91 protein-coding genes and 2 tRNA genes (1 of these 93 cut by a window edge) are annotated in these 107,010 nt (G+C 60.4%); 20 read left to right on the top strand and 73 right to left on the bottom strand.

What is annotated here, in order from left to right; genetic code table 11:
• Positions 1–126: 126 nt before the first annotated feature.
• From DWY51_RS09605 to DWY51_RS00980, 9 genes are all read right to left on the bottom strand, one after another.
• Entirely contained in the window at positions 127–294 is a 168-nt protein-coding gene (locus DWY51_RS09605; RefSeq protein WP_233504578.1) for an iron hydrogenase small subunit, read from the bottom strand.
• Positions 295–1,938, bottom strand: coding sequence for a [FeFe] hydrogenase, group A (locus tag DWY51_RS01015; RefSeq protein ID WP_233504577.1), 1,644 nt, complete (start codon positions 1,936–1,938; stop codon positions 295–297).
• Entirely contained in the window at positions 1,932–3,764 is a 1,833-nt protein-coding gene (locus tag DWY51_RS01010) for an NAD(P)-binding protein (RefSeq protein ID WP_117769501.1), read from the bottom strand. Before DWY51_RS01010 ends, DWY51_RS01015 begins: the two co-directional genes overlap by 7 nt.
• A gap of 256 nt (positions 3,765–4,020) precedes the next feature.
• Complete coding sequence (locus DWY51_RS01005) at positions 4,021–5,403, bottom strand: 6-phospho-alpha-glucosidase (protein ID WP_117769499.1); 1,383 nt, start codon at positions 5,401–5,403, stop codon at positions 4,021–4,023.
• A gap of 3 nt (positions 5,404–5,406) precedes the next feature.
• Positions 5,407–7,023 carry a PTS transporter subunit EIIC gene (locus DWY51_RS01000; protein WP_117769497.1) on the bottom strand — a complete coding sequence of 539 codons (1,617 nt, stop codon included), beginning with the start codon at positions 7,021–7,023 and terminating at the stop codon, positions 5,407–5,409.
• Between the two features lie 99 nt (positions 7,024–7,122).
• The gene (locus DWY51_RS00995) at positions 7,123–7,977 is read right to left on the bottom strand and encodes a PRD domain-containing protein (protein WP_233504576.1); all 855 of its coding nucleotides are present in this window, start codon (positions 7,975–7,977) and stop codon (positions 7,123–7,125) included.
• 18 nt (positions 7,978–7,995) lie between these two features.
• Entirely contained in the window at positions 7,996–8,508 is a 513-nt protein-coding gene (locus DWY51_RS00990) for a PTS glucose transporter subunit IIA (protein ID WP_158556878.1), read from the bottom strand.
• 343 nt (positions 8,509–8,851) lie between these two features.
• Positions 8,852–9,613, bottom strand: coding sequence for a 4Fe-4S dicluster domain-containing protein (locus DWY51_RS00985; protein ID WP_117769493.1), 762 nt, complete (start codon positions 9,611–9,613; stop codon positions 8,852–8,854).
• Positions 9,614–10,234: 621 nt separating this feature from the next.
• Positions 10,235–12,493 (bottom strand): DEAD/DEAH box helicase, encoded by a 2,259-nt coding sequence (locus DWY51_RS00980; RefSeq protein WP_195234716.1) that lies wholly within the window; start codon positions 12,491–12,493, stop codon positions 10,235–10,237.
• Between the two features lie 507 nt (positions 12,494–13,000).
• Between DWY51_RS00980 and DWY51_RS00975 the strand changes: the two genes are divergently transcribed.
• From DWY51_RS00975 to DWY51_RS00945, 7 genes are all read left to right on the top strand, one after another.
• The gene (locus DWY51_RS00975; RefSeq protein ID WP_117769491.1) at positions 13,001–13,963 is read left to right on the top strand and encodes an FHA domain-containing protein; all 963 of its coding nucleotides are present in this window, start codon (positions 13,001–13,003) and stop codon (positions 13,961–13,963) included.
• A 171-nt stretch (positions 13,964–14,134) separates the two neighbouring features.
• On the top strand, positions 14,135–16,219 hold the full coding sequence (locus tag DWY51_RS00970; protein WP_158556877.1) for a DUF6273 domain-containing protein: 2,085 nt from the start codon (positions 14,135–14,137) through the stop codon (positions 16,217–16,219).
• A gap of 401 nt (positions 16,220–16,620) precedes the next feature.
• On the top strand, positions 16,621–19,956 hold the full coding sequence (locus DWY51_RS00965) for a CAP domain-containing protein (protein WP_117769487.1): 3,336 nt from the start codon (positions 16,621–16,623) through the stop codon (positions 19,954–19,956).
• 498 nt (positions 19,957–20,454) lie between these two features.
• The gene (locus tag DWY51_RS00960) at positions 20,455–22,794 is read left to right on the top strand and encodes a cation-translocating P-type ATPase (protein WP_117769485.1); all 2,340 of its coding nucleotides are present in this window, start codon (positions 20,455–20,457) and stop codon (positions 22,792–22,794) included.
• 147 nt (positions 22,795–22,941) lie between these two features.
• The gene (locus DWY51_RS00955; RefSeq protein WP_055251893.1) at positions 22,942–23,163 is read left to right on the top strand and encodes a heavy-metal-associated domain-containing protein; all 222 of its coding nucleotides are present in this window, start codon (positions 22,942–22,944) and stop codon (positions 23,161–23,163) included.
• A gap of 39 nt (positions 23,164–23,202) precedes the next feature.
• On the top strand, positions 23,203–23,475 hold the full coding sequence (locus DWY51_RS00950; protein WP_022094020.1) for a metal-sensing transcriptional repressor: 273 nt from the start codon (positions 23,203–23,205) through the stop codon (positions 23,473–23,475).
• Between the two features lie 146 nt (positions 23,476–23,621).
• Positions 23,622–24,095, top strand: a complete 474-nt coding sequence (locus DWY51_RS00945; protein WP_117769483.1) for a hypothetical protein — start codon at positions 23,622–23,624, stop codon at positions 24,093–24,095.
• Positions 24,096–24,202: 107 nt separating this feature from the next.
• Here DWY51_RS00945 and DWY51_RS00940 read toward each other — a convergent pair whose 3' ends face one another.
• From DWY51_RS00940 to gltB, 5 genes are all read right to left on the bottom strand, one after another.
• On the bottom strand, positions 24,203–25,573 hold the full coding sequence (locus DWY51_RS00940) for an amidohydrolase family protein (RefSeq protein ID WP_233504575.1): 1,371 nt from the start codon (positions 25,571–25,573) through the stop codon (positions 24,203–24,205).
• 295 nt (positions 25,574–25,868) lie between these two features.
• Positions 25,869–26,954 (bottom strand): hypothetical protein, encoded by a 1,086-nt coding sequence (locus DWY51_RS00935; RefSeq protein WP_117769479.1) that lies wholly within the window; start codon positions 26,952–26,954, stop codon positions 25,869–25,871.
• Positions 26,955–27,298: 344 nt separating this feature from the next.
• The gene (locus DWY51_RS00930; protein ID WP_117769477.1) at positions 27,299–28,006 is read right to left on the bottom strand and encodes a hypothetical protein; all 708 of its coding nucleotides are present in this window, start codon (positions 28,004–28,006) and stop codon (positions 27,299–27,301) included.
• A 352-nt stretch (positions 28,007–28,358) separates the two neighbouring features.
• Entirely contained in the window at positions 28,359–29,840 is a 1,482-nt protein-coding gene (locus tag DWY51_RS00925) for a glutamate synthase subunit beta (protein ID WP_117769475.1), read from the bottom strand.
• A 5-nt stretch (positions 29,841–29,845) separates the two neighbouring features.
• Positions 29,846–34,543 (bottom strand): glutamate synthase large subunit, encoded by a 4,698-nt coding sequence (gene gltB / locus DWY51_RS00920; protein ID WP_117769473.1) that lies wholly within the window; start codon positions 34,541–34,543, stop codon positions 29,846–29,848.
• Between the two features lie 443 nt (positions 34,544–34,986).
• Here gltB and DWY51_RS00915 point away from each other — a divergent pair, with 443 nt between their 5' ends.
• Positions 34,987–36,243, top strand: coding sequence for an Nramp family divalent metal transporter (locus tag DWY51_RS00915; protein ID WP_117769471.1), 1,257 nt, complete (start codon positions 34,987–34,989; stop codon positions 36,241–36,243).
• Positions 36,244–36,396: 153 nt separating this feature from the next.
• Here the strand turns inward: DWY51_RS00915 and DWY51_RS00910 are convergent, their stop codons facing one another.
• From DWY51_RS00910 to DWY51_RS00885, 6 genes are all read right to left on the bottom strand, one after another.
• The gene (locus DWY51_RS00910; RefSeq protein ID WP_006235327.1) at positions 36,397–36,540 is read right to left on the bottom strand and encodes a rubredoxin-like domain-containing protein; all 144 of its coding nucleotides are present in this window, start codon (positions 36,538–36,540) and stop codon (positions 36,397–36,399) included.
• Between the two features lie 88 nt (positions 36,541–36,628).
• Positions 36,629–37,132 (bottom strand): flavin reductase family protein, encoded by a 504-nt coding sequence (locus DWY51_RS00905; RefSeq protein ID WP_117769469.1) that lies wholly within the window; start codon positions 37,130–37,132, stop codon positions 36,629–36,631.
• Between the two features lie 205 nt (positions 37,133–37,337).
• Positions 37,338–37,808, bottom strand: a complete 471-nt coding sequence (smpB, locus tag DWY51_RS00900) for an SsrA-binding protein SmpB (RefSeq protein ID WP_006235325.1) — start codon at positions 37,806–37,808, stop codon at positions 37,338–37,340.
• Positions 37,798–38,715, bottom strand: coding sequence for a hypothetical protein (locus DWY51_RS00895; RefSeq protein WP_117769467.1), 918 nt, complete (start codon positions 38,713–38,715; stop codon positions 37,798–37,800). Before DWY51_RS00895 ends, smpB begins: the two co-directional genes overlap by 11 nt.
• Before the next feature lie 94 nt (positions 38,716–38,809).
• A tRNA-Glu gene (locus DWY51_RS00890) sits at positions 38,810–38,886 on the bottom strand.
• A gap of 17 nt (positions 38,887–38,903) precedes the next feature.
• Positions 38,904–38,977, bottom strand: a tRNA-Gln gene (locus DWY51_RS00885).
• A 275-nt stretch (positions 38,978–39,252) separates the two neighbouring features.
• Between DWY51_RS00885 and DWY51_RS00880 the strand changes: the two genes are divergently transcribed.
• Positions 39,253–39,663: a hypothetical protein gene (locus DWY51_RS00880; RefSeq protein WP_117769465.1), complete on the top strand. Its 411-nt coding sequence runs from the start codon at positions 39,253–39,255 to the stop codon at positions 39,661–39,663.
• A gap of 72 nt (positions 39,664–39,735) precedes the next feature.
• Here the strand turns inward: DWY51_RS00880 and DWY51_RS00875 are convergent, their stop codons facing one another.
• From DWY51_RS00875 to DWY51_RS00800, 16 genes are all read right to left on the bottom strand, one after another.
• On the bottom strand, positions 39,736–40,095 hold the full coding sequence (locus DWY51_RS00875; RefSeq protein WP_055251871.1) for an arsenate reductase family protein: 360 nt from the start codon (positions 40,093–40,095) through the stop codon (positions 39,736–39,738).
• Between the two features lie 122 nt (positions 40,096–40,217).
• A complete protein-coding gene (locus DWY51_RS00870) occupies positions 40,218–40,799 on the bottom strand; it encodes a VanZ family protein (protein ID WP_055251869.1) in 582 nt (193 codons plus the stop codon).
• A 105-nt stretch (positions 40,800–40,904) separates the two neighbouring features.
• On the bottom strand, positions 40,905–41,510 hold the full coding sequence (locus tag DWY51_RS00865; RefSeq protein ID WP_055251867.1) for a recombinase family protein: 606 nt from the start codon (positions 41,508–41,510) through the stop codon (positions 40,905–40,907).
• A gap of 177 nt (positions 41,511–41,687) precedes the next feature.
• Entirely contained in the window at positions 41,688–43,823 is a 2,136-nt protein-coding gene (locus DWY51_RS00860; protein ID WP_117769464.1) for a ribonuclease R family protein, read from the bottom strand.
• Between the two features lie 135 nt (positions 43,824–43,958).
• The gene (gene ftsX / locus DWY51_RS00855) at positions 43,959–44,879 is read right to left on the bottom strand and encodes a permease-like cell division protein FtsX (protein WP_117769462.1); all 921 of its coding nucleotides are present in this window, start codon (positions 44,877–44,879) and stop codon (positions 43,959–43,961) included.
• On the bottom strand, positions 44,866–46,086 hold the full coding sequence (gene ftsE / locus DWY51_RS00850; RefSeq protein WP_022094244.1) for a cell division ATP-binding protein FtsE: 1,221 nt from the start codon (positions 46,084–46,086) through the stop codon (positions 44,866–44,868). Before ftsE ends, ftsX begins: the two co-directional genes overlap by 14 nt.
• 504 nt (positions 46,087–46,590) lie before the next feature.
• Complete coding sequence (locus DWY51_RS00845; protein ID WP_117769460.1) at positions 46,591–47,532, bottom strand: transketolase family protein; 942 nt, start codon at positions 47,530–47,532, stop codon at positions 46,591–46,593.
• A 1-nt stretch (position 47,533) separates the two neighbouring features.
• Complete coding sequence (locus DWY51_RS00840; RefSeq protein WP_117769458.1) at positions 47,534–48,364, bottom strand: transketolase; 831 nt, start codon at positions 48,362–48,364, stop codon at positions 47,534–47,536.
• Between the two features lie 207 nt (positions 48,365–48,571).
• Positions 48,572–49,462: a YitT family protein gene (locus tag DWY51_RS00835; protein WP_006235307.1), complete on the bottom strand. Its 891-nt coding sequence runs from the start codon at positions 49,460–49,462 to the stop codon at positions 48,572–48,574.
• A 165-nt stretch (positions 49,463–49,627) separates the two neighbouring features.
• A complete protein-coding gene (prfB, locus tag DWY51_RS00830) occupies positions 49,628–50,776 on the bottom strand; it encodes a peptide chain release factor 2 (protein ID WP_117769456.1) in 1,149 nt (382 codons plus the stop codon).
• A complete protein-coding gene (gene secA / locus DWY51_RS00825; RefSeq protein WP_117769454.1) occupies positions 50,776–53,583 on the bottom strand; it encodes a preprotein translocase subunit SecA in 2,808 nt (935 codons plus the stop codon). The genes prfB and secA overlap by 1 nt, the downstream gene beginning before the upstream one ends.
• A gap of 339 nt (positions 53,584–53,922) precedes the next feature.
• A complete protein-coding gene (rpmE, locus tag DWY51_RS00820) occupies positions 53,923–54,348 on the bottom strand; it encodes a 50S ribosomal protein L31 (RefSeq protein ID WP_006235303.1) in 426 nt (141 codons plus the stop codon).
• Between the two features lie 367 nt (positions 54,349–54,715).
• Positions 54,716–55,060 (bottom strand): hypothetical protein, encoded by a 345-nt coding sequence (locus DWY51_RS00815; RefSeq protein WP_006235302.1) that lies wholly within the window; start codon positions 55,058–55,060, stop codon positions 54,716–54,718.
• A 1-nt stretch (position 55,061) separates the two neighbouring features.
• Positions 55,062–56,750 (bottom strand): ATP-binding cassette domain-containing protein, encoded by a 1,689-nt coding sequence (locus DWY51_RS00810; RefSeq protein WP_158556876.1) that lies wholly within the window; start codon positions 56,748–56,750, stop codon positions 55,062–55,064.
• A gap of 279 nt (positions 56,751–57,029) precedes the next feature.
• Entirely contained in the window at positions 57,030–57,770 is a 741-nt protein-coding gene (locus DWY51_RS00805; RefSeq protein ID WP_117769450.1) for an ATP-binding cassette domain-containing protein, read from the bottom strand.
• Positions 57,767–59,998 carry a hypothetical protein gene (locus DWY51_RS00800; RefSeq protein WP_117769447.1) on the bottom strand — a complete coding sequence of 744 codons (2,232 nt, stop codon included), beginning with the start codon at positions 59,996–59,998 and terminating at the stop codon, positions 57,767–57,769. The genes DWY51_RS00805 and DWY51_RS00800 overlap by 4 nt, the downstream gene beginning before the upstream one ends.
• A gap of 135 nt (positions 59,999–60,133) precedes the next feature.
• On the opposite strand from DWY51_RS00800, the gene DWY51_RS00795 reads away from it, so the two are divergent.
• The 6 genes from DWY51_RS00795 (at position 60,134) to DWY51_RS00770 (ending at position 64,742) form a co-directional block, all read left to right on the top strand.
• Positions 60,134–60,646 carry a DUF2975 domain-containing protein gene (locus DWY51_RS00795; protein WP_006235293.1) on the top strand — a complete coding sequence of 171 codons (513 nt, stop codon included), beginning with the start codon at positions 60,134–60,136 and terminating at the stop codon, positions 60,644–60,646.
• A gap of 9 nt (positions 60,647–60,655) precedes the next feature.
• Entirely contained in the window at positions 60,656–60,907 is a 252-nt protein-coding gene (locus DWY51_RS00790; protein WP_006235292.1) for a helix-turn-helix transcriptional regulator, read from the top strand.
• Between the two features lie 18 nt (positions 60,908–60,925).
• Complete coding sequence (locus DWY51_RS00785) at positions 60,926–61,633, top strand: site-specific integrase (RefSeq protein WP_255413485.1); 708 nt, start codon at positions 60,926–60,928, stop codon at positions 61,631–61,633.
• Between the two features lie 396 nt (positions 61,634–62,029).
• Positions 62,030–62,317, top strand: coding sequence for an ACT domain-containing protein (locus tag DWY51_RS00780; protein ID WP_006235289.1), 288 nt, complete (start codon positions 62,030–62,032; stop codon positions 62,315–62,317).
• A 77-nt stretch (positions 62,318–62,394) separates the two neighbouring features.
• Positions 62,395–63,813, top strand: a complete 1,419-nt coding sequence (locus DWY51_RS00775; RefSeq protein WP_117769443.1) for a citrate synthase — start codon at positions 62,395–62,397, stop codon at positions 63,811–63,813.
• Positions 63,814–63,899: 86 nt separating this feature from the next.
• A complete protein-coding gene (locus DWY51_RS00770; protein WP_117769441.1) occupies positions 63,900–64,742 on the top strand; it encodes a Cof-type HAD-IIB family hydrolase in 843 nt (280 codons plus the stop codon).
• A 119-nt stretch (positions 64,743–64,861) separates the two neighbouring features.
• On the opposite strand, the gene DWY51_RS00765 is transcribed toward DWY51_RS00770, so the two are convergent.
• The 4 genes from DWY51_RS00765 to DWY51_RS00750 all read right to left on the bottom strand — a co-directional run bounded on the left by DWY51_RS00765 (position 64,862) and on the right by DWY51_RS00750 (position 71,326).
• Positions 64,862–65,656, bottom strand: coding sequence for a Cof-type HAD-IIB family hydrolase (locus DWY51_RS00765; RefSeq protein ID WP_117769439.1), 795 nt, complete (start codon positions 65,654–65,656; stop codon positions 64,862–64,864).
• A 198-nt stretch (positions 65,657–65,854) separates the two neighbouring features.
• Positions 65,855–67,675 carry an adenine deaminase gene (locus DWY51_RS00760; RefSeq protein WP_117769437.1) on the bottom strand — a complete coding sequence of 607 codons (1,821 nt, stop codon included), beginning with the start codon at positions 67,673–67,675 and terminating at the stop codon, positions 65,855–65,857.
• Between the two features lie 384 nt (positions 67,676–68,059).
• Positions 68,060–69,271, bottom strand: a complete 1,212-nt coding sequence (gene tyrS / locus DWY51_RS00755) for a tyrosine--tRNA ligase (RefSeq protein WP_117769435.1) — start codon at positions 69,269–69,271, stop codon at positions 68,060–68,062.
• Between the two features lie 96 nt (positions 69,272–69,367).
• Positions 69,368–71,326, bottom strand: coding sequence for a U32 family peptidase (locus tag DWY51_RS00750; protein WP_158556875.1), 1,959 nt, complete (start codon positions 71,324–71,326; stop codon positions 69,368–69,370).
• 162 nt (positions 71,327–71,488) lie between these two features.
• On the opposite strand from DWY51_RS00750, the gene DWY51_RS00745 reads away from it, so the two are divergent.
• A complete protein-coding gene (locus DWY51_RS00745; RefSeq protein WP_117769431.1) occupies positions 71,489–73,717 on the top strand; it encodes a transglycosylase domain-containing protein in 2,229 nt (742 codons plus the stop codon).
• Positions 73,718–73,904: 187 nt separating this feature from the next.
• On the opposite strand, the gene DWY51_RS00740 is transcribed toward DWY51_RS00745, so the two are convergent.
• The 23 genes from DWY51_RS00740 to yqeB all read right to left on the bottom strand — a co-directional run bounded on the left by DWY51_RS00740 (position 73,905) and on the right by yqeB (position 88,478).
• Positions 73,905–74,342, bottom strand: a complete 438-nt coding sequence (locus tag DWY51_RS00740) for an arginine repressor (protein WP_006235280.1) — start codon at positions 74,340–74,342, stop codon at positions 73,905–73,907.
• 132 nt (positions 74,343–74,474) lie between these two features.
• Entirely contained in the window at positions 74,475–75,473 is a 999-nt protein-coding gene (locus DWY51_RS00735; protein WP_147332628.1) for a glycosyltransferase, read from the bottom strand.
• Between the two features lie 203 nt (positions 75,474–75,676).
• A complete protein-coding gene (gene truA / locus DWY51_RS00730; protein ID WP_117769427.1) occupies positions 75,677–76,501 on the bottom strand; it encodes a tRNA pseudouridine(38-40) synthase TruA in 825 nt (274 codons plus the stop codon).
• Between the two features lie 93 nt (positions 76,502–76,594).
• Entirely contained in the window at positions 76,595–77,062 is a 468-nt protein-coding gene (gene rplQ / locus DWY51_RS00725; RefSeq protein ID WP_055287451.1) for a 50S ribosomal protein L17, read from the bottom strand.
• 30 nt (positions 77,063–77,092) lie between these two features.
• The gene (locus DWY51_RS00720) at positions 77,093–78,034 is read right to left on the bottom strand and encodes a DNA-directed RNA polymerase subunit alpha (protein WP_006235276.1); all 942 of its coding nucleotides are present in this window, start codon (positions 78,032–78,034) and stop codon (positions 77,093–77,095) included.
• A 32-nt stretch (positions 78,035–78,066) separates the two neighbouring features.
• Positions 78,067–78,663, bottom strand: a complete 597-nt coding sequence (rpsD, locus tag DWY51_RS00715) for a 30S ribosomal protein S4 (protein ID WP_006235275.1) — start codon at positions 78,661–78,663, stop codon at positions 78,067–78,069.
• A gap of 19 nt (positions 78,664–78,682) precedes the next feature.
• The gene (rpsK, locus tag DWY51_RS00710; RefSeq protein WP_006235274.1) at positions 78,683–79,087 is read right to left on the bottom strand and encodes a 30S ribosomal protein S11; all 405 of its coding nucleotides are present in this window, start codon (positions 79,085–79,087) and stop codon (positions 78,683–78,685) included.
• Positions 79,088–79,101: 14 nt separating this feature from the next.
• A complete protein-coding gene (gene rpsM, locus DWY51_RS00705) occupies positions 79,102–79,476 on the bottom strand; it encodes a 30S ribosomal protein S13 (protein ID WP_022094275.1) in 375 nt (124 codons plus the stop codon).
• 14 nt (positions 79,477–79,490) lie between these two features.
• Positions 79,491–79,604, bottom strand: coding sequence for a 50S ribosomal protein L36 (gene rpmJ / locus DWY51_RS00700; protein ID WP_006363204.1), 114 nt, complete (start codon positions 79,602–79,604; stop codon positions 79,491–79,493).
• 150 nt (positions 79,605–79,754) lie between these two features.
• Positions 79,755–79,973, bottom strand: coding sequence for a translation initiation factor IF-1 (gene infA / locus DWY51_RS00695; protein WP_035137443.1), 219 nt, complete (start codon positions 79,971–79,973; stop codon positions 79,755–79,757).
• 104 nt (positions 79,974–80,077) lie between these two features.
• Positions 80,078–80,866, bottom strand: a complete 789-nt coding sequence (gene map / locus DWY51_RS00690; RefSeq protein WP_006235270.1) for a type I methionyl aminopeptidase — start codon at positions 80,864–80,866, stop codon at positions 80,078–80,080.
• Entirely contained in the window at positions 80,863–81,489 is a 627-nt protein-coding gene (locus DWY51_RS00685; RefSeq protein WP_006235269.1) for an adenylate kinase, read from the bottom strand. Before DWY51_RS00685 ends, map begins: the two co-directional genes overlap by 4 nt.
• Before the next feature lie 18 nt (positions 81,490–81,507).
• Positions 81,508–82,794 carry a preprotein translocase subunit SecY gene (gene secY, locus DWY51_RS00680; protein WP_035137447.1) on the bottom strand — a complete coding sequence of 429 codons (1,287 nt, stop codon included), beginning with the start codon at positions 82,792–82,794 and terminating at the stop codon, positions 81,508–81,510.
• Positions 82,788–83,237: a 50S ribosomal protein L15 gene (rplO, locus tag DWY51_RS00675; protein WP_006235267.1), complete on the bottom strand. Its 450-nt coding sequence runs from the start codon at positions 83,235–83,237 to the stop codon at positions 82,788–82,790. Before rplO ends, secY begins: the two co-directional genes overlap by 7 nt.
• A 3-nt stretch (positions 83,238–83,240) precedes the next feature.
• Positions 83,241–83,423 carry a 50S ribosomal protein L30 gene (rpmD, locus tag DWY51_RS00670; RefSeq protein WP_006235266.1) on the bottom strand — a complete coding sequence of 61 codons (183 nt, stop codon included), beginning with the start codon at positions 83,421–83,423 and terminating at the stop codon, positions 83,241–83,243.
• A gap of 2 nt (positions 83,424–83,425) precedes the next feature.
• Entirely contained in the window at positions 83,426–83,950 is a 525-nt protein-coding gene (rpsE, locus tag DWY51_RS00665) for a 30S ribosomal protein S5 (protein WP_022094279.1), read from the bottom strand.
• A 14-nt stretch (positions 83,951–83,964) separates the two neighbouring features.
• Positions 83,965–84,333: a 50S ribosomal protein L18 gene (gene rplR, locus DWY51_RS00660; RefSeq protein ID WP_006235264.1), complete on the bottom strand. Its 369-nt coding sequence runs from the start codon at positions 84,331–84,333 to the stop codon at positions 83,965–83,967.
• 75 nt (positions 84,334–84,408) lie between these two features.
• Complete coding sequence (gene rplF / locus DWY51_RS00655; protein ID WP_006235263.1) at positions 84,409–84,945, bottom strand: 50S ribosomal protein L6; 537 nt, start codon at positions 84,943–84,945, stop codon at positions 84,409–84,411.
• A 33-nt stretch (positions 84,946–84,978) separates the two neighbouring features.
• Positions 84,979–85,377 (bottom strand): 30S ribosomal protein S8, encoded by a 399-nt coding sequence (rpsH, locus tag DWY51_RS00650; protein WP_006235262.1) that lies wholly within the window; start codon positions 85,375–85,377, stop codon positions 84,979–84,981.
• A gap of 119 nt (positions 85,378–85,496) precedes the next feature.
• Positions 85,497–85,682, bottom strand: a complete 186-nt coding sequence (locus tag DWY51_RS00645; protein ID WP_022094280.1) for a type Z 30S ribosomal protein S14 — start codon at positions 85,680–85,682, stop codon at positions 85,497–85,499.
• Between the two features lie 79 nt (positions 85,683–85,761).
• On the bottom strand, positions 85,762–86,319 hold the full coding sequence (gene rplE / locus DWY51_RS00640; protein WP_006235260.1) for a 50S ribosomal protein L5: 558 nt from the start codon (positions 86,317–86,319) through the stop codon (positions 85,762–85,764).
• A 311-nt stretch (positions 86,320–86,630) separates the two neighbouring features.
• The gene (locus DWY51_RS00635; RefSeq protein WP_117769425.1) at positions 86,631–87,674 is read right to left on the bottom strand and encodes an XdhC family protein; all 1,044 of its coding nucleotides are present in this window, start codon (positions 87,672–87,674) and stop codon (positions 86,631–86,633) included.
• A 9-nt stretch (positions 87,675–87,683) separates the two neighbouring features.
• Complete coding sequence (gene yqeB, locus DWY51_RS00630; protein WP_117769423.1) at positions 87,684–88,478, bottom strand: selenium-dependent molybdenum cofactor biosynthesis protein YqeB; 795 nt, start codon at positions 88,476–88,478, stop codon at positions 87,684–87,686.
• A 102-nt stretch (positions 88,479–88,580) separates the two neighbouring features.
• Here yqeB and yqeC point away from each other — a divergent pair, with 102 nt between their 5' ends.
• Positions 88,581–89,315: a selenium cofactor biosynthesis protein YqeC gene (gene yqeC, locus DWY51_RS00625; protein ID WP_117769421.1), complete on the top strand. Its 735-nt coding sequence runs from the start codon at positions 88,581–88,583 to the stop codon at positions 89,313–89,315.
• Between the two features lie 119 nt (positions 89,316–89,434).
• On the opposite strand, the gene hydA is transcribed toward yqeC, so the two are convergent.
• The 5 genes from hydA to dpaL all read right to left on the bottom strand — a co-directional run bounded on the left by hydA (position 89,435) and on the right by dpaL (position 95,655).
• Positions 89,435–90,802 carry a dihydropyrimidinase gene (gene hydA, locus DWY51_RS00620; RefSeq protein WP_117769419.1) on the bottom strand — a complete coding sequence of 456 codons (1,368 nt, stop codon included), beginning with the start codon at positions 90,800–90,802 and terminating at the stop codon, positions 89,435–89,437.
• 9 nt (positions 90,803–90,811) lie between these two features.
• On the bottom strand, positions 90,812–91,426 hold the full coding sequence (locus DWY51_RS00615; protein ID WP_117769417.1) for a nucleotidyltransferase family protein: 615 nt from the start codon (positions 91,424–91,426) through the stop codon (positions 90,812–90,814).
• A 150-nt stretch (positions 91,427–91,576) separates the two neighbouring features.
• Positions 91,577–92,779, bottom strand: a complete 1,203-nt coding sequence (gene ygeW, locus DWY51_RS00610) for a knotted carbamoyltransferase YgeW (RefSeq protein WP_055287465.1) — start codon at positions 92,777–92,779, stop codon at positions 91,577–91,579.
• A gap of 201 nt (positions 92,780–92,980) precedes the next feature.
• On the bottom strand, positions 92,981–94,366 hold the full coding sequence (locus tag DWY51_RS00605; RefSeq protein ID WP_117769415.1) for a YgeY family selenium metabolism-linked hydrolase: 1,386 nt from the start codon (positions 94,364–94,366) through the stop codon (positions 92,981–92,983).
• Positions 94,367–94,440: 74 nt separating this feature from the next.
• Complete coding sequence (dpaL, locus tag DWY51_RS00600) at positions 94,441–95,655, bottom strand: diaminopropionate ammonia-lyase (protein ID WP_117769413.1); 1,215 nt, start codon at positions 95,653–95,655, stop codon at positions 94,441–94,443.
• Between the two features lie 277 nt (positions 95,656–95,932).
• On the opposite strand from dpaL, the gene DWY51_RS00595 reads away from it, so the two are divergent.
• The 3 genes from DWY51_RS00595 (at position 95,933) to DWY51_RS00585 (ending at position 98,130) form a co-directional block, all read left to right on the top strand.
• The gene (locus tag DWY51_RS00595) at positions 95,933–96,586 is read left to right on the top strand and encodes a transcriptional regulator (protein WP_022094290.1); all 654 of its coding nucleotides are present in this window, start codon (positions 95,933–95,935) and stop codon (positions 96,584–96,586) included.
• Between the two features lie 123 nt (positions 96,587–96,709).
• The gene (locus DWY51_RS09545) at positions 96,710–97,699 is read left to right on the top strand and encodes a hypothetical protein (protein WP_117769409.1); all 990 of its coding nucleotides are present in this window, start codon (positions 96,710–96,712) and stop codon (positions 97,697–97,699) included.
• A gap of 149 nt (positions 97,700–97,848) precedes the next feature.
• Complete coding sequence (locus DWY51_RS00585; RefSeq protein ID WP_147332627.1) at positions 97,849–98,130, top strand: hypothetical protein; 282 nt, start codon at positions 97,849–97,851, stop codon at positions 98,128–98,130.
• Positions 98,131–98,203: 73 nt separating this feature from the next.
• On the opposite strand, the gene DWY51_RS00580 is transcribed toward DWY51_RS00585, so the two are convergent.
• The 5 genes in view from DWY51_RS00580 to DWY51_RS00560 are tightly spaced (at most 39 nt apart) and all read right to left on the bottom strand, a layout consistent with a single transcriptional unit that may run on beyond the window.
• Entirely contained in the window at positions 98,204–100,321 is a 2,118-nt protein-coding gene (locus DWY51_RS00580) for a DUF262 domain-containing protein (protein WP_117769407.1), read from the bottom strand.
• 39 nt (positions 100,322–100,360) lie between these two features.
• Positions 100,361–103,453, bottom strand: coding sequence for a type I restriction endonuclease subunit R (locus DWY51_RS00575; RefSeq protein ID WP_117769405.1), 3,093 nt, complete (start codon positions 103,451–103,453; stop codon positions 100,361–100,363).
• A gap of 1 nt (position 103,454) precedes the next feature.
• Positions 103,455–104,018, bottom strand: coding sequence for a hypothetical protein (locus DWY51_RS00570; protein ID WP_117769403.1), 564 nt, complete (start codon positions 104,016–104,018; stop codon positions 103,455–103,457).
• Between the two features lie 3 nt (positions 104,019–104,021).
• Positions 104,022–105,296, bottom strand: coding sequence for a restriction endonuclease subunit S (locus tag DWY51_RS00565; RefSeq protein ID WP_117769401.1), 1,275 nt, complete (start codon positions 105,294–105,296; stop codon positions 104,022–104,024).
• Between the two features lie 2 nt (positions 105,297–105,298).
• On the bottom strand, positions 105,299–107,010 hold the 3' portion of the coding sequence (locus DWY51_RS00560) for a class I SAM-dependent DNA methyltransferase (protein WP_117769399.1). It continues 85 nt past the right edge of the window; 1,712 of the gene's 1,797 nt are visible here — the last part of the coding sequence; its start codon lies off the right edge, out of view — the gene reads right to left on this strand; the stop codon is at positions 105,299–105,301.

Here is a 107,010-nt window from a genome sequence, read left to right as displayed (position 1 = left end):
AGCCCGCGGCGGACCCGGCACCGGCAGCCCCGCCGCCACAGCCCGCGAGCGCAAGTGACAGGGCGCCCGCGGCGAGCGCCGAGGCAAACCCCCGGCGCGACATCTCAAAATCAAACGCGCGCATCGCTAGCATGTCCCCTCGTTAGGCATCGTCCATGCGTGATGGTCGGTATGCAGCAGCTCCTCGGCCAGTGGCGAGAGCGGCTCGCCTAAGAACTCGCGGTAGCACGCCTGGACATCGGGATTCTCGTGCGAGAAACGAATGTCCGCCTTCGCATCCAGGCTCCACAGCACCTAGCCACGCTCAGCCGCCAGCTCGCAGCCGTCGTGGATGGGCTGACCGCCGCCACCGACGCAGCCGCCCGGGCACGCCATGACCTCAACAAAGTCATATCTCACACGGCCGTCGCGAATCGCGTCGAGCAGACGGGCGGCGTTGCCCAGCCCGTGCGCCACGGCGACGCGCACCTTGGTACCGTCGATATCGGCCACGGCCTCCTTCCAGCCCTCGAGTCCGCGCACGTCAGTGAAGAAGTCGGCATCCGGGTTCTTGCCCGTCACCAGGTAATATGCCGAGCGCACGGCGGCCTCCATCACGCCGCCCGTGGCGCCAAAGATCACACCCGCGCCCGTGCCAAAGCCCAACGGCGTATCGAGCGGCTCCTCGACCAGCGTGTCAACGCTCACGTGGCTCGCGCGGATCATGCGCACCATCTCGCGCACCGTCAGCGCAACGTCCACGTCGGGCGCGCCGCCCTCGCCCATCATGCTCGGCAGCGCACACTCGGCCTTCTTGGCCGTGCATGGCATAACGGACACCACGAACAGACGCTCGGGCTCCACGCCCAGCACCTTGGCGTAGTAGGTCTTGGCGATAGCGCCGAACATCTGCTGCGGCGACTTTGACGTGGACAGGCTGTCGACAAACTCGGGGTAACGTGCCTTCACAAAGCGCACCCAGCCCGGGCAGCAGCTCGTAAACATGGGCCAGCCGCGGCTGTCGCCCTCACCCTTAGCGGCGGCGCCCAGGCGCTCGAGCAGCTCGGAGCCCTCCTCCATAATGGTGAGGTCGGCCGAGAAATCGGTATCGAACACATACTCAAAGCCTACGCGGCGCAGCGCGCAAGCCAGACGCTCGACGGTTGCCTCCTCGCGCGGAATGCCGAGCTCCTCGCCCCAAGCACTACGCACGGCCGGCGCGATCTGCACCAGCACGATCTTGTCGGGATTAGCGAGCGCGTCAAACACGGTCTCGGTGTCGTCGCGCTCGCGCAGCGCGCCCGTCGGGCAATGCGTGATGCACTGGCCGCACGCGACGCAATCGGTCTTGCCGATCGGCACGCGCCCGCGGGTGCCCACGGCGGTATGCGTGGCGCGGTTGGTCAGGTCCCAAATCCCTAGGCCCTGTACGCTCTCGCACACCTTGATGCAGCGCATGCATTTAATGCACTTGTCGTTTTCGCGGATGATGGGGAAATCGAAATCCCAGCCCTCGCCCGCCAAATGCCTTTGATACGGCAGATAGAAAATGCCCAGGTCGTTGGCAATGGTCTGCAGGTTGCAGTTACCGCTGCGCACACAGCTCGTGCAGCGTGAATCGTGCTGCGAAAGCAGCAGCTGCACGTTGGTGCGGCGCGCCTCGCGGGCCTTGGGGCTGTTGGTGTGGACCACCATGCCATCGAGCACGTAGTTGTTGCAGGCGGCAACCAGCTGGTCGCAGCCCTCAACCTCGACCACGCACACGCGGCAGCCGCCGATCTCGTTCAGATCGCGCAGGTAGCACAGGGTGGGAATCTGGATGCCGACGGACTTGGCCGCGTCCAGGATCGTGGTGTGCTCGGGCACCACGACCTCGCAATTATCGATAGTGAGCTTGACCATATTGAGTGCTCCGCTTTCGGTGTTATCGCTGACAGTGGGGTTGTTGAGCTCTACCATTCCAGGTTCCTCCCTCCGCGGAACGCGCCAAAACCAAAGTGGTCGCAACGCAGGCAGCGGCTTGCCTCCTGGCGCGCCTCCTCCTCGGTAAGGCCCTGCTCGACCAGATTCCAATCGTGAATACGCTCGCCGGCCTCGCGCTCACCCAGCTCGCAGCGGCCGCACTCGTGCTTGCCCTTAAACTGAACGGTCGGCAGCTCCACGTCGAGCTTGATCTTGTGGTCGAAGCCCAGATAGCGGTCGATGTTTGCCGAAGCCACGCGGCCGGCGTTGATGGCACGGATGACGGTGGCGGGGCCGGTCTGGCAGTCGCCGCCGCTAAAGAGGCCATCGAAGTTGGGCACGGCACCGTCCGAGTCGGTGACCACGCAACCCCACTTGCAGGCGATGCCCATGTCCTCAAACGGCTTGGAATCGATGTCCTGGCCAATGGCGACAAACACGCGCTCGCAGGGGATGACGCGCTCGGGCGTAGCGGCGGCACGCGGAGCCGGACGACCGCGGCGGGGCTCGCCGATAATCTGCGGTTGCACGCGCAGGCCGCTCACGCGACCATCTTCGCCCGTCTCGATAGCGAGCGGGGCCGTAAGCTCCAGAACCTCGCAACCCTCGGCCTGGGCGCCGGCGATTTCGGCGTCCTGAGCCGTCATATCGCAGATGCGACGGCGGTAGACGATGCTTACCTTTTCGGCGCCGCAGCGCACGGCAGAGCGCGCCACGTCCATGGCCACGTTGCCGCCGCCGATGACGCACACGCGCTGGCCGCTCAGGTCGGGCAGTTCGTCGTCTCCAATGGCACGCAGCATCTTGACGGCCGACTCCACGCCGGGCGCCTCTTCGCCCGGAAGGCCGAGCTTCTTGTCGCTATGGGCACCGATGGCCAGATAGACGGCATCGAACTCGTCGCGCAGGCGGACAAGCTCCTCGCCGTTGACGGAGTGATCGAGCTCAACGTCGATGCCGGCGCTCAAGATCCAATCGATCTCGGCCTGCAGGCGCTCGCGCGGCAGACGATAGCTGGGGATGCCGTAGCGCAGCATGCCGCCCAAGTGGTGGCGCTGCTCAAAAATGGTCACCTTGTGGCCCATCACGGCCAGGTAGTAGGCACAGGAAAGGCCGGCCGGGCCGCCGCCGATCACGGCGATGCGCTTGCCGGTGTTGTCCACTACATGCGGCTTGTGGTCGTTGAGGTCACTGTGCTCAACGGCAAAACGCTTGAGGGCGAGAATGTTCATGGGATCATCGACCATGCCACGGCGGCAGTGCATCTCGCAGGGATGCTCGCACACCAAGCCGCAGACGAGCGGCAGTGGGTTGTTCTTGCGGATGACCTTGACGGCGTCGGCATAACGGCCTGCCTCGACGAGCGAGATGTAACCAGGAATGTCGACGTGCGCCGGGCAGCCCGAGACACACGGGACGCGAGCCTCGCGGTCAAAGCCGCAGGAGTGCTCGCGGATGTGGTGCTCAAAATCGTCGCGGAAGCCGCGAATGGCCGTGAGTGCCATGGCGCCAGCTTCGTAGCCGATGGCGCAGTCGCTCGAAAGGTAGATGGTGCGGGCCGTGCGCTCAATCAAGTTGAGCGTGGACTCGTCGGCGCGGCCCTCGAGCACATCGGCGAGCAGGTCGCTCAGCGCGCTCAGGCCCACGCGGCAGGGCGTGCACTTGCCGCAGCTCTGGGTGGAGCACAGGTTGACGAGCGCCGCCGTAAACTCGACGGGGCACGGGGCGAGTGAACTCACCGCCAGACGACGTCCGAGTGCATCGTGCAGGTCGTCCATGACGGCCTGAGCGTGGCTGCGTTCCATTACGTGCAGTCGAGCCATAAGATCCCCTCTCACATGGCAGCCCGGAGGCGAGGCCGGGCGAAATTGCTACACGCACAACACTGACCTAAAAAGTTGTTAGGTCTCCACGCAGTTCGGCAGGCGGTATGAAATGTCACCATCAGCGGTGAAAATGAACATTATCGCAGATAAATGCCATATTTGATAAAACGCGTTACCAAACGACAATGCCCCGCCCACGCAATCACGTGGGCGGGGCATTGCTTCAGGCATGCGGCCAGCGACCCTGTTGCTTTTACTTAAGCTCGGGCCAGTAACCCTTGTTGGCCTCGATCATGTCGTCGAGAACCTCCTTGGCGACCTTCATCGACGGCACGGTCTTGTTGAGCGTAAAGGCCTTAAGCGCCTTCTCGTACGAACCCTCGATCGTAGCCTCGACAATGAGCTTCTCGGAGTTCAGCTGCTGCATCATGAGGCCCTGCTGGAACAGCGGAATGTTGTCGCGGCTGATGACCTCGGGGCCGTTCTTGCCAATGTAGGCAGGCAGCTCGACCATAGCGTCGTAGGGCATGTTGGGGATGGCGCCCTTGTTCTCGCAAATGACCAGGAAGCGCTGCTTGGTGTCGTTCTTCAGAGCGATAGCCAGATCGGCAATCCAGTCGCCGTGGCTACCCGCATAGAACGTGCTCTCGTCGATCTCGCCCGTCTTCTCGTAATGGTCGATACCATCAAAGAGGTTCTTCTCACGCGTCTCCTCAACCTCGTTAGCACGGGTGCGCTCGGGGTTGGAGTGCTCGACGAACTCCTTCTGCTGCAGGTAGTAGTTCAGATACGTGTTGGGCAGGTACTCCGGGAAGCACTCCATGATCTCGTACTCGCCCTTCCAGACGTAGTACCAGCTGCCCTTGGTGTGGCGGTTCTGCTCGGGGTGCTCGTCGACGGCCTCCTCGGGCTTCTTTGCCATGAGCGAGCCCATGCCCTTGAGGTAAGAGTCGGGCAGCAGAATCTCATGCTCCTTGATGTACTCGCGCAGCTGCGGGAGCACCTCCTCGCCCTTGTGGCGGATCGAGGTGAACCAACCAAAGTGGTTGAGGCCAAAGTAATCGTACTCGACATCCTTCTTGTCGATATCGAGCGCGGCGCAAACCACGTCGATGATCGCGATCGGCATGTCGCAGATGTTGATGATACGAGCGTTGGGACGCAGCACGCGGCAGCCCTCGGAGACGATGGCGGCAGGGTTGGAGTAGTTGAGAATCCAGTAGTCCTTCTTGGCGTACTTCTCAACGTCATCGATCAGCTCGACCATGGGGAAGATGGTGCGCATGCCGTAGGCAAGGCCGCCGCAACCGCAAGTCTCCTGACCCACGCAGCCGTGACGCAGCGGAATCTTCTCGTCCTGCTCGCGCATGGCGTAGCCGCCCACGCGCATCTGGGCAAACACGAAGCTCGCGTCGGTAAAAGCCGTCTTTTTGTCGGTGGTCACCGTGAGCTTGATGTCCAGGCCGAGGTCCTCGTGCAAAATCCAGTCCACGAGCACGCCGATCTTGCGCTGGCGCTCCTCGTTGATGTCGTACAGACGAATCTCGTCAACGTCGAGCTCGTCCTTGCGCAGGGCGATGGACTTGACGATGCCGGGGGTAAAGGTGGATCCGCCACCACACAGAGTAATGATCATTGTTTACTGCTCCTTCTCAATTGCGTTTTCGACCTTGTCGCGCATCTCGGCGACCTTCATGCCAAAGATGATCTGGATATTATTGCCGTTGCGGTTGATGCCGCTGTTGGGCACGTGGTTGATGAGGTCCTCATTGATGAGGTCCGGGTTCTTAACGTTCACGCGGAGACGCGTAAAGCAGTTCTCGAGCTCCTCGATGTTGTCCTTGCCACCAAGACCTGCGACCAGGTCGGCAATACCTGCATCGACGCCCTCTGCGGGAGCCGCGGCAACAGCGCCCTGCTTCACCGCGACAGACGCGGCGGCCTCGCCCTCGGCAACGGACTCGGCGAGCTCGGACTCCTCCTCGCGACCAGGCGTGTGGAGGTTGAGCTTCTTAATAAGGAAGGTGAAGAGGAAGAAGTACAGAGCGGCGTTGACGACTCCAAGCACCAGCATAACCGGCCAGTTGGTCTTGTCGACACCGAGGACCAGGTTGGAAACCACGATGTTGATGATGCCGCCTGCAGTCGAAGCGGGCACGGAGAGGACCTTGAGCAGGACCAGGAAGATGCCGGAAAGAACCGAGTGAACGACAAAGAGCACGGGAGCGGCAAAGACAAAGAGGAAGTCCATGGGCTCGGTGACACAGGAGAGCACGGCGGTGATGATCAGCGGGATGATAACGGCCTTGGTCTTATCCTTGTTCCCCTTGTAAGCGGTGACGATAAAGGCGAGACCGATACCGATGTAGGGCCACAGGTTGTTGAAGGTGTAGCTGTTGAAGTAGGTGCTATCGGAGAAGGGCTGGCCCGTCATTGCCATCTCGGCGACACGGATGGGGTAGGCGCCGGCGATAACCTGATCGCCCAGTGTCAGGGTGCCACCCACATCGGAGAACTGGAACGGGGTGTAGATGAGGTGGTGCAGACCGGTGGGAACGAGCAGCTTGTTGAGCATGCCGTAGATAAACAGACCGATGTTGCCCGACTCCTTAATGATGCCGGCAACGGAGGAGATGGCGCCCTGAACCGGAGGCCAAACGATGCAGAAGCCAGCGCCCATGATCCAGGAGATGATGATCATAATCAGGAACGGGAAGCGAACGCCCGAGAACATCGAAAGGGCAATGGGGAACTGCTTGTTCGAGTACTTGTTGAACACGGCACCGGTGATGCAACCGAGAATGATGCCGCCAAACACGCCAGTATCGAGTACCTGGATGCCCATAACGGTGGCCTGGCCGGTTCCGGTAAGACCGAGCATGCCGCTCGCATCGGCAAGAGAGCCGGTGGCGTTGAGCACGATGTTGTTAGCCTGCAGGAACAGGAAGAACGACATCAGGGCGATCAGCGAAGCATGACCCTTGTTCTTCTTTGCCATGGCGCCGGCGATGCCCACGCAGAACAGAATCGAGAGGTTGTTGATGATAAACATCAGCGACTGATAGACAACGGCGCCCACAAGTTGGAACGGACCGGAGCCCAGTACGGGGACCAAAGCGCAGATGGTCTTGTTGGTCAGAATAATGCCCACGATGAGCAGGATGCCGGCAACCGAGAGATACATCATCGGCTGGACGATCGACTTCGCGAACACCTCCAACGGCGCTTTGAAATTGAACTTCTTTTTTGCGGTCATAGCGGTACTCCCCTTCCTTTTCCGCAAATTAAGACAGATGTGCCCTAGACAAGACCGTGAGCCTTGCCTTATATCAATCGATGTGTGGGCACGTTATGCCTAGAGACCAGGTTCTCCAAGCAGGTTAACAATGTGATATGCGAGATAACTCTTTTCGGCATCGGTAACGACAACGTTATAGATAGACGACAAGTGAGCGGCTATGGCGTCCGCGCACGAGAATGCACACAGATACGCCGTTTCATCGATTCGGAACAGCGCGTCTCCGTTGATTTGCCCGGCCGTAGGATCGAGCGCTCGCTGTGCGAAAAACTGCAGGTGACGAACGAAACGTTCGTAAGGCAGCGAGGTGTCATCGAGGGTCGTAGCATAGCGCTCAGAAACAATCGCGAGCACGTCGCGAACAAGCTGGACCGAAACAATCAGACGATCGGAGCGTTGCGGCATGGTGGCGTTGACGATATGCAGCGTAATGAAACCCTGCTCTTCTTCGCTCATCTGGATGCCCATATACTCCTTGATAATCTGCAGCGCACGGCCCGCAAGCGCGTACTCCTTGCGATAGAACTGCTGGATCTCGAGTAGCAACGGATTCTCACAGGGGACGCCCTTGCGCTCGCGCTCCAAAGCAAGGCTGATATGGTCTGCGAGAGCAATGAGAATCTTATCGTTGATGTCGGCATTGAGCTCTCGACGAAGCATCTGAACGATTTCCTCGGAAATCACGAGGTTGACGGTGGGGATGGACTCCAAAAGATGTGCCAAGCGGTCAATCGTACGCGAGTCCTGAGAAGTTCCCTCCTGCAACGCGTAGGTCTTTTCGATCGACGCCTCGTCGATGGCATCGCCGGCATGACGGCCAAAGCAGAGGCCTCGACCGATGACGATGAGCTCGGAGCCATCGTCCGAAGTGACCATTGCGACGTTGTTGTTAAAAACTCGCTTGATAACCACGGTACCCACCACAAGAATTTACTCGGAAAGCCAGACGACAGGCTCTTTAACAGCAACAGGGCCGGAAGCATGCTCACGAAGAGTCGAGTTCTCCGAACGCTCGCACACGATAACGAAGACCGTGGGATCAAAGCCGGCAGCGCGAACCACGTCGAAATCGACCTCGACGAGGGGCTGGCCCGCGTCAACGTGATCACCCTGGGCAACAAGCGCATGGAAGCCCTTGCCCTCAAGTTTAACAGTGTCGATTCCGATATGCAGCATCACCTGAGCAGAGCTGTTATCGGACATGATGCCCAGCGCGTGCTCAGTCGGAAACAGAGCGGCGACGGTACCGGAAACAGGAGCGCACACCGTTCCCTCTTGGGGAACCACGGCAACGCCATCGCCCACTGCACGGCTGCTAAAAGCGGGGTCATTGGTTTTTTCTAGATTAACAAGCTCGCCGGAAACGGGAGCGAGGATTTCGAACTCGGAAGCCGCAGTCGTCTGCTTATCCGAACCACCCATTAGGCGAGAAAAGAAACCCATGGTGACATGTCCCTTCATAAATATAGCCCAACCAAAATCAATCGAATGCACCCATTGAGACACACCCGTTCTAAGACTTTGGTTAGGCCCACGTCCGAGGGGACTCGGTAACCTTCCGCATTTCTTTTACGGGGGTTATTATAGACAAGCCCAAAGCCGGAACAATCATTATGACCGGCGAACGGTATTTTTTCTCCGATAAACGGTATTTATGCGGTACTTAGGGACGTTCCTTTTCTGCCGGCACCCGGGGACACTCCTTGCTCTGGTGCATTGGGGACAGGTTTGTTTGCACCAGGTCGGTGCAGATTAACCTGGCCCCATTGCGCCAATTTCGTATGCGCTAGATGAAGAGCTCGCATTCCTTCCGCACGACGCAAACCTTGCTCAGCATCTGGGAAACAGCGGATAGTTTGCTGGAATCAAGCTTGCGAGCACCTCGCGGACATACGGCGATGCAGCGCATGCAGGAGATGCACGCCTCGCCAGCTGCTCGTTTGGAGTCACCCTTGTCGATAGCACAAACGGGGCACGCCGCGGCGCATGCACCGCAGGAGACGCAATCCTCTGTTGCCTCGGGCGCCATGCGGTGACCTCCAGCTTGTTTATAAGGACGATTGCCGGGGATAGAGGGCTCGGACGCATCCTCAGCCAACAGCTTTTGCTGAATTTGCTGAGCAAACTCAGCAAGCTGCGCCGCATCCTGCGCATCCGGACGACCGGCAGCAAACTGTCGCGCAATGGAATGTTCTGCAATGGCCGCAACTGCCGCGATCACCCGGAATCCCGCATGCTTCGCAACGTCCTCCAGCTCTACGAGCGTGTCCTCAAACGCGCGGTTTCCGTAGACGCACACCAGAACGGCCCGCGCTCCGTTGCCGTGAACCATGCCCAACCGGTCAGCCACCACAGCCGGGATTCTACCGGCATACGCCGGCACAGAGATTACGGCCACGTCGTCCTCAGTCATCGAGACAGCGCTGAAATCTAGCCCGCTATCGGTCAGATCGACGGTAACGGTATTCTTGTCCAGTGCCCCGGCCACAAGGCCAGACACCTTCTGCGTTCCACCCGTCGGACTAAACACAATTTCGAATACGCTCATCGAGACACCCTCCCCCTACGTCTGGCAACGCGTCAAGCCGTTTTCACATCCAGCCAGAGTATACGGCACGTGGGATCCCCATTTTGGTGCATCAAGCACCCCAATGCACCAACCCTACGCTGTCTGCCTCTTCGTTTTGTATAAATTACGGTACAGATTGTATATATTTACGGGATACCGCCGTGTTCTCCCGAGGTACCCCATCCTGGCCCGTGCAAAAAACGGAGTATTCTGCAACGTGACCGCGCCAGCAATACCCCGAGCGGGCAAACCTTTAGGGCGCTGCGTCATTTTGGGTTCCGACATGGCGAGAATGACGCGCCCCTGCTCCGGAAAACGACGAAATCTGACTCAGAACGCTCGCTAGGGATATCCGAAAGCCACCGTTGGCGACGTCAAATCATATGCAGACAACTCGAACTGCAGAATACTCCAAAAAATGCACGGCGCACCCCATGGGACCCATTGCCGCATGGTAGGAAACAGGCCCACGGCATCCTCTAGATGCATTCCCGAGGAAATCACATTTGAACTAGCGATCGGATACGGCAAACAAAAAGGGCCCCGAGCGTAGTTGCTCGGGGCCCTTGGTTCACCTCGCTCTAGCGGGCGATGCGTATGTTACTTGCGCTTGCCGCCGCCGTCACCGGGGCGACGGGAGCTGCCGCCGCGCTTGCCGCCACGACTATTGCCATAGCTACCACGATTATCGCGACCGCCGGCACGGCCGCCGCGGGAGCCGGCCTGGTTGCCGCCACGCCCGCCACGATAGCCGCCACGACGCTCCTCGCGGGTATCGTCGTAGTTGCGCCAGTCATCGCGACGATCGCGGCTGGCACGCGGATCGCGGCGATCGCGCGACTCGTTAGAGCGGCCAGCACCGCTGCGGCTGCCATTGCCACGAGTGCCCTCGCGATGCTCGCCGCCACGGCCACCGCGCTCATCAAAGCGCTTGCCGCCACGGGACTCGCCGCCGCGAGTACCACGCTCGCCACGCGAACCGCGGCCCTCGCCGCCACGGCGCTCATCACGGCCGCCGCGCTCGCCATCGCGACCGGAACGACGACGATCGCCCGAACCACGCTTGCCGCCACGCGAGCCACGGCCCTCGTCCTCGCGCTCAACACGGCGACGACCGCCGCGGTCCTCGTCCTCGCGGCGACGGCGATGCGCCTCGCCCTGGAACTGCTTGGCACGGCGCTCGGCACGGTTGCCGCGCGGGGCCTGCTCAACGACACCAGCACCGCCGCGCTCCTCGGCAGCCACCTCGCGGGCCACGCTCTCCACAGCCTCGTCCACGCGAGCCTGAACGCCCTCGCGCACGCGGGTCTTGCCGCCGCGCTTGGGACGGCTCGGACGCTCACCGTCGCCGCGACGCTCGTCTCGACCGCGGTTGGAACGACCGGCCACATCACCGTAATCGTCGCCGTTGCGTTTGCCGTCGCGACGCGCCTGCTCAAGCTTCTTCTTGCTCTTGGACTTGCCGCGCTTGGTTTTCTTCTTCACCTTAAAGGCCGCAGGATCGCGCTCGGGGTCAACCGCGGGCGGATTGGGGCCCACATGCAGGTCGCCGGCCTCGTAGATGTCGGCGGTCTTGTCCATGAGCTTCTCGATCTCGTAGAACTCATCGACATCCTGCTCGGTCACAAACGTGATGGCCCAGCCCAGCTCGCCGGCGCGGCCCGTACGGCCAATACGGTGGATGTAGTCGGTCGGCTCGGCCGGCACGTCAAAGTTCACGACGTAGCGCACGTCGCTGATGTCGATGCCGCGGGCGAGCACGTCGGTTGCCACCAACACGTCGACGGTACCGTCGCGGAAGGCCGAAAGGGCACGCTCGCGCTGAGCCTGGCTGCGGTTGCCGTGAATCGCGGCGGCCTTGATGCCCTTGCGCTCCAGACGACGGCAGCAGCTGTCGGCGCGGTGCTTGGTGCGCATAAAGACGATGGTGCGCTCCGGGCCCTCCTTCTTGAGGAACTCGGGCAGCAGATTGTTCTTGGCCTCGATGGACACCGGGAATACAAACTGGTCGACGGTGTCGGCGGTCGACGTGGCGGGCGCGATCTCCACGCGTGCCGGGTCGCTCACCAGGTCGGTGATCTCGCCCACGGCCTCCTCGTCGAGCGTGGCCGAGAACAGCAGCGTCTGACGCTCGGCCGGCGTCTCGCGCACAATGCGGCGGACGGCGGGCAAAAAGCCCATGTCGAGCATGCGGTCGGCCTCGTCCAGCACCAGCACCTTGACCTCGTCCAGGTGGCAGGCGCCCTGCTCGATCAGGTCAACCAGACGGCCCGGCGTAGCGACCAGGATGTCACAGCCGTACTTGAGCGCCGCGGTCTGCGGCTTGTAGCTCACGCCGCCCACGACGGTCACGGCGACATGGCCAGTGACGTCGGCAATCTTGCTCGCGACCTCGTCGATCTGCTGGGCAAGCTCGCGCGTGGGGGTGATGACGAGCATCAAGGGACCGCGACCGTTGCCCTCGGGCTTCTTGGCGCCGCGACGGCGGTTGCGACCGCCACGCTCGCGCACGGGCTTGGGCGGAGCGATGTGCTCCAGGTTGTTCATGGTCGGCAGCAAGAAGGCGGCCGTCTTGCCGGTGCCGGTCTGAGCAGCGGCAAGCAGGTCGCGGCCCTCGAGCACCACGGGGATCGAGCCAGCCTGGACAGGCGTGGGCGCCGTGTAGCCTAGGTTCTCGATAGCACGAAGCATCTCGTCCGAAAGGCCCAGCTCGTCAAAGGCGGGCAGGCTCTCGGTAGCGGACTCGACGGTCTGGGCAGCATTGGCCTCATCGGCGGCATCGAAGGCAGCCTGGGTCATGGCCTCGCGGGCCTCGTCCAGAATCTCGGCGTCCGTGACGTCGGATACAGAATTACGCATATGTTGTTGTTCCTTATCTGCACGCGCAATGGGCACGGCATGCGGCCGCGCGGGCGTGCTTGGTAGTGCGCTAATACATACAAAAACAGGTGCGCACAGAGAGGACGTTGCTCAGCACGCTGGCGATCGCTTTGGCAGCCCTATCACGCGCCGTCCAGACGCAGCAGCTCTAAGCGATGGAGCAGATTCGCCGCCGGTTAGTATACCCGCACTCCGTATGCCCCCACGTAAACCACAGATGACGAGGCGGACGGGGCGGGCCTGGCCGATTGTCTCAATCTGTAACAGATGCAGGGCAAAACCGGGTCCAAATGTTACAGAACAAGACAGAGGGGGATTTCCGTCCAGTCCAAACCAAATCTCTCAGTCTTCCTGCAATTTCGAACATGTGGCCTATAATGTTGCTTTGGTTACGCTGTATATTGCGCAGCCATTTAATACGTCGCCCACCGGGAGCCATTAATTCCTATCGCCATATTGGCTAGGAAGCAATCAAAGGAGGTATCCGTGGCAGCAGAGACGCCTTGCTCGGTCCTCTATAACGATATTCGCTCGTTCGGCGGTCTTAAACATCTCGAGATCGCCCGAATGCTCATCAATGGAAACTCTTATCTCGGCAGTACCCTGCTCGAGAAATGCTCTTCCAACCGCTCGTATCTCACCCGTTACATCGTCCATCGCAAGCCTGACCAGTGCGCGCCCGCCATCTACAGCGACTTTACCGTCACCACGCTCCACCTTTCCGCGGCAATCTGCAGCAAGCTCGGCGGCGGCGAGTCCGCCTATCGGGCAATCGCCGAGCACTATCGCGGTCCGGCCGCCAACGAAATGATGTCGGCTCTCGCCAGCTACAAGCTGGACAGCCGCCTATATGCAAATGCCCTCAATCGCATCGACAACTTTGACGGCAATGCCGTGCGTGAGAAAAGCACGCTTTACCTTATGCTCTTTGTGGCAACGGGGGCGCTCGCCGATCCCGTTCAGGGCGTGGCCACCGTCGAGCGCTTTTGCGACAGCAAGACGGGTGGGCACTTTGGCACCACCGAAACTACCGTCGGACGTGGCTTTATGGGCAGTCTGGATCAGCCGCACGCCGTCGCTCCCAACCTCGGTCTGCTCAGGACACATGCCGACAACTGCGTCGACATGCAAATCCATCCCCTCACACGCGATCCGCGTGGCACGGTAATTGGATCCTTGCCCAAAACCTCGCCCAGCATCACCGATGTGGGCGCCGACGCATCGCGCGAACATCTTCGCATTTGGCTTGAGGGTGAGCACTGGTACGCCCAGGGCCTTGGATCGACCAACGGCACGGTGCTCGAATCGGGCGCGGGCGACGGCGATATCGTAATCGAGCCGCCGCGCGACCTACGCGAGCCCGGCAAGATCTATCCCCCCGTGGAAATCGCCAACAGCGACAGGCTCCATCTGGGTCTCTACACGACATTCCTTGTCATTGTGGACTAGCACGGACGGCGATCGGAAGACGGTCGCCGTCCGTCTTTCGTCTTCTACCTTCTGCGTCGTAAACGACAATACTCAGCGGTATACGTGGGCAGTGCGGCTATCATGGTACTTTACCGATATCCGCACTGCTCACGTATACGCGCGGCAACCCATGCCAGACAAAGGAACGCCATGGATACTACCGATAGCGCCTATGGCGACAAACTCATCCGTCTTGACACGTTCGACACCGCCGTGGCGGTCGACCCCAGCGCCGAGGACGACGCCAAGCGTCGGTTTATGACGCTTATTCTCCAGACGGCCCACCGCAACAACGGCAACATCGGACACGTGCTGCGCGCGACCAACACGAGCGGCGAGGTCTTTGCCGTCAAGCTACTCAAGGACAACGCCATCCTTTCCGGCCAAGCCCCCGACCGCTCCGCCGAGCAATCGGCAGCGCACCTGGCCAGCACCGCCGCGCTGTTCGAGGAGTACCGTCATCTGTGTACCGTCTCGCACCTGCGCGGATTTCCGCGCGTCTATGGCTACGGATCGTGCGAGGATGACCCTCTCATCCTCATGGAGTGGGTCGAGGGCACCTCGCTCAAGCAGGCGCTGCCCCTGCTTCCTCACGACGCCTCGGGCGGGCTGACCACCCAGATGGTCGCCGCCGTCGGAAACGCCGTGCTTCGTGCGCTCTTGATGACCCAAGGCCTTGTGAATCCGGTCGTCCATCGCGACCTTTCGCCTGCCAATATCATGTTCCGCACCACCAGCCGAACGCTCGAGCAGCAGATTGCTGATTGTTCCTTTGACCCCTGCCTCATCGACATGGGCTCCGCGACCATGGCTCTCGGCGACGACACGATCACCCGGCGCGCCGACATCTGGCGCTTTGCCACGCCCGCATACGCCGCGCCCGAGATGCTCACGCAGGATATCGAAGGCATCGCGGCCCTTCGCCGTTCGCCGGCAATCGACGTCTATGCGCTTTCGAGCATTTTGTACCAGCTCTACAGCGGTCGCAAACCGTTTGACTTTGAGTCGACGGACGCCGCTGCAACCGGCTCGTTCTATCTCGTAAAGACCAAGACCAAGCCGGCACCGCTCGAGCCGCGCTGCGAGGGCGATGAAGCGCTCGTCCAAATCATCATGAAGGGTCTCTCAGTCGAGCAGTGCGATCGTCCCACCGAGCAGCAGATGCTCGAGGCGCTCTCGGCATACCTCACCGATGCCGAATCCGAGGGCCGCGAAGGCGCGGGCAGTGACGCCGCAATCGACATCGACTCCGGTACGCACCTTAAGGTCGACGTCGCCGGCGAGCGCGCGCGAGAGATCCTGGAGCAGGCCCGGCACGATGCCATGACCCGCCGCCGCTTTATTATCGGTGGCGTCGTTGCAGTCGTTGCGGGGCTCAGCGTCATTGGGGCGGCGACCCATGGCTTTGGCATCCCCGACTACCTGAACGGCATCCGCGGTTCGCTTGACGACTACACTTGGGATCAGCTGCAGGAGATCTCGCTCAAGATTAAGGCCGCCGAGACCCGTAGCGAGGCACGCGAGATTGCCAAGCGCTATCATCTGCTCGATGACAACGGGCATATCCCCTATCCGTGTACCAAGCGCGTGAAACTCACCAACGGGCTGGAGGTCGGCGCGCAGCTTGTGGGCATCCGTCACGATGAGCTTCTGGACGGGACGGGCAAGGCCGGACTGACGTTTATGTTCGACGCGGGTATTGCCGAGCGCAACGCTGCGTCTGAACCGCCGAGCGCCGGCTGGGCAGATTGCGAGCTGCGGGAATGGCTCGACGGCGACGGCCTTAAGCTGCTGCCCAACAAGTTGCGCGCACTCATTAAAGGGGTCAAGAAGGTCTCGAACAATGTGGGCGCCGCCAACAGCGCATCGTGCCTGAGCGAGTTGCCCGCAACCCTTTGGCTGCCCGCCATGGTCGAGCTGTGCGGTACGCAACCGTCCGATTCGTTTGCCAAGGACTATCACTACCTGGCAGAAATCTACAACGGCGAGGGCAAGGAGTATCAGCTCTTCCGCGAGCTCAAGGTGAGCCCGTATTCCACGAACGAGACGATGGTCCGCCAGTGGAAGGGCAAGGACACCTGCTGGTGGGAGCGCACGGTGAGCCCCGACTCATCGGAGACCGAAGGCACGCTCTACATAAACCGTGTGGGCCACGACGGCGACGTCTTTACGTACGCAACGCCTGCGGAAAAGCCAAACAAGCTAACCTGTGTGATTCCCGGGTTCTGTATCTAGGCGGCGGGCGTCTTGCCGTGACGGGACCCCTCCCCGGCAAATGTCTCGATCTGTAACACCAGCTCGGCAGATACAGGTCTAGATGTTACAGAACGAGACAAACCCCAACCCCGCGAGACAACATCTCAATCTGTAACAGTAAGGGGTCAAAAACCTCTCTAGATGTTACAGAACGAGACATTTGAGTTGACCGCGGATGGTCCGTCTCGATCTGTAACAGTTAGAGGTCATTTTCACTGCTAGATGTTACAGATTGAGACATTAGCTTGCCGAGAACTTCGCCTCATAAATGTGACTCAAGTGCGTCGATGTTTCCTTGCCAATGTTGCGCAACAGGAGCCCTTTCGGCGGTCGTAACGTACGAATTGTCGTAGGTACCCCTTCAACGATTGGGAGAAGAAATGACAAAGTACGCACCTAAACACTCGGAAGTCTCAGGCGGCGCCAAGCCTCGCCCCACATTCTCGGGCCACAAGGCAACACGACTCGCCGTCACCGCGGCAACCACCATCGCTATGACCGGCTCGTCGCTGCTCGCGCCGTTCTCGGCATTTGCCAACGATGTGAGTGATACCACGGCACAGGACGCGATCATGTCCCCGCTTGCTGTCCACGCCGGCGAGGCGGCAGGCTCCGCAGTAAAGGCAGACGCCCAGAAGATTGCCGACTTGCAGGCTGCGATCGACGCCGCAAAGGCTGCCGAGGCAGACGCCAAATCCGACTACGACACGGTGGCTGCCCCCTATACCGAAAAGCAGGCGGCACGCGACAACGCACAAAGCACCTATGACGTCTCCGTCTCCGATAATTCGCAGGCAGAGGCCGCCGCGCGCGCCGAATATGCTCGCCAGCTCGATGAAAGCGTCAAGGCGGCCGACAGCGCCAGTGCCACGCTGAAGGATGCCCAGGGAAAGCTCGATGCAGCCAAGACCGACGCCGAGGACAAGTCGAAGGTCCTTGACGCCGCAAAACAGGCGGCAGCTGATGCGCAGGCCAAGCTCGAGGCAGCCCAAAAGGCAGCCGCCAACGCAACGCCGGAGGAAATCAAGGTCGCCGAGCAGGCTGCCGCAGATGCGCAGGCCGCTCTGGATCAAGCAAAGGCTGCGAAGGCCACTGCCGATTCCGCGCTCGCTGACGCTCAGCAGGCTCAGAGCGCCGCGCAGAGCGCTTACGACGAAGCGGCAGGCACGCTGGCTTCCGCTCAGCAGGAAAAGAACGCCGCGGATGGTAAGGTAGTCGCGGCACAGACAGCGTACGACAGCGCACAAGCCGATTTGGCGGCCGCAAAGGCAGGCGCCGAGGGCCCGGAGTATGACGCCGCCCAGGCAAAGGTCGATGCTGCCCAAAGCGCACTCGACCAGGCGAAACAGCAGCAGGCGACTGCCGAAGCAGGCCTTTCTCAGGCAAATAGCGACGTTGCATCCAAGCGGGACGCCCTCACCGGCGCCGAAAGCGAGCTCGAAGCCAAGAAGCAGACAGTCGCAGCAGCCGAACATGATGTAACGGCAGCCCAGACGAAAGCCGATGCGGCGCAATCGGAGTTGACCTCGGCGAAGCAGGCACATGCTGCCGAACTGGAGAAGGCAATGGCCGCTCAGAAACAAGTCGACCAGGCAAAAGCCGAGAAGGAGCAGGCAGACAAGGCGCTCGAAACTGCCAAGGCAAACCAGGAGGCCGCCGATCAAGCCGTTATCGATGCACAGAAAGCATACGATACATGCAAGGCAGCAACCGATAAGGCAACGACGGCGGAGGCGCAGAGCGTCATCGGCTTCTACCAGTTCATCGGCGCCAACGACGCTGCAAACATCATCTATAGGCAGAGCGATAAAAACCCGACGACCATTGGCGATAAAAAAGACGGCACGTCACTCGACAACGCCAAGCTATCGTTTAACAAGCTGCGCGAGATTAACGAATACCGTGCAAGCGTTGGATTGAGTGAGCTTAGGGTGACGGCCGAGCAAATGGCAATCGCTCAATCCGACTCCAATTACTCTGACAAAACGCTAGGTCACTCAGATTACGCCAATTGTGAAAATGCCGCCTGGAACTTCAGTACTAAAGAAAACATCGCGCACCAATGGGTCGATGCTGAAAAGGAGATATTTGACGAGGCTGCGGCGAAAGCCGGCCTTGGCAACGTTGCCCCCAAAGATGCTTGGGATACTTTCTGGAGCCACAAAACCGAATTCGAAAAGCAAGGGGCAGACTTTGGCACCGTCGGCCATTATTTGAATATCGTACAACCTAACGCCAAAACCATGGGATACGGCATCAACTCGCGCGGAACCCTTTGGCCGTATGTGTTCGTCTTGGAGATCGACAACAATTACGGTTCGTACGAAAAAGAATACTCGATCGATGAACTCGAGAATCTCTTTGATCAGTATCAGCTGAGCCTCTCCAAAGCCAGCGATAACCTTGCCGCCGCAAAGACGAACCTTGAGCAAAAGCGCAGCACGGCGGCATCGAAAGCCGATGCCGTAAAGGCAGCTGAGACCCTCGTCGCTCAAAAGCAGGAAGGCATTGTTGCCGCGAATAGCGACCTTGCCGCCAAGAACGACAGCGTAGCAAGTGCCGCCGCCGCTGTTGCCCTAGCAAAGCAGAATCTCGCCAAGGCAAACGGAAAAGTTGCCGAAGCCGAAAACCAGGTCAAAGCCGCCCAAAGCAACGTGGCGACCGCAGAGCAGGTCGTCAACCAGAAGCGCGCCGAGCTTAAGGCATCGCAAGAGCAAGCCGCTCAGAGTCAGAAGAAGGTTGATGACGCCAAGGCAGAGACTCTCGTAAAGCAGCAGGCTCTGCAAGATGCAAAGAAGGAACTTGCCAAGTATTCAGCCGATGTTGCTGCGGCTCAGGAGAAAGCCGATGAGGCCCATCAGGCGCTTGATGAAGCCACGGCAGCCCAGACGTCTGCCCAGAGCGCTCTCGAAAAGGCGAAGCTCGACGGGGCTGCCAAGAAGCAGGCCCTCGACACCGCGAAGGACAACGCCGAGGCCAAGGCGGCGACCGCGGAGCACGCCACAAGCAATCTGGCCACGGCGGAAAACGACTTTGCTTCAAAGAAGGCCCGTGCCGACGCCCTGAGCAATGCAGCCGATAATCTTGCCACCGCCGAGGCGGCCAAGAAGGACGCCGACACAGCAGTGACTGAGGCCGGAGTCGCCCTTGGTGCGGCAAACGACGCCATCGCAAACGCCGAACAGGCGGTCGAGAATTCTCAGGCCGCATCGGACGCCGCTGCCGCTACTCTCGGAAAGCTCAAGTCCATCAACGTCGAAAACGGCATTGCTACTGGCTCTGACGCAAACGCGAACGATACGCTCAATGCCCTCTTTGCCAAGTGCGTCGCCGCCAAGCAGGCAGAACATAACGCAAAGGCCGCACTTGATGCCGCTCAGGCAGACCTTGATGCTGCGACGCCCGCCTACACCGAGGCTCTCAACGCCTACAACGAGGCAAAGGCAAAACGCGTTGCCGCCGAGCAGGCCCTGAAGGACGAGATCGCTCGTCAGGAGCAGGAGGCGGCGAAGGCCGAGCAGGCCAAGATCACGCAGGCCGCCGCTAAGCCGGTTGCTGGAAAGCCGTCTGCCGGCAACGCCAAGACGGCCGACAACTCGGCGCTTCCCACCACGGGCGACAATGCTGCGCTCGCCGGTGAGACGTTTGTCATCGGAGGTGTCGTGCTCGTAGCCGCCGGCGTCTTCCTGACTGACAAGAAGCGTCGTCAGGAGTAAGGATTTCGGGAGGACGGCTTCTCCTCCCTCCCACCGCTTCGCAAACCCTGCCCAACATGCGCCGGGGCGCCCATCACGCGGGCTCCCCGGCGTTTTACGTTGTATGCCCGGGGCATCTGCTCCGAGATTGTCTCGATCTGTAACAACTAAGACCCAAACATCGGTCTTACTGTTACAGATCGAGATGTTCGGGTTACCCCCGAATGGTTTGTCTCGATCTGTAACATCTAGCAGGCAAAACGGTCCCCAGATATTACAGATTGAGACGTTAAGTTGTGGCTCGACGCAATGTCTCGATCTGTAACAGTTAGAGGTCATTTTCCCTGCTAGATGTTACAGATTGAGATGCTTGGTTGGGACGGTCCATCGGCCAACCATCCATCCTCATCTGTAACGAAATCTCATATATTATTTCTGTACTGGACACCCCCAGGGGGTATGGGTGTATAGTATCGGATGGTTAACATTTCCGACACTACGTCACAGAAAGGAGAAGCCATGGCTCAAGATAAGTTCGATGTGGGCGGCATGACGTGCGCCGCCTGCCAGGCGCACGTGGACCGTGCCGTGAGCAAGCTCGACGGCGTCCAAAGCGTCGCGGTCAATCTGCTCGCCGGCTCTATGCTGGTGGACTACGACCCTGCGCAGGTCTCCCCCGACGACATCTGCACCGCTGTCGACCGCGCGGGCTACTCGGCCTCGCCCGTCAGCGCGGGCACCGACGCTGTCCAAAGCGGAAGTGCGCAAGCCAGGTCCGGCGCCGCCCATATGGAGTCGCCGACCAAAAAGTTGGAGGCCGCCGCCTCTGCCATGCGCACCCGCCTCATCGTCTCGATCGTATTCCTCATCCCACTGTTCTACATAGGCATGGGGCACATGCTCGGTTGGCCACTGCCCGGCGTCTTCACCGACCACACCCACAGCATGACGCTCGCGCTCACCGAGCTCGTCCTGCTCATTCCCATCGTCTACGTCAACGACGCATACTTTATCAACGGGTTTAAATCGCTTGCGCACGGCGCGCCTACCATGGACGCCCTTATTGCCGTGGGCGCCACTGCTTCCATCGCCTGGTCGCTCTACGCCATGTTCATCATGGCCGACCAGCTAGCCGCGGGTCAGGTCCACGAGGCCATGATGACGGGCATGGACAACCTGTATTTTGAGAGCGCCGGCACAATCCTGTCGCTCGTCACCGTGGGCAAATATCTCGAGACACGCAGCAAATCCAAGACCGGCGGCGCCATCGAGGCGCTCATCGACTTGGCGCCCAAGACCGCGACCGTCGTAGCAGAGGACGGCACCGAAACCACCGTCGATGTCGACGCCATCCTTCCCGGCCAGGTCCTGCGCGTGCGCCCCGGCGAGTCCATCCCCGTCGATGGCGTGGTGCTCGAGGGCAGCTCGGCCGTGGACGAGAGCGCGCTCACCGGCGAGTCCATCCCCGTGGAGAAGACCGCCGGCGACACTGTCAATGCGGCCACGGTCAACCGCACGGGCTCGTTTACCTTCCGCGCCACGCGTGTGGGCGCCGACACGTCGCTCGCCAAGATTATCCAGCTCGTCGAGGATGCCAACGCCACCAAGGCGCCCATCGCCCGCCTGGCCGACAAGGTCGCCGGCGTGTTTGTGCCCGTGGTGTTCGTGATCTCGGCCGTGACCTTCGTGGTGTGGATGGCACTGACCGGAAGCGTCAACGAAGCGCTCACCTCCGCCGTCGCTGTGCTGGTGATCAGCTGCCCGTGCGCGCTGGGCCTGGCCACGCCCGTCGCCATTATGGTCGGCACCGGCAAGGGCGCCGAGATGGGCATTCTGTTTAAGAGCGCCGAGGCACTGGAGAACCTGCGCAGCGTGGGCACCGTGGTGCTCGACAAGACGGGCACCGTCACCCGCGGTAAGCCTGCCGTGACCGATATCGTGGCAGCCACGCGCGCCGACGGCTCGCCCGCCATGAGCGAAAAGGCGCTGCTCAAGCTGGCCGCCGCGTTGGAGCGCTCGAGCGAGCACCCGCTGGCCGAGGCGATTATGGCCGAGTGCGAGACACGCGAGATCGTCGCACGCATGGTCGAGGACTTTACCGCCGTGCCCGGTCGCGGCGTTACGGCGCGCGAGGGGCAAAACGCCATTGCAGCCGGCAACGTACGCCTGATGAACGAGTTGGGCGTTACCGTGCCCGCGGGTCTTGCCGAGCAATTTGCCGCCGAGGGCAAGACGCCGCTGTTCTTTGCCAAGAACGGCGAGCTTGCCGGCACCGTTGCCGTGGCTGACGAGGTCAAGGAGACGAGCGCCGGGGCCATCGCCGCACTGCGCTCGCTTGGCGTCGACGTGCGCATGCTCACCGGCGACAACCGCGTCACCGCCGAAGCGATCGCCCGCCGCGTGGGGCTGAGCAGCGAACAGGTCATCGCCGACGTTCTCCCCGCCGACAAGGAACGCCACGTGCGCGAACTGCAGGATGCGGGCGGCAAGGTCGCCATGGTGGGCGACGGCATCAATGACTCCCCCGCCCTGGCGCGCGCCGACGTGGGCCTTGCTATCGGCACCGGCGCCGACATCGCCAAAGAAGGGGCTGATGTGGTGCTCATGCGCAGTGACCTCATGGATGTTGCGCGGGCCATCGAGCTTTCGCGCGCCACGATCCGCAACATCAAGCAGGACCTGTTCTGGGCGCTGTTCTACAACGGCATCGGCATTCCGCTGGCGGCGGGCGTGTTCTTCCCGCTCACCGGATGGCAGCTCTCGCCGATGTTTGGCGCTGCGGCCATGAGCCTGTCGAGCGTATGTGTCGTAAGCAACGCTCTGCGCCTAAAATCCTTTAAGCCCAAAGTGGCAAAATAGGATCGCCATTAAGTCCATTTAGAACGGGTTTTCCAGGTGCCCGAGATTGACCTGAAAGAGGAGCGACGCGTACTTTGGTGCGCGAGCGACGGCTTGAAGGTCAAGGTCGGGTGCCTGGGAAAGCCGACACAACAGAGAGGAATACCCATGCGTTTCACAATTAAGACTTCCGGCCTTATGTGCGGCCACTGCGACGCCACCGTCGAGACGGCGTTGCTCAACGTGGCCGGCGTGACCGACGCCGACGCCGATCACGAGACTCAGACCGTACAGGTGGAGTGCGCCGACACCGTGACCGCTGAGCAGCTCGCTGCCGCCGTCGAGGGCGCCGGCGAGAAGTTCCACGCCCTTTCGGTGACCGCCGCATAACGACCCGCACGTACCCCCGACCAGAAACGAGGACCCGCCATGATGGCAGACCATAAATCGGTGACCCGCATGCTCAAGACGGCACGCGGTCAGATCGACGGCATCCTGCGGATGGTCGAGGAGGACCGCTACTGCGTCGATATCTCCACACAGCTCATGGCCACACAGGCGCTCCTCGCGCGCATTAACGCCGACGTGCTCAAGGCGCATATCGAGGGCTGCGTGACTTCGGCAATCGAATCGGGCGACGAAGACCTCAAAGCCGCCAAACTCGCCGAAATCGAACGCGTCGTCGACAAACTCTCCAAGTAATTGGGGCATTGGGGACAGGTACGTTTGCACCGTCTTGGTATTCCGGGGACAGGTATGTTTGCACCACATTGGTGCAGATTAACCTGTCCCCCTTGCTCTAAATCGGGTATAAAGGCGTGCAGCATATCGAACGAAAGGCAATTTGCATGAATGACTTTATGAAGGGTCGCAATGGTGCCGATGAACTCACCATCGTGATGGGTTTTGCCGGCATCGTCATCGCGATGATCGGATCGATAGCCCGCATCCAGTGGCTCAGCTGGATTGCCATCGCCGTAATCGTGATTGGCGTGCTGCGCGGCCTGTCCAAAAATATCGACGCACGTCACAAGGAGAACGAGGCCTTTGTCGCCGCGACTGCAAACGTACCCGGCTTGGGCAAGTTTGTAGCTAGCTTGGGCGGCGGAGCTGCAGCGGCCAACGCCTCGCGCGCAGCCGGTACTAGCAAGGAAGACTTTGAACGTGCCAAGCGCACAGCCAAGAAGATGTGGAAGGGCCGCAAGACCACGGCCTATCTTAAGTGCCCCAACTGCGGCCAGATGCTCTCCGTTCCCAAGGGCAAAGGCAAGATCTGCGTCACCTGCCCCAAGTGCCATGCCAAGATGGAGACGCGCTCATAGCCGCCATACCATGGGACAAATAAAAGCCGAGGCCTCGCACTGGGACCTCGGCTTTTTCTGATTATGACAAAAGGATTGTCCCTTTGTCGCATCACCATATCGCGCGCTTACGCCACGCCATCGCGGGCAAGCTCCTCGGCCAACGCCTCGGCAGGCATGGCCATAATCGCGTCGAGCTCGGCGTCCACCTCGAGGATGCGCTTCACCTTGAGCTTGCGCACCAGATCGCCGCGACACATCACGTGCATCGGCTCACGCAGAGCGCACAGGTCATCGAGCGGGTTCTCGCGCGTCACCAAGATATCGGCAGCCTTGCCGCACTCAATTGTGCCGGTCTCGCCGCCCAGCCCCAGCAGCTCAGCATTGACTTGCGTAGCTGTATGCAGCGCGAAGGCGTTGCTCACGCCGACATACTTGGCAAAATAGGCCACCTCACGCCACATGTCGTACTGCGTCACGAACGGGCAGCTCGAGTCCGTGCCAAGGCCCACCTTAACGCCAGCTTCCAGTGCGGCACGAGCGCTCTCGATAATACCCGAGCACACGATATCGCCGTTCTTCTTTTGCGTGTCAGTCGAATGGGTCTTTTCCGGGTCGAGCAATACAAACGGCAGCGCCGGGCTGATAGTGCAGGTCACACTCGGAGCACGCCCCTCGAGCTGCGTGCCCGCGGCGCCACGGTACAGCTCCAAGATCTCGGGTGTCAACGGAGCGCCGTGCTCAATCGTGTCAACGCCGGCCTCAAGCGCGGCCTTCACGCCCTCGGTACTCTCGACATGGGCCATAACCGGAAGGCCCATATCGTGCGCCGCCTTGCATGCCGCCGTGGCAACCTCCACCGGCATACGCAGCACGCCCGGCTCGCCCACCTCGGTCGCATCGAATACGCCGCCCGTTACGAACAGCTTAATGACGTCGGCACCGCGCACATACAGGTCGCGCACCTGTTCGGCTGCCTCGGCGGGACTGTTGGCCACCTGGGCGAACAGGCCCGCACCATGGCCGCCCGGCACCGTGACGCCCGTTCCCGGCGCCACCAGGCGAGGACCTTGATACTTGCCGGCATCGATAGCATCGCGCACGGCCAGATCGGCAAACAGCGGGTCGCCCGCGCCGCGCACCGTGGTCACGCCGCTTGCCAGCTGCTGCTGAGCGCTGCCCTTGAAGATATGGCGCACGATGGCGCGCCCCACGGGATTATCGAGCTTCTTCATCAGCGCGCCCGCATCGCCCGCCGAAACCGGTTTGCCCGAACCGCACAGATGCACATGCATATTGATGAGGCCCGGCATGAGATACGCCCCTGCCAGGTCGATGACCTCGGCGCCCGCCGGCGCCTGCGCCACGGCGCTCGGACCAATCCAGGTGATGATGCCACGCTCGACGGCCACGGCCATATCGGGCTGCGGCTCCATATGCTCCGAGCCATCCAAGACGGTCGCATTGATAAACAACGTGGGACGATCGGCAGACGCCATATCGAGCTCCTCCCTCACGATTAACTTGAACATTTGTCCATTATCACCTAATGCAGCGACCTAAAGTCGAGCATATCGGTTAACGGAGGGAAGAGGGGATGTGGGGGACGGAATACGTTGCAGCCCCACCCCAGCAACATCAGGGGAATGTCTCGATCTGTAACAGGTACAGGGTTATTGGGCCCCCTGATGTTACAGATCGAGACATTCGGTCGACGTTTCACCGGTTTGTCTCGATCTGTAACAATTACGAACTCAAACAACTTCTAAACGTTACAGATCGAGACAAAACCTCTCAGCGCCCATACCACTGACGTCTCCACTCCTCAGCCAAATCGGGCCGTCGCGGAATACCCGCCAACCTCATCTTTTCAGCCAGCTTCCCCGGGTTCTTGAGTTCATCAAACGTAAACCGAAGCACCTTGTGCCCGAGCATCGTCAGATGGGACTCTCGCTGACGTTCTGCCACGAATGGGCCGACCGACTCCCGACCCTCGCCGTTCTGCAAGGTGTACTTCCCCTTTCCGTCGAGCTCGCCGATGACACACGTCCCGTCCATGAGCCGCCAAAAATAGTCGACGCGAAACGCCTGGCTCGGATCGAGCGGGTCGCGAAACTCCACCTGCAGCTCCGGAACTGGAAAGCCGTACGCAATAAAGAACGCTCGGAACCGAGACTCGCCGCCGTTTTCGGACAGCCCGTCCGCATACGACGCAATCACCTGTGCCCTGCGATACCCTCGCCTGCCCTCGCAATCGGCGCGGAGGCGCTCGCACAAATCCCAACGTGATACGCCTTTCGCCCGCGGTGCAGAATCGGCAATCGCCAACCCGTAGGAGAACGGCGCACGCAGTAAGCAATCCTCCACCGTGCGCCAAAACGACGTCACCTGCACGCCGTCGGCTTGTTCAAGTGCACCCGCCGCCTGCGGACGCAACAGCCGACATCCTGCACTCAGCGGCACCGAGCAACCCGTCTTAACAAGATATCGTGGCCCGAGCAGATCATTCGGCACCTCCAGACCCCACAAAAGCGCCGCGTCATAGCCCCAAAACGCCCAATCGGGATGAAACTCCGCAAGCCCTTTGATAGTCCTCAGCGCTCGCTCCGCCGGCGTCAATGCATCCCAATCATGCTGAAAACAGAACAGGTACGGCTCGGGCTCCGCGATATCGTCGGTTCCAACATGGCGTCGTAGCCACATGAGCTCGGCATTGTCATGCGTTGCGAGCAGTGCACCTTGCTCGGTCGCCTCCGTGAGCCGCGCGAGCATCCTGTTCCGCGCCAAGGTGTTACGTGCTGCATGCTTGTGTTTAAAAACGGTATTAGACACTTCCATCACCACCACATCGGACAAATGGACCATTGTCACCGCTGCCACTGTCGGCAAACGCCTCGATCTGTAACAGAAAGACCGATTTTTGACCGCTAGATGTTACAGACCAAGATCTTTCGGTACCGCGTCCACCCTTTGTCTCAATCTGTAACAGGTAGGTCGAATTTTGGCCTGTAGATGTTACAGATTGAGACATTCCCCCAACCAGGTGCCAAACGTCTCGTTCTGTAACAGTTAGACGTTCTCCAGCCCCCAAACGTTACAGATTTAGACAAACCAGCGGCGCCCAAGCGTTCGTCTCGATCTGTAACAGGTAGACCGGTTTTTTGTCCCTAAACGTTACAGATTGAGACAAAGTCAGGGGCAGCAGGCGACGCCAGTCACATCCCCTACTCCCACTCCTGCTCGTAGATGTTGAGCGACTTTACGTACCGCCCCTGGGCGCCCATGATGTCGCGGACCAGACGCAAGAAGAAACTGATGCACAAGGTGTCAAAGCCATCCTGCAGGTCCTCCGGATGCACCGCACCAGGCCCATCGACCGCCGTGTCACTCAGGCGTGCGATGTCATACAGATAGAGTTGTCCCGCCGTCAGCCAGACATCGTCGACGCAGGCGAGGCGCACCGCAATCGCGCCGTCGCTCCAATGCTCCTTTTGCACGATATGCGGGTCGTAGACATCAAAGCGACGGTCGGTGCGCGTATCCTTCAGCGCAACCATGCCGTTCGCAGGATCCTTGTCCAAAATGCCAAAGCGCGAGAAATACTGTGTGTCGCGTACCTGCTCGAGCCGCTTGAGCGAGGCAGGCGAAAGCAATGTCGGCGGCTCTTCAACATACAGCTCGAGCAACGTCTTGCCATGGCGATAGGGGCGCTCGAAGAGCAGCCAATCGGTAAATGCCATGTTGTAGGCCATGATTTCGTTTTGCGAAGGCTCGGTGCAATAGCTGAGCCACGGGTCGACAATGATCTCGAACTGTTCACGCGCCGGCTCCAAAAACTGGAACTTCCGCAGCATCCAAAAATGGGCCATGTCGGCAATATCGTTGCCGACGGCTTCGGCCAGCTGCGCTCGATCTAAAGCGTGATCAGTCATGGCATCCTCCTCAAACTGATGGACCTCAATTTGAGCTTACGAGGAGGGTGGGCAGCCACGACCAGCGCGGGCAAAATAGGCCTCCGGCTGCAAACCAGATGCTGACCAAACACTTGACGAAAAGCTTGACCGAAAATGCGCACTGGAACAAAACCGCAGGTAAACATAGGCGGCCAACCCGCCCTTTTGAGCCAAGCGCCCCCGGCCACCACAGAAACAGCAGAGCACCACAGCTCAAGAAGACGCCGAATGGACACTCGCGCGTCGACAAACGAACGAACCGCTCGCAAAGAGTGTCCCCAACGACTAGACAAAAATGACCAGTCATTGGGGACGTTCTTAAATGACTACTTTACAGCTCCAGCGCCTCGGCGACCTCGGCAGCGCAGGCCAGGGCGTCGGCCATGGCGTTCACAACGAGCGAGCTGCCGTTGCGCGCATCACCGGCAACATACACCGGCGCGGCATCCGCGGCGACGCCGTCGACACGCGCCGCAAGATGCGAGTCCTCGACGGCCATCACAGGCAGCGGACGACCAGCGGTGGCAACAGGCACGCCTACCGCATCGAACACGCCATGCTCAGGACCCGTAAAGCCGCAGGCGATGAGCACCAGCTGCGCCGGCACCTCGTGCTCGGAGCCCGCGATGCGCTCGGGCTTGCCAGCCGACCAATCCAGATCGACCACGCGCAGGCCCGCGGCCGCGCCCTTCTTGTCCAGCAGCACCTCGAGCGTATCCACGCCCCAAGCGCGCATCTCGCCGCCCATGGCAGCGATGGCCTCCTGCTGGCCGTAGTCGGTCTTCTTAACGTTTGGCCACTGCGGCCAGGGGTTGCTCGCCGCGCGCGCATCAGGCGCCGCCGGCAAGAACTCAAACTGGCGCACGCTGCGCGCACCCTGACGTACCGCGGTGCCCACGCAGTCGTTACCGGTATCGCCGCCGCCAATGACCACGACGTCCAGGCCGCACGCGTTCACCACGGGCTCTCCGCCATCGAGCACCGAGACGGTCGAAGCCGTCAGGTAGTCCACGGCGTACACCACGCCCGGGGCATCAATGTTCGCAGCCGAAAGCCCACGCGGAGCACGAGCGCCGGCAGCCACCACGACAGCGTCAAAGCCATCGAGCTTGGCTGCCACCGCAGGGTCCGTCACATCTGCGCTCAGCTCAAACACAATGCCCAGCTCGCGCATGAGCGCCACGCGACGCTCGACCACGGACTTCCCGAGCTTCATGTTGGGAATGCCATACATAAGCAAACCGCCCGGACGGTCGTCACGCTCAAACACCGTCACGCGGGCGCCGCGACGCGCGAGCTCCCATGCTGCCACCAGACCAGCAGGACCGGAGCCCACCACGGCGACCGTGGGTGCGCCCTCCCCCGCCGGCTCAAAGCGACGCGGGCCACCGTTTGCCCATTCGTGGTCGCTGATCGCACGCTCGTTGTCATGGATCGTCGTGGGCTGACCGTCGACCGACCCCAAGTTGCATGCGGCCTCGCACAGCGCCGGGCACACGCGACTCGTGAACTCGGGCATGGGCGAGGTGAGCGACAGACGCTCGGCAGCCTCGTCCCAGCGGCCGCGGTACACCAGCTCATTCCACTCGGGAATCAGGTTGTGCAGCGGGCAGCCGCTCGGGCGTGCCTTGCCAAAGCTCGCGCCCATCTGGCAAAACGCCACGCCGCACATCATGCAACGGCTCGCCTGGGCGCGACGTGCATCGTCATCGAGCTCCACGTACAGCGGATCAAAATCATGGCTGCGCTCCTCCACGGGACGAAGCTCGTGGGTCACGCGATCGATATCAAGAAAAGCACCGGGCTTACCCATGGCACTTACGCCTCCTTCTTGGTCGAAGCAACAGAGCTGGCGGCGGCGGGCACAGCGCCAGCGACACCACCCGCCACATCAAAGCGAGCGACATCGGCGGCGTCGGCGCGACCGGTCACAATGTCAAACGCCAGCTCCTCGGCCTGCTCATGCGTCTTGCCGACGGCCTCGGCGGCGGCGACAATCGCCAGCACGCGCTCGTACTCGGTTGGAATGACCTTCACAAAGTGCTTGCTCATCGTCTCAAAGCTGTAGAGCAGCTTAATGCCGCGCGGGCTCTGCGTCGCGTCCACGTGCTCCTGGATGAGCTCGCGAATCTGCGCCAGCTCACCGGCCGTCGGGGCTTTAAGCTCAACGCTCTCGTGGTTCACACGGGCATCGAGCGTGCCGTACTGGTCAAAGACGTAAGCCACGCCGCCCGTCATGCCGGCGGCGAAGTTCTGCCCGACCTCGCCCAGGATGAGCGCCAGACCTCCCGTCATGTACTCGCAGCCATGGTTGCCGCAGCCCTCGACCACCACGGTGGCACCGGAGTTGCGTACGCCAAAGCGCTGGCCGGCCAGGCCGTTAATGAAGCCGCGACCGCTCGTAGCGCCAAAGAACGCAACGTTGCCCACGATGATGTTCTCGTCGAACTTGTAGGTCGCATGCGGGTTGGGGCGCACCGACACCTCGCCGCCCGAAAGGCCCTTGCCAAAGTAGTCGTTGGCGTCGCCGCACACGTTGAGCGTAATGCCGCGCGGCAGGAAGGCGCCAAAGCTCTGACCGGCCGAACCATCGCAATCGATGGTGATGGAGCCGGCGGGCAGGCCCTCGGGATGCGCCTTGGTCACCGCGTTGCCCAAGATGGTGCCCACGCAGCGGTTGACGTTGGCGATATCGGCGCGAAAGCGAATCGGACGCAGGTGCGCACGGGCATCGGCCGTATAGGGCACAAACAACGTGGAGTCGAGCGTCTTATCGAGCTCGCTGTCCGCAGCCATCTGGGGCAGGAAGTGACGGCCGTCGGCGCCCGGGATGTGGGCACCAAACTCACAGGTCGCGCTTGCCAGCACGGGCGACAGATCGAGCAGGTTGGCCTTGCGGTTGCCCGGGACCTCGATCTGGCGCAGGCACTTGGGATGGCCGACCATCTCGTCGACGGTGCGGAAGCCCAGGCTCGCCATGACCTCGCGCAGCTGCTCGGCAACAAAGAGCATAAAGTGCTCGACGTGCTCTGGCTTGCCGCGGAAGCCGCGACGCAGGCGGCAGTTTTGCGTAGCGATGCCGGCCGGGCAGGTATCCTGCTGGCAGTCGCGCTGCATGAGGCAGCCCATCGAGATGAGCGGCATGGTCGCAAAGCCAAACTCCTCGGCACCCAGCAGGCAGGCGACGGCGACGTCGGTGCCGTCCATGAGCTTGCCATCGGCCTCGAGCACCACGCGTGAGCGCAAACCGTTTTGCAGCAGCGTCTGCTGGGCCTCGGCAAGGCCAAGCTCCAGCGGCAGACCCGCGTGCCAGATAGAGTCGCGCGCAGCGGCACCCGAGCCGCCATTGTGGCCGCTGATCAAAATCTTGTCGGCAGCGCCCTTGGCCACGCCGGTGGCGATGGTGCCGACGCCGGCCTCGCTGACCAGCTTGACCGACACGCGCGCGCCGGGGTTGGCGTTCTTAAGGTCAAAGATCAGCTCTGCCAGGTCCTCGATGGAGTAGATGTCGTGGTGCGGCGGAGGCGAGATCAGGCCGATGCCGGGCGTGGACTGACGGACCTCGGCAATCCAGGGGTAGACCTTCCTGCCGGGCAGGTGACCGCCCTCGCCGGGCTTGGCGCCCTGGGCCATCTTGATCTGAATCTCGAAGGCGCTGCACAGGTAGCGGCTCGTCACGCCAAATCGCGCACTTGCTACCTGCTTGATCGCGGAGTTCTTGGAGTCACCGTTAGCCAGTGGGGTCTCGCGACGCGGATCCTCGCCGCCCTCGCCGGAATTGGAACGGCCGTGCAGGCGGTTCATGGCGATGGCCATGCACTCGTGTGCCTCTTTGCTGATGGAACCGTACGACATGGCGCCGGTGTTAAAGCGGCGGACGATGTTGAGCGCGGGCTCCACCTCGTCGAGCGAAACCGGCGTGCGACCGTTGGCATTAAAGTCCAGCAGGTCACGCAGGCGCACGGCACGGCCGGTGCGGTGCAGGCGGGCGCTGTACTCCTTAAAGGTGTCGTAGCTGTCCTCGCGGCAGGCGGTCTGCAGCAGGTAGACGGTCTGCGGGTCGATAAGGTGATCCTCGCCGCCGAGCGGGCGCCACTTGGTCAGACCCAGCGTGGGCAGCTGATCGGGAGCCGGGCTCTTAAGGATAGCGAGCGCGGCGTCGTAGCGCTCATTCTGCTCGCGCTCGACGTCCTCGACACCCATACCGCCCACACGGCTCAACGTGCCGGCGAAGTACGCGTTGACGAACTCCGGAGTGAAGCCCACGGCCTCGAAGATCTGCGCCGAATGGTAGCTCTGCACCGTGGAGATGCCCATCTTGGACATGATGGAAACGATGCCGGCGGTCGCAGCCTTGTTGTAGTTGGCGATGCCCTGCTCGGCCGTCACGTCCAGGTCGCCGCGTGCCGCCAGATCGCGGATGCACGCATGTGCGTTGTACGGATAGATGCCGCTCGCGGAGTAGCCCACCAGTGCAGCAAAGTCGTGCGGGGACACGGCGTCGCCGCACTCCACCACGATGTCGGCAAAGGTACGCACGCCGGCGCGAATCAGGTGGTTGTGCACGCAGCCCACGGCGAGCAGCGACGGTACGGGCACCTCGCCCGCAGCGGCACGATCGCTCAACACCACGATGTTCACGCCGTCGCAGACCGCAGCCTCAACGTCCTCTGCAAGCTGCTTGAGCGCAGCCTGCAGCGCACCCTCGCCGGCATCGCGGCGGTAGACGGCACGGAAACGGCGGGTCTTAAAGCCCACGCGGTCGATGGCGCAAATGCGGTCGAACTCCTCCTCGCTCAGCAGCGGACGCTCCAGGCGCACCAGCTGGCAGGCCGTACGGGAGTCCTCGAGCAGGTTGCCGTGGTTGCCCAGGTAGAGCGTGGTCGAGGTGACCATATGCTCGCGAAGAGCGTCGATCGGCGGGTTCGTGACCTGAGCGAACAGCTGATAGAAGTAGTCGAAGAACGAGCGCGTCTTCTTGGACAGGCAGGCCAGCGGCGCATCGATACCCATCGAGGCGAGCGGCGCCTTGCCCTGCTGGGCCATGGGACGCACGACTTCGTCAACATCATCCCAGTGATACCCGAGCTTGGCCATGCGCACGGCGGCGGGCACCTCGTCGTCCTCGGCGGGTGTTGCCGCAACGGGCTCATCGAGCGCGTCAACGGTCAGCGTCTCCTCGGCAATCCAATCACGGTAGGGCTTTTCCTTGGCATAGCGGGCGCGCAGCTCGTCGTTGTAGATCACGCGGCCGCGGGCAAAATCGACCTCGAGCATCTGGCCCGGCCCCAGACAGCCGCTCGTCAGGATGTTCTCGGGGCTCACCTCGATGGTGCCCACCTCGCTTGCCAGCATAAAGCGACCGTCGCGCGTCACATAGTAGCGGGCGGGACGCAGGCCGTTACGGTCGAGGGCGGCACCCAGCGTGCGACCGTCGGTAAAGGCGATGGCCGCCGGGCCATCCCACGGCTCCATGAGCATGGACTGGTAGGCGTCGTAGGCGCGGCGTTCCTCGCTCAGATTGTCGTTGTGGTCCCACGGCTCGGGCAGCAGCATGGACGCGGCACGTGTAAGCGGGCGACCGTTCATGACCAAAAACTCAAGCACATTGTCCAGAATCGCGGAGTCGGAGCCCTCGCGGTTGATGATGGGCATCACGCGCTCAAGATCGTGCTGCAGCACGGGGCTGTACAGGTTGGGTTCGCGGGCGCGAATCCAGTTGACGTTGCCCTTGAGGGTGTTGATCTCGCCGTTGTGGATGATAAAGCGGTTGGGATGTGCGCGCTCCCAGCTGGGCGTGGTGTTGGTGGAGTAGCGCGAGTGGACGAGCGCCACGGCCGTTTTGACAGCGGCGTCGTTGAGGTCGATGAAGAAACGGCGCATCTGCGTGGCGACCAGCATACCTTTGTACACGATGGTGCGCGAGCTCATGGAGCACACATAGAAGATCTTGTCGCGCAGGGCGAACTCAGCGTCGGCCTTCTTTTCGATGGTGCGGCGGCACACGTACAGGCGACGCTCAAAGGCATCGCCGGCGAGCGTGTCGTCCGGACGGCCCAGGAAAGCCTGCAGGATAGTAGGCATGCAGGCGCGGGCCGTCTCGCCCAGGTCGTGCGGGTCGACGGGCACCTCGCGCCAAAAGAGCAGCGGCACGCCGGCCTCGGCGCAGCCCTCCTCAAACACGCGACGGGCATCCTCTACGCCCTTGTCGTCCTGCGGGAAGAACAGCATGGCCACGCCATAGTCGCCCTCTGCCGGCAGAATCTGGCCGCACTTTTGAGCCTCTTTGCGGAAAAAGTGATGCGGGACCTGAAACAGGATGCCGGCGCCGTCGCCGGTATTCTTCTCGAGTCCCGTACCGCCGCGGTGCTCCAAGTTGACCAGAATGGACAGCGCATCGTCCAGAATCTGGTGATGGCGCTCGCCGTTGATATCGGCAAGCGCGCCGATGCCACATGCATCGTGGTCGAATTCGGGGCGATAAAGGCCCTGCTGCTGAGCGGAATCTGCCTGCATCGCGATCCTCCCCTAGATATTTAGACAGTCAGTTGAATAGGCATACTAGGTGCATCGCCGGCCCGTTGTGTTTCCCGCCCGTTTCGAAACAATCGCGTAACGCACACCCTACGAGTGGGTGCCACCGACCTCAAGGGCGACAACAAGGACCCCATGTTCGGCCCGTAAGCTCGCCGTTTCAAACATCTCAATCTGTAACACGAAGGGCCGGTTTTGGCGGCCAGCTGTTGCAGATCGAGATTTTCCATAGGACCATTTCTTCCTGTCTTGATCTGTAACACCTAGACCCAATTTCCATCCCTAGTTGTTACAGATCAAGACATTTCGGCAACTCCCTTTCACCATCCTATTCAAATACAGCAATTTTGTTAGTCTTGATTAACTTTTGAGCCTAAAACGGGTATCCTTTCCGGCGTCAAGCAAACGGCACGCAGGAGCGCACCATGATCAACCATCTCAAACATCATTTTGGCTCCCGACGCACCGGCGGTCACGGAGGACTCGACATCGCACGGCATATCGGCCCCGGATTGCTCGTGACCGTCGGCTTTATCGACCCGGGCAACTGGGCCTCCAATATGGCCGCGGGCTCGCAGTTTGGCTACGCGCTGCTGTGGATCGTCACGCTGTCCACGATTATGCTGATCGTCTTGCAGCACAACGCGGCGCACCTGGGCATCGCCACGGGCGCCTGCCTTGCCGAGGCCACGACCCGCTTTCTCCCCCGCTTCGTTGGGCGCACGGTGCTCGCCAGCGCCTACCTCGCGACCATCGCCACCGCCATGGCCGAAGTCCTGGGCGGTGCGATCGCGCTTCAAATGCTCTTTGGCCTGCCCGTACGCGCCGGCTGCGTCATCGTCGCGGCGGCATCGATTGCCATGCTCATGACAAGCTCCTACAAACGCGCCGAGCGATGGATCATCGCCTTCGTGGGCGTGGTAGGACTTTCGTTTTTGGCCGAGCTTGCACTAGTCAACGTCGACTGGCCGCAAGCCGCCACAAGCTGGATCACACCCCGTATGCCCACCGGCTCGGCCGCGATTATCGTAAGTGTCCTAGGCGCGGTCGTTATGCCCCACAACCTCTTCCTGCACTCCGAGGTCATCCAATCCATGCACTTCGAAGGCCAAGGCGAGCAGGTTATCGAAGAGCGTCTGCGCTATGAGCTCTTCGACACGCTCTTTTCGATGGGCGTGGGCTGGGCGATCAACTCGGCCATGGTCATCCTGGCCGCAACGACCTTCTTTGCGCACGGCATTGTCGTAGACGACCTCGCCGTCGCAGCGGCCACGCTCTCCCCCATCTTGGGCCCGGCGAGCTCGACCATCTTTGCGGTAGCGCTGCTGTTCGCGGGACTATCGAGCAGCGTGACAGCGGGCATGGCGGCGGGAACCATCACCGCGGGCATGTTCGACGAGGAATACGACATCCACGACCGGCACTCATCGATTGGAGTGGCGGTCTGTTTCGTCGGCGCAGTGGCGGCGTGCCTGATCGTCCCGAATCCTTTTGAGGGTCTCATCTGGAGTCAGGCATTGTTGTCGCTTCAGTTGCCGATTACGGTCTTTGTGCTCATACGACTCACCAGTTCGCCCCGCGTTATGGGCAAATACGCCAACTCGCGCCCGCTCAACGCGCTGCTCGTAGGGATCGGCGTCATCGTGACGATTCTCGACATCGTGCTGCTAACGGGGATGTAATTGGGATAGCGTGGCTGTCCAGATATAACGTCTCAATCTGTAACACGTAAGGCCGTTTTAAACCGTCAGATAAATCAAAAGGGTCCCAGCCGGAATATCCAGCCGGGACCCTTGGACAGAGCTCTGTATGGCTAATCGCCGTGTGTCTACGAGTTACTCCTCGACGAGCTCAAACTCATCGGGGCCGACGCCGCACACCGGGCACACGTAATCCTCGGGCAGCTCGGGCGTGTCGACCTCAACCTCGTAACCGCAAACGGTGCACACAAACTTATACGTCTTCTTCTCCTCAGCCATGATGTTCTCCTCTCGAACGTGACTGCTGGTGTACTTACTTATTAGTATATATTCTCAATAGTATAATGCAAGTATTTTTAGAACATTTCTAGCCTTGATACGACGAGGCTTTGGGCGGCGTCTTGCCCTTTAGCACCTTGTGATAGTAGTCGTACGTCAGCGGCGTCTCGTCGCTCAGGCGCTCCGCATCCTCGACCTCGCCAATAAACAGCAGATGCGTTCCCACATCCACAGTGTCGATCAAACGGCAGCTAAACAGGGCCGCCGCGTGCTCGGGCACATAGGGCATGCCCAGAGCCGTCTCGCGGGTCTCGTATTTGGCAAACTTGTCATAATCGCTGCTGGTGCGGAACCCAAAGTTACCGATGTAGAGCATGTCGGCGGTCTGACCGATCACGGTCAGCGCGAACGCTTTGGCCGATGCGATGACGCCCGAGGTGACATTGTCCTTGTTCACGGCAACCGAAATACGCGGCGGCATGGACGTCACCTGCACCGCAGTATTGATGACGCAGCCGGCGCGCAGCCCGTCTGCCGCAGCGCTCACCACGTACAGACCGCTCGGCATGGTAAAGAACGCAGTTTTGTCCATAACGATCACTCCCCTAGCTCGGGTTGGAACCTCATGAATGTATGTACCCACAAAAAAGGCGGCACCCATAACGGACGCCGCCTTTGAGACATATGTGTCAGAACAGTAAGAAAGATGAGACGCCCGCAGTTGCGGTGAAATAGGGACTGAATAGCCCCTCAAACAGGAAAACAGTCCGTATTCCACCGCAACTTATACAGAGTGCCTAGCGGTTGCGTTCCTTAAGGGCGCGGTCGATCTCGCGTTGGACATCACGCTTGGCCATGTCCTCGCGCTTGTCGTAGAGCTTCTTGCCGCGACCCAGACCCAGCAGCAGCTTTACGCGGCCGTCGGTATTAAAGTAGAGCTCCAACGGAACCAGCGCATAACCACGGTTGCGAAGTTTGCCGTCAAGAAAGTCGATCTCCTTGCGGTGCAGCAGCAGACGACGCCGACGGTCAGGATCGCGATTCCACACGCCACCATGGCTATAAGGGTGGATATGCAGGCCGACGAGCCAGCACTCCCCGCCGCGGATCAGCGCGAAGGTATCGGTGATCTGGCAGGCGCGCTCGCGAATCGACTTGACCTCGGTGCCACTCAGCTCAATACCGCACTCAAACGTCTCATCGATAAAGTACTCGTGATGTGCCGAGCGATTCTTGGAAATGAGTTTGCGCTCGCGCTTACTGGGCATCGCCGGCCTCCTTGGCGCCATCGGCGTTTGAGCCCGCAGCCTCGCGCTTTGCCTTGCGCTCGGCATTGAGCTCGGCATCGCTCTCGCGCACCAGTTTGATAATCGCCGCGCAGGCCTCCTCGCCCACCAAGTCGCGAGCACGTACCGTCAGGCGCGTCGCCTCCTGCTTGTCGCCGTCGCTTGCAGCATCGGTCGCGCACATAATCAGGCAGATGGCAATCTCGGCCGAAGGCGAGGTCGGCACGCCTTGCAGGGCCAGTTCACCCATCACGTGGTCGTCGCTCTCATCGGCGGCATCCGGATAGGTGGTATGGATCTTGTTGAGCAGGCGCGTCGTATGCGCATCGTTGGGCGCCAGGCGCAGCGCCAGACGCGCGCAGCCCACGGCAGCCGAAACGTTCTCGGTCTCGGGCTCCAAGAAGTACTGACCTAGATTGGCGTAAGCGCGGGCGGCGCACTTGCCATCGCTTGCACGCTCCAGCACCGAGAACGAGAGCGATGCCCATTCCTGCTTGTCCTCGAGAGCGCGGAACAGCTCGGCCAGATCCAGGCGGCAGTTGCAGTTCATGGGGTCCCAGCGCACGGCCTGCATCAAGGCGTTGCGAGCACTCACATAATCCTGCTGGCGAATGTAGGCAAACGCCATGTCAGAGTACAGGCGGTCAAACGGCACCTCGACCTGCACGAGCTCGCGCGGATCCTTCTCCACGCGGCGATAGGCCAAGCGCTCAAACTTGCTATCGAAGCTAAAGTATTGACGCTTCTCCTCCGTCTTGCACTCAGCGTCGATATACTCCTCGGCGAGCTCCACCAGACGCTCCAGCAGCGGCGTCGCCGTAGCCAGGTCGCCCTGCGCCAGATAGTTCTCGGCATACGTGATGTCTTGCAAGCTGATGGGCAGATCCATGGCTACTCCTCGATCTGAGCGAAACACGGCAGGCGCCGTATATACGGTTAATACACAAAACCCGGGTCTCTTACGAGGCCCGGGCGTTCAATTTTGGTAGCCCGTACCAGATTCGAACTGGTGATCTCCGCCTTGAGAGGGCGGCGTCCTAAACCGCTAGACGAACGGGCCATATGTAGCAAATGCAATGGCTGGGATGGAGGGAGTCGAACCCCCATTGACGGAACCAGAATCCGCTGTCCTGCCATTAGACGACATCCCAATGACTGCATCGCTGCGCTCGGCTGTGCCTTTGCGCAAGAAAGAAATATACGGGAAGTCTCGCCGTGACGCAAGCCCCAATTTTGACTTTTTTGAAATTCAGTCAAATTGGCCTAATTTAGTCCAACCCGTGAAGGACCTGTGAAGCACCAGCGACACCTACGGCGTCAAAGCCCGTAAAACATCCCACATCTACCGCTGGTAGATTACAACAATGCAGCACTCACGGCTGATGGCACAATCGAACCGTCATCATTGCACGGATATCGAGGCACCATGGACGAAGAGCTTGATTACCTATGGGAGACCCTGGGCCTCGAGATCACTGCTGACCTTTGGCCCGAACGGGACAAAATCCATCCCACACTGCGCCCCGCCATCACGGTGATGCAGGCAAAATACCGCCGTGCATCCTTTTTGATCATGCGAGTGTCATGGCACGCGGGACTCCCCGACCTTAAGCGAATCCAGGCAAGCCTCGTCGAGCTGTCCGGTATGCCGACCGTCATATCCGAGGCGCACCTGGAGCAGCGCCAGCGCGAGCGACTGCAACAGCAGCGGATTCCCTTTATCTGTCCCGGCGTTCAGGCATATCTGCCCTTTATGGACGAGGAGTACTGGAGCGGCAAGCCCAACAAGCACGTAAAGGTCTACGATCCGCACGAATGGGCACAGCTCGAGGATTGAGCCGAGCGAGCCCGCCGATGGAAAACACATCCCACCCCGATCACTCAAAACGGGTCGCATTTTCCGGAGCCGCTACAGCAACGCCTCGGCCCAAGCCGCTTCCCTAAAGCCAGGAATCGCAAAGTCGTCGCCCACCAGCAGCGGACGCTTGACCAGCATGCCGTCGGTCGCCAGCAGCTCATAGCATTCCCGATCCGTCATGCCCGCATCCAGACGCGCCTTCAGGCCCAGCTCTCGATATTTCATGCCCGACGAATTAAAGAAGCGCCGCACCGGCAGCCCCGAACGAGCAATCCAGGTCGCAAGCTCATCAGCCGTGGGATTGTCCAAAACGATATCGCGGTCGATATACTCTACCCCATGTTCGTCCAGCCATGCCTTGGCCTTCTTACAGGTCGAGCACTTGGGATATTCAACAAACAATACCGCCATGGGATTTCCTTTCTTAGAGAAAACAGGTGTATGGAAAACTGCACATCGACGACCGCTCGCGATTGCAGCCGTTATTGTAGTCAATGTCGAAGCATAGGCAGTCGCGATGTCTCGTCTTAAGGCTAGCGCCTTGCATGGGCGCCGATCGGCCGAGTCGCATGGCGCACCAACGCCGCTGCCAGCAATACCAACAGCATGGCGGTGATATAGCCCGCAGCATCGAATCCTAAATCGATAACGTCGAAATGCCTGCCGGGAACAAAGATCTTATGTACCTGATCGCCAACGGAGCAGGCGGCGCAAAAGAGCAATACGGGCACGCAACGGGAGCACACGCTCCACGGACGCCTGGAAAAGCAAGCCACGATCACCGAGGCGAACAATCCGACGAAGAAAAACTCTACGGTATGGGCAACGCGACGGACGTTTGCGCCCACCCACATGCGAATGGAAGCAAGTCGGCCAGACCGGACATTCGAGGCAGCCGAATCGGTGCCCCCGGTCATTCCGTTCTCCGTCTGGGCTTCACCCGTGGCATCGGCGGCCTGAACGCCCGTAGCCTGACCCTCCACCACACGCGCGGTGGACTCGCTCAGCAACGACGTCTCCACCGCATTTTGCTCCGTCAGCACCCAGATGCCCGCCAGCGTTGCAGCGAACAGAACGATCGCGGTCCATCCGATTATTTGTTTTACGCGCGCCAAGGGCCAACCTCCTTTTTTTGAATATCAGCGAGTGTAGCCCCAAATGACATCGTCACCGTATCAAAATTTGAATCGCAACAGGAAGCGACAAGGCGACGCAAACCCCTACCCCGCCTCGCGCATCCAGCGATCAAACGTCCCCACGCACACGCCCAGGCACTTTGCTGCCTGGCTGCGGGTAATATCGCCTGCCTCATAGCTATCGCGCACTAGCTCAAACTGAGGAGGGCACGGCTTGCGAGGTCGACCGAAACGGACCCCTCGCGCCCGCGCCGCTGCAATTCCCTCCGCCTGGCGCCGATGGATATTCTCGCGTTCCACCTGCGCCACGTAGCTCAGCAGTTGCAGCACAATATCGACAATCAGGGTGTTGGTCACATCCGGCGCGCCGCTGGCCCTGACACGCGTGTCAAGCAATGGCATGTCCAACACCACAATGGCAACCCCGAGCTCCTTGGTAATGCGCCGCCATTCCTCAAGAATCTCGGAGTAATTACGACCAAGTCGGTCGATAGAAAGCACCACCAGCACGTCCCCGTCTCCCAGAACGTGCAGCAGCTCGCGATAACGCGGTCGATCGAAGTCCTTGCCGCTCGCATGGTCGGCATAAATATTCGCTGAGCCCACGCCATAGGCGCCCAGCGCATCCAGCTGCCGATTAAGATTCTGATCGCGCGAACTCACCCGCGCATAACCGTACACCGTCGCCATCTCATCCCCGCTTTCTTGTAAACCTGCCAAAAAGGGACAGGTTTATTTTGGTAGGTTCTACCTCTCAAATAGCAGGTAAGCGGGCGGCCGAGCAGACGGCAAGGTAGCCACGATTCAAATGCAAAGGGCGGTCCCGAAAGGCCGCCCTCCGCTCCCCCACCATGAGCCGGGATTTGGCTAATGGATAAGCTTAAAGTCCAAGTGCCCACGCGTGGTATTGACGCGCGAGACCTCGATAATTACGCGCTGCCCCAGCTCGTAACGGGTGCCCGTGTCGGCACCTGTGAGCGTTAGCGCGTCCTCGTCGAACTCAAACCACTCGTTGCCCAGGCTCTTGATCGAAACCAAGCCTTCGACCTGCGTCAGGTCCAAGCGCACAAAGAGGCCCATACTGCTAACCCACGAGACGGTTCCGGCATAGCGCTCGCCCAGACGGTCCTCATAGTACTGGGCAATCTTGATCTTTTGCGTCGCATGGCTGGCGGCATCTGCCGCGCGCTCGGCATCGCTGCATGCGCGGCAGATCTGCGGCAGAATGCGCGGCAGCGACTCGCGCCCCTTGCCGATCAGCCGCGGCGTACGGACCAAGGCGTCCTTGCCGCCGAGCCGCTCATAGGCCAACTGCAGTTTGAGCACGCGGTGCACCACCAGATCGGGGTAGCGACGGATGGGACTCGTAAAGTGACAGTAGCACGGCGCGGCGAGCGCAAAGTGGCCCTCGTTGCGCGGCTTGTACAGCGCGCGCTGCATGCTGCGCAGAAGCAGCGTGTTAACGAGCGGTGCGTTGGCCGTACCGGCGGCAGCATCGACTGCAGCCTGCAGCTCATCGGGGCTCCCCAGGGCAATACCGGCAGCACGGCGATCGTCGATGATGCCTAGCTGCGCCAGCGCAACGGCGGCACCGTGCAGGCTATCGGGGCTCGGATCCTCATGCACGCGATAGCAGGCCTCGATATCACGGTCTGCCAGCCACTCTGCAACGCACTCGTTGGCGAGCAGCATAGCTTCCTCGATAAGCGACGTGGCACACGAACGCTCACGCGCCACAATCTGCACGGGCACTCCGTCCTCATCCAACAGAGCACGAATCTCGGCCGTGTCAAAATCGACCGAGCCGCGGGCGCGACGGATACGACGGCGGAGTTCGGCGAGTTCGTTAGCGGCGACAAGGAAATCGCCGAGGTCGACGTTGTAGCCGCGGGCGGCCTCCTCGCACGCAAGACCGCGCTCAAGCGCTTCCTCGCGCGAGGTCTCGGCAGCCGCAACATCCTCGGCTGCACCCTCCAGCACCGAATACTCAACCGCGCCGGCACGCACCAGCAGCGCCTCGGCGCCGTCATAGTCCATACGCACACGCGAGCGAATCACGCTGGGGTACGGATCGTAATGCCGCACGCGACCCTGTGCATCGAGCTCAATGTCAACGGTAAACGCAAGACGGTCCTCGTCAGGGCGAAGCGAGCACAGGTCACAGGACAGGCGTTCGGGCAGCATGGGAAGCACGCGATCGGCCAGATACACCGATGTCGTACGATGGCGAGCCTCAAGATCGATATGCCCGTCCCAAGCCACATAGTGTGAAACGTCGGCGATATGCACACCCAGCTTGTAGCCACCCTCGGGCGTTCGCTCCAGCGAAATGGCGTCGTCAAAGTCGCGCGCGTCGACTGGGTCGATCGTGATGACAAAGCGGTCGCGCAGATCGCGGCGGAGCGGGTCCTTAAGCGCCGCGGACACATCGAGCGAAAGCCCCTCGGCCTCGTCCAGCGCGGCCTCGGGATAGCTATCGGTATAGCCGTAACGCGCCATCACATATTGAACGCCCAAATCGGGCGCGTCATCTCCGCCAATGCGGCGTTCGATCGTCACGGTACCCGATTCCAGGCGCGTCGGGTAGGTCAAAATGCGCGCGACAACAGCATCACCCGGGTGGACACCCAGACGATCCGCCGAGGTATCCTCGGGCAGAATGAAGAAGTCGGCCTTCAGACGCGAATCGAGCGGCTCGATCACACCGAGCGGACCGGCGGTCTGGTACGTGCCCACCACGCTTATGGCTGCACGCTCAACCACGCTTTCGATCACGGCGCGCCGCTCACCGTGCGGGCTGTTCTTAATGCTCACGGCAACGGTATCGCCATCCATGATCTCGCGCTTACCGCGGCCCATGACCTTGTAGTCGCCGTTTTCGGTTACAACGTAGGCGCTATGCTCATGGAGCTGCACGCGCCCGGTCAGGCTCGGACGGCGTTCGCTGCGCACCGGCCCGCGCTGATTGCGAGCTCCACGCTTATGCTTGTTATTGCGCCCCATGGCGCCTCCTAACTATCGATTGCGAACTCCAAAGAGTCTACCCAAATGATTCGCTTTCCTGCCGTCCCCTAGGGATCAAAAAACGGGCCGCCCCATAAGAGACGACCCGTTGGAAGGGATGAATTCCAAGCATGCCTACACGCGCAGGTAGCGGCGCATGGCGATGGCAGAACCAAAGAGACCGATAATCACGCCGACCAGAATCAGCGCAGCATAGGTCACCAGGTAGTACTGCATCGGCAGGGCAAACGACATCCAGCCGATGCTCTCCTGCAGACGCGGGATCATCAGATTGCGCAGCAGCTCCAGAACGCCGATGGAAAGCAGCGAGCCCAAAATGGCCTGCAGCACGCCCTCGGTGATAAACGGGCCACGAATGAAGCCGTTGCTGGCGCCGACCAGACGCATAATCGCAATCTCACGACGACGCGCCGTGATGGACAGGCGAATCGTGTTGTTGATGAAGATGAATGCGATAAAGGTCAGAAGACCAACGAGCACCACGGCGGCGATGCGGATGTAGTTGGTCACCTGGAACAGGCGGCTCACTTCCTCCTGGCCGTACAGCACGCTCGCGTTGACGTCGCCGTCATCCGCGATCTTCTGGAAATCGGCATCCTTCTTGAGCTTCTTTGCCGTGCTCTCGACCTTGGACGGATCGTCCATCTCAATAGCGAAGGAAGCCGGCAGCGGGTTCTGGCCATCGAGCGCGCTCATGGTGGCGTCGGCGTTGCCCGACATCTTGCTCGTATACTCGGCCAGCGCGTCGTCCTTGTCCTTATAGGTCACGGACTTGACGTTATTCCACGTCTTAAGCTCGGCCTCAAAAGCCTGAACATCGGCCTGATCGGCGTCATCACTAATGAACGCGTTGATGACAACCTGATCCTCGACGGTGCCGATCACGGAGTTCAGCATCGCAGAGCCCATGATGAACAGGCCGATGATAAACAGCGAAAGGAAGATCGTGATGACGGCGCCGAGCGAGGTAGTCCAGTTACGGAAGAAGTGGCTGATTGCCTCTTTGAAGGAGTAGCCCACGTTAGTTGGTGCCATAGTTGCCGTAACCTCCCCTCTCCTGGTCGCGGATGACGTGGCCGCCCTCGAGGGCGATCACGCGACGGTGCATGCTATCGACCATCTCGCGGTCGTGCGTGGCGACGATCACGGTGGTGCCGGTGCGGTTAATACGCTCAAGCAGCTTCATGATGCCCAGCGAGATCGCCGGGTCGAGGTTGCCCGTGGGCTCGTCGCAGATCAGCAGCGGCGGACGGTTGACCATAGCACGGGCGACGGCAACGCGCTGCTGCTCGCCACCGGAAAGCTGGTCGGGCAGCGAGTCCATCTGATCGGCCAGACCGACCAGACGCAGCACCTCGGGCACCTGGCTGCGAATGACGCCCTTGGGCTTGCCGATGCACTGCAGGGCAAACGCCACGTTTTCGTAGGCGGTCTTTTGCGGCAGAAGCTTAAAGTCCTGGAACACGGCGCCAATCTGGCGGCGCAGGAACGGAACCTTACGGTTCTTGATCTTCATGAGGTCCTGACCGGCAACCAGGATGCGGCCGCTCGTCGGCTTGACGTCGCGGTTGAGCGTCGACAGCAGCGTGGTCTTACCCGAGCCGGAGTGACCGACCAGGAAGACGAACTCGCCCGGATAGATCTCGATGTTGATGTCGTCGAGTGCAGGCTTGTTAGGCTGTGCCGGATAGATCTTGGTGACATGCTCCATAAGGATGACGGGCTCGACACCGGCCTGCTTGGCCATCTTCTTGCGGCTGGCCTGCGGATCGATGGGCGCAAACACCGACGTAAAATCGGGGTTGTTGAGCGCGTTATCGAGGCTTGCGACCTCGGCTGCCTGATCGCTCTCGACCACCGGGGCAGCAGGCTGCGTGGGGTCGGGAATAGCGGCAAAGAGACCGGACTGCGCAGGCTGAGGAGCCGGCGTCGCAGGGGCCAAGGGGTCGGGAATGCCGGCCATGGTAGGCTGCGGCGTGGCGGCACCAGCCTGAGGCTGCTCCACGCGAGCGGTCACGGCCTGAACGGGCTCAAAACCCGCCGTGCCGGAAAGCGCGACATCGCTGGTTGGATTGTAGGCAAAGGGATCGGATGCCGGCTGTGCCTGATCTGCCGGCTGAGCGGGGGCCTGAGCAACAGGCTGGCCCTCTGAATCCGGAGTGGCGAAACGACTGCCCTGGACGCCTGCCTGCGTCTTGGGGGCATCATCGCCCGCACCGGAGGTACGGAAGTGGTTACCCACTGGTGCTCCTTATCGTCGTGCGTTTAAACTACATGAGCGCTTTGTATTTTAGCAGCATTAGCTTTGCTGCACATAAGAAGCATGGCGTGCTTAGGGATCCCGTCGGCCGTGCACAGGGTTACTCTCCAAATCGTCCTCGGACATGTCGGAGCCCCCGCTGCGCACTACGTGCGGCGGGGGCTCCTCCGTCCTGCGGAAAGATTTGGAGAGTAACCCTGTGTCCGGCCTGCGATAACTAAGGGGTCGCTGCGTTTATCTTGAGGTGCTGCATATACAAAGCTGGAAGGGTCTGAATTGCGCTTTGTCGATATATGCCCTTTTTCCTGATGGGACCGTGCTTGAGGGGCGTCTTCATGAGTTGCGGTGAAATAGGGACTGTTTTACCAGTTAAAAGGTCTAATCAGTCCCTATTTCACCGCAACTGAAACAGGGGCGCTCTCCAAGAGAGCGCCCCTGCCGGGTTTCCATAGTTCTGGCGAAGCAGTCCTTGAGATCCGCCTTGCCTTATGCCAAGAACTCCTTGGTGGTCGCCACGATGTTGGCGGCGTCCAGGCCATACTTGTGCAAGAGCTCGGCACCCGGGCCGGACTCGCCAAAGGTGTCGTTGACGCCGATCTTCTTGAGGGGCGTCGGGCACTGCTCGCACAGGACGTCGGCAACGGCGCTGCCCAGGCCACCGATTACAGAATGCTCCTCGACGGTCACGACGTGGCCGGTCTTGGTGGCGCTCTTGACGATCAGGTCGGCATCGATGGGCTTGATGGTGTGCATGTTGATGACCTCGGCGTCGATGCCCTCGGCAGCGAGCTGCTCGGCGGCCTCGAGAGCCTCGCCGACCATCAGGCCGCAGGCGATGATGGTGACGTCGGCGCCCTCGCGCATGACAATGCCCTTACCCAACTCGAAGTTGTAGGTCTCGGGGTCGTTGATAACCGGCGAGGCCAAACGAGCGAAGCGCATGTACACCGGACCGTCGCACTCGTAGGCGGCGCGCGTTACGGCGCGGGCCTCGACGTCGTCGGCAGGAACGATCACAGTCATGCCGGGGATGACGCGCATGAGGGCAATATCCTCGCAGCACTGGTGCGTGGCGCCATCCTCGCCCACCGAGATACCGGCATGCGTGGCACCGATCTTAACGTTGAGGTGCGGGTAGCCGATGGAGTTGCGGACCTGCTCAAAGGCGCGACCGGCAGCGAACATGGCAAAGGTGCTCGCGAAGGCAACGCGGCCGGTGGTCGCGATACCGGCGGCGACGCCCATCAGGTTGCTCTCGGCAATGCCCACATCGAAGAAGCGGTCGGGGCAGGCTGCCTTGAACTTGCCGGTCTGCGTGGCGGCAGCCAGGTCGGCGTCGAGGACCACAAAGTCATCGTGCTCGTTGGCGAGCTCGACGAGGGCCTCGCCGTAGCTTACGCGCGTGGCGATTTTCTTGACATCTGCCATCCTAGAGCTCCTCTCCGGCGGCCGTGAGCTCTGCCATGGCCTGCTCAAACTGTTCATCGTTGGGGGCCTTACCGTGCCAACCCACCTGGTTCTCCATAAAGGAGACGCCCTTGCCCTTTGTGGTCTCGGCGATAATGGCGGTAGGCTGACCCTTGGTGGCGCGGGCCTCGGCAAAGGCGGCGCGGATCTGGTCAAAGTCGTTGCCGTCGGCGAGCTCCACCACATGGAACTTGAAGGCGCGGAACTTGTCTGCCAGCGGCATGGGGTCGTTGACCTCCTCGACGGGGCCGTCGATCTGCAGGCCGTTGTGGTCGACGATCACGCAGAGGTTGTCGAGCTGCTGGTTGCCGGCAAACATGGCGGCCTCCCAGACCTGGCCCTCCTCGCTCTCGCCATCGCCCAGCAGGGCGTACGTGCGGTAAGTATCGCCCCAGTGCTTGGCGGCAACGGCCATGCCCACAGCGGTGGAGATGCCCTGGCCGAGCGAGCCGGTGGACATGTCGACGCCCGGGGTGTCGTTCATGTTGGGGTGACCCTGCAGGTGGCTGCCGATATGGCGCAGCGTCTCGAGGTCCTCCTTGGGGAAGAACCCACGCTCGGCGAGCACGGCGTACAGGCCCGGAGCGCAATGGCCCTTGGAGAGCACAAAGCGGTCGCGATCGGCCTTGCGGGGATTAGCTGGGTCGACGTTCATTTCCTCAAAGTACAGATAGGTCATGATGTCGGCGGCGCCGAGCGAACCGCCCGGATGGCCGGACTTGGCAGCGTGCACGCCGGTGACGATGCCCTTCCTTACCTCGTTGGCAACCTTTTTGAGCTCTTCGTCGCTCATTGTGCCTTCCTTTCATCCTCTTAAGACAAGATGCGCACGGCACCGAAGGTAATCCCAACACAGCCGCAATGCACGTACGTCATTCATTATGCTGGAAACTGGAAGCTTTACCAGAGTATTTATCATTATTTGAACAATTGAGCAGGCAGAACCGCTGATGAAACGGTTTATCAATGTGAACGTCTTTTGGATGGAACGCAGTCGACCCTACGCGCTAATGTCCTTGAATCCCTCGCCGAAGGCTTCCGTAACGTCAGCGACCGTCACAATGGCGTGAGGATCGCGCTCGCGCACGATCGTCTTGAGGGTATTGAGCTCTCGACGGCTCACGATGACCATAATCACCGGCTTCTCGGCACCCGAATACATGCCAGTCGCCTTAAACTTGGTACAACCACGACCCAGGCCATACATGATATCGGCAGCGATATCAGGGAACTTGTCCGAGATGATGAGTACCATACGGCGTTTGTTGCCACCATCGACCACGGCATCGATCACGTAGCCGCTAATGACCATCGAAAGGCCTGCATATAGTGCGTTTTCGATTGAAAAGACCGGAGCCGACAGCGCGCATACGGCAACATCGATCGCCATGACGGTCGAGCCCACCGGCAGCGAGGTGTTACGCGAGATGATTTGGCCAATCGTGTCCGAGCCGCCGGTGTTGGCGCCGGCGCGCAACACCATGCCGTAACCGATGCCCGTAATAATGCCGCCCCACATGGCAGGGAGCATCAGGTCCGCATCCGCCAGAGGTGCTACAAACGGGGCGAACAGATCGGTAAAGAAGCCCAGCAGCACAAAGCCCGTCGCGGTCTGCACCACGTAGAACATGCCACCCTCGCGCATAACGACCAACAACAGCAAGGCGTTCATCACGATGGTCTGGATACCGACGGGAAGCGACACGCCTCGCGCCGCGCCGACAGCCTGGATAATAGTCGCAAGGCCCGTAACGCCACCGGCGGCAAGACCGTTGGGAATCAAAAACAAGTCGGTCGCGATGGCGGCCAAGGCACACCCCAACATGATCTGGGGCAGGTCGTGAAAGAAGTTCATCGAAAGAATGCGCTTGATGTCCAGACGATATGCCATGCTGCCTCCCTCAAAAAAGCGCACCCAAACGGATGCGCTTTGAACTTCTTGCTGTATTCGATTCTACCGATTCGCCGAACAAAAACCACCCCTGCGCAGGGTTTGTTCTGGATACAAACCCGTCCAACCGTTAGGCTTGGCATCGGCTTGAAGCCGCCCGATGTTTTAGACCTCCGAGCCTTCTGCATCAGCGTTGCCGGTAGCCCAACGGTGATAGCCAATCACAAACGGATCCAGATCGCCGTCGTCAAGAACGGCCTCGACGTTGCTGGTCTCCACGCCCGTGCGCAGGTCCTTAACCATCTGGTACGGGTAGAGCACATAGCTGCGGATCTGGTTGCCAAAGCCGATAGTGGTCTTGGGCCCGCGAATCTCATCCAGGGCCTCAGCGCGCTTTTCGAGCTCAATCTCGTACAGACGAGCCTTGAGGATCTGCATGCAAGCGGCCTTGTTTTGAATCTGGCTGCGCTCGTTTTGACACGTGACCACGATACCGCTGGGGAAATGCGTCACGCGCACGGCGGAGTCGGTGGTGTTGACGCCCTGACCGCCCGGGCCGCTTGCATGGTACACGTCGACGCGAATGTCATCGGGACTAATCTCGATATCGATATCGTCGGGTAGTACCGGAATGACCTCGACGCCGGCAAACGTAGTCTGGCGGCGCTTCTTGTCGTCGGTGGGGCTAATGCGCACCAGGCGGTGAACACCGGCCTCGGCACGAAGCATGCCAAAGGCATCCTTGCCTTCGACGGTAAAGGTCGCACGATCGATGCCGATGACCTCGGCCGCGGGGCAATCGTTGATGGTGACCTTCCAACCGCGGCGCTGGCAGTACTTCATGTACATCTTAAAGAGCATGAAGGTCCAGTCCTGGGCCTCCAAGCCACCCTGTCCGGGTTTGATGGTCACAATCGCGTCGCCATGGTCGAACTCCCCGGTAAACCAGCTCGCAAGCTCAAGCTCGTCGATAGCGCGGGATAGGCGCTCCGCCGTAGCGGCAGCCTCCTCACGCAGCGCAGCGGCATCGGGGTCATCGCCCATTTCCTCGGCAAGCTCCAACGCGGCGCGAGCATCGGAAAGCTCACCACGCGCGGTATCCACGGCGGCGATGTCCTCCTTGGCGCGCGCAATCTCCTCCATCGTGGCGCGAGCGGCATCGGCATCGTCCCAAAAGCCCGGGGCGACGCTTTTGGCCTCGAGCTCCGTTACGCGGGTGCGCTTCTCGTCCAAATGGAGGTACGACTCGACCTCGCCGAGTCGGTCCGCAAATGCGTCCAACTCGGCAGGCGTTACCTCTAGAGTCTCGGCCATTAACGATTCCTGCCGTGGCAGTACTTGAACTTCTTACCGCTACCGCAAGGGCACAGGTCGTTGCGGCCCACGTTGACATAAGGGTCATCGCTCTCGGACTTGCGGTAGGTCGTCACCTTGCCACCGTTGTTAACGGCAGCCGGACCACCCTGGACGGCGGTGCGGGCCTGCACCTGAGCCTGCTTGCGCAGTACCGAATCGCTGTTGTCGCCATCGACCTCGGCGGGACCAGAGAAGTGCGCACCCTTAAGGGCGGGGTCCTCCTTGTGCTCCACAGCCTGCGGGGCAGCTTTGAGCTCAATGCGCAGAACAGTGCGCAGGTAATCCTCGTACATGGTATCGACGAGCATCTGGAACGCGCCGTAGGCCTCGGTCTTATACTCAACCAGCGGGTCGCGCTGGCCAAAGCCGCGCAGGCCGATACCGGTCTTGAGGTAGTCCATTTCCTGCAGGTAGTTCATCCAACGCGTATCGATGACGCGCAGCATAACCTGGGTATTGAGCTCGCGCATCAGGTCCTCGCCCAGGCGCTCGGCCTTCATGTTGTAGCACTTCTCAACATAGGCCAGGACATCGGCGGCCAGGGCCTCAAAGTCCTCGTCGGGGAACTGAGGGGTATCGATATGCCCGGTCAGCTCGACGACCCACTTACGCAGGCCCTCAAGATCGCGCTCGCCCTCGTGGCTGTCCTTGGTGCAGAACTCCTGAACACAGCGGTACACAGTGTCGTGCATGACCTCGGTGATGTGGTCGGTCAGGTCCTTGCCGTCCAGAATCTTGTTGCGCTCGGCGTAAATGACCTGGCGCTGCTTGTTCATGACGTCGTCGTACTCAAGGACGCTCTTACGCATGGAGAAGTTGATGCTCTCGACCTTGTGCTGGGCGCTCTCGACGGCCTTGGAGATGATCTTGTGCTGGATGGGCATGTCGTCGCCCATATCGGCCGTGACCATCATCTTGGAGACACGGTCCATCTTGTCGCCGCCAAACAGGCGCATCAGATCGTCCTCGAGCGACAGGTAGAACTGGGTCTCGCCCGGATCGCCCTGACGGCCGGAACGGCCACGCAACTGGTTGTCGATACGACGGGACTCATGGCGCTCGGTGCCGATAACGGTCAAGCCGCCGGCGGCAAGCACGCGCTCGCGCTCGGCCTTGCAGGTCTCCTTGGCCTCGGCGTTAAACTGCTCGAGCTGCTCGGGCGTCACGTCCTCCATGGTCAGGCCCTCGTACTCCAGGCGCTCGCGCACCAGCTCGTCGGGGTTGCCGCCCAGCAAGATGTCGGTACCACGACCGGCCATGTTGGTGGCGATGGTCACGGCGCCGTAGCGGCCGGCCTGGGCAACGATATGGGCCTCGCGCTCGTGGTGCTTGGCGTTAAGGACCTCATGCGCGATACCGCGCTTAGTGAGGGCGGCGGACAGCTTCTCGGAGCTCTCGATAGAGACGGTGCCCACCAGGACCGGCTGGCCCTTGGCGTGACGCTGCTCAACATCGTCGGCGACGGCGTTGTACTTGGCCTGGATGGTGCGGTACACCAGGTCTTCGTGGTCAACACGCTGCACGGGCCTGTTGGGGGGAATGACCTCGACGGGCAGCTTGTAGATCTCGCGGAACTCGGCGTCCTCGGTGAGCGCCGTACCGGTCATGCCGGAGAGCTTGTCATACAGACGGAAGTAGTTCTGCAGGGTGATGGTTGCCAGCGTCTGGTTCTCCTCGCGCACGAGCACGCCCTCTTTGGCTTCGATGGCCTGGTGCAGGCCCTCGGAATAGCGACGGCCTTCCATGATGCGGCCGGTGAACTCGTCGACGATCTTGACTTCGCCGTTGGTGACCACGTACTGCTTATCGCGGTGGAACATGTACTGGGCCTTCAGCGCCTGCTGCAGGTGGTTGACCAGCTGGCCGGAGAGATCGGCATAGATGTCATCGATACCCAGGCGGCGCTCAATCTTCTTAAGGCCGCGTTCGGTGGCGGCGATGGTGTGCTTGGCCTCGTCCATGACATAGTCGCCCGTGGGCTCCACGTCCTCGGTGGCGGTGAGCATGTCGTGCGAGACGTCCTCGCCGCGCTCGAGGCCGCGCACGGCGCGCGCGAAGTCCTTGTAGGTGCTGGCGGACTTGGTGCCGGCGCCCGAGATGATGAGCGGCGTTCTGGCCTCGTCGATCAGGATGGAGTCAACCTCGTCGACGATGGCGTAGTTGTGACCGCGCTGCACACGCTGCTCGGGGCGGGTGACCATGTTATCGCGCAGGTAATCGAAACCGAACTCGGAGTTGGTGCCGTACGTGACATCGGCCTGGTAGGCCGGGCGCTTAAGCTCGAGCGGCATGTTGTTCTGCAGCAGACCGACGGTCATACCCAAGTACTTATAGATACGACCCATCCACTCGGAGTCACGCTTGGCCAGGTAGTCGTTGACGGTGACGACGTGCACGCCCTTACCGGCGATAGCGTTGAGATAGCCGGCCAGCGTGGAGACGAGGGTCTTGCCTTCGCCGGTCTTCATCTCGGCAATGTGGCCCTCGTGCAGCGCCATGGCGCCGATGAGCTGTACATCAAAGTGACGCATGCCCATAGTGCGCTTGGAAGCTTCGCGCACGGTGGCAAAGGCCTCGGGGAGCATGTCGTCGAGCGACTCACCGTTGGCGTAGCGCTCACGGAACTTATCGGTCTGGGCGCGGAGCTCCTCCTCGGTCATCTTCTCAAACTGGGGCTCAAGACCGTTGATCTTGTCGACGATCTTGTAGTAGCGCTTCAGGTCCTTATCGGATCCAAAGGACAGCAGCTTTGACATGAATCCCATGTGGTTTTCCTTTTTGGCCATCGCCCGCGGCATGAAACCTTGGACGAGTTAAACACAGATAAATGTACTTTAGCCAAACAAGGCGCCGCCTATGCGGTCGACACACTCGACCACGTAATAACTACGACAGCCTGCCAAAAAGGGACCGGTTTATTTTGTCAGCTTTTATCTGGGAAAACGCTGTCTCTTTGCCATTTGGCGCAAACCAATCTGCCCCTTCGCACCAACCCGGTGCAATGGGGACGGGTTAGCTTGCACCAATAAAAAGAAAAGGGCCACGCACCCAAACGGATGCGCGGCCCTTATGCCATGAATGCGAGCAATTCCGCGGCGAGCTATTTACTCAGCAGCCTCGGTGGTCTCGGCCTCAGCAGCGGCCTCCTCGACGGGAGCCTCTGCGGGAGCCTCGGCGGCCTGCTTAGCAGCCTCCTCGGCGAACTTAGCGGCACGCTTAGCCTTCTCGGCAGCCTTAGCCTCAGCGGCGGCCTTGCGAGCAGCCTCGGCCTCAGCAGCCTTGGCGGCCTTGGCGGCCTTGGCCTCCTCGGCCTTCTTGAGCTGAGCGGCAGCGGCGCCACCGAACTTGTCGGCGAAGCGCTGGACGCGTCCACCGGTGTCGACGAACTTCTGCTGGCCGGTGTAGAACGGGTGGCACTCGTTGCAAAGCTCGACCTTCATCTCGGACACGGTAGCGTGCGTCTTGAAGGTGTTGCCGCAGGAGCACGTCACCGTGCACTCGACATACTGGGGATGGATACCCTGCTTCATGGTAGGACTCCTTATTGGTCAGGCGCTGGTTACCGATCAGCGCATAAGGCGTCTTGGTTTCCGACCAAGACAACAAACTCGGCTATGGTACCACGGCGCCGCGTGTCACACAAAAGGTTCACGGTCTTTTCGGAACGACACGAATCTGACCCATCGAAACACATCTCCACCGTTCCTTCAACTGGGAAAATGCCGTCCCCGGGGCCTGAGAAGGGCCCCGGGGACGTTCGACTGACTGCGGGAACGGCCTTTCCGCTCAATGTGTTCGGCTGAGATCGGAAATCAACCAAACTGAACTAGGTTCAGTTGACATGGTTAAAAACGAGGGGCGACGCTTTTGCGTCACCCCTCGTCCCGGCCGGTTGCTTTAGTTGTACACACGGTAGTTACACTTGAACTGGGTTATGTGTCCATAGTTGGAGCGGTACCAACCCGACGTATAGCTGATTGCCTCTGCGCCTAGATAGTCGTAGCCCTTGTTGTAGCGAAGCTGACGGTAGGTCGTGTCGTACTCTGCTACGTAAAACGTGTCTCCAGAGAAGGCTTTGTACCGGTCCTTAACCGTCGAAGCCATGTACGCGGGTTCGACATCGCCTTTCTCCCCGTTGAGCGCATAGACAGGTGCCGCGATTCCGCATAAAGCCGTTGCCACGAGGATGGCGTAGACAGCCATGCGCGACGCATTGGACTTCAACTGTTCAAATAGTTTCATGTCATTCACCTCGCTCGTATGTATCGAGGTATTCCTGCTTGAGCGTCTGCGAGGACGACTCGATCTTTTCCACGAGCGTGCCGGCCTCGATGAAGTAGAACGAGTTGGTGAGGTCTGCCAGGTCGTCGAGTAGATGGCTTGAAATGAGCACGCTGCGTCCCCGCGCCACCTCGCTGCGCATCGCGTCGCAGGAGGTTTTCCGTTTTCCCGGATCGAGGCCGTTCAGCGGTTCATCGAGGATGAGGTACGGGCAATCGGTCGCTATCGCCATGGCAAGCTTTACCTGCTGCTTCATTCCTGTCGAGAGTTTACGGGTCGGCTTGTCGAGATATGGGGAGATTCCGAGGGAGTCGCAGAGCGAGTCGATGTCGGCGGCCGATTTCCACGCCTCCCTAACGAAAGCAAGGTGCTCGATGGCCGATAGCGTGGGATAGAGATCCGCGCTGCCCGAAGAGCTCAGGTAGACGAGTTCTGCAAATTCGGCTGATCGACGCTGGCAGATTCCGTCTGCCAACAGGCTTCCCGAGCGGATGCGGGTGGGAAATTGGCCCGACAGCGCTTCAAGAAGGGTGGTTTTCCCCGAGCCGTTGGGAGCAACGAGGCCCACCGCCGTTCCCGGGCTCAGGAAAAGCGATCCGATTGAAAGTATCGTCGTGCTCCCGTATCCCACGCTCGCGTCCAGAAGCTCGAGCCCATGGTGCTTTTTAGCGGGTCCAGCCTGTTTGGGCGAACGTGTCGCAACGGCGCCGACCGCAAAAAGGACCGCGACGTATGCCAGGGCCACGGCAAGCATCGATGCGCTGCCTGAACCGGAGCCAATGAATTCTGTCGGGAAGCATCCTACGTAACCCGTTGCCTCGATAGGCGAGAACACGGCCAGCGGCAGGAGATTGAGCGCGGCGCTATGCCCCAGTGCCGAATCGGACAGTAACGGGAATACCGGAGCCGCGACAAGCAGCGCGGAGGTAAGGGGGCCCGCGAGGACGCGCCTCGTTGCGGTCGATAGGACGGCGGAGCAAACGGATATCAAGGTTCCGCCCGCAAGCAGCGCGAGAAGCAGGGTCGTGAAGACGTTTCCCGCGGTCGTGGTGGTAAGCGCGCCGTCATGGAAGAAGGCGATCGGGTACCCAATTTGCCCGAAGCCGTTTAGGACCGAGGCGTAAATGCCCCCGGGTGCGAGGCCGGCGAGGAGCATCGCGGTCCCCGCGACGATTATCGAAAACACGATCTGGATAAGGCGCCGGAATTTGGGCACGGGCGCCTTCGCCGCCAGGGTCCCGGGCCTTGTGGCGCCGAGCACGAGTATCGACGAGAGAAGGAAGGGGATGAAGGGGAGGAAAGACGGCGCCGTGGCAATGGCGTAAGGCAGGAAGGAAAGGAATGGCAGGTCGTTTGCGGAGGCCGGGATATCCGTGATGCCGGAGCTGCTCAGGGCGCGGCAATACGCGAGGTCTGCGTCATTGGTCTCTCGGTCTCCCACGATGGACCCGGATTGGAAGCCTTCGCCCATGAGCGCGTAGTAGCTCTCGGCAGAATCGAGAAAGGCGGCGTCGGTTTGAGCGGCAAGGGCGGCGTTCGCGTATCTTGCAAGCTCCGCGTCATTTTGCTGCTCTGGAGATAGGTCTGTGCCGCCGGCCTGGGGCGCGCGCGTATTGAATGCGTCGACAAAGCTCTGCATGCCCTGTTTCATAAAGAAGGGCCCGTAGATGGGTGAATTGAACGCAATGGGGATGGAGAAGGCTGCGGCGAGAACGAGCGTAGAGATCCATACGGCCTTGTCTCTTAGGATTAGTTTGAGAAGAAGTCGACAGTACATTTGGAAGCACCCACATTTCCCAAAGCATCGTTAGATTAATAATGACAGACCGGATGAAGATACGTGCGACGGGGGCGAGGCGGATGGCTGAGCGGTATCGATACGCGGGTTCAACGGTATTATATTGACCACATAGATTTTTAACTTGCATTTCTACCCGCCCTTTTCGTAGAGTCGCCGATACGTGCTTAGCGCACCCTCGGCGCGTCCGGCAGGCTTTGCGAAATGGGATCCAGGAGACTTCGGCGCAGCATCATCTTGCGGAATGCTTCTAATGAGCCTCCCATCCTTCAAAAACAGAATCTCATCGCACAGCCTATCGACCGAATCCAAGATGTGGGATGACATGATGATGCACGTACCAGAATCGGCCAGCTTCCTGAGAATCTCGGAATGCAAGTCCACCCTGCTGGGGTCGAGCGCGTTCATGGGCTCATCTAATAGAAGGTACCGCGCGCCCGTCGCATACGCAATCGCCAGGGTAAGCTGCTGCTTCATGCCCTGGCTCAGAGTGCGGATCCTCATCTTCGCGAACTCGCCTATCTGCGTTTGTTCCACTATCTCTTCGATATCGCGAGCATGCGGCCACATATCGCAAACCATCTTGAGGTGATCTTCCGCACGCAATCCGGGATACAGCAGCGTCCCCTCACCAGGTGCATAGAAGATCATAGAACGGACCTCTCTCGCACCCGTACCCTGCACCTCATCCAGAACGATGCTCCCGTCCACGCGAGGACCCGGCAAACCTGCCATCGCACGCAGCAACGTCGTCTTTCCATGCCCGTTCGGAGCGACGAGACCGTAGACCGTACCCGGGGCAAACTCAGCGTTCACCGAATCTACGAGCACCTTCTTTCCATAAGAGATCGTCAGCGTTTGAAGGTCAATCATCGAGATCGTCCCCTTTCGATCTTTGGAACACTCAGGCGCACCATCAACGGAGATACGGCGCCCAAGACCACCAGCAGAGCGCCCGATGCGCCGGCGACCTCTCCAAAAGGCATCGCGTTCGTCCCTCGCCCAAGGAACCCAATCGTCCCCACCTGGGAAGCGGGATCAAACGAGGCGAATGGAGCCAGCAGCGCGACGCCCATGCCCACGCTTTCAACATGAGCGCTCAACGAACCCAACACCAAGAGAACCGCGCAAACCATTCCGGTGACAACGGGGTTGCGGCTAATCGCTGCTGTCAACGCAGCGACGACGGAAATCACGCCGTATGCCATGACCAGCAACGGAATACTGCACAACACCGCCTTCCCCACCATGGACGTTGTCGAAGCTCCCGCCCGAATGAGAGCGACGGGATACTCCGATCCACCCGCACCGTTCTTAATCACGGACACAACGACAGCGGGAACCATCGACACCAAAAGCAGCACCAAGCCAAGCAGGAGAGCCAGCGCAACAGCCGTCAGAAAACGCACATGCGCTGTTGCGGGGATCTGGAGAACCAGAAGGGAACGACACTGCAGGTGGGTGCACGCGAGCGATGTGACAACCACGGGCAACAGCAAAAATAAGGAGGGAAGCGCTGCCTGGAGATACGAAAGGAGGATTAATGGGGGCATCTTCGTACTTAACTCGTAAACCTTGGGGTCCGGCAAGCTCGCGATCGACTCAAGCAGAAGGGCGCGCGCCTCCGCACGAGAAGGAGTCTCCGGCTCGATTCCGATCGATTGCAGGAGAGTCGCATCTGCCGCGCCCAGCTCACCTCGAGCGCGCTCGTACGTCGCAAGGCTTCGAAACCCCTCCGCAGGCATAGGCGCATACACGAAACCCGAAAGAGCATCCCGCATGTCTTCCAGGGCCGCTTTGCCCTCGACGTCCATATTCGCAGCGTTCTGCTCTAGATACCGATCTATTGAACGGAGCTCCCCATCCCTATACCGAACAGCGGAAACGTTATCAGCGTCAGGAAACATCTCGACCAGAGCCGGGGCCAGCATCGTCGTCGACATTGCAATCGCGCATACGGCGAGGGTAGGAGAACGCAGGAGCAGTTTCCCCATCGTTCTTACGTATGCAACGGCGGAGGCACAAGCGCTCGAACGAGTTGCCGTTCTCGATGCAGTGAAGGAACCTCTCTCAAGACAAATCGGGGATATCGGGCACGCGCAGCCGCTCTTTCCAGCAACGCAAAGCAGGCTAATTGCCAGCACCTCGATCCCGATTGCACATACGAGGGCAATCGCGCCACGCTCGAAGCAAAGTCCAGGCAGATTCACTATCTGCGTTGTCGGGTACGGGCTATAGGCGCCGACGGTCAACTCAGTGTTCGCATACGTAAGGGGATTCAACAGGGCGAACTCACGTAAAGCGATGGATCTTCCGTAATACCCGGGAACCATCGTCACCCCCATCAGGGCACATACGAACACGATTCCAAGCGTAGGGTTATTGGCAATCTTCACGGCAAGGTGAACGACAAGCGAGATGAACGCTGCCACCAAGAATTGCAAGATGGCCGTCTGCGCGAACACCAGCCAAGCCGGTTTGATAACCGGAGTCGCATATTGAATGTAGCCTATCGGATAGAACGGCGAGCCCGGGCCATTCTTCACAAGCGCGGCGATTATCCCTGGAAGATTGATGGCGAGGACGGCAAGCATTGCAAAAACACTCGCCCATACGCTCGATGCAACAAGTCTACCCAGCTCGCCCATCGGTGCCTGGATGATGAGCTTTTCACGTTTGTTAAGACGCGCGGCAAGGAACGAGACGGCAACGGCCGTTGCGACCCATAGCAAGTACTCCTTCGATCCGTCATAATAGGTGTACTCTCCATCCGATATCTGCAGAAACGGAAGTAGGGGAGAGAGCGGTGCCAAGATAAGACGTCCCGCGGCAAGAGGGTACAGAAGCGCGGGCATGCTTGATGAAGAGGTATAGACACCGTCCTCCCCCGCATTCACAAGCGCATCCGCATAGGATGCTGACAATTCCTGCTCAACACGGGTTATTCCCGACTCGAGGTATTCGACCCGTCCGTCGATGCCAGCCGCGCTCCTGAAGACGGGCAGAGCACAAAGAGCCATCAACGCAACAACGACAACACAGAGCGACCTGGAGGAGAGAAGCGACCTAAAGATCGCCTTCGAGATTTTGAGCATATTCATCGCCAACCTTAACCTCATCCAGTCGGAACAGAGGGGCCGAACAAAATGCTCGGCCCTTATTACTTGCCGGCAAAGTCAATTTAACATAAACTGTTAAAAAGTAACCTGAGTTTTTTAAATTCTTCGGAGGTTATTATGAGTTCCGACAATCGCACTCCCCGGCTTCATTCCTTCCGCATCGCATGTGCGATAGCCTCTGCGACCCTTTGCGCCACCGCCATCGCACAAGTGGCGTTCTCCTTAAAGCCAGCAATCGAAGTGCTCGACAACCCTGTAATTGCAGACTCCCCCGCGTATCCAGCCCTTGCGATCTCGACATTGGTCCCTGCCGTCATCGGTATCGCTACGACCATCCTCAGCGCCGTTCTCGTGTGGACGATCAAGAGCGGAGACCCCTTCAAGAAAGGGTCTGCGACATGCTTGAAGGTGCTCGGCATTCTCTTCGTTGTTCAAGCTGCCACCAGCCTCTACGCCGGCTCACTCAAAACCTCCGTTTCGATGTTTGGCGGCGAGGGGGCCGTCGGCGCCCAAGAGATCGCTTCATCATTCGATTGGACCTCTCTGGTTCTCGGCATCGTCCTGTTCATGCTTTCCCAGCTCTTCTTGTACGCCCGAGAGCTGTACCTCGACTCCGACGAGATTGCGTAAGGAAACGCCATGCCCGTAATTGTTCGCCTCGACAAGATCATGGCCGAGCGAAAGATTTCCTCGAACGAACTTGCCGAAAGGATTGGAACCACGCCCGTGAACCTGTCCCGTATTAAAAAAGGGCATATTCGCGGCATTCGCTTCAACACACTCGAACAGCTATGCCTCGCCCTTCGTTGCCAACCCGGAGACCTTCTCGAAGTCATGAGCGAAGAGGATGCCCGAAAGGAGTTCGGACTCGATTGGTCCGCCGAGGATTAGAGGGCGGTCGTACTCGCCCTGCACACGGGGATGCGAATCGGCGAGGTCTGCGGCCTTCGGTGGTGCGATGTGGATTTCGAGACGGGCCTGATCTCGATCAGACACTCGGTGGCGTACGCGAAGGGAATGGGTTCGTTCATCAAGGACACCAAGACCCATGACGCCAGGGGTATCCCCATCGACCCGGTCGGCCTACTCCCCTTCCTGAAGGAGACCCACGAGATCGACTGCGGAAAGCTGCGCTTGCGCGGCCTTACCGGGGCGGTCGAGATCGGGGACTGCTACATCCTGTCGGAGCCGGGCGCGACCTTCGCGACGACAAGCTATATCCGCAGGGCGCTCAAGACGTTCTCGGAGACCAACGGCCTCATGGGCACCAACGACGAGCTGATCACGTTCCACGGCCTTCGCCACACGTTCGCAACGCAGTGGATCCGCCAAGGCGGCGATATCAAGGCGCTCCAATCGATCCTCGGCCACAAGGACGCCATGGCGACGCTCAACGTCTACGCCGACATCGAGCCCATCTCCAAAATCCATAACATGCTGCGCGCCACGCCGTGCCTTTGGCGCGGGCACCTCGGGCCGAGGGTCGATCCGGGTCCCATGTTCCAACAGAGGATCCAGGAGTCCATCGAGACGCTCCAGGCGTTCGGCTACGGCATCACCGAGCCGGACGACCGAAATATCGCCATACGCGACGTGAAGATGAACAGTTGGCTCTAGCTCACCGAGTACGCGGCAGTGCTGGGCCCATCCCAACTGAGGTCACGGTGGTCCGATAGGGGCGCCGCCCGCGGCATGCGCCGCGGAGCGGTATCCCCTACCGAAGGGCGGGGATGCCCTCCGCTTCCAGTTCGGAATCAGCCGTCGGAGGCGTTCGGCTGACTGCGGGAACGGCCTGTCCGCTCAATGTGTTCGGCTGAGATCGGAAATCAACCCAACACGAGCCGGACACGCGCCAGACGGCTCTTCCCCGTACGGCCTTCCCCCTTACGCTCATGTTGCAGGCATGTAACGCCGCAGCGAGCGCGCCTTTTTTGCGCCAGACAGGTACAATGATGAACACTGTACCGTAGCGGAGCGCCCCGCGCGCGCCGCAACCACGCGAAAGGGTTTCCCATGGCCGAGATCTCGTCCTCCCGTATCGTCATCACCGTCCTTGGCAAGAACCGCCCCGGCATCGTCGCCGGCGTCACCCGCGTTCTGGGCGAGGCCAACGTCGACATCCGCGACATCACGCAGTCCATTATCGAGGACATCTTCACCATGACCATGCTGGCCGACACCGCCGAGTCCAAGCTCGACTTCGCCGAGCTGCAGAAGGCCCTGGCCGAGGCCGGCGAGCTTTCGGGCGTCAACGTGTCCATCCAGCGCGAGGACGTCTTTAACTTTATGTACCGCCTGTAGTGAACAAGCCGCTCGGGGCAGCTTGACGTCATATCGTCCAAGCGCGCGGCCCCAAAGCGGACCGGAGAGGAGCGCGCATGGCCTACGACGCCAAGAAAATCTACTACCGCTTCGACGATCACCTGAGCCGCCTGGTTCTGGATTACGAGGCGAGCCGTCAGATTTCGTCTGAGAGTGAAAGCCTCTACCACGGCCTGCCGACCGCCCCGTACGACGAGGGCCTGTTCGTAGAGCATAACGTCAAGCGCGGCCTGCGCAATGCCGATGGCTCGGGCGTGGTCGCGGGCCTTACCCGCATCTCGGACGTGCACGGCTACAACAAGGTCGACGGCAAAGTCGTGCCCGACCAGGGCAAGCTTACGCTGCGCGGCTACAGCATCGAGGACCTGGTCAACAACGCCCAGGCCGAGAATCGCTATGGCTACGAAGAGGTCGCCTACCTGCTCATCACGGGCTCGCTGCCCAACAAAGAGGAGCTCGACGGTTTTTGCGGACGTCTGGGCGCTTTTAGGCACCTGAGCGATGAGTACGTCAAAGAGTTCCCCATGACCACGGTGTCGTCGAGCATCATGAATGTGCTTCAGCGCGCCGTGCTGCTGCTCTACGCCTTCGACGCCGAGCCCGACGCCATTACGCCCGAGCACGAAATCGACGTCGCCATCTCCATGCTCGCCCGTCTCCCCCGCATCGCCGCCTTCGCGCATATGGCCTCGGTCGCCAAGCGCCGCGGCTCCGAGGTTCATGTACCGCACCCCACACCCGGTCTCTCCACCGCCGAGACCATCCTGCAGGTGTTGCGCGGCGGCATGGCATTCACCCGCGACGAAGCCATGCTGCTCGACGTGATGCTCATGCTGCATGCCGAACACGGAGGCGGCAACAACTCCACGTTTGCCTGCCGCGTGCTGTCCTCCTCGGCCACCGACCCGTATTCCGCCTACGCCGCGGCTATCGGCTCACTCAAGGGCCCGCGCCACGGTGGCGCCAACGCCAAGGTTGTCTCCATGCACGAGGACATCCGCGCGCATGTCTCCAATTGGGAGGACGAGGACGAGGTCGCAGCCTACCTGGGCAAGATCCTCGACAAGCAGGCCTTCGACGGCACGGGTCTCATCTACGGTATGGGCCACGCCGTCTACACGCTGAGCGACCCGCGTGCCGAGGTGTGCCGTCGTTACGCGCGCACGCTTGCCGCCAAGAAGGACCTGGGCGAGGAGTTCGCGCTCATCGAGCGCATCGAGCGCCTGGCCCCGCAAGTGATGCGCGATCACGGCATGACCAAGCCCATCTGTGCCAACATCGACCTGTACACGGGCTTTATCTACAAGATGCTCGGCGTGCCCGAGACGCTCTTTACGCCGCTGTTCGCCGTCGCCCGCATGGCCGGCTGGTCTGCGCACCGCATGGAAGAGCTCTTCTGCGCGCACCGTATTATTCGCCCGGCCTATCGTCCGGTGATCGAGCCGCTGGAGTACAAGCCGCTCGCTGACCGCTAGGACGCGGACCGTTATAGAACTCGAGCGTGGCCAGGGACCCAAGCCCTTGGCCACACTTTTTATGCCAGTAGAAAGGATCGCAACGAATGATTGTGTTTTCCGATATGGATGGGACGCTGCTGACGAGCGATAAGCAGATGAGCGACGCCACTTGGGCAATGCTCGACGAGCTCGCACGTCGTGGCATCGAGTTTGTTCCCTGCACGGGGCGCCCGCTGTCGGGCATCTTTGAGCCCATTCTCGCCCATCCCGCCGTGCACTACGCGGTCTGCGCCAACGGCGCCAGCGTCTGGCGGCTCGACGAAGATACGCCCACCGACACCTCACGTGCTACGCGCATTTTGAGCCGACCGCTCGATTGCGGCATTGCCCACCGCATCCATCGCATTGCCGCCGGCCACGATGTGACCTTCGATATCTTCGCGGATGGACAGTGCTTCCTCCCCCGCTCGCTATACGGGCGCCTGGATGAGTTCTGCGGCGGTGACCCCCACATCGCGGCTTCACTCAAGCGCACACGAACGCCGATCGACATGGATATCGACAGCAAGATCGACGAGGTCGAGACGCTCGAACGTATCGCCATGTACTGGCACAACCCGGCCGATCGCGACGCCATCGCGACGGCGCTCGACACGCTCGGAGGCATTGAGGTCACGCGTTCGTACGCCATGAATATCGAGGTCATGGGCGAGGGCGCCACCAAGGGGACGGCCCTCACGTGGCTATGCGAATACCTGGGCAAGCGTCTCGCCGACGCCTGGGCGTTCGGCGACAACATCAACGACATCCCCATGCTGCAGGCAGCGGGCCACGGCATGGCCATGATCAACGCCGAGTCCGAAGACCGCGAGGCCGCCGACGCCATCACCGAATACGACAACGACCACGACGGCGTCGCCCGCACCATCATGGCCGCCCTTGCCTAGTCATTGGTCAGTCATTGGGGACGTTCTTAAACGACTAGTCGTTGGGGACACTCTTCGCAAAAAAGTTGCAAGGACTGTCCCCCACTGCCGGCGGAAAAGGAACGTCCCCAACTGCCGGATCAGGCGAGGCTCTCCAAAACGTGGCGGAGCTCCTGCTGGACGGCGTGGTCGCGGTTGCGCCCCACCACGCGATCGGCCACTGCCTTGAGCGCGGGGCGCGCGTTTTCCATCGCGCAGCCCGTACCGACAAAGCGAATGATCTCGTAGTCGTTCATCGAGTCGCCAAACGCCATAACCTCGTCGCGTTCGACTCCATAGTGCTCCATGAGCTGTGCGATGCCCGAGGCCTTCGACACGCCGGGCTGCATGGCATCGATCCACGCGTTGCCCGAAGGCGCAAAAGTAAAGAGCTGACCGAGTTCGCGCTGTAGTACGTAAGCGCTGTCCATAACGGCACCGTCATCGCAAAAGATACTCGCCTTGATGATATTTACGCTGGGATCAGGCAGCTCCCAAATGCGCTCGGCATTGGGAAGGTCCTTATCGACCTCACGCACGAACTTGCACTCGTCATCGAGCAAGAAGGACTTGGTTCGGTCAAAAAGTGCAAGATGCAGATTGGGAAACGTCGCGACGGCCTGGGCGAGCCTTCGAATCGCCAGGTGCGAATACACCTCGCGGTCTACCATCTTACCGTCGGCGTAGACCTGGGCGCCGTTAGCGGCGACAAAGTCCATCTTGTCGCGAACAGGTGCAAAGAACTCGCACAGGCGGTCGTAACGACGGCCTGACGATGCGGCGAAATGCACGCCATGCTCGTGTAGCGCCAGAATCAGTTCGTAGGTCTCGGGAGGCACCTGGCCGTTTTCGTCAAGCAACGTGCCGTCCATATCGGATGCAATCAGTTTAAACATAGAAAAGCTCCCTTCGGGCTTGATGGAATCGGACGTATATCCAATTCCAACGTACCCAAAGGGAGCTCAAATAAGACTCTGCGGGCGTAAACGTTACAAGGACCTAGCAAATAGCTCACACATGCCAGAGGTCTCACGGTCGCGGCGTCAGGTGACACGCCACCCCGACGACTAGTCGTTTAAGAACGTCCCCGATGACTAGTCGGCGTAGGTGAAGGTCGTGACGTCGAACATGCCCTCGGGGCGGATGCGGAGCGTCGGGATCACCGGCAGGGGCAGGAAAATGATGCCCATGATGGGGTCGAGCGGCGGCTCGATGCCCATGGCACGCGCCTTGACCATAAAGTCGTCGTGCTGCGCGGCGACATCCTCGGCCGTGCCCTCGCTCATCAGGCCACCGAGCGCCAGCGGAATGCGCGCCACGACCTCGCCGTTGCGCACCAGCACGTGACCGCCCTGGCCCACGGCATCAACGGCGGCCATCATATCGGCGGCGTTGTCGCCCACGACGCACACGTTGTGCGAGTCGTGTCCGATCGTCGAGGCGATGGCACCACCCGTGATGGTAAAGCCGCGCACCCAGCCGCGGCCGATATGCTTGCCAACGAGTCCCAGGCCAGCGGGGCCGTCACCGTCGGCGCCCTCGGCCTGCAGCGACACGCCGCGGCCGTGACGCTCGATCAGCATAATACGGCGCAGGCCCTCGGCGCTCTCGGGACGAACCATGCCCGTGATGGCCTTGCCCGGCACCACGTCAATCACGGCCTCGCCCGGCTTAAAGGCATAGTCGAATACGTCGAGCGAAAGCTTCGGCAGCTTAACGGAGGCGCGCAGCTCATCGGCAAGGGCCGCAACCTCGGCCATCTCGGGTGCGATCTCGCCCACAAAGGTGCCGTCCTGCGCCACCAGAGCACCAGCGGCATACACGCGATGCGGAGCCGTGACAAACGTCAGGTCGTTGAGCACCAGCAGGTCGGCACGCTTGCCCGGGGCGATGGCGCCACGCAGCTCGTGCGGGTCGCGGCAACCGTGGTCCAGGCCAAACGCCTCGGCCGTGGACAGGGACGCCATAGAGATGGCAACCACGGGGTCAATACCGGCCTCGATAGCCACGCGGCAGGCATTGTCGATCATGCCGGTTGCAAGCGCATCGGAAGGAGCGCGGTCGTCAGTCGCAAAGCAGCAGCGGCGGGCGCGCGCGGGATTCTCCAGCAGCATCGGCGACAGGTTGGCCAGATCATGGCTGCACGTACCCTCGCGCAGCATCACGTACATGCCGCGAGACAGCTTGTCGAGCGCCTCCTCGGGAATCGTCGACTCGTGGTCGGCAATAATACCCGCCGCGGCATAGGCATTGAGGTCCTTGCCGGCAACGAGCGGCGCATGGCCGTCGACCTGCTTGGACGGCGTCTGGTTGGCAGCATCGATGCGAGCGCAGGTCTCGGGATCGGCCATAAAGACGCCCGGCAGGTTCATCATCTCGCCCAGGCCAAAAACGTCGCCCGGATGCTCGGCAAAAAACGCCTGCATGTCAGCAGCGGTAATCACAGCGCCCGCTTGCTCATCGGGCAGCGCGGGCACGCATGAGGGCATCATGTACTTGATGGAAATGGGCGCGCGGCGACCGTCCTCGATCATAAAGCGCAGGCCGTCGAGCCCCGCCACGTTGGCGATCTCGTGGCTGTCGGCAATGGCGGTGGTGGTACCGCGCGTCGCCGCCATGCGCGCATACTCGGCGGGACGGATGTTCGAGGACTCAATGTGCAGATGTCCGTCGATAAAGCCGGGGGCGAGATAGCGGCCCTGGCAGTCAATGACCTCGGCAGCCTCGTAGGTGCCGGCGGCATCGTCGCGACCATCGTAGAGCACGCCGACGATCACACCGTCCTTGACGGCAACGCTGCCGGGCGCCACACGCTGGCCATACACGTCGACAATCTGTGCATTGGTAAACAGCGTGTCGACGGGCACGCGCCCCTCGGCAGCATCGATCACAGACCTCATGACCTCAACGGACATACATACTCCTTTAACTGTAGAAATAACTGCGGAGCGGACGAGCCTTCACCGCAGCAAGCCAACAGCCATTGTATGCCCAAACGATGGGTCAGCAATACGGCCCTCCGTTTAACGGCATCCGCCACTTGGTGCAATGGGGACAGGTTGCTTTGCACCAATGACAAGGAGTGTCCCAAAGTGCCGGCACAAAAGGAACGTCCCCAAGTGCCAACAACGGAAGCGCCGATGTTTTGGCAACGCCAGCGAGCGGGCCGCATTTGAGACAAGGTGACGTGAAACGAAAGGGCGCTGACCTTCTGGTCGTGCCCTTGAAGTTGAACGTCAGATTGTCCAAATGCGGCCCGCGCAGCGTCGGCCGGTCCGCCGTTCGTTAGAACGGCGGAACTAAATCAACTTAAAGCCCTTGCGCTTGCCTACGGAGAGGGTGTCGCCCAGCTTGAGGGCGCTGGGATCGATGTTATAGCTCTTGGGAGCCACGGCCTTGCCGTTGATCTTGACACCGCCGCCGTCGATATCGCGACGGGCCTGGCCGGCGCTCGCCGAAAGACCCAAGTCCTTGAGCAGGCCGGCGAGGTAGATCTGGCCCTCGTCGTTAACAGTCAGCTCAACGTGCTTCTCGGGGAAGTCGGCGAGCTGGCCCTCCTTGAACACGCGGTCGAACTCGGCCTGAGCCTCGTCGCCGGCACCGGCGCCGTGGTAGGTGTCACACAGGTCACGGCCCAGAGCGCGCTTGAGCTCGTAGGGGTCGGCAGAGCCATCGGCCAGGGCAGCGTCGATCTTGTCGACCTCGGCCGGAGTGAGCGAGCTCGCCAGGCGGTAGTACTTGCCGATCATCTCGTCGGGGATGGACATGGTCTTGCCGAACATATCCTTGGGCGCGTCGGTCAGACCGATGTAGTTGCCATAGGACTTGGACATCTTACGTACGCCATCGGTGCCCTCGAGCAGCGGCATGGTGAGCGCGATCTGCGGCTCCATGCCCATCTTCTCCATGAGCTCACGGCCGGCGAGCAGGTTGAAAAGCTGGTCGGTACCGCCCATCTCCACGTCAGCCTTAATCATGACCGAATCGTATGCCTGCATCACGGGATACAGGAACTCGTGCAGGGCGATCGGCGTCTGGGACTGGTAGCGCTTGGTAAAGTCATCGCGCTCAAGAATGCGGGCGACGGTGAACTTGGAGCACACCTGCAGCAGACCGGCCAGATCCATCGACAAGATCCAGTCGCCGTTGTGCACGATGGTGGTCTTCTCGGGGTCCAGGATCTTCATGGCCTGGCTCACGTAGGTCTCGGCGTTAGCCTCGATCTGCTCCTGAGAAAGCTGCGGGCGGGTGGAATTCTTGCCCGAGGGGTCGCCGATCAGTGCGGTACCGTTGCCGATGATGAGGGTGACGTTGTGGCCCAGGTCCTGGAACTGACGCATCTTGCGCAGCGGCACGGCGTGGCCCAGGTGCAGGTCGGGGCTGGTGGGATCGACGCCGAGCTTGATGTTGAGGGGCTCGCCCTTCTCAAGCTTCTTGCGAAGGTCGGCCTCGGGGACGATCTTCGCAGCGCCCGAGGTGATGATACGCATTTGCTCGTCAACAGACAGCATTGGGTATCCTCCTTTTGCTATAGCACCCTCGCCGAAAACGGCGGTGCTGGAAGTCCATAAACTCTCATATGATAACAAACTGACGCGACGCAGCACCTACGACAGGAAAATCCTCGTCCTGCCGCATGCGTCGATGGCAACTGGCAGACGTGTACCGTCACGCTCGACCAGATAGCGCACCTGCCGACGACGCAAGCAGTCGCGGCAACGGACCTGTCCCGTCGCATCGGTGGCACAGACGCCCTCGGCGGTCAGCAGGCAGTGCTCGCACACCATAAGCTCGGGACGGGCGGCGTCGACCGGACCCAAGACGCCGGGTTCAGCGGCCAGTTCGGCAATACGCTCCGCATCATTGCCGAGCAACTCGGCCGGCAAGTACACCCGCCCCGCACCGAGTCCGCGCAGCCAGGTAAGCGTGGCCCGATTCGCGCAGAACACCGGCGCCGCCACGTCAAACGTCACGCCCAGCTCGCGAGCGATCACCACCTGTCCCAGGCTGCGGCAGACGACACGCCTGGCACGCTGCATCAGTGAGCGGGTCCAGTCAGCGTCACCCGTGCGGCACACTTCGTCAAGCACCACAACGGCGTCGGACAAATCGAGTTCTCCGCGCGGGTCGGCATCCATCAGCTGCCAAGCAAAAACCATGCGAGCGGGAACCGCGCACTCCACCAACTCCGTCGACGCACCGCCATCCACCGCAACGCCCTCAAAGGGCAGCACCTCAACGGCACGCGCAACGGGCGCAATCGCATCCGCCTCGGCCCGCATGCGCTCCAACACCGCCGCCGTCTGATCCAACACGCCGGCGCTGCGAATCAGGTATACCTCGCAGCCCGCGTCCACCTTACGCTTGCAATGCACGACGACGCGCTTCCCCGCTGCGGCATCCACCGGGCAGGGCACCTGCGGCCAGCGCTTGGGCACATCGGGACGCGCGTCGACACCCGGATAGAACCGAATCTCGAGCGTGTCACCCGCCGCCACGGCGGCGTCGAGCTCAACGGTCACCTCTTCGTGGCCCACAGCGACCAAACGCCCCACGCGCACGCCCTGGTTAATTGCGCGCTCAAAGCTCATCAGCTCGGCACCCGAACGCCCTCGCAGGTACGTATCGGTAAACCCACGGTTAAACGACCTCCCCAGCTCGCGTTCAAGCTCTTCCACGGCGTCGGGGTCCCACGCGCCGTCGCGCAGCATATCGAGTGCCCGGCGCCACACCCGCACCACGTTGAATACGTAATCGGGGTTCTTCATGCGCCCCTCGATCTTGAGCGACGCCACGCCGGCATCTACAAGCTCGGGCAGATGTGCAATACCCAGATAGTCGCGCGGGCACAGCAGGCGATCTCCCTCGACGGCGACAACGCTCTGTCCCGCCTCGTCCACCAGGTCGTACGCCAGACGGCACGGCTGCGTGCAGTCGCCGCGCATCGCCGAGCGCCCACGCCGCAGGGCCGAAAACTCGCACGCCCCCGAATAGCCGATGCAAATCGCACCGTGGCAGAATACCTCGATGGGCACGCCCGTGGCACATAGCGCCGCAATCTCGTCGACCGCCAGCTCGCGTGCCGTCGTCACGCGCTCGACTCCCAGCTCATCGGCGGCAAGCCGCACGGCGCCTTCGCTATGAACGCCCGCCTGCGTGGACAGGTGAATCTCGACCCCGGGAATCGCCGCGCGCAGCGCGCAGGCCAACCCGGCATCGGCGACAATCAGAGCATCGGCGCCCAGCTCCAGTGCATGAGCTCCCAACGCCACCGCGTCGGACAACTCATCGTCAAACACGAACACGTTGAGCGTTACGTACACACGCACGCCATGAGCATGCGCCACGGCACAACCGCGCGCAAACTCGTCATCCGTAAAGCCATGAGCGCTCACACGGGCGTTAAAGCCGCCCAACCCCGCATAGATGGCATCGGCGCCCGCGGCGATGGCCGCAAGCATCTGGTCGAGCCCGCCCGCCGGCGCCAGCAGCTCGGGCAGCGCCGCACCGGCAGCATCCAATCCAGTCTTGTGTTGTCCGCTCGGCCCCATCGTCCGAATCGCCATCGACAAACTCCTTACCAAGGTATGCATTCACTCTGAAAAATGCCGTCTTCCAGCATACACGAGGCCTCGCGCGCCCCGTTTGGTTTATCGTGTAATAACTTATGTCCATCCTGCCCCGACGGCACATCCGCCGTCCGGCACGACATACCTGGAGGTCAATATATGGGTCCTCGCCAACGACAGGGACGCAGCCGTTCAAAGACGCATGCCCTGCCCATAATCCTGCTCTCGTTTTTGGGCTTTTTGCTTATCGCGGGCGTGGCATTTGGCATCGGCATGGTCGGCAACGTCAACCGCTGGCTGTCCGATCTGCCCGACTACACCGACGCCAACGCGTATCTGGTGAGCGAGCCCACCGAGATCGTCGACTGCAACGGCAACAAGATCGCGAGCTTCTACACGCAAAACCGCAAGTCCATCACCAAGGACGAGGTCTCCCCCTACGTGCTGCAGGGCACCGTTGACGTCGAGGACGAGCGCTTCTACGAGCACGGCGGTATCGACCTGTGGGGTATCGCGCGTGCTGCGGTGGCAACCCTCGGCGGCGGGCACGAAGGCGCCTCGACTATCACCCAGCAGCTGGTGCGCAACACCATCCTGCAGGAGGAGCAGTTCGACTCGACCATCGAGCGTAAGGTGCGCGAGGCCTACATCGCCATCAAGATGGAGGACATGTACTCCAAAGACGAGATCCTCATGATGTACCTCAACACCATCTATTACGGCCACGGCGCCTACGGCATCGAGGCCGCAGCCGAGACCTACCTGTCCAAGAGCGCCGCCGACCTCACCCTGAGCGAAGCCGCGCTGCTCATCGGCCTTCCCAACTCGCCTTCGCAGTACGACCCCACGGTCAATCCCGACCTGGCGCTGTCTCGCCGCAACAAGGTCCTCGACAACATGCTGCGCCTGGGCCACATCACCCAGGAGGAGCACGATGCCGCACAGGCCGAGCCCATCACCCTCAACGTGACCGAGATTTCGGGCAGCGGCGTCGACGTATACTCACAGCCCTACTTTGTCGCCTATGTTAAGCAGCTGCTGGAGCAGGAGTTCTCGACCGACGTGCTATTTAAGGGCGGCCTGACCGTCAAGACCACCATCGACCCCACGATGCAGCAGGTGGCAGAGAATGCCGTCCGCGAGCAGCTCGACACGCTTTCACTCGACGGCCTGGACATGGGCATGGTCGTCGTCGACCCCAAGACCGGCTACATCAAGTGCATGGTGGGCGGCTACGACTACAACGCCGACGAGAACCACGTAAACCATGCCACGGCCAAGCGTCCCGTCGGCTCCACCTTCAAGGCCTTTACACTGGCAACTGCCATCCAAAACGGCATGAACCCCAACGTCACCCTCAACTGCAACTCGCCGCTCAAGGCCAAGGGCACCACGACCGAGGTCCAAAACTACGCCAACCATAGCTATGGCAACATCACGCTTAAGCAGGCGACGGCATACTCCTCCAACACCGGCTACATCCAGGTGGCGGAAGCCGTCGGCAACAGCAAGATCATCTCGCTCGTCAAAAAGCTCGGCATCGATCCCGCCAAGGACAACATCGAGGACGTTCCCGTCATGACGCTCGGCACCGGCTCGATCTCGCCGCTCGAGATGGCCGCCGCCTACGCGACGTTTGCCAACGGCGGCTACTATCGCCAGCCGATCGCCATCACCGAGATTGACTCTCGTACCGGTTCGGTGCTGTACCAGCACACCGACAATCCCTCACAGGTACTTACCGAGGGCGAGGCCGCCGCGGTCACCGATGTTCTGTCCGGCGTCATGAAGGGCGGCGGTACGGGTGCTGCCGGCGCCCTGAGCGTCAACCAGCCCTATGCCGGCAAGACGGGCACCACCGACAACACCACCAACCTGTGGTTCTGCGGCTATACCCCGCAGCTGGCGTGCGCCCTGTGGACCGGCTATTCCGCGGGCGAGATTCCCATCCAAAAATACGGCACAGACCTGCTGGGCGACAGCACCAACCTGCCTGTCTTTAAGCGGTTTATGAACACCGTTCTGACCGGTACCGAGCGCGAGGAGTTTGCGACCGGAACGGCGCCCACCTACAAGAACAACAGCGTCTGGAAGTTCTACGGCACCAACAACGCCAAGAAGACGGAGAACGACGACAAGGACGAGAACGAGGACGAAGAGGAAACTACCACAACGACTACCACGACGACCACGACCACCGAGACCACGGGTGGCGACACCACCGGCGGCACCGGTACGACCGGTGGCTCGACGGGCGGCTCAACTGGTGGTTCGACCGGCGGCGATGGCGGCACGCCTACGCCTACGCCTACGCCTACGCCTACGCCTACGCCTACGCCTACGCCCACTCCCGACCCCTCGCCCACGCCTGACGATACGGTCGGCTAGAAATCATCCGGCCATAAGCAACAAGGCCCCCGAGCAGCTTATTAAACTGCTCGGGGGCCTTTTAGTTTAAAGCGACCTGGTGGGCGGTCTTTATACCGGCAAACAAAAAAGGGGGTACCGACCAACGTCGATACCCCTTACAAGCCACTATGTCACGCACACAGTGCCGAGCGCACGACCCGCACGCCTACTTGCGAGAATTGCTCAGCTTATTGATCAGCGCCTCAAGACGCTCGCCGTCCTCGGCCGTCTGGGCAATAACCAAAATCGTATCGTTGCCGGCAAGCGAGCCAAGCACATCGGGCAGCTCTGCCGCATCAACGGCGGCGGCGATGCCGGAAGCCGTGCCAGGCTGAGCCTTGATCATAACCAGATTATCGGTGCGCAGAACGCCCGTTACGAGCTCGGAAACCATACGCTGCAGGTGCAGGTCCTCTGCCAGAACATAGATGCCCTCAGGGAGCTTACGCAGCCCCATATCGGCAATATCGCGAGAGACAGTCGCCTGCGTGCAATCAAAGCCCATAGCGCGGAGCTCATCGACCAGCACGCGCTGCGTGCGGACGTCCTTATTGCGCACAATATCTCTAATGGCATCCTGGCGCCCATTGCGTTTTTTAGCCATACAAACCCTCTCTCCAAAAGATGGCGGAGACAATCAATCAGTGATTGAATAGTTTAACGCTATTTGAAGGCTTTTGTGTATAAGAACGCATTTCGAAACAATTCTATGCAAATTTGTTTCGAGATGAGCCGTTTAGGCGGTTTTTGCGCCCGTCCGGTTAAGAAAAGCCGCCAGATGCGTACACATCACGCAGCGCGCGGGCTTGGCGCTGGCGATCGGCCCAAACAACAGACCGAGCCCCCGATGGTTATCCTTGAGCGCGGCGACCATCTGACGGGTTCGAGGCGCCTCGAGCATATCACGCATACGGGCGGAACGCTCGATTGACGACACCCCATGCGGGCTCAGACACAAATTCTCGATGCAGGCGACCAGTCCGGCAAAGTAGAACTTTTGGGTTGCCAGCTTGAGCCGACCACCGCTATCTGCTTCCGAGAGTGAGTCCGTAAGCTCGTCGAGCGCCCGGGTGTCATCGGATACCTTGGCATACATGGTGGGATCAAAGGCATCTGTAAGCTTAGGTGCCGCCGCGTGGAAACAAGCGTCGCCGCATCCGGAGACGCGCTGCGCCCGCGAGAGCGAGCACGCCATAAACCCAACTGTGCGAAACGCCTTGTCGTACAAAAGGCATGCCTCAAACAGCGGACGGCTATACATCACGCCAGAGGTCTGAACGACTAGGCCGCCTAAAATCAACTGGGACAGCCCGGTCACCATCGAAGATTTGCTATCAATGGAAATATGAGCAGCATCCAAGACGCGCGAATGGCGCTCTCGATGTGCATCATAGCGGTCGAGCGACACCGTGGGGAGCACTATGTCTGCCGTAGTATCGCACGCGATATCGACCATCTTGGAAAGAGACTGCGGAGCAAACCACTCATCGGCGTTCATGGCGATGATTTGAGAGCCGCGCGAGGCAGCAAAACCGGCACGAAGACAAGCGCCGCGCTTCGCGTCCTCGACGTCAATCAAATCAATATGGATGTCCCTGTCGGCAGCAACTTGAAGCGAATGGCGCACACCGGGCGCAGCATCGCGGCAGACAACGACAATCTGCAAATCGTAGAGGTCTTGGTTCTGGATACTCTCGAGCGCACGCATCGCATAGCTGGGCGAACCTTCTACCACAAGGATCACCGAAAGTCGCGGATGCGAGCCACGTCGAACCAAGTTATCCGTCCTCTCGACAGCAGTGAATCAAACTGTCGTTCATGGTACACCCCGGCAATAAAAGCAATGAGACACCGGTTGTATTGCACGCCAAGAACAGATGTTGCACACGCGCAGCCCACAGATGACAGGTGCCGACGCACGACGCGCCGAGCCCTCCCCTAGTCGAGCACGACAAGCTCGGCGGGATCGTAATCCACGCCCATAAACGTAAGGCCGCAGGCAGGAGCCGTGGGGCCCGCAGCGGTACGGTCGCAAGCATCGATGACCTCGCGCATCCACTCGGGTTCACGGCGATGCATGCCAATCTCGACAAGCGTGCCCACGATCGTGCGGACCATCGAATGCAGAAACGCATTGCCCTCGATGGTAAACGTCAGGATGTCCTCGCCAAACGCAACCTCATGGCCAAACTCGGCACGCATCACGCAGCGGTGCGTGGGCTTGCCCACGGCAGACGCCACCTTGCAAAAGCTCTTGAAGTCCTGCTCGCCCAGCAGCGCGGGACAGGCCGCAGACATCGCCTCAACATCCAATGGGTAGCGATGCCACCACACCGCACCGCGCGAAAGCACAGGGCGCGCGTCGCGATCGGCAATACGGTACGTATACGTACGGGAACGCGCATCAAAGCGTGCAGAAAAGCCTTTACGGGCCTTGTAGACCTCGTTTATGGCGATATCTTTGGGCAGGAGGGCATCCATAGCCCTCAGCCACCTACGGCGCGTCAAAGCCAACTCAGCGTCCGTTACGGGCACGCTGATAAACTGTGCCACCGCATGCACGCCGGCATCGGTACGTCCCGCACACGTCAGGTCGATCGGACGGCGCAGGAGCGTCTCAATAGCTCGACGTAGCTCACCCGCAACCGTCGTCTGTCCCGGCTGCACGGCAAATCCGCTATACGACGAGCCATCATAGGCCACGCGAAATACGAGCGTGGCGTCAAGCTCGGAAATCGAATTGAAATCAGACGGCGCAGTCATGGGCGCTCCCAACAAACAAGCAACGGTATCGCGACAAAAAAAAGAGGGGTACGCGAACGTACCCCTCGAATATAGCCTATGCAGACGGATTGTCTACTCAGCGGTCTCCTCAGCAGGAGCCTCCTCGGCAGCCTCGACCTTCTTGGGAGCAGCGGCCTTCTTGGGGGCCGGAGCAGCCTTCTTAGCCTTAGGCGTGCAAGGCTCGGTGACGAGCTCCATGATAACGATGGGAGCGTTGTCGCCCTTGCGGTTACCGAGCTTCATGATGCGGGTGTAACCGCCGTTGCGGTCCTGCCACATGCCCTGAGCAGCCTTGTCGAAGATCTCGGCAACGAGCTGCTTATCGCCGAGCTTGGCGATAGCCAGACGACGAGAGTGCAGGTCGCCCTTCTTGGCCCAGGTGATGATCGGGTCGACGACCGAACGCAGCGCCTTAGCGCGGGTCTCGGTGGTCTTGATGCGGTCGTTCTCGAAGAGGGCCTTAGCAAGGCTCTTCTTCATGGCCTTGGTGTGGCTCGCATCGGTGCCGAGCTTCAGGCCCTTCTTAACGTTGTGACGCATGGTCTAGTTTCTCCTCAAATATGCGAAGCATTAAGCCTTCAGGCTCAGGCCCATGGACTCAAGCTTGTCCTTCACTTCCTCGATCGACTTAACACCGAAGTTACGGATGTTGAGCAGATCGTTCTCCGAGAACTCAACGAGCTGACGGACCGAGTGAATGCTGGCGCGCTTAAGGCAGTTGTAGGAACGGACGGAAAGGTCCAGATCCTCGATCTGCTTGTCCAGTTCGGCGTTGTCGTTGGTGACCTCGGGAGCGAAGATCGAAGCCTCCTCCTCGACCTCGGGGGTCTCGGCAAGGTTCATAAAGGCGGCCATATGCTGGTTGATGATATTGGCAGCCTGGACCACGGCGTCGCGCGGGGCGATGGAGCCGTTGGTCTCGATCTCGAGGACAAGGCGGTCGTAGTCGGTGTGCTGACCGACACGGCAAGCCTCAACGAGCTTGGCGCAACGGGAAACCGGCGAGTACAGCGAGTCGACGTGGATCACACCGATGGGATCGTTGTCGCGCTTGTTGGCCTCGCCAGAAACATAGCCGCGGCCATAGCCGATGCGCATGCTCATGGTGAGATGGCCACCCTCGGTGAGCGTAGCGATGTGCTGCTCGGGGTTGACCAGCTCAAACTCGGACGGAATAAAGAAGTCCGCACCGGTGACCTCGCAGGGGCCGTCAACCGAGATGGTGGCGGTCGCCTCGTCGGTCGTGCCGAGAGCCCTGAAGACAAGACCCTTGACATTCAGGACGATGTCGGTGACATCCTCGACCATGTTAGGGATGGTCATGAACTCGTGCTGCGCACCATCGATCTGAATAGCCTCGACGGCGGCACCCTCGAGCGAGGACAGAAGTACGCGACGGAGGGAGTTACCCAGCGTATCGCCGTAGCCACGCTCGAGCGGCTCGACGGAGACACGAGCAGACGTCTCGTTGATCTCTTCGACCTGAACCTGAGGCCTAATGAATTCTGACATGTATTACCTCCAGCCTCAGCAGCCCGGATGGACTACTTAGAGTAGAGCTCGACGATGAGCTGCTCGTTGATATCACCGCTGATCTGCTCACGCGTCGGCAGAGCGAGCACGTTACCAGACAGCTTCTCGATATCGACCTCGAGCCAGCCAGGAACCTCAAAGCGCTCGGAGGAAATCAGGGCCTCCTTGATGGGGAGGAGGTCACGGAACTTCTCGCCGACAGCGACGACGTCGCCGGCCTTGACGCGGTAGGACGGGATGTCCACGCGCTTGCCGTTCACGGTGAAGTGACCGTGACGGACGGACTGACGAGCCTCTTTGCGGGTGCGGGCGAAGCCAAGACGGAAGACGACGTTGTCGAGGCGAGACTCAAGAATGATCATGAGGTTCTCACCGGTGACGCCGTTCATCTTACGGGCCTTGTTGAAGTAGCCGTGGAACTGCTTCTCCAGAACGCCATAGATGAACTTGACCTTCTGCTTCTCGCGCAGCTGCATGCCGTACTCAGATTCCTTGCGACGGCGCTTGGGCTGACGGATAGATTCCTTCTTGCTGCTGTAACCGAGCTCAGCGGGATCGATCCCGAGCTGACGGCAGCGCTTAAGAACAGGAGTCCTGTCGATTGCCATATTGATACGATCCTTTCAGTTACACGCGGCGACGCTTCTTGGGGCGGCAGCCGTTGTGCGGAATGGGGGTCTTGTCCTGGATGCTCGAGACCTCGAGGCCAGCAGCCTGGAGGGAGCGGATGGCGGTCTCACGACCGGAGCCGGGGCCCTTGACGAAGACGGAAACCTTCTTCATACCGTGCTCCATGGCCTGCTTGGCAGCAGCCTCGGCAGCCATCTGGGCAGCGAACGGCGTGGACTTACGGGAGCCCTTGAAGCCCACCTGGCCAGCCGACTTCCAGGAAATGACGTTGCCCTGGGGATCGGTGATCGAAACGATCGTGTTGTTGAACGTAGAACGAATGTGAGCCTGGCCCACGGAAATGTTCTTACGGTCCGCGCGCTTCAGACGGGCAGCGCGAACGTTCTTCTTAGCAGTAGCCATCTATCTAGCGCTCCTTATTTCTTCTTCTTAGCACCGATCTGACGCTTCGGGCCCTTGCGGGTACGAGCGTTAGTGTGGGTGCGCTGGCCGCGGACAGGGAGGCCCTTGCGGTGACGAAGGCCGCGGTTGCAGCCGATGTCCATAAGGCGCTTGACGTTCTGGTTGCGCTCACGGCGGAGGTCGCCCTCAACCATGATCTGGTTCTTATCGATATAATCGCGGATGGCGTTAACCTCATCCTCGGTGAGGTCCTTAACGCGCGTATCCACGTTAACGTTGCACTCGACGCAAATCTTCGTCGCAGTGGTGCGGCCGATGCCGTAAATGTAGGTCAGACCGATCTCAACGCGCTTCTCACGCGGGAGGTCGACACCATTAATACGGGCCAACGTAGTCTCCTCTCTTAACCCTGACGCTGCTTATGACGGGGGTTCTCGCAAATGACGAGGACCTTGCCATGGCGCCTAATGATTTTGCACTTATCGCACATCTTCTTGACCGAAGGACGTACCTTCATCGTTCTTCCTTTCGGTAGCGCTCAAACTACTTCCCTACTATCTACTCGCCCAGCCGCAGGCGTTTAAAACTATGGCTGGTCTTCACACACAATCCGACCGTAGGTTGAGCTAAGCCTGCAGTCGGAAATGGAGTGCGTGTATGCGTGCCGCTATTTGTAGCGATAGGTGATGCGGCCGCGGGTCAGGTCGTACGGGGAAAGCTCCACGACAACCCTGTCACCGGGGAGAATACGGATGTAATTCATTCGGATCTTGCCAGAAATGTTGCACAGAACCGAATGACCGTTCTCGAGCTCGACCTTAAACATGGCATTGGGCAGCGGTTCCTTTACCGTACCCTCGAGCTCAATTGCGTCTTCCTTCTTCACAAGCAATCATCTTTCTCTAGAAAACGACAGCGATTGAGTATTCTACAACACGTATGCACGCATCGTAATAACTTCGTAATGGCTCCACAACTAAGTGGAACTTGTTACATTTCTCCGCCTTGGAGCGAACACCAAGCACCTTGCGCATCCGTGGTGAGAATCACCGGACCGTCATTGGTAATGGCGACGGTGTTCTCGTAGTGCGCAGCGGGCAGGTGGTCGTTGGTCGTGACGATCCAACCGTCGGAGCCCGTGCTCACATGGTTGGAACCCATCGTAACCATCGGCTCGATGGCAATGACCATGCCGGCCTGGAGGCGAACGCCCCTCCCCTTCTTTCCATAGTTAGGAACGTTGGGGTCCTCGTGCATCACGCGGCCAATGCCATGGCCCACATAATCACGAAGCACGCCGTATCCGTGAGACTCGGCGAGGGACTGAACGGCATAGCCGACGTCCCCGATATGGTTACCGGGAACAGCCTGCTCGATGGCGGCCTTTAGGCAATCGCGCGTAACCTCGCACAGGGCCTTGGCCTCGGGCGTGGGGGTGCCGACGAAAAACGTCCAAGCATTATCGCCAACCCAACCGTCAACGACGGCTCCCGTATCGATGGAGATGATATCGCCATCGCGCAGGATCATGTCAGGGTTGGGAATACCGTGAACCACGGCATCGTTGATCGATGCGCAAATGGTCCCCGGGAACCCGCCGTAACCCTTAAAGGCAGGGGTGCCGCCATGCATGCGGATAATCTGCTCCGCAAGCTGATCGAGTTCGAAAGTCGACACGCCGGGGCGAACCATGGCTCCAACGTGGCGGAGCGCCATCTTAGATAGCGCTCCTGCCTTCTTCATCTGCTCAATTTGCGTTGCAGACTTAATCTTGATCATAGACCGAGAGCCTCTTTGACATCCCCGTACACGGTCTCGCGAGCCTGGTCACCGTTGACCGACTTGAGCAGACCCTGGCCACGATAGTAGTCGACGAGCGGGCTCGTGGACTTCTCGTAGACGTCGAGACGGTTCTTGATGGTCTCCGGCTTGTCGTCGTCGCGCTGATACATCTCGCCGCCGCACTTGGGGCAGGTGGCATCGGCAGCGGTGCCGGTGTAACCGCAGGCGCGGCAGGTGCGACGAGAAGACAGGCGATCGATGATGACCTCGGGGGCCACATCGACCAGAAGGGCGCAGTCGATCTCGCGACCCATAGCGGAGAGCTCGGAATCGAGCGTTACGGCCTGGGCGGTGTTGCGCGGGAAGCCGTCGAGGATGAAGCCCTGCTGGGCGTCATCGGCGGCAAGGCGCTCCTTGACAAGGTCGATCACGAGCTGGTCGGGAACGAGCTCGCCAGCGTCCATGTACTTCTTAGCCTGAATACCAAGCTCGGTGCCACCCTTGACGGCAGCACGCAGCAGGTCGCCCGTGGAAATATGGGCGACGCCAAACTCGGCGACGAGCTCCTGTGCGACGGTGCCCTTACCGGCACCCGGAGCTCCGAGCAATACGAGGTTCATGAGCAATCCTCCTCTAGCCTATTTAAAGAATCCATCGTAATCATACATCTTGATCTGGCCTTCGAGCTTATCGACCGTGTCGAGCACGACGCCGACCATGATGAGGATGGACGTGCCGCCAAATGCCTGGATCAGATGGTTACCCGTGAAGGAAAAGATGATCGAAGGCACGATGGCGATGAGCGCCAAAAAGACAGCGCTGGGAAGCGTAATCTTGTTGAGCGCGTTCTTGATGTAGGCCGCGGTAGCCCTACCCGGACGGACGCCCGGAATAAAGCCGCCCTGCTTCTTAAGGTTGTCGGCCGTGTCATCGGGGTTGAACACCATGGAGGTGTAGAAGTACGCGAAGAACACGATGAGGACAACGTTAAGCACCCAGTTGAGCCAACCGGTCGAAAGCGCAGAAGCGACTGCCTGAATCCAGCCGATGCCGGGGAAGAACACGGCAATCTGAGCCGGGAAGTACAGCAGCGCCGAAGCGAAGATGATCGGCACAACACCCGCGGTGTTGACCTTGATGGGCAGGTAGGTGGTCTGGCCACCCATCATGCGACGGCCCACGACGCGCTTAGCGTAGGAGACCGGAATGCGGCGCTGGCCGCGCTCAAGGAAAACAATCAGCGGGATAACCAGCAGGATGATGGCGCAGATGATCACCATGGTGATGATGCCGCCGGCATTGCCCTCGGTGCTGGAGAAGATAGCCTGCGGCAGACCGGCCATGATGTTCGCGAAGATGATCAGCGACATGCCATTGCCGATACCGCGCTGGGTGATGAGCTCACCAATCCACATGATCAGCATGGCGCCCGCAGTGAGCGTACCAACGATCATGAGGTCGAAGATGATCTCGGGAGCGCCGGCGCCATTAAAGCTGATGCCGAAGCTCTTAAAGAGGAAGAGGTAACCCACGGAGTTGAGGATTGCCAGAGCCAGGGTGAGGTAACGCGAATACTGCGTAATCTTGGTCTGACCGACCTCGCCCTCGCGGGCAAGCTCATGCAGGGAAGGCACGACGGCCTGGAGCATCTGGAGGATGATCGAGCTGGTGATGTAAGGCATGATGCCAAGCGAAAACACCGACACATAGCTCAAAGCGCCGCCAGAGAAAAGATTCAGGAGGGCCATAGCACCTGCGGCGACCGAATTGTTATCGGTCGAGAAAAGGCCCAGCATCCCCTGGAAGGGAATGCCGGGCACAGGAACGTGCGCACCAATGCGGTACACGACGAGCATAGCTATGGTAAAAAGAATCTTTTCGCGCAATTCTTTGATGCGGAAAGCATTCTTAAGACCATTTAGCACGGCAGCTCGACCTTTCCGCCGGCGGCCTCGATCTTGGCCTGCGCAGAAGCGCTGACCTTGTCGACCTTGACCGTGAACTTCTTGGTGAGCTCACCATTGCCGAGCACCTTGACGGGCTCGAACTCGCTCTTGGTGATGCGAGCGGCCTTAAGAGCGGCACCGTCGATCACAGCGCCGTCCTCGAACTTGCGCTCGAGACGCTCAACGTTAACAGCGGTGTACTCGATACGACGGGGGTTGCGGAAGCCCGGAAGCTTGGGCAGGCGCATAGCCAGCGGAGTCTGGCCACCCTCGAAGCCGGCACCCTTGGTGCCGCCAGAGCGGGAACCCTGGCCCTTCTGACCGCGGCCAGAAGTGGTGCCGTGACCCGAAGAATTGCCACGGCCGACGCGCTTGCGGTTCTTGGTGGAACCGGGCGCGGGAGTAAGATCGTGAAGCTGCATTTGCTACTCCTCTACAATCTCGACAAGGTGCTTGACCTTGAAGATCATGCCGCGGACGGACTCGTTGTCAGCAATCTCGCGAACCTCGCGGATCCTGTGGAGACCGAGGGCACGGACAGTACGGACCTGGTCCTGCTTGCAACCGTTGGTGCTGCGGACCTGCTTGATCTTGATGGTGTCAGCCATGCTTAGTTCTCCTTACCGACGAACATCTCGGAGACCGTCAGGCCACGGCGAGCCGCGACGTCCTCAGGGCTGGAGAGCTCCTTGAGGCCCTCGACGGCAGCCTTGATGATGTTGAGGCCGTTGTCGGTACCGAGGGACTTGGACAGGACGTTCTTGATGCCAGCAAGCTCGAAGAGGGGACGCACAGCGCCGCCGGCGATAACGCCGGTACCCTCGACAGCGGGCTTGATGATGATGCGGCCGGCACCAAAGTGACCGAGAACCTCGTGCGGAATGGTGCCCTGATCGGTCACCGGCACGTGGAACATGTTCTTCTTGGCATCGAGAGACGCCTTGGAGATGGCCATGGGCACCTCAGCGGACTTGCCCATGCCAACGCCGACGTTGCCCTTGCCGTCGCCAACGACGACGAGAGCGACGAGGCTCATGCGACGACCACCCTTGACGGTCTTCGACACGCGGTTGATGTAAACGACGCGCTCCTCGAACTCGGAGGCCTCGCGCTGCTGCTTCTGATTACGAGCCATGTGCTACATACCTCCTAGAACTCGAGACCGGCGGCACGAGCACCGTCGGCGAGGGCCTTGACGCGGCCATGGTAGATACGGCCACCGCGATCGAAGGCGACCTTGGTGATGCCGGCCTCGATGGCGCGCTTGCCAACGAGCTGACCGACCTTCTCCGCAGCCTCCTTGTTCGAGGTGTGGGTGCCCTTGAACTCGGCCTCGAGGGTCGAGGCAGAGACGAGCGTCAGGCTGGAGCCCTTGCTGTCGTCGATGATCTGGGCATAGATGTTGGCGTTAGTACGGGTCACGCGAAGACGCGGACGCTCGGAAGTACCCGAGACCTTGCCGCGAACACGACGCTGACGACGCTTGAGGCCTTCCAGCTTCGCCTTATGCTTGTTCATACGTAAACTCCTAAAAAGGTTGATCTTGCCAGCACCTGACGGGGTGCTGGTCTTATGCGAGTGAGTCGGTTACGACTACTTGGCGGCCTTACCCAGCTTGCGGCGGATGTGCTCGCCAACGTAGTGGATACCCTTGCCCTTGTAAGGCTCGGGAGGACGATGGCCGCGGATCTCAGCGGCGATCTGACCGACCTGCTGCTTGTTGATACCCTTGACGTTCACGTGGGTGTTGTCGGGAACCTCGAAGGTGATGCCCTCGGGAGCCTCGACGATCACGGGGTGCGAGAAGCCCAGGGAGAACTCGAGGTTCTTGCCCTTCTGCTGCACGCGGTAACCGACGCCGGCGAGCTCGAGCTTCTTCTCGAAGCCCTCGGAAACGCCAACAACCATGTTGTGGATGAGAGCGCGGGTGAGGCCGTGGCGGGCACGGGTCTCACGCTCGTCGTCGGGACGGGAAACGGTGAGGACGTTGTCCTCGACGTTGATAGCGAGCTTCTCAAAGACATCGAGCTCGAGCTGGCCCTTGGGGCCCTTGACGACAACGTTGTTGCCGTTGACTGCCACTTCGACTCCGGCGGGAATCTGGACAGGCTTATTACCGATACGAGACACGGTGATCTCCTTTCCTTCTACCTACCGAGCGAATTACCAGACGTAAGCGATGATCTCGCCGCCGACGTTGTGCTTGCGAGCATCGCGGTCGGTCATGACGCCATGGCTGGTGGAAATAATGGCGGTACCAAGGCCACCGCGGACGCGGGGCATGTCGGCAACGCCGGTGTACTTACGCAGGCCCGGCTTGGAAATGCGGCGGATGCCGTTGATGACCTTAGCCTTCTTGGGACCATACTTAAGCGTGATGTGCAGAGTCTTCTGGGGAACGGTGTCCTCGACATCGTAGCCCTCGATGTAGCCCTCCTCGTGCAGAACACGAGCGATCTCGACGAGCTTCTTGCTGCTCGGCATGGAGACCGTGGCCTTGTTCACAGAGTTAGCGTTACGGATGCGCGTAAGCATATCTGCGATCGGGTCTGTAAGGTTCATACAGATTCTCCTTCGTTCTTGATGAACACGTGCTCTTGGTTCTTCGCCGCCCTTAACGGCAAAGCCTTTTTAGCGCGTTTTCCCTGTTCCAAACTGATGCTTGAAACGCTGGTAGTGACTTACCAGCTGGCCTTCTTAACGCCGGGAAGCTCGCCCTTGAGTGCAAGCTCGCGGAAGCAGACACGGCACAGGCCGAACTTGCGGTACACAGAGTGCGGACGGCCGCAGCGCTGGCAGCGCGTGTACTCACGAGTAGAGAACTTCTGCTTGCGATTGCACTTGACGATCATCGATGTCTTAGCCACTTATATCCTCCTCACATAGAGTATTGTTCGCCCCAAGCGCCGCCCCCTTGTGGGAACGGCGCTTATAGGGCAGGTGAACCTATTTCTTGAACGGGAAACCGAAGGCGTCCAGAAGGGCCTTGGCCTCCTCATCGGTGTTGGCGGTGGTCACGAAAGTGATGTCCATACCACGCTGGTGATCGACGGAGTCGAAGTCGATCTCGGGGAAGATGAGCTGCTCGGTGACGCCCATGGAGAAGTTACCACGGCCGTCGAAGCTCTTGGCGGAGATGCCGCGGAAGTCACGGATACGGGGAATCGCGACGGAGGTCAGACGATCGAAGAACTCCCACATACGGTCGCCACGCAGGGTAACCTTGCAGCCGATCGGCATACCAGCGCGCAGGCGGAAGGTAGCGATGGACTTGCGGGCACGGGTGATCATCGGCTGCTGGCCGGTGATGGCGCGCAGGTCGCGCACGGCACCGTCGATGGCCTTGGAATCGGTAGCGGCCTCGCCGACACCCATGTTCACGACGATCTTCTCAAACTTGGGGATCATCATGACGTTCTCGTACTGGAACTTGTCCTGAAGCTGCTGCTTGACCTCGTTGTTGTACTTGGTCTTCAGACGCGGCACATACTTCTCTTCTGCCATTGTTCACTCCTTCTTGGGGTTTTAAGCACGGGGCGTGGCCACGATGGGTTGTCCTCGTGCCTCCTGGCTGCATCCGCGCCGCTCGTGGCATTTCGCGGTTTGGACTCGACGCAGCAGGAGCCGACAAAACAATCGGTACTATACGCGCATCGGGAGCGTATTTCCAGAAAAACCTCGTCTGCCTGCACAACTCCACAACTCCCCCGCACAAATGGGTCCCAAAAAGCAGTTGCGGTGAAATAGGGACTGTTTGGCGGCCTAACAGGCTTAAACAATCCTTATTTCACCGCAACTGCTTGTTGGGGATGCGATTAGCGCTTGCGGGGGACGAGTTTGGTGCGGCGCAGGTGGATCATCTCGGCGGCGATGGAGATAGCGATCTCCTCGGGATCCTCTGCCTCGATGGCAACGCCGATCGGCAGGTGCAGCCCGTCGATCTGGTCCTGCGTAAAGCCCTCCTGCTCCAAGCGAGCCCGCACAAAGGCCGTCTTGCGGCGCGAGCCAAGGCAACCCAGATAGGCGGGCTTGGCGCGCATGGCCTGAATCACCACGTCGATATCGGACTTGTGGCCTGCTGTGGCCACGACCACCAAGTCGCGCGGACCGATGGGGCACTGCTCGCCCAGGTTCTTGTAGTCGACCAGACGACGGTCGTAGACACCGGGTACCCAATCGGGGGTCAGCGTGCCGGGGCGGTCGTCGCACGCCACGACGGCAAAGCCCGCCGCCGTGAGCACCCGCGCCGTCGCAGCACCCACGTGGCCGCAGCCAAAGATATAGGTCAGGCCCTCGGGGCAGAGCGTCTCGATGTGCGCGGGAGGAATCTCGGAGGCGGCGTTGGTGTAGGTGGCCTTACTCCCCTCCTCCACCAGCGAAAGCCCGGGGCAGCCCGCAATGGTGCGGCGCGATTCCTCGCCATGATACTCGGCAACATCGCCTTCGAGCGCGTTTGCGATAAACGGTTCAAAGTCGATGACGAAGTCGCCGATGCGTCGATATGCCAAGACGTCGGCAACCGACTGGAACAACGGTGCCTTGGTCGCGTCCAGGTGCAAATAGCACAGGCAGATGGCTCCGCCGCAGATCATGCCGGTATCGGAGTTCTCGCCGCCCATGGTGTAGCGGACCAGACGCGACTGTCCCGCGCTCAGGAGCTCGCGTGCCTCGTCCAGCGCAAAGAGCTCGATCTTACCGCCGCCGATGGTGCCCGCCTGGCTACCGTCGGCAAAGACGGCCATCCAGGCGCCCACGCCGCGCGGCGACGACCCCGCCGTGCCGGCCACGACCACCAGCTCGCACGTCTCGCCAGCACGCAGGGCGGCAAGCGCCGCATTCACAACATCGAGCTTTTCCATTGCCGCCTTCTATCCTCTAAAGACATCGGTGAGCATAGCGAGTGCCTCGAGCACGCCGCCGCCGACCGACGTCGCCTTGTCCGAAATGTAGTTGATATAGCTGGCATCGCCGCGCGGATCGACATCGGCGCATTTAAAGCCCTCAGTCACCTGCACGCCGTTCGCCAAAAGCCCGCGCAGACAGCCATCGATCTGCGTGCACATGGGCGTATCGCCCACGTAGCCAATCACGTCTCCGGCGCTCACGATGTCGCCGATTGCGCGGTCGGACCGAAACACGCCGGCGGCGGGGCTGTGGATAACGCGTTCTTTGCCATAGCCGGCGATAATACCCGGCACGCCCGTGTTGGGCTGGGGCGAACCTTGGGTAATGACACGGCCGAGAAAATGCCCGCGCATGGTCTCGACCACAGCGTCGCAGTCAACCGGCGCGGTAAAGCCCGGCCCCACGGCGATAACAGCAGGCGCCATGTCACGCGTGGTACCCAGGTTGCGCTTGGCCAGAATCGCGTCGACCACAGCCGCGGGTTTAAACTCATCGAGCATCTTGGCCTGAGGGTCCACCACGACGGCAACATCCCCCGCTTGGGTAACCTCGAGCGCCTCAGCCGGCGTCTGTGCCAAGCGAGCGCGAATGCCTTCGACCTCGACCTCGCCCAGGCGAATGGCCTCGCAAAAACTGATTGTGCGACGGATGCACGTGGGAACCGCGATATCGGCCATGACGACCAACACGCCGGCGCGCACCAAACGGGCAGCGACACCCGTGGCGATATCGCCGGCGCCGCGAACATAAACGAGCATTCCCGGGGCACCTCCCTGTGCTACGGTTTGAACAGAGCAAAAGCGGCTCGACCGCTACTCTGATGATTATTTATTATCACAGTATTATACGGCGGTGAACAGATGGAAACGACGAGCGGAAACCTTGCCTCCGCGCTCAAGATCGAGCCGGGGATTACCGCGATCATCGGCAGCGGCGGCAAGTCGACCTTGCTGAAGGCGCTGGGTCTCGAGCTCATGCGCGCTGGCGGCAGGGTGCTTCTCTGTACCACCACGCACATGTTTCCCGTCGCCGGCGTGCCATGGGACGGGTCGAGCCGTCGCTTGGACGCCGTGCCTTGGAAGCCGGGGGCCCTGCATGTTCCCGGCTGCACCTGCGAGGCATGCGCGGGCATGAGCCGCGGAGGCATCTGCCAGGCGGGTGTCTTGGACCCGGAGACAGGCAAGCTCTCCGCCCCCGCCGAGCCGCTCAACGAGCTGGCGCAGCGCTTTGACTATGTGTTGGCAGAGGCAGATGGCAGCAAGCGACTCCCGCTCAAGGCGCATGCCGCCTGGGAGCCGGTAATTCCCGCCGCCGCGGCAAACGTTGTCTGGGTCGTCGGCGCCTCGGGGCTGGGCAAGCCCGTCACCGAGGTTGTCCACCGCCCCGAGCTCTTTTGCGAGCGTTGCGGCTGCAAGCTCACCGACATCGCCACGCCCGAGCGCGTCGCCCAGGTGCTCAATGCCGAGATGCAGGCGCTGAAACTCAGCACCGCACGCGTCATGCTCAACCAAGTCGACACGCTCAGCGACCCCACAATGGCCGACCGCTTCGAGGCAGCCCTCGGCCGCCCCGTCGTCGCCACCAGCCTCAAATAGCCGGCGCTGCCCCAGAAGACCTATAAGTTGCGGTGGAATAGTTCCTGAAACGGCCTATTTGTCGGCTAAACAGGAACTATTCTACCGCAACTGCGGAGGGGAATCCGGCGATCTTCCTGTTAGCGGGGCACGTAGCGGCCGGGTTGGGCTCCGGTGGGCTCGCCATCGCGTGCCGCCAGCACGCCGTTCACAAACACGGCCTTGGCGCGGCCATGTGCCTCAAAGCCCTCGAGCGGCGTGTAGTCCACAGCCTGATGTTGCGTCGCCGCGCTAATGGTCCAGCGCGCCTTGGGATCCCACACGCACACGTCGGCATCGGCGCCCTCGGCAAGACAGCCCTTGCGCGGATACATGCCAAAGACGCGCGCCGGGTTCTCGCTCATCAAGCGGCACAGATCCTCGGGACCCAGCTGTCCCTCAAAGCTCGTGGCAATCGCGACGGGACGATGCTCCACGCCGGGCCCGCCGTTGGGAATCGCGCGGAAATCGTCGCGTCCGCGGTCCTTTTGACCGTGCAGGTTAAAGCTGCAATGATCGGTCGCAATAGTATCGATCTCGCCGGCCACAAGCGCCTCGCGCAGCGCGGCACGGTCACCGGCATGGCGCAGCGGCGGGCTCATCACGTACTTGGCGCCCGCAAAGCCGTCCTCGCCCTGCTCCAGGTAGCAAGTATCGTCGAGCATCAGATACTGAGGGCAGGTTTCGACATAAATGTTCTTCTGCCCGCGCGCCTTGGCGGCACGGATGGCCTCGAGCCCCAGCTTGGTCGAAAGGTGCACCACGTTGACCGGAGCGTCCCCGGCCAAGTGCGCCAGATACAGCAGGCGGCTCACGGCCTCGGCCTCACACACGTCCGGACGGCTGAGCGCATGCCCCTCGGGCCCATGAATCCCCTGCTCGTACACGCGCTTCTGCAGCTCGTTCACGAGCGTGCCGTTCTCGCAATGCACGCACAGGATACCGCCCACGCGCTTGAGCTCCTCCAGTACCTCGAGCGTCTCGGCATCGTCCAAGCGCAGGTGGTCATAGGCAAAGTAGGTCTTGAACGACGATACGCCCGCCTCGCGCATGGCCGAAAGGTCGGCGCGGTTGCGCTCGTTCCACTCGGCGAGTGCCATATGAAAGGCGTAGTTGGCCGTGCAGGTTCCGTCGGCGCGGCGATGCCACTCGGCCAAGGCATCGGGCATAGTCACGCCGCGATCGGCCGTCGCGTAGTCCACGATGGTCGTCGTGCCGCCGCAGGCAGCCGCGCGCGTGCCGGTCTCAAAGCTATCGGCTGTCCAATCCATGCCGGTCCAGCACTGCATGTGCGTGTGGCCGTCGATAAAGCCGGGGAACACCCAACAGTCGGTGGCGTCCTGGACGGTATCGCCCTCGCCCGGCTCAATCGCCGCGGCGATCCGCACGATCTTATCGCCATCCATGGCAAGATCGGCGCGGCGAAGCCCCTGGGGCGTCACGAGCGCGCCGTTTTTGATGATGATCATAATTGCTCCTTATTGATTGTTGCAGTTGGCCACGCGATCAAAATACGAGCAGGCGGCGATATGCTCCGTTATGCGTTGCTGTCCCTTGGCGGTATCGACGTCCCACAGCTCGTATGCACGCGCCTCGACCAGCACCACGTCGGTACGGTCCTTGAGGATCGAACCGCCGCCGTCCTTGCCCTCAAGACACATGAGTGCATCGAACAGTTCCGCCGGAAAGAGCATCGGGCTCGAAGGCTCACCGTTGCACGCAAGACGCACCGGATGCTTGCGGCCACACTCGTCAAACGCACGAACCATAGCCTCAAAAGAACCCGAACTCACGAGCGGCTGGTCGCCCGGCAAAAAGAGGCAACCTTTCCAGTTGCGTTCGACTCCCCATGAAAGGCCCGCACGGACGCTTTCGCTGCGCAGCTCGCCATCGTGCAGCACGCACGGGCAATGCTTGTCCTCGCAAATCTGGGCGACCTCGGGCCAACGCGTCGAAACCACGACGTCAAAGCCCCGGGGAACCGAATCGATGGTCCGGGCAATCAGCGGCTCGCCATAGATATCGGCAAGCATCTTGTTAGAGCCAAACCGCTTGCCCTCGCCCGAAGCCATAATGACGCATCCAAGTTTCATGGTGATACCTCCCCTGAAACCATCGTACCCATAACTCGCGCCGCGGGCATCCACATCGAAAGCGCTTATCCCGCACGCCCACGATGCAAAAAGGGGGCACCCCGCCGGTTGGCAGAGCGCCCCCTTTACATGGCTTACCTCAGCCCGGCTTTAGGCCTGGAGCCAACGGGCGGTGTTACGCTCGTCGAGGGCCTTGAGGGTAGCGGCGGGATCGGCAACCTTCTGCAGGAACATCATGGCAGCGATGGCGTACGGCTTGTAGCTGGCCTCCTTGTACATGCCCACGCGGTGCATGTCGAAGACGTCGGCGTTAACCTCGCCGTGCTCGCAAGAGACACCGGAGATGTCGGCGGGCAGCGGGTGCATAAAGATGGTGTCCTGGCCGTTGGCAGTCTTCTCCATGAGCTCGGTCGTAGAGCACCAGTCCTGATGGGTGGCGTTCTGGGCGAGCAGCTCCTTCTCGAGCGCGGCGATGCCGGCGTCGTCGCCCTCGGCGTACAGGTTGGTGCGCTTCTCCATGGCGGCAAACGGAGCCCAGCTCTTGGGGATCACGATGTCGGCGCCCTCGAAGGCCTCGGCCATGGTGTTGACCTGCTTAAAGGTAGTGCCGGACTCGGCGGCATAGCCCTTGGCGCGCTCGACGACCTCGGGCATGAGGTCGTAGCCCTCGGGGTGGGCCAGGGTGACGTCCATGCCAAAGCGGGGCAGCAGGCTGATCAGCGACTGCGGGCAGGACAGCGGCTTGCCGTAAGAGGGCGAATAAGCCCAGGTGACGGCAACCTTCTTGCCCTTGAGGTTCTCAAGGCCGCCAAACTCGTTGATGAGGTAAAGCATGTCGGCAGAGGACTGCGTGGGGTGGTCGGAATCGGACTGCAGGGAGATGAGCGTGGGACGGTGATCCAGAACGCCGTCCTCGTAAGCCTGCTGGACAGACTCGGAGACCTCGGCCATGTAGGCGTCGCCCTTGCCGATGTACATGTCGTCGCGGATGCCGATGACGTCGGCCATGAAGGAGATCATGGTAGCGGTCTCGCGGACGGTCTCGCCGTGAGCGATCTGGGACTTCTTCTCGTCCAGGTCCTGCAGCTCAAGGCCGAGCAGGTTGGCGGCCTTAGAGAAGGAGAAGCGCGTACGGGTGGAGTTGTCGCGGAACAGGGAGACGGCCAGACCCGAGTCGAAGATCTTGGACGAGACGTTGTTCTCGCGCAGCTCGCGCAGGGCGTCGGCGACGATGTAGAGAGCCTTGAGCTCATCGGTAGTCTTGTCCCAGGTGTGCAGGAAGTCGCTGCCGTACATACCCTTAAAATCGAGGCCGTTCAGCTGCTCGACGAGCTCGGTAAACTTAGCGTCCATGGAAATGTCCTTTCTAAAGATGAAACGATCGCAATGAGTAGATGTGCTCCGGCATGCGCGTGTGGCTAGAACATGCAGAGCACCATGACGAGGACCCGCCACCGTTGAGGAAGCATGGGAGATAACGACCGCGGGCCCCAAGTCAACAGGGGGTGCCGGGGACACGAGCAGCCCCCGGCTCAACAAAATCGAGGAATGGGACTAATCAATCTTGTTGTTGGTCAGACCGGCGCGGAACACGGTGGCGTCGCCATCGGCCTTGCTCGGATCGTAGAGGTTCAGGGCAGCCACGTACATGGCAGCAGCGGTGACCAGGTCGTCCTTGTAGGTGACCTCGTTGGGAGCGTGAGCCTGAGACTCGGCACCCGGGCCAAAGCCCACGCAGGGGATGCCGTAGCGGCCCTGGATGGAAACGCAGTTCGTGGAAAAGGTCCACTTGTCGCACAGCGGGCGACCGGTGCGCTTGTCCATGCTGGGCTCGCAGCCGATGCGCTCGTCACCGAACATGGCCTTGTGGGCGTCGACGAGAGCCTTGACGTGCGGAGCGGTCTCCTTGTTGATCCACGTGGGGAAGTAAGCCTCGGTCTCGTAGACCTCGCCGGTCCAGGACGGACGGTCGTACATGTACATGGAGACCTTCACGTCGTCGCCGTACTTCTTGGCAGCCGGCAGGTTGCGGATCTCGTCCAGGCAGGACTCCCAGGTTTCACCGGCGGTCATGCGACGGTCGATGGAGATGGCGCAGGAGTCGGCCACGGCGCAACGGCTGGGGCTGGTGTAGAAGATCTGGCTGACGGTGCAGGTGCCGCGGCCCAGGAAGCGGGCATCCTCGAAGTGCTCGGGATTGTACTTGGGGTCGAGCATCTTGACGAGACCCTTGATGTCGGTCGACTCGTCGCAGCCGTTGTTGTTGAGGGCGCGGACGTCGGCGATGATGTCGGCCATCTTGTAGATGGCGTTGTCGCCGCGGTCGGGAGCGGAGCCGTGGCAGGAGGTGCCGTGAACGTCGACGCGGATCTCCATGCGGCCGCGGTGACCGCGGTAGATGCCGCCGTCGGTGGGCTCGGTGGAAATGACGAACTCGGGCTTAATGCCGTCCTTGTTGTAGATGTACTGCCAGCACATGCCGTCGCAGTCCTCTTCCTGGACGGTGCCGACGACCATGATCTTGTAGCCCTCGGGGATGAGGCCCATGTCCTTCATCATCTTGGCAGCGTAGGTAGCAGAAGCCATGCCGCCCTCCTGGTCGGAGCCGCCGCGGCCGTAGATGATCTCATCGGTCTCGTAGCCCTCGTAGGGATCGGCATCCCAGTTCTCGATGTTGCCGATGCCGACGGTGTCGATGTGGGAGTCGATGGCGATGATCTTGTCGCCCTCGCCCATAAAGCCCATAACGTTGCCCAGGCCGTCGACCTTGACCTCGTCATAGCCAAGGTTCTCCATCTCGGCCTTGATGCAAGCAACAACCTCACCCTCCTCGCAGGACTCAGAGGGATGGGAGATCATAGCGCGCAGGAAGCGAGTCATATCAGCACGATGAGACTCAGCAGCAGCCTTGATAGCGTCGAAATCGAGTTCTTTAGCCATTGTTCATAACCTTTCAAACGAAGGAATCTACCTTTGAGGTGGCGGAGCGATACCTATTTACTCCGCCCCAACGATTAGCAAGTGGGATATTCGCCTTCCCAAACAATGCGGCGATACTGGTCGGGATCCGTATCGCCCTCGGTGGAGAAGCAGAGCACGGAGCTCGTCTTGTCCAGGCCGATGAGTTCCTTGAGCTCGGCGTACTCGGGATCGAGCATGAGAGTCTCGACCAGACCGGTGGTCACAGCGCCGGACTCGCCGGAGATGACGCGCGGGTCGCCCTTCTCGGGAGCGCCCAGGGTGCGCATGCCGCGAGCGGTGACCCAGTCGGGGCAGGACACGAAGGCGGTGGCGTGGTTGCGCAGGATATCCCAGCCCAGGATGTTGGGCTCACCGCAGCACAGACCGGCCATGATGGAGGGCATGTCGCCGTCCACGATGCGCGGGTCACCGTCGCCGGCGGCAGCGCCCTTGTACAGGCAGGCGGCAGGCGCGCACTCAACCACGACGAAGGTGGGCGGGTTATCGGGATACAGGTTGGTGAAGTAGCCCACCACGGCGCCGGCGAGCGAGCCTACACCGGCCTGGACAAAGACGTGCGTCGGGCGGTTGATGGCCATCTCGCGCAGCTGCTCGGCAGCCTCGGAAGCCATGGTGCCGTAGCCCTCCATAATCCAAGACGGGATCTTCTCGTAGCCCTCCCAGGCGGTGTCCTGAACGATGACGCCGCGCTCGCAGGCGTCGGCCTCGGCGGCGGCCATGCGCACGCACTCGTCGTAGTTGACCTCTTCGATGGTCACCGTGGCGCCCTCAGCGGCGATGTTGTCGAAGCGGGGCTTGGTGGAACCCTTGGGCATGTGCACGACGGCCTTCTGACCCAGCTTGTTGGCAGCCCATGCCACGCCGCGGCCATGGTTGCCGTCGGTGGCGGTAAAGAAGGTGGCCTGGCCAAAGTCCTTGGCAAGCTGATCGGAAGTCAGGTAATCGAAGGTGCAGTCGGCAACGTCCTTGCCGGTCTCATCGGCAATGTAGTTGGCCATGGCAAACGAGCCGCCCAGAACCTTAAAGGCGTTGAGGCCAAAGCGATAGCTCTCGTCCTTAACGCACAGGTTGGACAGGCCCAGGCGCGCAGCCTGACCGTCCAGACGGGCAAGCGGAGTGACGGTATATTGAGGGAACGACTGGTGGAAGGCACGGGCCTTCTTCACGTGGTCGAGGCTCATGATTCCCAAGTGCTTGTCATCGCTCTTGGGCATCGTGTTGCCCGCCCACTGGATCTTATCGGCCATACGGTGAACTCCTTAAGTCCTCTCTTGCCGGCCCCCGCATACGCGTTTCAGCCCGATCCCATTCACACGGCTGAACTTTTATGTGGATGCCAAACAAAAAGTTTGTTAGTAATGTTCTATCACACTTTTTGATTGGCGTACCTAACGAATTGTTTGTTGCCGTAATCGGTACTTTTTCGCCGCCGAACGGTCATGAATTGCCTTGTTGATGGATTTGTTTGCGGTCAAGTGTGGTTTATGGCAAAGTGTGCCCAAACTAATTTTTAGGAAGGCACCCATGACCCCCGCACAGATTGAGTTTTACAAGCGCCTAGCACACGGCCTGGCGCTCCAATTTGGCCCCAACTGCGAAGTCGTCGTCCACGATCTGGAAACCGAGGACGTGGACCACTCCATCGTAGTGATCGAAAACGGCCACGTCAGCGGGCGCAAACTGGGTGACGGCCCCAGCCATATCGTGTTTGAGTCCATGCACGAGGGCACCACCGACGTGCACGACCGCGAGCCATACCTCACCAAAACCACCGATGGCAAGCTGCTCAAATCGTCGACGATCTTTATCCGCAACGACGAAGGCAAGCCCGTCGGCATTTTGGGCATTAACTTTGACATTACGCTCATGAAGGCTTTTGAGCGTTCGCTCGACGCCTTTACCGGCACCGGCGGCACGGGCTATACCGAGCCCGAGCCCATTACCAAGAACATCGGCGACCTGCTCGAGGACCTGCTGCACGAGTGCGAGCAGTTTGTGGGCAAGCCCGCGGCACTCATGACCAAAGACGAGCGCATTCGTGCCATTGGCTACCTCGACCGTCGCGGCGCCTTCCTCATTTCCAAGTCGAGCGAGCGCGCCTGCGAGTTCTTTGGCATCTCCAAGTACAGTTTTTATAGCTACCTCAATGAGGCCAAGGCGGCGGCCGGCGACAAGTAGGCGCTCGCCTGGATTGCCCCTCCCCTTTTGGGCGCGAGTTCTGGAAAGCACGAATCCAAGACCGAGCCACTTGGGAAGTTCCATATAATCGATGTCATTAGTATTTCGAAAGGATGGAACAGAATGGCGTTGAGCAAGGCATCATGCACCGGTCGCGGATTGATTCCGGCAATTGGTGGACATGTGCACCGCATGTTCGATGAGGGTGAAGACGACCTGTTTTCGCTGAGCCTTGACGATGTGATGGATGATCGCCCGTGGACCGCCGACGAACTCATGGGCGGCGGCGCGGCTCGCCCGTCAAGCCCCAATCCCGCACTTGCGCCTAAGACCGCATCTGCGCCGACTCCTGCGCAGTCGGCTGTTTCGACGCCCGCGCCTACACCCGCACCCACTTCGGCGCCCACGCCCGCTCCCCGCCCCGCAAGTGACCCATCCGAGACGGCGGCATTTCTCGCAGCAGCGACGCAGGGCAAATCGGCCGACAGCACTGTTATGTACAGCGCCCAGCAGTTGCCTGTTCCTGCGGCACGCAAGCCTCCGGTCGCAAGGCTCGATGAGCCCGTTGCCCATCAGGTTGCCTACGATTCCTGGGCTGCAACCGATCTGGATGAGACCTCTACCGGCATGCCGGCGCTCGACGTTCCAGTTAACCCGCTTTTTGCCGCCAACACGAGCGCCGCAGACTATGAGGGCGGTACGGCATATTCCGATTATTCCGATGGCTATGCTGGCAACAGTCGCATCGAGACCGAGGACTATGGCACCGCGTCGAGCGATTATCCCAACGATCCGTACGCTGCCACGCCCGCACCGGAATATGACCCGGAGGCCGCGTCCGCGCCGGCGTATACCAAAAGCACGGGCGAAGAGCGCTTCGCCGATTATTACGCCGAGGAAAAGGCACTGCGTTTCTCGGAATTTCCGCAGGCAGTCAAGGTTGCCTTTATCGCCATTATCATTGCCCTGCTCGGTGTCATTGCATTTGAGGGATTCCAGCTGTTCCGCGGCCCCACCCAAGCGGAGTCGGAGACCCAGCAAAAAGAGGACGATAACCAGTACCTGGACATCAACACCCTCAAGGGCGACCCCAACGACGGGGACGACGAGTAGCGAGGGCTGAAGGCGGCCACAGGATCCCGCATCCAGCACCAGCTTCTTAGTGCTGTTTTGTCATCCAGCTACACTTTTCCGAAGTTTTAAGGTGCCTATTTCGACACTTTTCCGGATTTTATACTCTGTCCCTCCAGATGCGCTTTACGGTGCAGGCGTTGGAAGAAGGGCCATGTGCCGCTGGCGGCCCACATGTTCTGCAGATCAAGCTGCTCGGAGACGGCTCGCGCGAGCCGTCCAGCTGGAAGCTTTTTGCCGACGGTGCGTGCGTTGCGGACGGATCCGGCGCCTTTGCCCGCGAGTGCTTCTGCGAGGGCGCCGAGGTGTTCCTGGACCTGTGTCGCGACGCCGTGCACGCGGCCGAGCTGCACCAGTGGAGCCAGAGGGAGTACGAGCTGCTGAGCGCGGCGCGCGGGATTGCGGGGGTGTAGGTGGGCAGATAAGCCATCGGCAATTCCGAGATGGCAAGGGCCGGGAATTAGATTCCCGGCCTTTAACCTAGCACTACTTTATAAGATCGAGCACCGCGGGAATGTCATCGGCATTACGAAGAGCAACATAGGTCGGTAGGCCTGGGCCAAATCCACCCTGCGTACGTTTGTCCTGGCACATGTCCTCTGGATCAATTAGGTCATCCACGCTCTTTGCCAGGCCGACGGCAATCCAGCCACCGTTGCTGGTCCTACCTTCTAACACGGCATGCAGTTTTCGCTTGCCCGACCTGAAGCCTACATAGTACTTGGCTATGTAGGACTCCCACGAAGGGTTACCACTCAGAACGGACTCGCGCACCTCATCGAAAAGCTTCTGGTTGAGCCCACCTTCGGCAAAGGTGGGGTGGTTCTCATGCAGAGTCCAGACAGGAGCCTCGTCAGGCTCCCCACGAGAAGGACGGTACTTGTCGACGACGTCTGCCGGAAGGTCGGGATACTTCCATATCTCGCACGCTTCTTTCGCCAGCTCGTCCGCGCGCTGCCCAATCTCTTCCTCACCCCATTTTTCATGCGAGACAATCGATTTGTTTAGGTAGAGCGGGCTGCACTTAAATCCGACGTCAGGCAGATTGAGCTTGTCCGAGAACGACCGGTTTGAGTACTCCTGGTTGTAGCCCGTCAGCGTAAGATTTCCCAAGTTGTTGCACAGCCTGTCGTGGACGTCTTCCCAGTTCTCACCAAGCGATTCCTTCCAGCCGTGCTCATCATCAATCGTCTGGGGCATGATGTGCTCGATCTGGTAATCGTCGGCTGAGATGGACTCCTTCGGGTGGTGCCAGTTCTCCATGCGTTCCAGGTAATAGCGCTTTTTAGAGAAGCGGTTGTAGCAGTCACGCGCCTTAAACTCCTCGACAAAATGCTCGTCTGTCGGAAAGTATGCGGTCATACCGCTGCTGTGGATAAGGAGCATCGCCGTAACGTACTCCTCGATATCGTCCTGCTGCTCGAGATTGCGATACATGCCGGCAAAGAAATTATTTAGGCCCGTGGTAAGTCTGCCGCAAACCGCTCGCCTGAACAGAAACGACTCGATAGTCTCGCAGATACGTAAAAACGCATTGCGGTCTAGTCCATTCCCCTCGTAAACCGAATAAAGCAACATTAAGAGGGGCCTTATCTGCTTCACGTCGAGGCTTACGATTCTGCCGAACACTCGGCGCAGTCCGTCGTCCTTCTCCTTACCAAGGAACAGACTGGCGTATCTATGTGCATACCCGCGCAGCTCCTTAAGCAGGCCCTCGGTGTCACCATCGTAGTCGTCGGCGAAATAGCGCTTAAACTCGTAGTAGGCCTCGTTCTCCTTCGGCATCCTATTGGGAACTTTAAGCCACAGCCAGTACCAGATAAATGCATTGAACTCGTCCTCGCCGCCTTTTCCGAACAAGCACTCGAGTGGATGCCAATAACCCTCATAAAGCTTGGTCTGTTCGTCGTTGGGAAGCGACATTAGAACGTAGTTACGGATGAGGTCAATGGGCGTGAGCGGCTTGCCCTTGGAGTTCATGGACTCAAATATGAGCTGGGCATTATCAACGCCAGCGGTGAGCTTAGTGTCGATGACCTGCACGCGGTTTAGCCCCGCCCAAAGCCTTGCCGGGTCAAATGATTTACCACGCATCTTCTCGCGGAAGAACGCATGGTTCTCGACAATCCGATCCGATTTTTCATCTGGCACGGGAGCCCCAGACACGATGGAGAACAGCGTCTCTTTATCGTCCTGCGAGAGCACCAGCTTGTAGCGTGCCAGACCGTTGTAGTCGTCATCGTTAAAGAGGTAATTTTTCCTCAGCGCCGAGATTTTGAGGTCGCCAAGGAAGCCAGCCTTGTCGGGGTTGCTCTCCAAATAGTCAGCCAAAGCTGCAATCATCAACGAAAACGTCGTCATGCGCTGCTGTCCGTCAATCAGAAGCACGCGCGAAATGCTCGTGGCAGAGCTCTCGGACTCGGGGATATAAAGCATTGACCCCACGAAGTGCGATACGCCATCACGACCCGCTCGCATGACGTCATCCCAAAGCACCTCGCACTCTTTTACACTCCACGAGTAAACTCGCTGGTACACGGGAATGACAAACTGCATCTTCGCCACGCCCATAAGGTCGAGTAGATTTGCCTCGGTTGCTTTCATTTGCGGTTGCCCCTTTTTCCAACATCAATCTCAGGAATCCTACTTGAATTTCTCAACCAGCAGCTGCCCGATGGCGCTCATCATGGCGCGATACTTCTCACTGTCCTCAAAGAGGCTGGTAAAGGAGTCCGTGTTCTCCACATAGGCGCGGCGAGCCTCCTCATCGAACACCTTGGGCAGCAGGCTTGATTCGAAGACCTGTCTGCCGTCGCGACGGATGGTGTCGGCGACCTGCGGGTTTTCGGCGATACGCTTCCACAGCGTGTCGATAACCACACGATCTCCCTCGGTGAAGTTGCCAGCCCACTGCTCGTTGAACTTATCCACGAGCACCTGCAGCGGGTCGCGCTTCTTATCGGGCGTCACGGTCTTGGCCGCGCCACCGGGATCGAGCACGCCGCCGCCAGGCTCAAGCGAAATGCTGCCCTCGAACTCCTGCTTGAGCTTGTAGAAGCGCATCTCGACCTTGTCGTCCACAGCCTCGACGGGGATCTTCTCGACCTTGAGGAGGTGGCGCAGATAGCTTAAATACACGTATTCCTTATGCAGGTCTCGGTCAAACATGCGCACGATCTGGGTGATGTAGGTGTACCACTTGCAGAAGCTACGCACCTTGCGACGAACCTGATAGCGTTCATCGTCGTTCAACTCGTTATAACGCGCGACCGCCGGCTTCAAAACGGCCGCGAGCTTACCCTGCACGTTGCTCTGCGATTTACCCTTGCCATCGGTGAAGACTATCTCGGCAGCGGCCTCAATGTCAGACTCGTCATAGAGCCCGTAACCGCGAATATCGGTCTGCACCTGATAGAGGAGGTCGGTGTTAATCTGCTCGGAAAGCGACGTCTCGGTGTAGAAGCGTTCGAAAGCCTTCTGGATGTCCTCGGGCTTGTTCACGAAGTCGAGGATGTAGGTGTCCTCCTTGTCCGGGTGGATGCGGTTGACGCGGCAGAGCGTCTGGACGGCCTTCACGTCCTTGAGCTTCTTGTCCACCACCAGCGTGTGCAGCAGCGGCTCGTCAAAGCCCGTCTGGTACTTCTCGGCAACAACAAGCACGTCCCCATAGTTGTGGAACTCGGCCTTCGTTTGGCTCTCGGCGACGCGTTGTCCATCGTGGCCGACGTTGATGACCGGCTCGGTGTACTCGGGACCGTCGGGGCCGTCAGCCGGGTCGCTAATGGCGCCCGAGAACGCCACCAGCACCTCGATATCATCGTAGCCCTTCTTCTGCATGTAGCGCTTGATCTCGTGGTAGTAGCGAACCGTCGCGAGGCGCGAGGCCGTGACCACCATCATCTTGCCCTTGCCGCGGATTTTGGTGCGTGTCACATTGCGGAATGTCTCCACGATGATCTCGGCTTTCTGGCCGAGGGCATAGGGGTGCAGCTCCTTATACTTGCGGAGCAGCTTGAGCGTGGGGCTGCTCGGTACGTCGGGATTGTCGGGGACCGTGCGTGCGAGCTCGACGGCCTCCGAATAACTCACGTAGTTGGCGAGGGGGTCCATAATGAAGCCCTCCTCTATCGCCTGGCGCATCGAGTAGACGTGGAACGGGTGGAAGGACCCGTCAGGCCACTCATCGCCGAAGATCTCGAGCGTCTGTTCCTTTGGCGTGGCGGTAAAGGCAACGAAGGTCAGGTTCTTGTGACGGCCGTGGCTCGCGAGCTCGTCGGCGAGCTGGTCCTCCCAATCGGCTGCGGCGTCCTCGGCTTCCGCCTCGATCTCAGCGTACTCCTCGAGCGCGTCGCGCTTGTCGGCAAGGGCGCTCTTGAGCTTGAGCGCGCTCGTTCCCGTCTGGGACGAATGTGCCTCGTCGACGATGATGGCGAAGCGCTTACCCTTGCTCTCGACCTGCTCGTAGATCACGGGGAACTTCTGAAGGGTCGAGACGATGAGACGAGCGCCGCCGTTGATGGCGTCCCGCAGGTCGGCCGAGGTCTTGTCCTTGCCGATGGTCACGACCGAGCCGATGGCGTGATCGAAGCCCGAGATGGTCTCCTGCAGCTGGCTGTCGAGCACTCGGCGGTCGGTGACGACGACCACGGAGTCGAACAGCGGGGTGTCATCCACAAAGAGGGATGCAAGGCGATAGGCCGTCCAGGCGATGCTGTTCGACTTGCCCGACCCCGCCGAATGCTGCACGAGGTAGTTCTTGCCCGTCCCGTTCGCGCGCACGTCGGCGATGACCTTACGCACGGAGTCGAGCTGGTGGTAACGGGGGAAGATGATGCGCTCCTTCTTGCGCTTCACCTCGTTGCCGCGCGCATCGAGCTCTGTCTCTTCCTTGACCTCCAGGTGGAGGAACTTGTTGACGATATCGAGCAGGCTGTCCTTCTGCAGGGCGACCTCCCACAAGTGGCTCGTGGCATAACCGTCGGGATTTGCGGGGTTGCCGGCGCCGCCGTCGTTTCCCGCCCCGGCGGAGCCCTGGTTGAACGGCAGGAAGAAGGTCTTCGCGCCCTCCAGCTTGGTGGTCATGTAGACATTTTCGAGATCGACGGCGAAAAAGGCCACCATGCGCGTGTTGAACTTGAGACAGCGACACCTCGGGTCGCGGTCCTCGCGCCACTGGCGCATGGCATTCTCAACGTCTTGGCCGGTGAACTGGTCCTTGAGCTCTATGCTCACCAGGGGGATGCCGTTCACGTCCAGGACCATGTCGATGGTCTGGTTGCCCGTCTCGGCGAAGTGGAACTGGCGGATGCAGCGGCAGACGTTCTTGGCATAGCGGTCGGCGGCGCTTTCGTTAAGCCCGCTCTCCGGCTTGAAGAATACGACCTTGAAAGGAATTCCTCGGTGCTTGAAGCCGTGTTTGAGCACCGCGACCATACCCAGGCGGTCGACGGCGTCGTTGAAGACCTTGGCGAACTTCGCCGTGGAATCGGAGTTGCACATGCGCTCGAAGCGATCCCACGCCTTGGGCTGCGTCGTCTGGATGAAGTTGACCAGGGTGGCGGCGTCGAGCGCACGGTCACGATGCTCCATGTAGCCGCCGCCGACCATCTGATAGGTGCCGTCCTCGACGTAGAGGAGCGAATGCCTGTCGTCGCACTTGAAGAAACCGCCCTCAGGCGAGCAGAGAAACGACTCGATGTCCTCTTCGAGGTTCTTTTCCTTTGTCTGCGCAGGCATGCTACAACCTCATCTCTCTCAACTCGCGACCAAAGAGAGCGAGCCACGGAAATATGCTCTTGTTTAGCACCATGTACATCTTCGCGCGCTGCTTTTCCGTCGGTGCCGTCCTCTTGTTGAACATATCCACCATGAACTCGTAATCGTTTCGACCGTCATAACCGTTGTACCTATTGGCCGGAAAGGCGCCCCTCTCGTAAAGGAAAGCGTAGAGGCGTCGAGAAAACAGATCCCTGTTCATGCCATCGAGTCGCACGCCCGGCTTCCTCGCCTCAAGGGCTTCCAGCAGCTTGATCGCTGCCTTCCAGCCCTCAACCTCGTTCTTGAGCTCATCATTTTCAAACTTAAGGATGCAGGTGGAGCCTATTGGCGAGAGCTCTTTCCCGTTGACGGAATTTTTGATTGTGAACTCATACCTGATGCCCTCATGCCCGCAAAGACACTCTCCGGAGGTGTTCCCATTGTCATGGCACCCCACCACGTGCCATTCGGAAACGGCAATATCCCACGTTTTCGACGACGACGCCTCCAGCACGATGCCCGGAAGACGATAGGAATCGCCCATTGGCTACACCTCCCGCTTTCCGGTGACGGTCTCGTAGATGAGCGACTGCTTGTACGCTTTGAGGTCGGTGATGATAGCCTGCTTGGCAGCGATATCGGCATCGATCTGGGTGCACTTCTCGTCCAAGTAGTCCGCAATGAGACGCTGTTCGGAGAGAGGGGGCAATGGCACAAACGCCCGAGCCAATACGTTAGCGGCAAGATTTGCGCTCGTTGCACCAATGGCAGTAGCCATGGCTTGATTGGTGGTAGATGAGCACGTAAGCGCATAGCTAAGCCACTCGGGAGCGCAGCAAATGGGTCTAGCGACAGTCAGCGAAGAAGCAACCGTGCCGCAGTTCTCCGTTCGGTTCAACGAGCATTTGCCAACGCTTCCGCGCAAACAAAAGACGACATCACCGCGCCGTAGCTTCACACCCTTAAGTGAATCGTACTTATCTTGCGAAATGTACTTCGAAAAGACGTCGGGAAGATAACGACCATTGAGGTCGCCAGACGTAATAAACGGAATTCCAGCCTCTTGAATGTCGTCGCCTGAAGGGTAGCTGTCACTTCTATCTCCGTTGAGAAATACAGCGAGACGCTTCACCATCACGAGGCCCCAGTTCGCATTCATTTTTCCTATCGCCGGGACTCCGCTTTCTTTCACTTTGACAGCGTTACACGTACCGTAAACAATGGCTCGTTTAACCACATCGTTTTGATACGCCCTGTACTCTTCAATAGACTGCTCGGCGGTGGAGACGGCGCGGTCGATTTCGGCGCACTTATCGTCCAGGTATTCCGCGATGCGGCGCTGCTCATCGAGGGGAGGCATGGGTAGCACTTGGGCTGCAAAGTCCTCGAACTTGATTGTTTTGCCTTCGCGGATGCCCAACGTTAGTGAATTCATATGGTCAATAAACGACGGCGACTTAAACAAGTACTTATAGAACTGATAGTCGATTGGCTTTATTGAGCGAAACGTTTGGTAAGCAGGCGAACAGACCCCTTCGAAGTCGGAGCGCTCGAAGCCGCCCTGGAAGCTGCGCAGGCTGATTACAAAATCATTCCTGTGAACCGTACGGAATCTACTTAGGTCGGTATCGTCCTTAACGCGAACAACACCTTCAAGCCTATCCTGAGGCCACATGCCATGCTTCTGGGTCGCTGCCAAAAGCGTAAGGTCATCGTTGCCCCTGTCGTTGGTGAGTTTAAACAGGCGCTTAGCCCTATGCAATTTCCACCTCGAGGGGACCTCGCCGAGCCACTCGACGCCACTGTCCTTCATCTCCCGCATTGCTAACGCACCTCTCCGAAGAGGGCCTTGAGGCTCTTCTCGAGCGTCTTCTCGTGCTCGAGGATGCGCTTGGCGATCTCGTCAGCTGGCTCCAGCTCGGCGTACTTGTAGAACACGCGCGTGAACGGGACGGTGTAGCCCACCTTGGTCTTCTTCTTGTCCACCCAGGCGTACTTGTTGTACGGGCGTACCTCGCGCTCGATATAGGCGTCAATGTCCTGAGTGAGCGGGATGTCCTCGGTGTCCTCCTTGGCCTTGTCCGCCTGCATTTTCCCGCGTTTGTTAAGGACGGGTTCTCCGTCCTCGTCGACGACGGGGCTCTCCACGGCAACGCGGTTGAAGCCAAACTCGACCGTCTCCATCAGGCGCGCCTCGACGGAGACCTCTAGTCCGTTGGACCCGGCGCCCGTCCAAGTGCCGTCGCGATACTCGGAGTACGCCTGGACGATAAGGTCGCGGCAGGACTTGGTGATGTCGTTCTTCTTGTCGCCAATGCCCTTGCGGCGCTTCTCGAAGCACCGGGAGGCGTCGATGAGCAGCACGTGGTCGCGATGCTCCGGTGCCTTCGCCTTGCTGAAGAGCCAAACGTAGGTGGCGATGCCGGTGTTGTAGAACGAGTCGCAGGGCAGCTGCACGATCGCGTCGAGCCAGTCGTTCTCCAACACGTATCGGCGGATGCTGTCCTCGCCGCTGCCGGGCTTGCCCTTGTAGAGCGGACTCGCGTCCTGGACAATCGCCATCACGCCGTCGTCCTTGAGCTTAGACAGGCCGTTGAGCACGAAGAGCATCTGACCATCGCCCTTGGCGGGAAGCTTCTCAACGGGGAAGCGTCCACCGCCGGCAGTCTTGAATTCCTTCTCCACCGAGGGGGCCTGAGGATTCCACGGGTCACCGAAGGGTGGATTGGAAATGCAGTAGTCGAACTTGAAGCCATCGAACTTATCGGCGGAGAGGGTATCTCCGAAGCGCATGTTGGCGTCGTCCTCGCCACGAATTAGCGCACTCGCCTTCGCGATGCCGAAAGTGAAGGGATTGAACTCCTGACCGTAGCAGGTTACACGGGCCTCGGCGTCGAGCTGGCGCAGGCGCTCCTCGGTGCAGCCGAGCATCTGCGAGGTTCCCATGGTCTGGTCGTAGACGGTCTTCGTGATGCGGTCGCCGTCGAAGACGTGCGGGTCCGCCTGAATGAGCAGGTCGGTCATGAGGTACACGATGTCGCGGCTCGTGAAGTGAGCGCCGGCGTCCTCGTCGTAGGACTCGGAGAAGCGCTGAATGAGGTTCTCGAAGATGTAGCCCATGTCCACAGCTTTGATCTTGTCGGGCGACATGTCGGCCTGCGGCTTGCAGAAGTCGCAGACGACCTGGTAGAGCAGCGGGGCGTCTGGGTCGGAGAGGCGTTCGATCTGGTCGGCGAACTTCATGCGTGCCAAGATGTCCTGCACGTTGTCCGAGAACCCGTTGATGTAGTCCTTGAAGTTGTCCTCGATGTTCTCCGGGTCGGCCTTGAGCGTCTCGAAGGTGAACTTAGAGGTGTTGTAGAAGGGGTAGCCGGAGGCATCGCGCAAAAAGCCGTCCTTCACGGAAAAGGCTTTGTATTTCTCAGCTGCGGCGAGAACGGCATCGTGCGTGGGCTCAAGGCAGTCGTGGAAGCGTTTGATAACGGTCATAGGAAGGATGACCAGGCCGTACTCATGAGGCTTGTAGGGGCCACGCA

Source organism: Collinsella sp. AF25-2LB, assembly GCF_003458415.1.
Lineage (GTDB): Bacteria > Actinomycetota > Coriobacteriia > Coriobacteriales > Coriobacteriaceae > Collinsella.
The sequence above is the reverse complement of the archived record's forward strand: the minus strand, read 5'-3'. Positions and strand labels throughout refer to the sequence as shown.

Coding starts and splice junctions, on each gene's coding strand:
- DWY51_RS00765 (WP_117769439.1), bottom strand. CDS start 65,656: ATGTTTAAACTGATTGCATCCGATATGGACGGCACGTTGCTTGACGAA.
- ftsX (WP_117769462.1), bottom strand. CDS start 44,879: ATGGCACCAACTAACGTGGGCTACTCCTTCAAAGAGGCAATCAGCCAC.
- DWY51_RS00615 (WP_117769417.1), bottom strand. CDS start 91,426: ATGAAACTTGGATGCGTCATTATGGCTTCGGGCGAGGGCAAGCGGTTT.
- DWY51_RS01005 (WP_117769499.1), bottom strand. CDS start 5,403: ATGATCATTACTCTGTGTGGTGGCGGATCCACCTTTACCCCCGGCATC.
- DWY51_RS00750 (WP_158556875.1), bottom strand. CDS start 71,326: ATGGCGATTCGGACGATGGGGCCGAGCGGACAACACAAGACTGGATTG.
- DWY51_RS00980 (WP_195234716.1), bottom strand. CDS start 12,493: ATGCGTAATTCTGTATCCGACGTCACGGACGCCGAGATTCTGGACGAG.
- DWY51_RS00840 (WP_117769458.1), bottom strand. CDS start 48,364: ATGAGCGACGAAGAGCTCAAAAAGGTTGCCAACGAGGTAAGGAAGGGC.
- DWY51_RS00970 (WP_158556877.1), top strand. CDS start 14,135: ATGGATACTACCGATAGCGCCTATGGCGACAAACTCATCCGTCTTGAC.
- DWY51_RS00805 (WP_117769450.1), bottom strand. CDS start 57,770: ATGATTGACCTTCAAACGCTGACGATCTCTTATGGAAAGAAGGTGCTC.
- DWY51_RS00760 (WP_117769437.1), bottom strand. CDS start 67,675: ATGTCCGTTGAGGTCATGAGGTCTGTGATCGATGCTGCCGAGGGGCGC.
- DWY51_RS00780 (WP_006235289.1), top strand. CDS start 62,030: ATGGCCGAGATCTCGTCCTCCCGTATCGTCATCACCGTCCTTGGCAAG.
- DWY51_RS00775 (WP_117769443.1), top strand. CDS start 62,395: ATGGCCTACGACGCCAAGAAAATCTACTACCGCTTCGACGATCACCTG.
- truA (WP_117769427.1), bottom strand. CDS start 76,501: ATGACTGCGCCGTCTGATTTCAATTCGATTTCCGAGCTTGACGCCACG.
- DWY51_RS00835 (WP_006235307.1), bottom strand. CDS start 49,462: ATGGCATATCGTCTGGACATCAAGCGCATTCTTTCGATGAACTTCTTT.
- DWY51_RS00905 (WP_117769469.1), bottom strand. CDS start 37,132: ATGGACAAAACTGCGTTCTTTACCATGCCGAGCGGTCTGTACGTGGTG.
- DWY51_RS00865 (WP_055251867.1), bottom strand. CDS start 41,510: ATGGCGACGGTGTACGGTTATGCGCGGGTGAGTTCGCGCGATCAGAAT.
- DWY51_RS00955 (WP_055251893.1), top strand. CDS start 22,942: ATGCGTTTCACAATTAAGACTTCCGGCCTTATGTGCGGCCACTGCGAC.
- DWY51_RS00720 (WP_006235276.1), bottom strand. CDS start 78,034: ATGTCAGAATTCATTAGGCCTCAGGTTCAGGTCGAAGAGATCAACGAG.
- tyrS (WP_117769435.1), bottom strand. CDS start 69,271: ATGCTGTCTGTTGACGAGCAAATGCGTATCATCACCTCGGGCGCTGCG.
- DWY51_RS00815 (WP_006235302.1), bottom strand. CDS start 55,060: ATGAAACTATTTGAACAGTTGAAGTCCAATGCGTCGCGCATGGCTGTC.
- rplO (WP_006235267.1), bottom strand. CDS start 83,237: ATGCAGCTTCACGATCTTACTCCCGCGCCCGGTTCCACCAAGAACCGC.
- DWY51_RS00845 (WP_117769460.1), bottom strand. CDS start 47,532: ATGGCAGATGTCAAGAAAATCGCCACGCGCGTAAGCTACGGCGAGGCC.
- DWY51_RS00960 (WP_117769485.1), top strand. CDS start 20,455: ATGGCTCAAGATAAGTTCGATGTGGGCGGCATGACGTGCGCCGCCTGC.
- DWY51_RS00570 (WP_117769403.1), bottom strand. CDS start 104,018: ATGGGCGATTCCTATCGTCTTCCGGGCATCGTGCTGGAGGCGTCGTCG.
- secA (WP_117769454.1), bottom strand. CDS start 53,583: ATGGGATTCATGTCAAAGCTGCTGTCCTTTGGATCCGATAAGGACCTG.
- DWY51_RS00685 (WP_006235269.1), bottom strand. CDS start 81,489: ATGAACCTCGTATTGCTCGGAGCTCCGGGTGCCGGTAAGGGCACCGTC.
- DWY51_RS09545 (WP_117769409.1), top strand. CDS start 96,710: ATGGCGTTGAGCAAGGCATCATGCACCGGTCGCGGATTGATTCCGGCA.
- DWY51_RS00915 (WP_117769471.1), top strand. CDS start 34,987: ATGATCAACCATCTCAAACATCATTTTGGCTCCCGACGCACCGGCGGT.
- DWY51_RS00940 (WP_233504575.1), bottom strand. CDS start 25,573: ATGGCGTCTGCCGATCGTCCCACGTTGTTTATCAATGCGACCGTCTTG.
- DWY51_RS00565 (WP_117769401.1), bottom strand. CDS start 105,296: ATGCGGGAGATGAAGGACAGTGGCGTCGAGTGGCTCGGCGAGGTCCCC.
- rpmD (WP_006235266.1), bottom strand. CDS start 83,423: ATGGCTGACACCATCAAGATCAAGCAGGTCCGCAGCACCAACGGTTGC.
- DWY51_RS01000 (WP_117769497.1), bottom strand. CDS start 7,023: ATGACCGCAAAAAAGAAGTTCAATTTCAAAGCGCCGTTGGAGGTGTTC.
- DWY51_RS00880 (WP_117769465.1), top strand. CDS start 39,253: ATGGACGAAGAGCTTGATTACCTATGGGAGACCCTGGGCCTCGAGATC.
- rplQ (WP_055287451.1), bottom strand. CDS start 77,062: ATGCGTCACAACGTTAAGAAGGGCCTGAAGCTCGGCACCGATGCGAGC.
- DWY51_RS00740 (WP_006235280.1), bottom strand. CDS start 74,342: ATGGCTAAAAAACGCAATGGGCGCCAGGATGCCATTAGAGATATTGTG.
- DWY51_RS00790 (WP_006235292.1), top strand. CDS start 60,656: ATGCCCGTAATTGTTCGCCTCGACAAGATCATGGCCGAGCGAAAGATT.
- DWY51_RS01010 (WP_117769501.1), bottom strand. CDS start 3,764: ATGGCTCGACTGCACGTAATGGAACGCAGCCACGCTCAGGCCGTCATG.
- hydA (WP_117769419.1), bottom strand. CDS start 90,802: ATGATCATCATCAAAAACGGCGCGCTCGTGACGCCCCAGGGGCTTCGC.
- DWY51_RS00575 (WP_117769405.1), bottom strand. CDS start 103,453: ATGCCTGCGCAGACAAAGGAAAAGAACCTCGAAGAGGACATCGAGTCG.
- DWY51_RS00875 (WP_055251871.1), bottom strand. CDS start 40,095: ATGGCGGTATTGTTTGTTGAATATCCCAAGTGCTCGACCTGTAAGAAG.
- rpsH (WP_006235262.1), bottom strand. CDS start 85,377: ATGAACCTTACAGACCCGATCGCAGATATGCTTACGCGCATCCGTAAC.
- DWY51_RS00930 (WP_117769477.1), bottom strand. CDS start 28,006: ATGACTGATCACGCTTTAGATCGAGCGCAGCTGGCCGAAGCCGTCGGC.
- DWY51_RS00800 (WP_117769447.1), bottom strand. CDS start 59,998: ATGAATATGCTCAAAATCTCGAAGGCGATCTTTAGGTCGCTTCTCTCC.
- rpmE (WP_006235303.1), bottom strand. CDS start 54,348: ATGAAGCAGGGTATCCATCCCCAGTATGTCGAGTGCACGGTGACGTGC.
- DWY51_RS00945 (WP_117769483.1), top strand. CDS start 23,622: ATGAATGACTTTATGAAGGGTCGCAATGGTGCCGATGAACTCACCATC.
- DWY51_RS00925 (WP_117769475.1), bottom strand. CDS start 29,840: ATGGGTAAGCCCGGTGCTTTTCTTGATATCGATCGCGTGACCCACGAG.
- rpsD (WP_006235275.1), bottom strand. CDS start 78,663: ATGGCAATCGACAGGACTCCTGTTCTTAAGCGCTGCCGTCAGCTCGGG.
- DWY51_RS01015 (WP_233504577.1), bottom strand. CDS start 1,938: ATGGTAGAGCTCAACAACCCCACTGTCAGCGATAACACCGAAAGCGGA.
- yqeC (WP_117769421.1), top strand. CDS start 88,581: ATGGAAACGACGAGCGGAAACCTTGCCTCCGCGCTCAAGATCGAGCCG.
- DWY51_RS00580 (WP_117769407.1), bottom strand. CDS start 100,321: ATGAAAGCAACCGAGGCAAATCTACTCGACCTTATGGGCGTGGCGAAG.
- gltB (WP_117769473.1), bottom strand. CDS start 34,543: ATGCAGGCAGATTCCGCTCAGCAGCAGGGCCTTTATCGCCCCGAATTC.
- rpsK (WP_006235274.1), bottom strand. CDS start 79,087: ATGGCTACTGCTAAGAAGAACGTTCGCGCTGCCCGTCTGAAGCGCGCG.
- DWY51_RS00965 (WP_117769487.1), top strand. CDS start 16,621: ATGACAAAGTACGCACCTAAACACTCGGAAGTCTCAGGCGGCGCCAAG.
- dpaL (WP_117769413.1), bottom strand. CDS start 95,655: ATGGCCGATAAGATCCAGTGGGCGGGCAACACGATGCCCAAGAGCGAT.
- rplR (WP_006235264.1), bottom strand. CDS start 84,333: ATGAACAAGCATAAGGCGAAGCTGGAAGGCCTCAAGCGTCGTCAGCGT.
- DWY51_RS00910 (WP_006235327.1), bottom strand. CDS start 36,540: ATGGCTGAGGAGAAGAAGACGTATAAGTTTGTGTGCACCGTTTGCGGT.
- DWY51_RS00595 (WP_022094290.1), top strand. CDS start 95,933: ATGACCCCCGCACAGATTGAGTTTTACAAGCGCCTAGCACACGGCCTG.
- DWY51_RS00770 (WP_117769441.1), top strand. CDS start 63,900: ATGATTGTGTTTTCCGATATGGATGGGACGCTGCTGACGAGCGATAAG.
- rpmJ (WP_006363204.1), bottom strand. CDS start 79,604: ATGAAGGTACGTCCTTCGGTCAAGAAGATGTGCGATAAGTGCAAAATC.
- DWY51_RS00605 (WP_117769415.1), bottom strand. CDS start 94,366: ATGGCTAAAGAACTCGATTTCGACGCTATCAAGGCTGCTGCTGAGTCT.
- ygeW (WP_055287465.1), bottom strand. CDS start 92,779: ATGGACGCTAAGTTTACCGAGCTCGTCGAGCAGCTGAACGGCCTCGAT.
- DWY51_RS00745 (WP_117769431.1), top strand. CDS start 71,489: ATGGGTCCTCGCCAACGACAGGGACGCAGCCGTTCAAAGACGCATGCC.
- DWY51_RS00795 (WP_006235293.1), top strand. CDS start 60,134: ATGAGTTCCGACAATCGCACTCCCCGGCTTCATTCCTTCCGCATCGCA.
- DWY51_RS00810 (WP_158556876.1), bottom strand. CDS start 56,750: ATGAAACAGGGCATGCAGAGCTTTGTCGACGCATTCAATACGCGCGCG.
- DWY51_RS00950 (WP_022094020.1), top strand. CDS start 23,203: ATGATGGCAGACCATAAATCGGTGACCCGCATGCTCAAGACGGCACGC.
- DWY51_RS00985 (WP_117769493.1), bottom strand. CDS start 9,613: ATGAGCGTATTCGAAATTGTGTTTAGTCCGACGGGTGGAACGCAGAAG.
- prfB (WP_117769456.1), bottom strand. CDS start 50,776: ATGGCCGAGACTCTAGAGGTAACGCCTGCCGAGTTGGACGCATTTGCG.
- DWY51_RS00895 (WP_117769467.1), bottom strand. CDS start 38,715: ATGGATCTGCCCATCAGCTTGCAAGACATCACGTATGCCGAGAACTAT.
- yqeB (WP_117769423.1), bottom strand. CDS start 88,478: ATGCTCGTTTATGTTCGCGGCGCCGGCGATATCGCCACGGGTGTCGCT.
- rplE (WP_006235260.1), bottom strand. CDS start 86,319: ATGGCAGAAGAGAAGTATGTGCCGCGTCTGAAGACCAAGTACAACAAC.
- DWY51_RS00860 (WP_117769464.1), bottom strand. CDS start 43,823: ATGGGGCGCAATAACAAGCATAAGCGTGGAGCTCGCAATCAGCGCGGG.
- map (WP_006235270.1), bottom strand. CDS start 80,866: ATGATCAAGATTAAGTCTGCAACGCAAATTGAGCAGATGAAGAAGGCA.
- rpsE (WP_022094279.1), bottom strand. CDS start 83,950: ATGGCTCGTAATCAGAAGCAGCAGCGCGAGGCCTCCGAGTTCGAGGAG.
- DWY51_RS00990 (WP_158556878.1), bottom strand. CDS start 8,508: ATGGGTTTCTTTTCTCGCCTAATGGGTGGTTCGGATAAGCAGACGACT.
- smpB (WP_006235325.1), bottom strand. CDS start 37,808: ATGCCCAGTAAGCGCGAGCGCAAACTCATTTCCAAGAATCGCTCGGCA.
- DWY51_RS00635 (WP_117769425.1), bottom strand. CDS start 87,674: ATGGAAAAGCTCGATGTTGTGAATGCGGCGCTTGCCGCCCTGCGTGCT.